A 115,343-nucleotide genomic window follows, 5' to 3' on the forward strand; every position below is an offset into this window, starting at 1 on the left:
CTGCATGCACCAGACCTGTGGGAGCTGGCTTTGCCAGCGATCGAGCGCACAGCGCTCGTAATCCAGACGCCACCTGATGTGCTGGCTGTACCGGCTTCATCGCCGGCAAAGCCGGCTCTCACAATGGATCTGCATGCACCAGACCTGTGGGAGCTGGCTTTGCCAGCGATCGAGCGCACAGCGCTCGTAATCCAGACGCCACCTGATGTGCTGGCTGTACCGGCCTCATCGCCGGCAAGGCCGGCTCCCACAGGGGGGGGAGCCGATGGAAGGGATCAGAACTCGGTTGGCTGGATGATCTCGACCCAGTAATCATCCGGGTCCTTGATGAACGCCAGGTGCTTCATGCGGCCGTCGCTCAGGCGTTTCTGGAAGGTGACGCCCAGTTGCTCGAAACGCTCGCAAGCGGCACGGATATCCGGCACCGAGATGCAGATATGACCGAAGCCACGCGGGTCGGTGTTGCCGTTGTGGTAGGTAAACTCGGCGTCGTTCTCGGTGCCGTGGTTGTGGGTCAGTTCGAGAATGCCGGGGATTGATTTCATCCACTCGGTGCGCTTGGCGGCATCGGCCGGGATCTGTGCCTTGTCGACGAGGGCGAGGAAGTACAGGCTGAACTCGGCCTCGGGGAAGTCGCGCTTCTCGACCAGGCTGAAGCCCAGCACGCGGGTGTAGAAGTCCAGGGACTTTGCAACGTCCTTGACCCGCAGCATGGTGTGGTTGAAAACGAAATTGTGGGTCGCGGCATCCGGTTGCGCGGTGACACCAGGGAGGGTGTCGAGATGGTTCAGGCTCATGGGCTCTCCGCATTTGAGGCTGGCAACAGCGCTGCCAGCAAAACAGTCAGGGCGTCATGATACGGAACTGAAGCGATTGCGCAAACGATTTGCGCCCCGCCTTGGTGGGGCGGGGCGCAAGAATTAGAAGCCCGCCGAAGCGGGCGTATGGGGCGCTAGTCCGTTAGCAGCCTTCATCCTGAGCCAGTCGATGTGAAAAAAGTGTGAAGGTGTTTTTCACGTGCGTAACCAGCCGTCGACTGTCTTGGCGCCGTACTGTTCTTTCCAGGCTTTGAGGCCCCGGTGGTTGCCGCCCTTGGTCTCGATCAGTTCGCCGGTGTGCGGGTTTTCATAAACCTTTACCACCCGCGCGCGGCGCTGTTTCGGCGCGCTGACCGGGGCTTTGTGGGAAGCCTTGGGATCAAGGATGGCGATAACATCGCGCAAGCCCTTGTCGTAGTGTTTCATCAGGTCGACAAGTTTTTTCTCGAACTCGATTTCACGCTTAAGGCCGGCGTCCTTTTTCAGCGCCTCCAATTGCGCCATTTGTTCCTGAAGGGCCTTTTCGGCAGCGCGGAACTCTGCAAGTCTGGACACTGTCATCACTCCTTTAAGTCTGCAGTGGCCCGGCATGCGTGTAGTCAGCAACATTCTGTATAACGCAGCCGCCACCGGGTTGGGCACAACATCGCACTAATAAAGAGTGTAGTAGTCGGCGCGCGGTGGGTAAACATTAAACTTTTATATTGTGTGATATGGAACTTTCTTAATTACCATCGACCGCTGACCAACGAACTAGTCGATACTCCACCGACGCCCTTAGACCATGGTCCAATGGCCCGGAATAGAGCGGTTGCGAGATAATTTCCGGTCACCGTCGACTGCCATCGGCGCTGGGAGCATTGTCGGCGCCGGGACTGGCGCCGGTTGTTTTTTGCCTTTCTTTCGGATTTCGCTTCTCATGTTTGCCCCATACCCTCTCGCGCCCGGGCGCAGCCTTGTCGGCCTGTTCGCGATGTTTGCTGCTGTTTCGACTCAGGCCGCTGGTTTTCTTGAAGACAGCAGCGCCAAAGTCGAAGCACGCAACGTCTACTTCAACCGTGACTTTCGTGATGGTCATACCAGCTCCGATCAGGGAGCGTCGAAGCGCGAAGAGTGGGCCCAGGGCTTTATTCTCAATGTGCAGTCTGGCTACACCGAAGGCACTGTAGGATTTGGCGTCGATGCCATCGGCATGCTCGGTTTCAAACTTGACTCCAGCCCGGCCGACAGCAACAGTGGACTACTGCCCTCCAGCGGTCATGACCCGCGTGGTTCGGTAGACCAGTACGCGAAGATGGGCGTGGCCGGCAAGATGCGTTATTCGCAGACCGTGCTCAAGGTCGGTTCGATGATGCCCGACATGCCGCTACTTAAGTACAACGACGGGCGTTTGTTGCCGACGATGTTCCAGGGCGCGATGCTGACGTCCGAAGAATTCAAGAACCTGAAGTTCACCGTTGCGCGCCTGGACAAGTACACCGCGCGAGACTCGACCGACCGCGAGGACATTCGCGTTCACTGCAAGAACAAACGGTACGCCTGTGGTACCACGGCGGACCATTTCGACATGGCCGGGGTCGACTACAAGTTCAACGACCGCCTGAGCGCGCAGTACCAGGTGGCCAAGCTCGAGAACATCTACCGTCAGCACTTTTTTGGCCTGGTGGCCAGCCAGCCGCTGAGCGTCGGTAGCCTGTCGGCCGACCTGCGTCTGATCAAGAGCGACGACATCGGCCGCGCCCGCGCCGGTGACATCGATCATCGCGCCTTCAGCGGCATGCTCGGCTACAGCCTCGGTGGCCATAAGGTCAGCGCCGGCTGGCAGCGCATGTATGGCGAGAATGCCATGCCGTACCTGGATGGCAGCAACCCGTACCTGGTCAACTACGCCCAGGTCAACGACTTCGCGGCGGCCCAGGAGCGTTCCTGGCAACTGCGCTATGACTACGACTTCAAGGCTGTGGGTGTTCCGGGCCTGAGCTTCTTCACCCGTTATATCAACGGTGACCATATCAAGGTTCCGGGTAGCCTGGCCGAGGGCAAGGAGTGGGAGCGCGACAGCGAACTCAAGTACCAGGTCCAGAGCGGCACGTTCAAGGATGTCAGCGTGCGCCTGCGCAACTCCACCTATCGCAGCAACTATGAGAAGTATGCGCGCGACATGGATGAAACCCGGGTGATCGTCAGCTACAACTTCTCGCTGTTGTAAACAGCCGTACGTTGCCATTGTGCTTCGGCCAGCCGACTATAACGGCTGGCCGAATCATGGAAGCGACTTGCGATGAAACAACTGCTGTTGATCGGTATCGGGCCGGGCAATCCGCGCCAGATCACCCTGCAAGCCATCGACGGGCTCAACCGCGCCCAGGTGTTCTTCGTGCTCGACAAGGGCGCGGTCAAGGATGAGTTGCTGCAACTGCGCAAGAACATACTTGAGTGTTACATCGATCAGCCCGGCTATCGCCTGGTGCAGGTCGAAGACCCGTTGCGCGATGGCGCTGCCAGCGATTACGTCGGCGCGGTGCAGGAATGGCACCAGCAACGCGCGGCGTTGTACGCCGAGCTCATCGAAAACGAACTGGCCGACGGCGAATGCGGGGCGTTCCTGCTCTGGGGCGAGCCGACCCTGTACGACAGCACCCTGCGTATTCTCGACCTGGTGCAGGAGCGCGGCGTGGCCCTGTCGCTTGAGGTGATCCCTGGCATCAGCAGCGTCCAGGCCCTGGCTGCCGCTCACCGTATCCCCTTGAACCGTATCGGCGAGCCACTGACCGTGCTGCCTGGCCGGCGCCTGGCTGAACAGCCGCGTATCGACAACCTGGTGGTGATGCTTGACGGCCAAAGCGCCTTCGCCGCGCTGGACGACCCGCAGCTGCACATCTACTGGGGGGCTTACCTGGGCACCACCGAGCAGATGCTGATTGCCGGGCCGCTACTGGAGGTCAAGGCGCAGATCCTCGCCGCCCGTGAACAGGCACGGGCGCGCAAGGGCTGGATCATGGACACTTATCTGCTGCGTCGGCCGCTGTAGCCAGGCGGTTCTTGGCCTCGATCCATTGCGACATGTACTGGGTGCTTTTGTGCTGGTGCTGACGGAGCATGGCGCCGGTGAAGTTGAACAGCCGGTGCTGGTCGAGATCGGCCAGGGCGTATTCGATGCGCTCGACCAGGGCACTGGCGTGCTGGCGCCGGTCGTAGCGCGCGCCAAGCAAGCGCAGCGCGTCCTGCTGGGCGCGGTTCCAGCGTGTTTCATCGCTGTACAGGGTGGCGGCGGCTTCGGCCAGGCCTTCGGCGGTCTCGGCGATTGCACCGGGCCAGGGCAGGGCGCCGTGCATGGCTTCGGCGCCGATCGGCGTGGTCACGCTGGGGGTGCCGCACTGCATGGCATCGGTGAGCTTGCCCTTGATCCCGGCGCCAAAGCGCAGCGGCGCCAGGCAGATGCGCGCGTTGCTCATCACCTCCAGGGCGTCTTCAGCCCAGTTCATGATGTGAAAACCCTCGGCCGGCTTGTGCAGCGCCGTGGCCTTGGGCGGGGTGTAGGCGCCGTAGATGTGCAACTGCGCCTGCGGCAGGCGTCGGCGGATCATCGGCCAGAGGCTGTTCTTCATCCACAGCACCGCGTCCCAGTTCGGCGCATGGCGGAAGTTGCCGATGCTGAGAAAGTGCGCGCGCTCGGCGAACGGCTTGAACGGTTCAGTGGGGGCATCGAGCATCAGCGGACACCAGTGCAGCAGGTGTTCGGGTACGCCAAAGCCGTTGATCAGCAGGTCGATCTCGACATCGGAGATCATCAGGCTCAGGTCGCTTCGATAGATCGCGGCGAGTTCGCGCAGGGTCAGGTCGGCGCTGGCCATCTGCCGATAAAGATCGGGGCCGGAGGTATTGAACAGCGCGCGAAAGTCATTCGGGTCCAGGCCCTCGATCAGGCGCCGGCGCAGCAGGTGCTGGCGGGCATCGCGCAGGCTCTGCAGGTCGGAGGTTTCCAGCACGCGCAGGGCGTTGGGGCAGTGTTTCTCAACGCGCCAACCAAATTGCTCTTCCATCATGAAACGGTCGAACAGCACCACGTCCGGCGCCAGTTCACTGACAAACCGGTCGAAACTGCTGTCGTTGAGGGCGATGGCCTGTTCGCCGATGCCCAGGCTCGCCAGGTCGGCCTTGTGCTCGCCGATGGCCGCGGGGCTGGCGAAGGTGATGCGCCAGCCGCGCTGCACGAAGCTTTCAAGGATCTGCATCATGTGCGAGCCGGCGGCCGAAGAGCGCGGCTCGGGCCAGACGTAGCCAATGACCAGGACGTTGAGGGCAGGGGCTGGCATGGGTATCGGGGACCTTGGCAAAAGCGCGTATTAAAGCAGATTCCGTGGGAGCGGGCTTGACCCGCGATGCGATGTGACTGACAGAATGCTATCGCGGGGCAAGTCGAGGCGTCGCACCGCCGCTTCACTTCTACTCATGCTTAAAAGGCCTGGAGAATGCCCTTTACCTTGTCACGCAACTGGTCGATGCTGAACGGCTTGGCGATCTGGTGCATGTCGGCGGGTACGTCGAGGTTGTCGCCATAGCCGCTGGCAAACAGCACCGGCAGCTCCGGGCGCAGTTCCCGGGCTTTGACGGCCAGGTCCTTGCCGTTCATGTCCGGCAAGCCGACGTCGGTCAGCATCAGGGCCAGGGAATTGTTCGAATCGCTCAATATCGCCAGGGCCTCTTGCGCGTTGGCAGCCTCCAGTACCCGGAAGCCCAGTTCTTCAAGCACCTCAACCGTCAGCATGCGCACGATGTCGTCATCTTCGACGACGAGCAGGGGCGGGGGTGTCTGCGGCATGGCGGTATTCCTGTACAAAAGTCTGTTCATTATCTGTAAGCCGGGTGCGGCCCGAAGTTCCCTCTGCGCTGAAAAAAGCCTCCCGAATGAACAGCATAGCGGTCATTGAAAAAGCATGGAACGTTTGTGCCAGGCACCTCTCAAATGCTGGCTAAATGCCCTGCCAGAATAGCCAAAGGCGTTTAGACTCGGAGTAGGGAAGACTGGCAGAATGGCCGTTCCCGCGGAAAATAGAACGATTACTCGAAAATTCCGCCACACTCTTTCGTTTGCTTCCTTTGCTCGGGCGTCTTGAGATGATTCAACCAGCCTCAATCGATCAGCGCAGCTTCCGCAAGCTGCTGACCCGCAACATCGGCCTGCCCCTGGGGGTTGGACTGCTCAGCGCGGTGGTGTTCGTCACGATCATCAGCTACCTGCTGTCGGCCATTCAATGGGTCGAGCACACCGACCGGGTGATCAATAACGCCAACGAGACGGTGAAACTGTCGATCGACATGGAAACCGGCATGCGCGGCTTCCTGATTACCGGCGAAGAACGCTTTCTTGACCCCTATGAGGTGGCCAAGCCGCAGGTGGTCGCCGGTATCAAGGGCCTGGAGCAGCTTGTGGCGGACAACCCGCAGCAGGTTGACCGCCTGGAGCGCCTGCTGGGCCTGCAGGAAGAGTGGAATGCCTTCGCCAGCAACATGATCACTATGCGGCGCGACAACGGCAACTTTCGCGAGGCCATTGGCTCGGGCAGGGGCAAGCGCCTGACCGATGAGATCCGCAAGGAGTTCGACGCCTTTATCGCCATGGAACATCAACTGCGGGTGGCGCGCAACGAAACAGTCAATACCACCACGATGGTGTCGATCACCGCCTACCTGGTATTCGTCATCCTGCTCAGCGGCCTGCTGGCCTACCTGGGCCGGCGCGACTTGCTGGCGCTGTCCAGCAGCTACGCCACCAGCCTCGAGTCGCAGCAGCGCTCCAACCAGCGCCTGGAACGCCAGGCCTGGTTGCGTACCGGGCAGACTGAACTGGCCGGCCAGGTATTGGGGCAACTGACCCTGCCAATGCTCGGCAACAACATCCTGCGCTTCTTTGCCGCCTACCTGGGCAGCGCCGTGGGCGCTCTGTACGCCCGAGACGAGCACGGCGGCCTGCGCCGGGTCGCCACTTACGGCATGTCGGCCGAGCAGGCTGCGCAAGACCAACGGGTCGGCAGCCACGAAGGTATCCTGGCCCAGGCGGTAATGCAGGAGCGCCTGCTGCGCCTGGACGATCTGCCGGCGGACTACTTCAAGATCAGCAGCGGTCTCGGTCAGGGCTTGCCACGCAGCGTGCTGGTAATACCGACCAGCAACGACGGGCAAGTCAACGGCGTGGTCGAACTGGGCTTTTTACGCAGCCTGGATGAGCGCGATATCGAGTTCCTCGAGTTGGTGGCCGCCAACCTGGGCACTTCGATCGAGAGCGCCCGCTACCGTCAGCGCCTGCAGGAAGTGCTGGCCGAAACCCAGCAGCTCAACGAAGAGTTGCAGGTGCAGCAGGAAGAGCTGAAAACCGCCAACGAAGAACTCGAAGAGCAATCACGGGTGCTCAAGGAGTCCCAGGTCCACCTGGAAACCCAGCAAGCCGAGCTTGAGCAGACCAACGAGCAATTGGCCGAGCGTACCGAGGCCCTGGCCGAACAGCGCGATGTGCTGGACCGTAAGAACGGCGAGCTGAACCAGGTCCAGATCGAGCTGCAGGAGCGCGCCGAAGAGCTGCAGCGCTCAAGCAAGTACAAGTCCGAGTTCCTCGCCAACATGTCCCACGAGCTGCGCACGCCGCTCAACAGTTCGCTGATCCTGGCCAAGCTGCTGGCCGAGAACGCCGAAGAGAACCTGACCACCGAGCAGGTCAAGTTTGCCGAGTCGATCTACTCGGCGGGCAACGACCTGCTCAACCTGATCAACGATATTCTCGATATCGCCAAGGTCGAGGCCGGCAAGCTTGAAGTGCGCCCGGAAACCACCCATGTGGCACGCCTGACCGAAGGCTTGCGCAACCTGTTCGAGCCGCTGGCCAACGAAAAGCAGCTGCGCTTCACCGTGTCGGTCGAGCCGCAGGTGCCAGCCACCCTGTACACCGATCGCCAGCGCCTTGAACAGATTCTCAAGAACCTGCTGTCCAACGCGGTGAAGTTCACCGAGCGCGGCGAAGTCAGCCTCAGCGTGGGCTGGCAACCCGGTGCCGGTATTGTCTTCTCGGTACGCGACAGTGGCATCGGCATCGCCGCCGACCAGCAGCAGAGTATCTTCGAAGCCTTCCACCAGGCTGATGGCACCACCAACCGTCGTTATGGCGGCACCGGCCTGGGCCTGTCGATCTCGCGCGACCTGGCGCAACTGCTTGGCGGCCAGATCAGCGTCGACAGCAGCCTGGGCCAGGGCAGTGTGTTCAGCCTGGTCTTGCCGGAGCGCTACGAGCCGATAGTCGACCAGAGCCCGGCACTGGTCGTACATCAACCGGCACGGCTGGTCGAAGCCCCGGTGGTGGCAGAAGTCGCGCCTGCGCCCGCGCCTCGTGCGGCGCCAAGCTTTGCAGATGATCGCGACAAGGCGCCGTTCAGCAACCGCCTGATCCTGGTGATCGAAGACGAGCCGAACTTCGCCCGCATCCTCTACGACCTGGCCCATGAGCTGGGCTACAGCTGCCTGGTGGCCCAGGCGGCCGACGAAGGCTTTGAGCTGGCGGCCAGCTTCATCCCCGACGCAGTGCTGCTGGACATGCGCCTGCCCGACCATTCCGGCCTGACCGTGCTGCAGCGCCTTAAAGAGCAGGCCAGCACCCGGCACATTCCGGTGCATGTGATCTCGGTCGAGGACCGGGTCGAGGCGGCGCTGCACATGGGCGCCATCGGCTATGCGGTAAAACCTGCGACCCGCGAAGAGCTCAAGCAGGTGTTCGCCCGCCTGGAAGCCAAGCTGACGCAGAAGCTCAAGCACATCCTGCTGGTCGAGGACGATGACCTGCAGCGTGAAAGCATCGCCCGCCTGATCGGCGACGAAGACATCGAGATCACCGCCGTGGGCATGGCCCAGCAAGCCCTGGACTTGCTGCGCGAGAATATCTACGACTGCATGATCATCGACCTCAAGCTGCCGGACATGCTCGGCAACGAGCTGCTCAAGCGCATGTCCGACGACGACATCCGCTCCTTCCCGCCGGTGATCGTCTACACCGGGCGCAACCTGACCCGCGAAGAAGAAGCCGACCTGCTCAAGTATTCGCGCTCGATCATCATCAAGGGTGCGCGCTCACCCGAGCGCCTGCTCGATGAAGTGACGCTTTTTCTGCACAAAGTCGAATCCAAGCTGTCCCATGAAAGACAGCGCATGCTCAAGACCGCGCGCAGCCGCGACAAGGTCTTCGAGGGGCGCAAGCTGCTGCTGGTGGATGACGACGTGCGCAACATCTTTGCCCTGACCAGTGCCCTGGAACACAAGGGCGCGATTGTAGAGATCGGGCGCAATGGCCGCGAGGCCATCGAGCGGCTGGAGCAGCACGAGGACATCGACCTGGTGCTGATGGACGTGATGATGCCGGAGATGGACGGCTACGAAGCCACCCGCCTGATCCGCAAGGACCCGCGCTGGCGCAAGCTGCCAATCATTGCCGTCACGGCCAAGGCGATGAAGGATGACCAGGAGCGTTGCCTGCAGGCCGGGGCCAACGATTACCTGGCCAAGCCCATCGACCTTGACCGGCTGTTCTCGCTGATCCGTGTCTGGCTGCCGCAACTGGAGCGAATTTGAGTATCGAACGCAACACCGACATTGAAATACGGCTGCTGATCGAGGCGATCTACCTCAAGTACAGCTATGACTTTCGCGATTACTCCGGCGCCTCGATCAAGCGCCGGATCCAGCATGCATTGCGCCAGTTCGACTGCAAGACCGTCTCGGCCCTGCAGGAGCGGGTGCTGCACGATCCGGGGATGTTCATGCAGTTGCTGCAGTTCCTGACCATCCCGGTCAGCGAGATGTTTCGCGACCCCGAGCATTTTCTTGCGCTGCGCGAGGAAGTGGTGCCGCTGCTGCGCACCTGGCCGTCGATCAAGATCTGGATCGCCGGTTGCAGTACAGGCGAGGAGGTCTATTCGATGGCCATCCTGCTGCGTGAAGAAGGCTTGCTGGAGCGCACCATCATCTACGCCACCGACATCAACCCCAGCTCCCTGGAGAAAGCCAAGCAGGGCATCTACAGCATGCACAACATGCGCCTGTATGCCGACAATTACCGTAAGGCCGGCGGGCGTGGCGAGCTCAGCGACTATTACACCTCGGCCTATGGCAATGCCATTGTCGACAGCAGCCTGCGCGACAACGTGACCTTTGCCGACCACAGCCTGGCCACTGACAGCGTGTTCTCCGAAACCCAGTTGATCTCCTGCCGCAATGTGTTGATCTATTTCAACAAGACATTGCAGGACCGCGCGTTTGGCCTGTTCCACGAGTCGCTGTGTCATCGCGGCTTTCTGGTACTGGGCAGCAAGGAAACCCTGGATTTTTCGGCTTATGCCGACAAGTTCGAAGCGCTGGTCAAGCCCGAACGGATCTACCGCAAATCATGAGCGGCGTTCAAGCCATTGCCCTTGGCGCCTCGGCAGGTGGTGTCAGCGCCTTGCTCGCAGTGTTCCAGGCCTTGCCGCCGGCGTTTCGCATCCCGCTGCTGTGCGTGCTGCACCTGCCGGACGATCGCCAGAGCCATCTGGCCGAGGTCTTTGCCCGCAGGCTCAAGCGTCCGGTTCGCGAGGCCCGCGACAAGGAAGACATCGCCCCCGGCATCATCTACGTGGCGGGGCCCGGTTATCACTTGTCGGTGGAGAACGACTACAGCCTGTCGTTGAGCCAGGAAGAGCGGGTGCATTTTTCCCGGCCTTCGATCGACTTTTTATTCGAGTCGGCGGCTGATGCCTATGGCCCGGGCCTGGTCGGCGTACTGCTGACCGGCGCCAATGAAGACGGCGCCCGTGGCCTTGCCTGTATCAAGCGCCAAGGCGGCCGGACCATCGTCCAGGACCCCCTTGAGGCGCAAGTGTCGACCATGCCGCGTGCGGCGCTGGCCCTGCACCGGCCCGACTACATACTCCCTTTGAACGGCATCGGGCAACTGCTCGCCAGCCTGGAAGCCCCTGAATGCTAAGGCACATACAAGCAAAACTGCTGATCGTCGACGACCTGCCGGAAAACCTTCTGGCGCTCGAGGCGTTGATCAAAGGCGAAGACCGCGAGGTGCACCAGGCCCAGTCCGCCGACCAGGCCCTGGCGCTGTTGCTCGAACACGAGTTCGCCCTGGCCATTCTCGACGTGCAGATGCCCGGCATGAACGGCTTCGAGCTGGCCGAACTGATGCGCGGCACCGAGAAGACCAAGAACATCCCCATCGTTTTCGTCAGCGCCGCCGGGCGCGAGATGAACTACGCCTTCAAGGGCTATGAAAGCGGCGCGGTAGACTTCCTGCACAAGCCGCTGGACAGCCTGGCAGTGAAAAGCAAGGTGGCGGTGTTCGTCGACCTGTTCCGCCAGCGCAAGGCCCTCGGCCAGCAACTGGAAGCCCTTGAGCGCAGCCGCGAAGAGCAGGAATTGCTGCTGGCCCAGTTGCAGGTGACCCGCCGCGAACTGGAACACGCAGTGCGCATGCGCGATGACTTCATGTCGATCGTCTCCCATGAGGTGCGCACGCCGCTCAACGGCCTGATCCTCGAAACCCAGTTGCGCAAGCTGCACCTGGCCAAGGACAACGCCGATGCCTTTACCCTGGACAAGATGCGCGCCATGGTCGAGCGCGACGAGCGGCAGATCAACAGCCTGATCCGCCTGATCGAGGACATGCTCGACGTGTCGCGGATCCGCACCGGAAAGCTGTCGATCCGCCCCAGCCAGTTCGATCTGGGGCAACTGGTCGGCGGCTTGATCGAGAATTTCGAAGCCCAGGCCGCGGCTGCCGGGTCGCATATCGAGTTCAATGCCGGCGTGCCGCTGGCCGGCGTGTGGGACGAGTTTCGCATCGAGCAGGTGGTCGCCAATCTGCTGACCAACGCCCTGCGCTACGGGGCGAAAAGCCCGGTGCAGGTGCGTACCTTCGAGGAAGGTGGCATGGCCTGCGTCGAAGTGCGCGATCATGGCATCGGCGTCAGCGAGCACAACCAGCAGCGGATCTTCCAGCAGTTCGAGCGGGTCGCTTCCAGCCAGAGCAGCGCAGGCCTTGGCCTTGGCCTGTATATCTCCGAGCAGATCGTCCTGGCCCACGGCGGCAGCATCAGCGTGTACAGCGTCGAAGGCGAGGGCGCGACGTTTACCGTGCGTCTGCCGTTGCCGCAGCCACTGCGAGAAAATGACCGCTAGCAGGCAACCTCTGTGCTGGGCAGGGGTCATACAGCGATGCAACCAAGCAATTTACAGAACAAGGCATTGGCATGAGTGAAGATGCGCAAGACGTAGTACTGGTGGTCGAAGACGAGCCGGTGATTCGCATGATTCTCAAGGACTACCTCGAAGGCGAGGGTTACCACGTGCTGGTGGCCGAGGACGGTGAGCAGGCGTTCGCCATTTTGGCGAGCAAGCCGCACCTGGACCTGATCGTCACCGATTTTCGTTTGCCGGGAGGGATCTCCGGGGTGCAGATCGCCGAGCCTGCAGTCAAGCTGCGCCCGGACCTCAAGGTGATTTTCATCAGCGGCTACCCGGCGGAAATCCGCGAATCAGGCAGCCCGATCGCCTTCAAGGCGCCAATCCTGGCCAAACCGTTCGACCTTAACAGCCTTCGCGACCAGATTCAGGAGCAGTTGCGTTAGTTCAGGCGGCAGCGCTCATGCAGTGGCCGCTCAGGGTGCGTTCGATGGCGCCCAGCAGCATGCTCTCCATCAATGCCAGGCGTTGTGCCTGGGCTAGGGGGGAGTCCTGAAGCCAGCCCGGCAGGCTGTTGAGCAGATTGGCAATCACGTGACCGGCTGCTTGCAAACTGGCGGCCGGCAAGACGTTCTTGCCGGTAATCAGCTGCAGCAGTTGGCGTTCGTATTGACCGCGCAGTGCAGCAATTTGCTCTTGCTGGTCTTCGTTCAGGCAGCACAGGTCGCGCTCAGCCAGGCGAAACTGCAAAGGCCGTTCGGCATGCAAGGCCCAGTGGGCACGAATGACCGCAGCCAGCGCAGTGGTTTCGCGCCGCGGCGGATGCAGGGTCGCCAGCAGCTCCTCGAACAGCTCTTCGATCAGGTCGAACAGCAAGTGTTGCTTGCTCGGGAAGTGATGGTACAGCGAGCCTGCAGTCAGCCCCAGGTGCGCGGCCAGTTCACGCATGCTGACCTGGCCGAACCCCTTCTCGGCGAACAGCTCCAGGGCCTTGTCACGCCGCTCTTCAAAGTTCGCACAACGCAAAGCGGCGTCCATGGCAGGCTCCCTAGTAGGTGAAGAAACCGCGACCGCTCTTGCGCCCCAGGTAACCGGCGGCGACCATTTCCTTGAGCAGTGGAGCAGGGCGGTATTTGCTGTCGTTGTAGCCTTCGTGGAAGGCTTCGATGATCGCCAGCAAGGTGTCCAGGCCGATCAGGTCGGCCAGGGCCAGCGGGCCGATCGGCTGGTTGCAGCCCAGGCGCATGCCGGTATCGATGTCTTCGGCGCTGGCCAGGCCTTCCTGGAGCACGAAGATCGCCTCGTTGATCATCGGCACCAGGATGCGGTTGACCACAAAGCCTGGGCGGTTGCCGGCGCTGATCGGGGTCTTGCCGACCTTTTCGGTCAGTGCCAGGGCTTTGGCGTAGGTGGCGTCACTGGTTTGCAGGCCGCGGATGATCTCGACCAGGGCCATCATCGGCACCGGGTTGAAAAAGTGTACGCCGATGAAGCGCTCCGGTTGGCTGACCGCCGCGCCCAACTGGGTAATCGACAGCGAGGAGGTGTTAGTGGCGATCACGCACTGGTCGCTGACGCTGGCGGCAATCTGCTTGAGGATGCGCAGCTTGAGGTCGAGGTTTTCGGTAGCCGCCTCGATCACCAGTTCGGCCTGTTGCAGTTGCGCGTAGTCGGTGCTGGTGCGGATGCGCGCCAGGGCTGCCTCGGCATCTTCAACGGCCAGGGTCTGCTTGCTGACCTGGCGCTCGAGGTTCTTGCGCAGTGTTGCCACGCCGCGCTCGAGGGCGGCGTCGCTGACATCGATCAGGGTCACCTGGTAACCGGCTACCGCACAGACCTGGGCAATGCCGTTGCCCATGGTGCCGGCGCCAATCACCGCAATATTTTCAATACTCACCTTCTGCTCCTTGCTCAAACGCGTTCGAAGACGATGGCGATACCCTGGCCACCGCCGATGCACATGGTCGCCAGGGCGTAGCGGCCCTGGATGCGCTGCAGTTCATGGATGGCCTTGGTGGCAATGATCGCCCCGGTGGCGCCCACCGGATGGCCGAGGGAAATGCCCGAGCCGTTGGGGTTGACCTTTTCCGGGTCGAAGCCCAGTTCGCCGGCAACGGCGCAGGCCTGGGCGGCGAAGGCTTCGTTGGATTCGATGACGTCGAGGTCGGCAACGCTCAGGCCAGCCTTGTCGAGTACCTTGCGGGTCGCTGGCACCGGGCCCAGGCCCATCAGCTCCGGTTCGACGCCCGCGTGTGCGTAGGCCACCAGGCGGGCCAGCGGTTGCAGGTTGTGGCGTTTGACGAAGTCACCGGTGGCCAGCACCAGGGCACCGGCACCGTCGTTCAGGCCGCTGGCGTTACCGGCGGTGACTGTACCGTCCTTCTTGAATGCGGCCTTCATGCCGGCCAGTTGCTCGGCGGTGACATCGCCGCGCACGTGCTCGTCGATCTCGAAACGCACCGGCCCTTTGCGGCTGGGGATCTCGATCGGCACGATCTGGCTGGCGAAGCGGCCTTCGGCGATGGCGCGGGCGGCGCGGCGCTGGCTGGTCAGGGCCAGTTCGTCCTGCATCTGGCGGGTGATGCCATTGCGTTCGGCAACGTTCTCGGCAGTGATACCCATGTGGAAACCGGCGAAGGGATCATGAAGGACGCCGAGCATGTAATCGATACCCTTCAGGTCGCCCATGCGCGCACCCCAACGGGCTTGCGGCAGCAGGTAAGGGCCGCGGCTCATGGATTCGGCACCGGCGGCGACCACTGCTTCAGCGTCGCCCAGCAGCAGGCTTTGCGCTGCCGACACAATGGCCTGCAGGCCCGAGCCGCACAGGCGGTTGACGTTGAACGCCGGGGTTTCCTTGGGAATGCCGGCGTTCATGGCCGCTACCCGCGCCAGGTAGGCGTCACGCGGTTCGGTCGGGATCACGGTGCCCATGACCACATGGCCGATCTGCTCAGGCGCAACGCCTGAACGTTCGATGGCGGCACGGGTCACGGTGCTGGCCAGGTCTGCCAGGGGCAGGTCCTTGAGGGCGCCGCCGAAGCTGCCGATGGCCGAGCGTACGGCGCTGACTACATAGATGTCCGGGGTATTCATGATCGACTCCAGTGTGCGAAAGCGTGGCGGGGCAGGGCTGGCGTCTGCCAGAATGCTGCCCTCGGCCATCTTCAGGTTGGCTTCGAGTCTAGGCAAAGCCTGCGCGCGGGCCTATGCCATAACTGTCCAGTGACGCTGGTATTTTTTGCCACACCCTTGCGGAAACCGCCATGCGGGAAAACGATACAGTCGCCGTCTATTTCGTTCGCACCATGCTCCACGCTTTGCGCGCTCAGCCTGAGCGAGCGGCTGCGCTGCTGGCCGAGGCCGGGATCGATCCGGCGTTGCTCGCTGCGCCCGGTGCGCGCGTGCCGGCGTCAGCCTTTGCGCGGTTGTGGCTGATCCTGATCGAGCGCCTGAACGACGAATTTTTCAACCTCGACAGCCATGGCATGCCACTGGGCAGCTTTGCCCTGATATGCCGGGGGCTGATCCAGGAACCGAACCTGGAAAAGGCCCTGCGCCAGTGCCTGAACAACTTTTCGCTGTTCCTGCGTGATATTCGCGGGCAGCTGACGATCAAGGGCGGGCGCGCGGTGATCAGCCTGCGCACCGCCATCGCTGACCCGCTGACCCGGGTTTACGCCGAGGAAACCTTCCTGGCCCTGGTGATCAGCCTGGCGTGCTGGCTGGTCGGGCGACGCATCGTCATCGATCGCACGGCGCTGGCCGATACGCGCCCGGCCCAGGACGATGACCCGTTGCTGTGGGGCGCCAACGTGCAACTGGGCAGTGGCCGCACCGAGATCGAGTTTGCCGCCGACTACCTGCGCTTGCCGGTGGTCCAGGACCTGGCGGCGCTGAAGACGTTTTTGCGCAGTGCTCCGCAGTGGTTGGTGATTCGCTACCGCAACCAGAATGGTCAGGTGGCCCAGGTGTATCGCTACCTGCGCGCCCGCCAGTACGGCCAGTGGCCGACCCTGTTGGCCATGGCCGAACGCCAGGGCCTGAGCCCCAGCAGTTTTCGCCGGCAACTGGAGCGCGAGGGCCGCTCGTACCAGCAGATCAAGGACGAGGTGCGCCGGGCCATGGCCTTCGAATGCCTGCGCCAGACGCACCTGAGTATCGCTGAAGTGGCCGAGCACACCGGCTTCCAGGAGCCCAGCGCGTTTCACCGGGCGTTCAAGAAGTGGACCGGCGAGAGCCCCGGCAGCTACCGCCAGCGCATGCTCAGTCCTGCAGTTGCGCCGCCAGTTGCCTGACCCTGACCATGTCGCCGCCGGCAACCTTGGCCACACCTTTACCGTAGTCAGGATCAGCCTTGTACAGGTAGGAGAGGATGAGATGCTTGCTTTCGTCGTCGCTACTGGCCAGCGACTGGCCGAAGCTGTTGATCAGGTCGCGGCGGTCGTTGGCATCGTAGGTGCGAAACAGCTCGCCGGCCTGCCTGAAGTTCTGCTGGCGCTCGATACCCTGTTGCTGGGTACTGCCACTCAAGGGCAACTGGCTGGAGCGTGCTGACTCGCTGGAGGGACGCGGCATCAGTCGGCTGGGCTCGTAGTTGACGCCGCTGACACTGCGCGCGCTGTTTAGCGCACCATCCTGGTTGGCGTTATTGATCCTGACCCTGGGCTGGTTGATCGGCAAGCCGCCGGCATTGGCGCCGACCCGGTACATCTGGGTATCGGCATAGGAGAACAGTCGGCCTTGCAGCAGGCGGTCTTCCGAGGGCTCAATGCCTGGCACCAGGTTGGACGGCGCCAGGGCCACCTGCTCGGTTTCCTGGAAGAAGTTGCTGACATTGCGGTTGAGCACCATCTGCCCGACTTTTTGTTCAGGCACATCTGGCCAGATCTTGGTCGGGTCCAGTGGGTCGAAGTCAAAACCAGCGAGCTGCTCGGGCTTGAGCGTCTGGATGTACAGGTCCCACTTCGGATGATCACCACGATTGATCGAATTGACCAGATCGTTGGTCATGTGGCTGAAGTCATGCCCCTGAATCTTGGCCACTTCGCCAGGGGTCAGGTTTTTCTGACCTTGCAGGGTTTTCCAGCGAAACTTCACGTAGGTGGTTTCACCGTCGCGGTTGACGAACTTGTAGGCATGCACGCTGTTGCCATCCATGTGCCGGTAGCTCAGCGGCGTGCCTTCGTTGGAGTAGAGCAGGGTCAGGGTGCGGGTGGCTTCGGGCATGTGTGAAAGCAGGTCGAAGCGTCGTGCGTCGTTGCCAAGGTTGGTTCGCGGGTCAGGCTTGAAGGCGTGGACCATGTCGGGGAACTTTATGGCGTCGCGAATGAAAAAGGTCGGGAAGTTATTGCCAACCAGGTCCCAGTTGCCATCGGTGGTGTAGAAACGGGTGGCAAAGCCGCGCGGGTCACGCAGGGTTTCCGGGGAATGCAGGCCGTGCACGACCGAGGAGAAACGCACGAATACCGGGGTGCGCTCACCGGGGGGTGAATACCTTGGCCCGGGTCAGTGCGGAAATATCGGCGCTGGCGGTGAACTCGCCATGGGCACCGGTACCGCGGGCATGCACCACACGCTCAGGCACCCGTTCGCGGTCAAAACGCTGCAGCTTCTGGATCAACTGCACATCCTGAAGCAGGGTGGGGCCGGTACTGCCAGCGGTCTGCGAGTGCTGGTTGTCGCCCACCGGGGCGCCATTGTCGCGAGTTAGCGGGGCGGCGAACGCCGTGCTGGCAATCAATACGGCCGAGGCGAGTACGCCCAGCGTAAAGCCTGAGAAACGTCGGGTGCTCATGGTGACTGTCCTGTCATGGGTTAGTGCAGCCGATGATAGAAACGGCAGGACAGCAGCCCCAGATGGGCTTTCTTCAAGCAGTGTCGGACTTCTCTCGAACTGCTGGGTGACTCTGGACCGGTCTCCGGCACTGTTGCAGTGCCGGGTTGTTACGGTCGTCCTACAGCATTTGTTTGAGCAGTTGTTGCAAGTGCGCCTGACCTTTGTTGTCGAGGGCAAACACCGGCCGCCGTGGCTCACCCACCGGCAAGCCGGTCATGCCCAGGCCGGCCTTGATGGTTGCCGGCAGGCCACCTTTGAGGATGAACTCCAGCAGCGGCAGTTGACGGTAGAACACCGCCTTGGCTGTGCTCAGGTCGTTGGCCTGCACGGCCTGGTACAGCTGCTGGTTGAGTGCCGGGATCAGATTCGCTGCGGCGGTGCACCAGCCGCTGGCGCCGGCCACGAATGCCTCCAGGGCCAGCGGGTTGCAGCCGTTGTAGAACGGCACCTTGCCTTCACTAAGCACCTGCAGCTTGTGCATGCGCTGGATATCGCCGGTGCTCTCCTTGACCATGGTGACGTTCTCGACCTCGCGCACGATGCGCAGGATCAGTTCTACCGACATGTCGGTGCCGCTGGTGGCCGGGTTGTTGTAGAGCATGATCGGCAGGTCGATGCTGGCGCCGATGGCCCGGTAGTGCTCGAGAATCTCCTCTTCGGTGAGCTTCCAGTAAGCCGCCGGCAGTACCATCACCGCATCGGCGCCGTGCTCCTGGGCAAAGCGCGCGCGGCGAATGGCGCCGGCGGTGGTCAGGTCGGAAACGCTGACGATGGTCGGGACCCGCCCGGCAATCTGGCGCAGGCTGAACGCGGCCACCTGTTGCCACTCCAGATCGCTCAGGTAGGCACCTTCGCCAGTGCTGCCCAGTGGCGCAATGGCGTGAACACCGCCGTCGATCAGGCGCTCGATCGAGCGGCCCAGGGCCTGGAGGTCAAGCTGCTCGCCGTCGGCACTGAACGGGGTGATGGTGTAGCCGATGATGCCGTGAAAAGTCTTGGACATGAAATCTACTCCGCAAGGTAAGTGACAGGCTCGGCTCAGTTCAGGCAGTCGCCATGCACCCTCAGGCACTGGCGCGCATAGTAGTTGAAGGCGGCGCTGTGGCGTTTGGGCCGGGAGATCCAGTCATGGGCTTCACGGCCCAGTTCAGGGGCGATCGGCTTGATGCTGCCAGCGGCCATGGCCAGCAGTTGCAGCTTGGCGGCGCGTTCGATCAACTGGGCAATCACGCAGGCTTCCTCGACGCTGGCACCGGTCGACAACTGGCCGTGGTGCGACAGCAGGATGGCGCGCTTGTCGCCAAGCGCGGCGCTGATGATCTCGCCTTCTTCGTTGCCCACCGGCACGCCGGGCCAGGCTTCGAGGAACGCGCAATCGTCGTACAGCGGGCAGAGGTCCATGTGCGACACCTGGAGCGGCACTTCCAGCATCGACAGGGCGGCCACGTGGGTCGGGTGGGTGTGAATGATGCAGTGCACATCCGGGCGGGCGCGGTAGACCCAGCTGTGGAAGCGGTTGGCCGGGTTGGGCATGCCCTGGCCTTCGAGCACTTCCAGGTCTTCGTTGACCAGCAGCAGGTTGCTGGCGGTGATTTCGTCGAAACCCAGGCCCAGTTGCTGGGTGTAGAAGGTGCCTGGTTGCGGGCCGCGGGCGCTGATCTGCCCGGCCAGGCCGGAGTCGTGGCCGTTGTCGAACAGAATCCGGCAGGTCAGTGCCAGCTTTTCGCGCACAGTCCACGTATTATCGGCAAGCGAGCCTTGCATCTGCTTAAGGGCCTGCTGGATCAGTTGGTCCTTGGGGAGTGCCATTGTCTTGGCCATGGGGCTATCCTCGGTGGCGTGATGGGTTGTCACGGCGCTTGCCCACCCCGGTTGCTTGGAAGGTGACGGGGTGGTTATCTGCATGACACAATAAAGGCTACATGACACAAAGTGTCATTAGCAAGCAAATACTTGCCCATGGCATTGGGAAAACCGCGTCACATGTCTATCCGATTGAAACTGTTGAGAAAAAAACTGGGTATCACCCTGGAAGCGCTGGCTGAAATGTCTGGCATGACCAAGAGTTACCTGTCCAAGGTCGAGCGCGGTCTGAACACGCCCTCCATCGCTGCAGCGTTGAAGCTGGCGCGCGCCTTGAACGTCAATGTCGAGGAGCTGTTTGCCGAAGACCAGCCCGGCCAGGCCCGTTACAGCCTGGTGCGCAGCAGTGAGCGCCAGGCGGTGTCGGGGCAGGGCTCGGGCTATTCGGTGCTGGCCAAGCAGATCGGCAGTCGCAGCCTGTTGCCATTTATCATCAGCCCGCCAGCGCAGTTCAGCGATGCCGCGTTCAAGGAGCACCTGGGCGAGGAGTTTCTGTTCGTCCATGAGGGCCAGGTCGAGGTCGACTTCATGAATGAGCGAGTGATCCTCGAGCGCGGCGATGCCCTGTATTTCAACGCCCAGACCCCGCACCGCCTGCGTTCACTGGGTGAGCTGCAAGCGCAGTTGCTGGTAGTGGTGCACGACGCCGAGGGCTGATCCAATGCGTGGAAACTCCCGATTCTGGCGTGACCCGGCATTGCCCTTCATTGAAGCGCGCAGTGTCGCCGATGGCCGCAAGGTCTGTTACGCGGCGCATTCGCACGAGAGTTTCTCGATTGGCGCCATTACCGCGGGGCGCAGTACCTACATCAGCGGTGACAGCCAGCAGCAGGTGGCTGCGGGCACCGTTGTGTTGATGAACCCCGGGGTGGTGCACACCTGCAATCCCATCGCCGGCGAGCCCTGGTCGTACCTGATGCTGTACGTCGACTGGTCCTGGTTGCAGGGCCTCGGGTTCTCGCCGCCAACGGCGATCAGCAGTACGTCGGTGGCGTTGTTCGGCGAGCTGCGCCAGTTGTTCGACGTGCTGCTGGAAGAACAACCTCCGGCCACCGCCAAAGAGGCAGCCTTGCGGGGGTTTTTCCGCGGATTGGGCCAGCACCTGGGGGCGAGTGAACAATCGGCGAGCGAAGGTGACCAGCGACTTTTGGCGGCTGCGGCGTTCATTCGCAGCCATTGCACCGAGCCCTTGCGCCTTGAGCACATCAGCCAGGCTGCGGGGCTGTCCACGTCTTATCTGATCCGGGCGTTCAAGCAGCAGTTTGGCCTGACACCTCATGGCTACCTGCTCGACCAGCGTGTGCAGTATGCTCGCGCCCAGTTGCGGCGCGGGCGGCAGATCGCCGAGGTGGCCGTAGAGGCCGGCTTTGCCGATCAGGCGCATTTGCAACGTGCCTTCAAGCGCCACCTGGCGGCGACGCCGGGGCATTACCGGTCAGCCCAGTAGCAGGTACAGGGCGCTGGCCAACAGCAGCAGTGCCAGGCTGCGGTTGAACAGGCGTATGCGCTGTGGGTTGTCCAGGTACTGGCTGATCACGCTGCCAGCCCAGGCCCAGGTGGCGATCGACAGATAGCAGATGACAAAATAGATCGTACTGAACTGCCATAGCTGCCGGATTTCGCCATCGCCGACATAGGCGCCAATCCCGGCAACACAGGCCAGCCAGGCTTTCGGGTTGAGCCACTGGAGGGTGGCGCCGGCGAGCATCGAAGGTGCTGCCTGCTGGCTGGCTGAACCGAGTTGGCCATTGTCGCAAGCCAGTTTCCAGGCCATGTACAGCAAAAACAGCACCCCAGCCCAGTGCAGTACCGTTGTCAGAGACGGCCAGTAGCGCAGCAGTTGGTGCAGGCCCAGGCCGATCAGCACCAGCAACAGGGTAAAACCCAGCGTGGCCCCGGTGACATGCCGCAGGCTGGCACGCAGGCCGTGGCGGGCGCCAGCGCCCAGGGCGATGATATTGACCGGGCCGGGAGAGATGGAAGCGGCCAGCGCGAAGGCAGCCATTGATAGCATCAGGCTCATGGGATCTTATCCAGAACAAGGGGAGACCGTTACAGCCTACGGGGCGCTAAACCGGCGGGTATTGAAGAAAATTACCCAATCGACAAGTGCGGGCTTGCCCCGCCGTATACAGAATTTGAAATAGTTTCATGCTGTGAGAAAAGCCTGCTGAAATTGTAGGATCACATCCCCAATTGATTTCAGGTTGATATGACTTCGTTCTCGGAGCCTCCCAGTACCCGGCCGTCCCGGCCATTCTCCCGTCCTTGCGACGTTCCCCGCCCGTTCTCGCACATGAGTAATCGCCCATGGAATGGCTAGCCGACCCCACGGCCTGGCTGGGCCTTGCCACGCTGATTGTGCTGGAACTGGTACTGGGTATCGACAACCTGGTATTCATCGCCATCCTCGCCGACAAACTGCCGCCCCATCAGCGCGACCGCGCGCGGGTGATCGGCCTGTCGCTGGCGCTGATCATGCGCCTGGGCCTGCTGGCCAGTATTTCCTGGATGGTGACCCTTACCGCGCCGCTGTTCGAGGTGTTTGGCAAGAGCTTCTCCGGCCGCGACCTGATCATGCTCTTCGGTGGTGTGTTCCTGCTGTTCAAGGCCACCATGGAACTGCACGAGCGTCTCGAAGGCCACGTTGCACAAAACACCGGCAGCGTGCGTCACGCCGCGTTCTGGCCGATCGTCGCGCAGATTGTGGTGCTTGATGCGGTGTTCTCCCTCGACGCGGTGATCACCGCCGTGGGCATGGTTGAGGAACTGTCGATCATGATGATCGCGGTGATCTTCTCCATCGGCATCATGATCGTTGCCAGCAAGCCGTTGACCCGCTTCGTCAACAATCACCCGACAGTGATCATGCTGTGCCTGGGTTTCTTGATGATGATCGGCTTCAGTCTGACTGCCGAAGGCCTGGGTTTCCATATTCCGAAAGGCTACCTGTACGCCGCCATCGGTTTCTCGATTCTGATCGAGCTGTTCAACCAGCTGGCCCGGGCCCGCCGCAAGCGCAGCCTGCAGCAACACCGGCCGCTGCGCGAACGCACCGCCCACGCGGTCCTGCGCCTGCTGGGCGGGCGCCGGGTCGAGGCCGATGATGTCGGCGAGGAGATTGCCGACCTGGTCGAAGGCGGTGAAGAACAGGTGTTGTTCGACCGTCGCGAGCGGGTGATGATCAGCGGCGTGCTGAACCTGGCCGAGCGTCCGATCAAGACGGTGATGACGGTACGCGCCGAGGTCGATGCCATCGACCTGGCCCAACCAGCCGAGGCAATTCGTACCGCGCTGATGCATTCGTCCTATTCGCGCCTGCCGCTGATTCGTGACGGGCGTATCGAAGAACCGCTGGGCTTCGTGCACAAGAAGGAACTGCTCAAGGAACTGCTGGCCGGCAATCAGCCGGACCTGGAAAGCCTGGCCCGGGCGCCGTTGAACCTGCTGGAGAGTTTCAGCATCCTCAACGCCCTGGAACAGATGCGCAGCCAGTCGACGCACATCGCTTTCGTGGTCAACGAGTTCGGTGATTTCACCGGGGTGCTGACCATGACCGACATTCTCGAATCCATTGCCGGTGAATTGCCCGACGCCAGTGAAGTGGAAGGGCCGGGCATCGTCGAGGATGACCAGGGCTTTGTCGTCAGCGGCGCCCTGAACCTGAGCCAGATCCAGGCGCGCACCGGTTTTGCCGCCAAGCCCACCGAGGACTACCAGACCCTCGCCGGCCTGGTCATGAGCCTGCTCGACCGTTTGCCGATGGTCGGTGACAGCCTGGTGTGGAACAACTGGAAGATGACGGTGGTTGCGGTGGAGGAACGCCGTGTACGCCAGGTGCGCCTTACACCGAACGCCGCCGCTGACGCAGCAGGTGCCTGACGCCTTCGGCGATCAGCACCAGCACTGCCAGCCAGATCGGCAGGTAGGTCAGCCACTGGTCGGGGCCGATGGTCTCGCCCAGTAGCAGGGCCACGGCCACCAGCAGCACCGGCTCGACATAACTGAGCAGGCCGAACAGGCTGAAGGCCAGCAGGCGGCTGGCGAGCACGTAGCAGATCAGCGCCAGGGCGCTGATCACCCCAAGCAGCGGGATCAGGCCGTACAGCCCTGGATGCTCGACCAGGTCCTGGGCCGACAGCGGCCCCCGGATGACGAAGTACAGTGCTGCCGGCAGCAACAGGCACATGTCGGCCCACAAACCGCCGAGGTGATCGGTCGCGCATTTGCGCCGCAGCACGAAGTACAGGGGATAGCCACCGGCTACCAGCAAGGTTTCCCAGGCAAAGCTGCCGTGCTGGTAGAGCTCGTGGCCGACGCCGGTGATCGCGCAGGCTACCGCCACTTTCTGCAGCCGCGACAGGCGTTCGCCATACACCAGGCGCCCGGTCAGAACCATGGTCAGCGGCAAGAGGAAATAGCCCAGCGACACTTCCAGGCTGCGCCCGTGCAGCGGCGCCCAGAGGAACAGCCACAGCTGCACGCCCATCAGCGATGAAGTGCCCAGCAGGCCGAGCAACAGCAACGGTGTGCGCCGTATCCGCGCAAGCAAGCCGGTAACCAGCGGCCAGTCGCGGGTAAACAGCATGAACAGGGTAACGCAGGGCAGGGTCAGAAGCATGCGCCAGCCGAACACCTCCTCGCCATCGAGCGGGGTGAGCAGCGAGGTGTAGTAATACATCACGGCAAACAGGAACGACGCCGTGACCGATGTAATGATGCCTTTTGACACAAATGCCTCGGTTGCAGAAGAAAAAGAGCGGGTAACCCGCCATGATCTCAGGGCGCAGGCCTAAACGGCAACCTGCGCGATCTGCGGCGCGGTGTCGGTCTGGGCCTCCAGGGCCGCGACAAACCCCTCGATCGGCATCGGCCGGGCAAACAGGTAACCCTGCTGGAAGTCGACATTGTGCCGCGCCAGGTAATCGCGCTGGGTTTCGTTCTCGACGCCTTCGGCGACGATGCCCAGCTCAAGCTTGGCCGACAGTTCGATGATGCTGTCGAGAATGTGCAGCGACAGCGCATCGACACCGATCAGGGCGACGAAGCTCTGGTCGATCTTCAGGTAATCGACCTTGAACTGGCGCAAGTAGCTGAGGCTGGACTGGCCGGTGCCGAAGTCGTCGATGGCGATCATCACCCCCAGCTCGTGGAGTTTGGCGAACAGCGTCTGGGTGACTTCGCTGGGGGCGATGAGCTTGCGTTCGGTCAATTCAAGAGTGAGCAGCACACGACCGGGAGGGAAGGCGGCGAGAAAGTCCCGGCAGTCGTCGTACAGGGCCAGGTCCTGGCAGTGATCGGCGGTGATGTTGATGCCGACATGAAAACCCTCGTCCATCAGCGCGGCATGTGGCGCCAGCAACTCGGCAGTACGGCGCATGAGCATGCGCGTCATCGGCACGATCTGGCCGCTGTGCTCGGCGTAGGGAATGAACAGGTCGGGGCGCACCAGGCCTTCGCGCGGGTGTTGCCAGCGCATCAGCACTTCGGCGCCGGCCCAGCGGTAGTCGCCCTTGCGCACCACCGGCTGGAAGTACGGCAAGAACTCGTTGGCTTCCATGGCCCGCTGCAGCTCGGCCCGTGGTGAGCTGGCACGGCGCAGCATCCAGCGGCATACGGTACCGGCAATCACCCCGAGAAACACCAGCAGGCCGAACAGGGCAGGGTATTCATCGCGCATTACCTGGCCGACCTTGCCTGGCGCATAACCGCTGTGGATCGAGAACGGGTAGTGGCTGGAGGTCAGGCGCACTGGCGCGACCTCAGCGGCGGGGGCGATCCCTTCATGCACCACGCCGTCCTTGCCCATCCAGTAACGGCCCACCTGTAGCAGCAACTGGGTGTGCGGGCCGATCAGGCGCAGGGCGGTCAGCAGGTGGTCGCCATCGACGGTAGTGATGGCGCCGCGCTCGCCTTCATAGACCCGATACACCAGCAATGGGTGGCCAGGAGTCACCGAGTTACCGTTCATCAGCCAGAGCTTGCCGTCGACATAGTCGCTGGCATTGACCGGTTCGCTGTAGGGGCCGAACAGCGAGCTGCAATACAGCTCGTTGCGGTACACCAGGTTGGTCGAGCGTACGAACGAGCGGCGGGTGACCTGGTCGCGCAAGGCCAGTTTCTCTTCCATGCACGGCATTCCGGCCAAGGGCAGCAACGACCTGGCCGCGCCAGAAATGTTGTCGAGGATCAGCTCTACCTGGGCCACCACCTGCTGCGCCGTGGCCTGGCTGCGGGCCTCCAGCTCGCGCTGGGCCTGCAGGTGCATGATCAGCAGGCCGCACAGCACCGGCACGGCGCCAACCGCCCAGGGCAGCAGGGCACGCAGGGTCCAGCGTCCGGGGCGTTTTACCGTGAGCGGCATGGCGGCTAACCTGTACAAGCGGGGAATGAAAACGGCTGTGTGCCTAGGATAGCCGTTCGTCGCCGGTCGGGCGTCAACTAAAGTGCGGACAAAACGTTTTACGCACTGTAGAATCCCGTTACGCATACAATAATAAGGTTCTCCACTTTCGGGGAATCAACCCGCCGAGAATGGGTCCATATGAAGTGTCATGGGTTCAAGCTGATTTATGGTGACTACCTCGCCAGAAGTGTGAGGGGCATCTCTTGCGCGCCACCACGCCTGCTCGACATCGATAGCAATTAACGACCGTTATTTACCCGCTTTGATGATGAGGAAACGAGCATGGCTGATATCTTTGAAAACCCGATGGGCCTGATGGGCTTTGAATTCATCGAGTTCGCATCGCCGACCCCGGGCGCCCTGGAACCAATCTTCCAGATCATGGGTTTCACCAAGGTGGCTACCCACCGTTCCAAGGACGTGCACCTGTACCGCCAGGGCGGTATCAATCTGATCCTGAACAACGAACCGAAAAGCGTCGCCTCGTACTTCGCCGCCGAGCATGGCCCGTCGGTGTGCGGCATGGCCTTCCGTGTGCGTAACGCCCACGAAGCCTATGCCCGCGCCCTGGAGCTGGGGGCTCAGCCGGTCGAGATCGAAACCGGGCCGATGGAGCTGCGTCTGCCGGCGATTAAGGGTATTGGCGGCGCGCCGCTGTACCTGATCGACCGTTTCGAGGAAGGCAGTTCGATCTATGACATCGACTTCAACTTCATTGAAGGCGTCGATCGTCACCCGGTCGGTGCGGGCCTGAAGATCATCGATCACCTGACCCATAACGTTTACCGCGGGCGCATGGCCTACTGGGCCGGCTTCTACGAGAAGCTGTTCAACTTCCGCGAGATCCGTTACTTCGACATCAAGGGCGAATACACCGGCCTGACCTCCAAGGCCATGACCGCGCCCGATGGCATGATCCGCATCCCGCTGAACGAAGAGTCGTCCAAAGGCGCCGGGCAGATCGAAGAGTTCCTCATGCAGTTCAACGGCGAGGGCATCCAGCACGTGGCCTTCCTCAGCGACAACCTGCTCGAGAGCTGGGATGCCCTGAAAAAGCTCGGCATGCGCTTCATGACCGCGCCGCCAGACACCTACTACGAGATGCTCGAAGGGCGTCTGCCGGGTCATGGCGAGCCGGTCGGTGAACTGCAGGCCCGTGGCATCCTGCTTGACGGCTCTTCCGAGGCCGGTGACAAGCGCCTGCTGCTGCAGATCTTCTCGGAAACCCTGATGGGCCCGGTGTTCTTCGAATTCATCCAGCGCAAGGGTGATGACGGCTTCGGTGAAGGCAACTTCAAGGCCCTGTTCGAGTCGATCGAACGTGACCAGGTCCGCCGCGGTGTGCTGACCACCGACTGATCCGGCGGGTGTCTGAAAAAGGCCATTGGGCGTTTGCTCAATGGCCTTTTTTTGGTTCTTCACTGGGATGTTGAGGCTGCGAGTTTATCCCTTCAGTGTGGGGCCGGCAGCCGCGCCACATCAAATGGATAAGCCCGCAGCCGTAACCGCAACAACCCAACCCAAAGATCATAGCCCCCGGGATTCCGTGAAGAACCTTTTTTTATCCTGGTGTTCAAGCTGCAGGAGGTGACTCTTTGCGCCGATTTCTGAACAGCCCCCAGTACGCCACCGCAGAAGTGAGGATGCCAACCAGCAGCAGTGAAGGTACGGTGGAGGACATGGCCTGGCTCAGTTTCTTGCGGGTGTGGCCAGTGGGGTAGCCAGCATGTACGGTGTAGCCGTATTTCTCCGAGACCATGCGCTGGCTGTCTTCTTCATGGTTGGGGACCTGGTCGGCGCTGCCACTGCCGGTTGCCCAGACAAAATCGCTGCCGAACTGCAGGGCCAGGAAGATGGCGTTCTTGAAGCCCTGCAGTTCTGTTTGCAGGGAGCGCGCATCGCTGATGGCGATGACGCCAATGGGATATTCCTGCAAGCGGTAGTGCAGCACCGGCATGTCCGGGGTGATCTCGTTGCGCGAGTCCAGGCGCAGGCGCTGGTTGAAGTAGCTGCCCGGGTCGATTGCCATGTCGATGCTGCCGAGCAGGGTGCTGCAGTAGGCACGGTTTTCCCGGGTCAGCACCAACGAGCGCACGCTTGGCTGCCTCAGCGTTTCCTGGCGCAGAGTCGGGAGGATTTTCTCGCAGGGTTGCCCGACCAACCCGAGCACAGCATTGCTGGAGCCGTGCATGGCATCGAAGACCCGGTCGATAGCATAGATAGCCTCGACCACAGACACCTCGGCGGTTTCTTCCTGTTTGCGCTCGACCTGCAGGGCTAGCACCAGCAGCCCGCAGGCCACTGGTGCCAGGCCAATCAGCAGGGTTAGCAGAAACTCGAGCAGGCTGCGGCCGGCAAGACGGGGTGGAGCCATGATTACACCTCTATGCTGAGCAGGAACCCGACCTTCCTGGTCTGGTGATGCTCGTCAGCATAAAGAGCGTAATCAGCGGCGGATGTAGGCTGCGTTCACCCTGGGTGCAGTAACAATCGCCAATGCGGGTAAGCGTTTCAGTGCTTTTTCAGTGCGGTCAAGACCAGGTCAGCCACCGCGCCCCCCGATGCCGGGTTCTGACCAGTGATCAGCCGTCCTTCCTTCTGGTCGGCGATGGCGAAGGCCTGCCAGGGCTCTTCTGCCTTGCGGTACAAGCCACCGCGGGCCTTGAGCTCGGTTTCGGTGAGATAGGGCACCACCTTGTCCAGCTCTGCGAGTTTTTCTTCGGTATCGGAGAAGCCGGTGACCTCGCGGTCCTTGACCAGCAAGGTGTTGTCGCTGAGCTTGATATTGAGCAGGCCGACTGCGCCATGACACACCGACGCCACCACGCCACCGGCCTCGAAGATGCGCCGGGCCAGGTCCTGCAGCTCACTGTTGTCGGGGAAATCCCAGATCACCCCATGGCCGCCGGCATAATAGATGGCGCTGTAGTCCTGGACCTTGACTTCACCGGGGCTCAAGGTCTTGCCCAGACGGTTCATGAACGCCTTGTCCTGGTACCACTGCCAGTCGATATCCGCCGCCATCTGCAGGCTGTGAGGGTCAATCGGCACGTAACCGCCGCCGGGGCTGAGGTAATCGACCTTGTAGCCGGCCTTTTCGACCTTGTCGACAAAGTGCACCGCCTCGCCCAGCCACAATCCGGTGGCGCGCTTAAGCGTCGGGTATTTGGCCGTATTGGTCAGCACCACCAGTATTTTCTTGCTCATCGCAACGCTCCCTATACTGGAACGGACCCGGACTGCCCAGGTCGCAGAGGAGAAACCTGTTCAGCATAGTAGCGACTGGCATGGATGCCATTACCTGCTGGCGGTATGCTAGCCTGCGAGGAAAACCAGTATCGCTACAGGGAGTCGAACCGCCGATGAGCACTTTGAACCAAGACGTGGATGCGTTCATGCAGGCTGCTATCGATGAGGCCCGCAAGGGCCGCGACGAAGGCGGCATACCGATCGGTTCGGTACTGGTGCACGACAACCAGATCATCGGCCGTGGCCACAACCGCCGGGTGCAAAAGGGCAGCGCGATCCTGCACGGTGAAATGGACGCCCTGGAAAACGCCGGCCGCCTGCCGGCCAGGGTCTATGCCGAGGCGACCCTGTACACCACCTTGTCGCCGTGCCCGATGTGCAGCGGGGCGATCCTGCTGTATGGCATCAAGCACGTGATTGTCGGCGAAAACCAGACCTTCATGGGCGAAGAGGCATTGCTCGAGGCTCGCGGTGTCAAGGTGCAGGTGCTGCACAATGATAACTGCATCAAGATGATGCGCGATTTTATCCAGGACAGCCCCGCGCTCTGGAACGAAGATATCGGCGTCTAGGTCCGAATGTTCAGACCCCCAACCGCCAGCCGAGCTTGCCCATGCCAGGATCAATGAGTGTAAAGGTGCGTAACCACGATTGGGCCAGTACGGCCCTGGGGCCTTTGCACCTGTGGCCGGCGTCCTTGCGTATCGCCGTGGACATGCTGCTGGCATCGAAATTTCCCGGCTGCCTGGTCTGGGGCCCGCAGTTGGTGACCATCTACAACGATGCCTTCAAGCCAATCCTCGGGGCCAAACCCGAGGCGCTCGGGCGCGGCTTTGACGAAGTCTGGAGCGAGGCCTGGGAGAATATCGGCGCGCTGGTGTTCCGCACCCTGTCGGGCGAGGCGATCTTCATCGAGAACTTCCCGTTGATGATCAACCGCAATGGCAGCCTGGAGCAGGCCTACTTCACCTTTTGCTACAGCCCCATTCGCGACGAGCGCGGGGCAGTGGCCGGGTTTCTCGACACGGTGATCGAAACCACCGCAAGCGTCGAATCGGCGCAGCAGTGGCGTCACCTGGCCGACACCTTCGAGCGTCAGGTACAGGCCCGTACCACCGACCGTAACCAGCTCTGGGCGTTGTCCAACGACATCATGCTGATGGTCCTGCCGGACTTGCGCATCAATGCGATCAATCCGGCCTGGAGCCAGGTGCTGGGCTGGGGTGAGGCGGAGGTGCTGGACACCTCGGTCATGGACCTGCTGCATGCCGACGACCATCAGGAGGTCGCCTCGGTGGTCGAGCGCCTGCGCGCCGGCCAGCGCACCGAAAACACCGTCAGCCGTTTGCGCCACAAGGATGGGCACTACCGCTGGTTCAACTGGGCGGCGGTGCCCTCCGAGCTTGGTTTTACTGCCGTGGGCAGCGACATCACCCAGGAGCGCGAGCGCGAAGAAGCGCTGCGCCATGCCGAAGAGCTGCTGCGCCAAAGCCAGAAGATGGAAGCGATCGGCCAGCTTTCCGGGGGCATGGCCCATGACTTCAACAACCTGTTGACCGGCATCAGTGGCAGCCTCGAATTGCTGGAGCGACGTATCGCCCAGGGCCACCTGGATAACCTGCATGTCTACCTCGATGCCGCCCGCGGCGCGGCCAAGCGCGCAGCGACCCTGACCCACCGTTTGCTGGCCTTTTCCCGGCGCCAGGCCCTCGACCCCAAGCCTGCCTGCGTCAATCAGCTAGTACAGGACATCGAGCATCTGATCCAGCAGACCATCGGTACCCACATCGATCTGCAGGTCCAGGTCGAACCCGCCCCCTGGTGGGTGTTGATCGATGCCAACCAGCTCGAAAACGCCCTGATCAACCTCTGCATCAATGCCCGCGATGCCATGGGCGCCGGTGGCTGCCTGCGCATTACCACCGGCAATGAACGCCACGAGCTGGCTTTCGAAGGCGAGGATGGCCTGGAGGCGGGCGATTATTTCTCACTCCAGGTACAGGACAATGGCCATGGCATGAACGCCGACCTCGTTGCCCGCGCCTTTGACCCGTTCTTTACCACCAAGCCGGTGGGCCAGGGCACCGGGCTGGGCCTGTCGATGGTTTACGGTTTCGTGCGCCAGTCGGGCGGGCGGGTATGGATCGACTCAAGCCCCGGGCAGGGCACCCGGGTCAAGATACTGCTGCCACGCTACCTGGGCGAAATACCACCGCCGCAGGCCAGTGATTCGGCGCGCAAGACCTACGCCCGCGCCAATGGCGAACGCATTCTGCTGGTCGACGACGAGAGCACTTTGCGCCTGTTGATCAAGGAAGCGCTGGAGGAAGAGGGCTTCGAGGTGTTCGAGGCAAGCGACGCCAACGGGGCGCTGCAACAGTATCGCCAGCAGGGCACGGTTGACCTGGTGATCAGCGATATCGGCCTGCCAGGTGGCTTCAGCGGCCGTCAGCTGGCCAATGCACTGCGTATGCTGCAACCGCAGCAGAAGGTGCTGTTCATCACCGGTTTCGCCGAGCAGGAAGTCACCGACCAGGAAGTCCTCGAACCGGGCCTCGCGTTGATGACCAAGCCTTTTGCCCTGGAAGACCTGGTGCATCAGGTGCACGGGATGCTCGAGCCGGTTCAACCGGCGGTTTGCGGCCCTTCCCCGGTACTGCGCTGACTGGCCAGGCGTTCCAGCACCAGGTAGGTCAGGGTGGCAATCAGCAGCGGCAAGAGAAAATAGATCGCCCGATAGCCAATCAGCGCCGCCAGCAGCGTACCCTTGCCGTAGGTGCCCTGCAGCAGAGTCAGGAATACTGTTTCCAATACCCCCAGCCCGGCCGGGATATGGGTGATGACCCCGGCAATGCTGCTGATCATCAACACCGCCAGCACCGTCGGATAGTCGGCGCCTTTGGGCAGCAGCGTGAACACCACCAGCGCCATCAGCGACCAGTTGAGGGCGCCCATCAGCACTTGCAGCGCGGCCAGGCGGATGCCCGGGAGGGTGATCTGCTGCTTGCGAAAGCGCCAGGTGCGGCGCGTGGCGAAGGCGCAGGCCAGCAGGTAGGCCAGGGCCACCAGCAGCAACCCGGCGCCGATCAGGCGCAGGCCGGTATTGCCGATCTCCATGCCGGCCGGCAACTTCGGCAGCCCGCAGACAAACAGGCCGCCAGCCACCGCGAAATAGCCTGCCCAGTTGGTCAGTAGCCCCAGGCTGAGTATCCGGGTAATGGTCGAAACCTTAAGGCCCAAGCGGGTATACAAGCGGTAGCGCAACGCGATGCCACCGACCCAGGCGCTCAGGTTGAGGTTGAAGGCGTAGCACACGAAGGCCAGCGGCAGCACCTGGCGCGTCGGCAGGTGATGGCCGGTGTAATGGCGCCCGAGCAGGTCGAAGCTGCTGAACAGGGCAAAGCTGCACAGGGTCACGCCAGCGGCCATCGCCAGGGTGCTCCAGCGATAGGAGGCCAGGGCTTGACGTACTTCCTGCCAGTCGAGGTTTTTCAGCACGCTGAACAGCAGCACCGGCACCAGGATAAAAAAAACCAGGGTCAGCGCCTGGCGGGCACGGCGCCAGTGCTTTTTATGTGTGTTCATGTCGGCTTGCCTGGAGGGTCATCGGCGTCGTACAGCGGTTTGAGCCGTGGAACATGGGCCGGCAGCCAGCCGAGCACGGCCGGAAAATGACGGATGAAGTGAAAGGTCAGGAAGATCAGCGGCGCCCGCCACCAGTAGCCGCGTAATACCCGCTGCAGGCTCACCGGCTTGCAGCGGTGGGCAGTAAGCTCCTGCAGGTGTTCATGCAGGCGGGCGTTGAAGATCTCGTCGCGGATGATCAGGTTGGCCTCAAGGTTCAACGCCAGGCTCAAGGGGTCGAGGTTGCTTGAACCGACCGTCGACCACTGCCGGTCGACCAGCGCCACTTTGCCGTGCAACGGCCGCTCGCAATACTCGAAAATACGCACGCCGTCGCGGATCAGGTAGTTGTACAGCAAGCGCGAGCACAAGCGCACCCAGGGCATGTCGGGCATGCCCTGCAGTACCAGGGTGACCTTCACGCCCCGGCGCGCGGCGTTGCGAATCGCGCGCAGCAGGCGGTACCCGGGAAAGAAGTAGGCGTTGGCGATGGTGATACGTTCGCGGGCGGCGTTCAGCGCCCGCAGATAGTGCTGCTCGATGTCATTGGGGTGATCCTGGTTGTCGCGGATGCACAGGGTCATGCGCGCCTGTTCGCTGTCCGGGGCGATCGGCACCCGGCGCTGCCACCAGCGCCGGCTGCCCGGCTTCAGGGCACTCTGCTGTTCGAGCAGTTTCAGGGTGGCGCGCTGCAGGTCGGCGACGATCGGCCCGCGTACCTGGACCGCATAGTCCTGCTTGGCCATCGGCCCGAAATCAGCCAGGTGATCGGCGCAGTAGTTGATGCCGCCGACAAAACCGACCTCGCCATCGACCACCAGGATCTTGCGGTGCAGGCGGCGAAACAGGTTGGTACGCATGCCCAGGCGTTTCGGGCTGGGGTCGAAGGCTTGCAGGTGCACGCCTGCATCACTGAGTTCACGCAGGTAGTCAAGGCTGAGGTCGGCGGTGCCATAGCCGTCGACCAGCATCTCGACCTTCACTCCGCGCTTGGCGGCGGCAATCAACAGTTGCTGCAGCTGCTTGCCGACCTTGTCCTCAAAGATGATGAAGGTTTCCAGGAGGATCTCTGCGCGCGCTTGCTCGATGGCGGCAAAGGCGCTGGCGAAATAGTCCTCGCCGTTGATCAGCAGTTGCACCTGGTTGTCGGGTCGCCATTGGCCGTTCACAGCAGCACCTCCACGGCCAATGGCAGATGATCGGAAAGGTGGGTCCAGGGCTTGCGGGCCATGACCTTGGGCGCCTGCGCGCGAGCATTGCGCAGGTAGATGCGGTCCAGGCACAGCAGTGGCCAGCGCGCCGGAAAACTGCGCGCCGGGCGGCCGTGGGCCTGGCTGAAGACTTCCTGCAGGCCACACTCGGCCAGCACGCCATCGGCACGCTGGCGCCAGTCGTTGAAGTCGCCGGCGACGATCACCGGCGCGTCAACCGGCAGGCTGTGCAGCAACTGGCAGAGCAGGCGCAGTTGCTGCTGGCGCTGGCGCTCGTCCAGGCCCAGGTGCACACAGACGGTATGCAGTTCACGGTCGGCGGGCAAGGCCAGTACCGAGTGCAGCAAGCCGCGCTGTTCGGTGCCATGGACGCTGACATCGAAGTTGTCGTGGCGCACGATCGGGTACTTGGACAGCAGCGCATTGCCGTGTTCACCTTCCGGGTAAACGGCGTTGCGGCCGTAGGCGAACACCGGCCAGAGGCTGTCGGCGAGAAACTCGTATTGCGGTACATCCGACCAGTTGCGATGGCGCCGGCCGTGCTGACGGTGGCTGCCCAGCACCTCCTGGAGGAACACCAGGTCTGCGTTCTCGCTGCGTACCGCTTCTCGCAGTTCCGGCAGTAGGTAATGGCGGTTCAGGGGGCTGAAACCCTTGTGCGCGTTGACCGTGAGCACCCGCAAGCGGTGCACCGCCGGCGCCGCCGCAAGGGACGCGGTGGATTGCATCTGGCTCATGTCCGGCTGCCCTTGCCCAGAATCTGCGCGACCTTGGCGGTCAGCTGGGCGAATTCGAACGGTTTGCTGATCATCTGCATGCCAGGGTCGAGAAAGCCGCCGCGGGCCACGGCGGTCTCGGCATAACCGGTAATGAACAGCACCTTGAGCTGTGGGCGCAGTTGCCGGCCGATTTCGGCCAGCTGGCGGCCGTTCATTCCCGGTAGCCCGACATCGCTGACCAGCAGATCAACCGGTTCCCCTGCCTGCAAAATGGCCAGGGCAACATTGGCATCTTCGGCGACCTGGCACAGGTAACCCTGTTCTTCCAGCGTCTGGTGCACCAGCAGGCGCACGGCGGGGTCATCCTCGACGATCAGCACGTTCTGGCCAACCTGGCAGGGCGAGGGCTGCGTCGCCTCGACTTCAGGCTGCGGGCAGGGGGCGGCGTAACGGGGCAGGTAGACATCAACCCGGGTACCGTGGCCGATGCGGCTTTGCAGCGCCACATGGCCCTGGGACTGTTTGCTGAAACCGTAGACCATCGACAGCCCCAGGCCCGTACCCTGGCCAATCGGCTTGGTGGTGAAGAATGGATCAAAGGCGCGATCCAGGGTGCTTTGCGGCATGCCACAGCCATTGTCATTGAAACTGATCAGCACATAGTCGCCAGCGGCCAGCGAGTGGCCGCCAAACAGGCTGCCGTCCAGGCGTTGGTTGCTGGCAGTGATGGTCAGGCGGCCGCCGTTGGGCATGGCATCGTGGGCGTTGCTGAGCAGGTTGCCGAGTGCTTCCTGCAGCTGTACCGGGTCCGCTTCCACAGCCCATAGCTGCGGCTCGATCTGCAGTTGCAGTTTTATCTGCGGGTCCAGCTGCGGCCTCAGGCGTTCGGCCGTCAACAGGGCGTCAAGCTGCACCGGGTGCGCATCGAGCGATTGGCGGCTGGAGAAGGCCAGCAGGCGGTGGGTCATGCTGGCGGCGCGCTTGACCGCCTCCTGGCTGAGGCTGAGCAGGGCCGGCAGGGTTTCGGTGCGGCCTTGCTGCAGGCGCTTGCCGATCATTTCCAGGCTGCCGCCGATCCCGGTCAGCAAGTTATTGAAATCGTGGGCCACGCCGCCAGCCAACTGGCCGATGGCTTCCATTTTCTGCGCCTGGCGCAGGTAGTGTTCTTCTTCGCGCAACTGGCGCAAATGGGCTTCGACCCGCTGGGTCTGGCGTTGCAGTTCCTGGCCTTGGTTGCGGGCTTCATACTGTCGGCGCCGGGCTCGCAGCGAAGCGTGGGTCAGGGCAACAAGATTGTCGGGCTCGAATGGATATTGCAGCAGAAACAGATTGCCGAGGTCGGCGTGTCGGCTTTGAGGCGGGCTCTGGCCCTTGATCGGCGGGCCTGTCAGCAGTACCACGGGGAGGTCTGACCATAACGGCTGTCCGCCAAGGTACAGATGCAAGGGCGTGCCAGAATCGCCGTCCAGGCAGGTGTCGGCAATGATTGCCAGGCCCACGCCCTGTTCCAGGGCCAGGCCAAGGTCTTCCATGGTGGCCGTTGCCAGGGCCTGGATGCCGGCTTGATCGAGCAGGCGCTGGGCCAGTTGACTGAGCTGGGCCGGCGCCAGTATCAGTGCTCGTTCGGCATTGGCTAACGCGTTGCCCACAGGTGGTCTCCTTTGATAACGCTCAGGCAAGCACCGCCGGTGCCTGCTGTCCTCGCACTATCTCTGGACCACAGTCTGCATTGAGGGGTTCAACCGGGTTGTCAGACGGTCGTTTTCAGGGCTACAGGCCTTGCTGCACCAGCGGATCGTCCGGGTTCTGTTGCTCCAGCTGGGCCAGCAACACCTGTACATTCTGCAACTGACCGGTCTCTTTCCAGTACTCGATCAGCAGCACCCTTGCCTTGCGGTTGGCCGGCTGCCGGGCAAGGATGGTTTCCAGCTGCTTTTGCGCGGCATCGACCTGCTCCAGCTGGTGCAGGCTGGTGGCCAGGGTGTAGCGGTAGTCGTTGTTGTCCGGCTCAAGCTCCAGCGCCCGGGCAAAGGCCAGCAGGGCATATTCGTCCTGGCCGTGGCGCAGCAGCCAACGACCCAGCTCGTGTTGCAGGAAGGCCGAGTCGGGGCGTTGTTGCAGGGCCCTGGCCAGGACCTGGCGCGAGGCGTCGGTCTGGTTCTGGCGCTCCAGCAACTGCACCTGCGCCGCCAGCGCCTCGAGGTTGTCCGGGGCCAGTTGCAGGGTGCGCTCAATGGCCTGTGCGGCTTCCTGATAGCTGTTTTCGTGCAGGTACAACTGGGCCAGGTGCAACTGCGCGCTGGCGTCGTCGTTGCGCTGGGCCAGTACCGCTTGGTACTGCTCCAGCACCGCCTGCAGCGGGCCGAAGTACAGGCCGATATCATCGGCGCTGAGCCCCAGCAAGGCATCGACCACGGCAAAGCGCACGCTTTGCTCTTGATCATCGAGCAGTGGCCCGAGCACCAGGCTGCGCTGGGCACCGGGCAGCATCGCCTGGATGCTGGCGATGGCGGCGCGGCGCACCAGCGGCTCGTCATGCTGCAAGTCGCGGCTGGCCAGTTTCAGGGCCAGGGGCGAGGGGTAGTTGGGCAGTTCGGCGTACAGGCTGGCGCGGCGGATGGGCGACAGGTCATTGCGCCCCAGTTGCTGGTAGAGCACCCGGGCGGCGCCGGGCTGGCCGTCATGGGCCATGGTCAGCGCCTTGGTGTAACTGTGCTTGAGGGCCGGGGCCGGAGCAGGGCTGTCGTCACGCCAGAAATAGCCACCCAGGCCGAGGATGATGAGCAGGGTCAGGCTGACAAGCGTGTACTGGCGCTGTTTCGACATGGTGAATCCGAAGCGTGTCGCGGCTGCAAAGGGTTGAGCTTGGGTCACGGGTGGGGTTGGCGTCAAGGCTGCAGTACCTGTGGGAGCTGGCGTTGCCAGCGATGGGCTGCAAGGCAGCCCCCGGCAATCTCCTGGCCACAAAAAAGCCCCGCAAGCCTAAGCAAGCGGGGCAAAGGGCCGGTCAGAAACCAACCAAAGGAGCCGTTGAATCAGTTTGCCGCAGCTACGCGCTCGGCCTGCCAGCCGCCACCCAGGGCCTTGTAGATGGCGACGATGCCGCGGTACAGGTCGACTTCGCCCTGGGCCTGGGCATCTTCGGCGCTCAGGCGTTCGCGTTCGGCGTCGAGCAGCACCAGGTAATCGACTGTGCCTTCGCGGTAGCGAATCGAGGCGAGGTCGGCCGCCTTGCGGCTGGCTTCGCTCTGGCGCAGCAGGGCCAGTAGCCGCTGCTGGAGTTTGCTGTAGTCGCTGAAAGCGTTTTCCGACTCTTCCAGGGCCAGCAAGACCTGCTGTTCATAGTTGGCCAGCGCGCCCTCGGCATCGGCGTTGGCGCCGCGCAGGCGGGCGCGCACACTGCCCAGATCGAAGGCCGCCCAGGTGATGCTCGGGCCCAGGGCCCAGGCCTTGGCCGCCGACGAGCCCAGTTGCGAGCCGCGCCCGGCGGTAAAGCCGAGAAAGCCGCTGAGGCTGACCCGCGGGAACAGGTCGGCGGTGGCCACGCCGATATTGGCGGTGGCGGCCGCCAACTGGCGCTCGGCGCTGCGGATATCCGGGCGGCGCTTGAGTAGTTCGCCCGGGTCACCGACCGGCAGCGCCTTGGCGATGGCCGGCAGTTGCGCCGGCGACAGGTCAACCGCCAGGGCGTCCGGGCGCTGGCCGAGCAGGGTGGCGATGCGGTTGCGCGCCCGTACCTGTTCGGCCTGCAGTTGCGGCACACTGGCCTCGACCGCCGCCAGGCGGGCGTCGGCGCGGACCACGTCGAGATCGTTGCCGACCCCGGCGTCTCGCAGGGTTTCGGTGATGCCACGCGAATCTTGCTGGGTCTTGAGGTTGGCCAGGGCAATCTTTTCGCGCAACTGCGCGCCGCGCAGCTGGCCATAAGCATCGACCAGCTCGGCGATCAGGCTCACCTGTAGTTGCTGCAGGTCGGCCTGGGCTGCGTCCTGTTCGGCTTCGCTGGCTTCCAGTTGACGCTGGATGCGGCCGAACAGATCCAGCTCCCAGGCCATGTCCAGGCCCAGGTCGTAGCGTTCGCTGTTGACCCGGTTTTCAGTCTGGCCAGGAATCTGGCCCTTGCCCAGATCGGCGCTGGCGCGGCTGGTCACGGTAGGCAGGGCATCGTTGCTGACATCGTCGCGAATCGCCCGCGCCGCTTTCAGGCGGGCGAAGGCCACGCGCAGTTCGCGGTTGCCGTCCAGCGACTGATTGACCAGTTTGTTCAGTACCGGGTCGTCGAACTGCTTCCACCAGATGCTTTCAAAGCGGCTGCGGTCGAAGGCGGTCTTGGCGGTCGGTTCGTTGGCGGCGCTCAATTGCGCTGCCGCGGTGTCCGGGGCCTTGTAGTCCGGGCCCACCGCACAGGCGGCGAGGGCCAGGACCAGCAGGCTGGGCATAAAGAGTTTCATACTGCGGTTCATGCATGAGTCTCCAGCTTCAGCGCACGCGCCGCTTTGCGGGCCTGGCTGCGTTCCACGTAACGGCGGATCAGGACAAAGAACACCGGCGTCAGCAGTAGACCGAAGAAGGTCACCCCGATCATCCCGGAGAACACCGCCACACCCATGGCATGACGCATTTCAGCACCGGCGCCGGAGGAGAACACCAGCGGCACCACACCCATGATGAAGGCGATCGAGGTCATCAGGATCGGCCGCAGGCGCAGGCGGCACGCTTCCAATACCGCGGCCAGCGGGTCGAGACCTTCGGCTTGTTTGTCCTTGGCGAACTCGACGATCAGGATGGCGTTCTTGCACGCCAGCCCCACCAGTACGATCAAGCCGATCTGGGTGAAGATGTTGTTGTCGCCACCGGACAGGATCACCCCGGTAATCGCCGACAGCAGGGTCATCGGTACGATCAGGATCACCGCCAGCGGCAGGCTCCAGCTTTCGTACTGGGCGGCCAGCACCAGGAACGCCAGCAGTACACAGAGCGGGAAGACGAACAGTGCGGTGTTACCGGCCAGGATCTGCTGGTAGGTCAGCTCGGTCCATTCGAAGGTCATGCCGTTGGGCAGTTCTTCCTTGAGCAGCTTCTCGATGGCCTTTTCCGCTTGCCCGGAGCTGTAGCCCGGCGCTGCGGCACCGTTGATCTCGGCGGTAATGAAACCGTTGTAGTGCATGACGCGGTCAGGGCCGGAGGTGTCGCTGACCTTGATGAAGGTCGCCAGCGGGATCATCTCGCCCTGGTTGTTGCGCACCTTGAGCTGGCCGATCTGCTCGGCTTCGAGGCGGAACTGCTGCTCGGCCTGGACGTTGACCTGGTAGGTGCGGCCAAAGCGGTTGAAGTCGTTGGCGTACAACGAACCCAGGTAGATCTGCAGGGTGTCGAAGATATCGCTGATCGCTACACCGTGGGTCTTGGCCTTCTCGCGGTCGATAGCAGCATCGACCTGCGGCACGTTGACCTGGTAGCTGGTGAACAGTCCGGCCAGCTCCGGCACGTTGTGGCTCTTGGCGATGATGTTCTGGGTTTCCTTGTACAGCGCTTCATAACCCAGGTTGCCGCGGTCTTCGATCTGCAGGCGGAAACCACCGATGGTGCCCAGCCCCTGAACCGGCGGCGGCGGGAAGATCGCGATGTAGGCATCTTCGATATCGGCGAATTGTGCGTTGAGCGCGGCGGCAATCGCGGCGGCCGACTGGCTTGGGTCCTTGCGCTCATCGAACGGCTTGAGCGGGGTGAACACGATGCCGCTGTTGGGGCTGTTGGTGAAGCCGTTGATCGACAGGCCCGGGAAGGCCACCGAGTCGGCCACGCCAGGTTGCTTGAGGGCGATCTCGCTCATCTTCTTGATTACCGCTTCCGTGCGGTCGAGGCTGGCGGCATCCGGCAGTTGCGCGAAGGCGACCAGGTACTGTTTGTCTTGCGCCGGTACAAAGCCGGTAGGCGTCGACGAGAAGCCCAGCCAGGTCATGATGATCAGGCCGCCATAGACGAACAGGGCGATGCCGCTGCTGCGGATGACCCGGCCGACAGCGCCGACGTAGCCATGGCTGGCACGGTCGAAGAAGCGGTTGAACGGGCCGAACAGCCAGCCACCGAGCAGGCGCTCGAGCACTTTCGAGAAGCGGTCCTTGGGCGCGTGGTGCTCCTTGAGCAGTACCGCGGCCAGGGCCGGCGACAGGGTCAGGGAGTTGAAGGCCGAGATCACCGTGGAAATGGCGATGGTCAGCGCGAACTGCTTGTAGAACTGCCCGGTAAGCCCGGAAATGAACGCTGCCGGCACGAACACCGCGCACAGCACCAGTGCCGTGGCGATGATCGGCCCGGTCACTTCGCCCATGGCCTTTTGCGTGGCTTCCAGGGGCTTGAGGCCCAGGCCGATATTACGCTCGACGTTCTCCACCACGACGATGGCGTCGTCCACCACGATACCGATGGCCAGTACCAGGCCGAACAGCGACAGGGCGTTGAGCGAGAAGCCGAACAGGTGCATCACCGCGAAGGTACCGATCAAGGAAACCGGAACCGCCACCAGCGGGATGATCGAGGCGCGCCAGGTCTGCAGGAACAGGATGACCACCAGCACCACCAGGATCAGTGCTTCGAACAGGGTGTGCACCACCGCTTCAATCGAACCGCGGACGAACACCGTCGGGTCATAGACGATGCTGTAGTCCATGCCTTCAGGGAAGTCCTTCTTCAGCTCGGCCATTTTCGCCCGGACCTCATCGGAGATCTCGATGGCGTTGGAGCCTGGGCGCTGGAAGATCGGGATGGCCACCGCCGGCTGGTTGTTCAGCAGTGAACGCAGGGCATATTGGCTGGAACCGAGCTCAACCCGGGCGATGTCCTTCAGGCGGGTGATTTCGCCATCGGCGCCGGAGCGGATGATGATGTTCTCGAACTCTTCTTCACTGACCAGACGGCCCTGGGTGTTGACCGACAGCTGGAAGCTGGTGGCCCCGGGTGCGGGTGGCGCGCCAAGTTGACCCGCGGCTACCTGGCGGTTTTGTTCGCGAATGGCGGCGACCACGTCGCTGGCGGTGAGATTGCGCGAAGCGGTCTTGTTCGGGTCGAGCCAGACCCGCAGCGAGTAGTCGCCCATGCCGAACAGCTGCACGTCACCAACACCGCCCAGGCGTGCCAGTTCATCCTTGATGTTGAGGATGGCGTAGTTGGACAGGTAGAGCATGTCGTAACGGTTATCCGGCGAGGTCAGGTGCACGACCATGGTCAGGTCGGGCGAAGCCTTGTCGACGGTGATACCGATGCGCGTGACTTCCTCGGGCAGCTTGGGCTGGGTGCGGGTCACGCGGTTCTGTACCTGGACCTGGGCGTTGTCCAGGTCGGTACCGAGGGCGAAGGTGACGGTGAGGGTGACCTTGCCGTCGGCGGTGGACTGCGAGGACATGTAGAGCATGTTCTCGACCCCGGTAATCGCCTGTTCAAGCGGTGCGGCGACGGTTTCGCCAATCACTTTCGGGTTGGCGCCGGGGAAGTTGGCGCGCACCACCACGGTCGGCGGTACCACTTCCGGGTACTCGCTGATCGGCAGCTGGAACAGTGAGATGCTGCCGGCGATCAGAATCAGCAGCGACAGCACCGCGGCGAAGATCGGCCGGGTGATAAAAAACTTGGAAAAATTCATTGGACTGATCCCTTAACCGCGCGGTGCCGAGGCACTGGCGAGTTTTACGCTGGGGGTGGCCACGGCTTTGCCTTGAATGCTGGCTTCGAGCGCCTGACGTTGTTGGGCGAGGGCGGCGATGGTCGCGTCACTGGCCATTGGCGTGTCCTGCGGGTCGACTGGCGAGCCCGGGCGTACCCGTTGCAGGCCCTTGACGACGATGCGGTCATCCTTGCTCAGGCCGTTGCGCACGATGCGCAGGCCTTCGAGTTTCGGCCCCAGCTCGACGGCGCGATAGGCGGCCTTGTTGTCCTTGTCCATGACCAGCACGAACTTCTTGCCAAGGTCGGTACCAACCGCTTCGTCGTTGATCAGCACCGCCGAGTAAGTGGCGCTGCCGACCAGTTTCAGGCGTGCATACAGGCCCGGGGTGAACTGCCCGTCGCGGTTGTCAAACACCGCACGGCCACGGATGGTGCCGGTCTTGGGGTTGACCTGGTTGTCGACGAAGTTCATCTGGCCCAGGTGCGGGTTGCCGTTTTCGTTGGACAGGCCCAGGTACACCGGGGTGCTCTGGCCGCGTTGACCGTCGCGCGCCAGCTGGGTGTACTTGAGGTACACGCGCTCGTCGGCGTCGAAGTAGGCATAGACCTTGTCGGTGGAGACCACGCTGGTCAGCGGTGTGACGTCGGCGCTGACGATGTTGCCGGCGGTGAACTGCGCGCGGCTGACCCGGCCGCTGATTGGCGCGGTGACGCGGGTGAAGCTTAAGTTAAGGCGCGCCAGGTCCAGCTGCGCCTGGATTGCGGCGACGCCGGCGCGGGCTTCGGCCGCGGCGCTGGTGCGCGACTCGGCAAGTTCGGCGGAAATCGCGTTGCTGCTGCGCAGGCGTTCGCCGCGCTGGGCTTCGTTTTCGCTGCGGATGGCGGTGGCGCGGGCTTGTTGCAGTTGGGCTTCGAGGCGGCGGACCTCAGCCTGGAACGGACGCGGGTCGATCTGGAACAGCAGATCGCCTTTTTTTACCTGGGCGCCTTCGGTGAAGGCCACCTGGTCGATCTGCCCGGAGACGCGCGGGCGCACCTCGACGGTCTCCGGCGCCTCCAGGCGGCCGGTGAACTCGTCCCATTCGTTGATCGGTTGTTCCAGTACCTTGGCCACGCTGACCTTGGCCGCCGCCGGCGCCTGCACGGCCTCCGGGGTGCGACCGCAGGCACTCATCACCAATACAGCCAATAGAGCAAGGGGGTAACGCAAAGGTTTGAGTGACTGTTCCATGGGGAGTCCGCCAATTTATTGATAGTGGGCGGATTCTGCGATTTGTAACTATTAACGACGAATCGAATGGGGCGAAGGTTATTATCATCGGGAATGATATGAGGGCAACGGCAGGTGCCCACAATGAACTTGGATGCACCGATCCTGTGGGAGCTGGCTTTGCCAGCGATGGGCTGCGCAGCAGCCCCCGGCTATCCTGAGATTACAGCGACTGCAAAAACGCCCGCAACGCCCGCCGATCACCAGCCACCAGTGCCTTGAAGCGCTCCCGCGCCACTTGCGCCTCCCCGCCATGCCACAACACCGCCTCCTCAAGCGTACGCGCCCGGCCATCATGCAGATACCCGGCGCCGTTGTTGATCCGTTCGAGCAAGCCCAGCCCCCACAGCGGCGCGGTACGCCACTCGCGGCCGCTGGCCAGGTAGTCGTCGCGCCCATCGGCCAGGCCCGGCCCCATGTCATGCAGCAACAGGTCGCTGTAAGGTTCGATCTGCCGCGCTGACAACAGCGGGTACAGCGGATGCTGGCCCGTGGTCAGGCGCGGGCGATGGCACTGGGCGCATCCCGCTTCATTGAACAGCCGCTCGCCACGCTGCACCTCGGGATTGTCCAGGCCTCGCCGCGGCGGTGGCGCCAGATGCGCCAGGTAGAAGTGCAGGTCACCCAGTTGCAGGGCATCGAGCTCCGGCGCACCGCCACTGACCGCCTGGCGACAGTCCTGTTGCATCGACGTGCAGTTCTGTTCAGGGTACAGCGGCGAAGTAATCCCCAGGTCGCCGTGCAGGGCGCTGGCAATCTGCTGACGCAGGTCCGGCTGGTTCGATTTGAGGCCGAAGCGCCCGGCCTCAAGGCGCTGGCGCTCGACGCTCCACACCTGGTTGACGCGGCCTGTCACGCCATCAGGTTTAGGTGCGTCGGCCAGCGCTTGCAGGGTGCTGGCCTCGATGGCTTCGAGCAGGCCCAGGCCGAACACCGGCGAGCCGACCCGCATTGAGGTGTGCACGTTATCCAATGGACCATAGTTCAGCTCGCTGAAGCTCAGCCGTGGCGAACGCAGGCCGATGCGCTCACCATCCGCCAGGGTCACAAACTGCTCTTGCCAGCGGACATGCGCCCGGCCTTCACCGGCCACGCCGGGAATGGCCGATTCGTTGAGCTGATCACCATAGGCCGGATGCGGCAGTGGCCCGCCATGGGCATCGCGTCCGGGCCGCGACAGCCGCACCAGTAGCGTGCGCAGGGGCTCGTGGTCGCTGGCCGGGGCCTGGCCACGGCCATTTTTCGGGTGGCAGGCAATGCAACTGATGCGGTTGTACAGCGGCCCCAGGCCATCGACCGCTTCGTCCCGCGAGGGCGCGACTACCCAGGCCTGGCGGAACAGGCTGCGGCCGTGAAAGAAGCGCTCAAGCTGCTGCGGCTCGTCCAGCCCCGGTAAGGGCTGGGCGAAAGCTTCACGGCTGACGGCGGCGCTGGCGGGCTGGCTCAGCAGCGCGCCGAGCAGCAAGCAGATACCGCGCTTCACAGGCCCATGGCCGATAGCAGGCGTTCGGCCTGCGCCTGTTGCCGGGCGCTATGGAACTGCCAGGCGATTTCTTCGCGGCCGAGGGCATCCTGTTCGTTCGCCGGCTGGCGCTGCATGCCATGCTCCTGGCGCTGCGCAAACAGTGCCAGCAACGGCGCGGAGGCCGCATGTTCCTCGTCGATGGGCGGCACGCTGAGGAACTCGCGCACGGCGGTCAGGTCCCGGCCCTGTGCTTCGCCGGCATGCACCCGCGCCCACAACGCGCCGAGGCGCTCATGGGGTTGCCCAAGCCATTGATCGAACAGCGAAGTGATCAGCGCCAGGCGCTCGCGCGAGCTGTCGTCGGTGTAGGCATAGACGCCCTGGCGGGCGGCGGCGAAGGGGTCGTGATAGTCCGCCGGCAAGTCGGCGTAAACGCTGGGGCGCACCGGCAATTTGCGGATGTCCGGGTCGGCCAGCAGGCGTTGACCTTCAGGCGACAATACAAAGCGCACGAAGGCTCGTGCGCCCTCGACCTGCGTGGCCTGGCGAGGGATGGCGATATGCGCCGGGTTGAGCCCGCCATGGGCCGGGTAGATGAATTCGACCGTTTCGCCATTGCTCGCCGCTGAGGCCACGAAGAAGTCGATCGACACCCCCACCACCGAGCGCCCGCTGGCCACCTCGTCACTGACCAGGGTGCCGCCGCGACTGACCAGCCGCGATTGCCCGGCGAGTTCGCTCCACAGTGCCCAGCCTTTATCCCAGCCGTAGGCCTGCAAAACGATATCCAGCAGCACCGGGGCAAAGCCGACCCGCGCAGGGTCGGGCAGGGCGACGCGTCCGCGCAGGCGGGCATCGAGCAGGTCAGGCCAGTCTTGCGGGGCGGGCATGTTCAGCTTGGCCAGTTCTTCCGGGTTGATGGCAAAGCCGTAACCGGCAAGCTCGGTGGCCTGGTAGCGCGCTGCGCGATCGCGCAGGGCGATGCCGCCAATGCGCGGCGGCAAACCGTCCAGCTCGACCCCTAGCGGTTGCCAGCCAGCGTCCTGGGCCAGGCGCTTGAAGTTGCCCGGCGATGGTGCCCAATAGACATCGACCCCGCCCTGATTGGCCTGACGCAGATAGGGCAGGGCATCGAAGCCCTGGCGCCAGAGGATCTGCAGGCGGTAATCGGGGTTGGCGCGCTCGAAGGCCTCTTCGAAGCGCGTCATCATCTCCTCGGGGTAGCTAGTCAACACCACCACCGGCTGCGGCGCGCCCGCCCGGGCACTGCCTGCACCCAGCAGCAGCGCCAGCAGCCAGGCCTTAGAGCGGCACATTGAACTGTACGAAGTAGCTGCGGCCAATTTCCGGGTATCCCTCGCTGTATTCATAAAGGCGATCGAACAGGTTGCGGATGCCCGCTTCGATGCGCACGTCGTTGCTGAAGCGGTAGCCGCTCTTGAGGTTGTATACCGCGTAGCCGCCGCTCATCTGGCTGCCATCGGACATGTTGTAGCGCCGCAACGCGGCTTCGACGCCGGCGGTGTGGCGCCAGGCATCGAGGTTCAAGCTGGCCGAGGCAAACAGGTTGTGGCGCGGTGTGTCGATCGGGTGCAGCTCGGGGTTGCTGCGGTTTTTCCGGTCCAGGTAGGTGTAGCTGGTGTTGAATTCCCAGTTGCCCAGATCGCCGCGCAGGCCCAGTTCGACGCCCTGGTTACGCGCCTTGGCAATGTTCTGGTACTGACCGCAGGGCGCTGCGCAACCGGCGACCGGGGCAACGGTGACCTGCTGGATGGAGTCTTCGATGTTGCTGACGAACAGCGCCGTGTCGAGGGTCCATTGGCGGCTGATCGCGCCGCTGTAGCCCAGCTCGTAGTGGGTGGCGCGTTCGGACTTCAGATCGGGGCTGGGGATCACCGTGCCAAAGCGGGTCGAGTAGCGGTCCTTGATGGTGGCAAAGCGGCTCTTGCGCGCCACGGTCAGGCGCACCTGGCCGTTGTGGTCGATGTCCAGCAGCGGGCCGGTGTTGATGAACAGGCCCAGCTGGCTATTGACTGCATCGTCGCTGCCGGTCGGCTCGTCATACAGGGTCTTGACCCGGGGCGAGGCGGCGCTGGTGCCGAAGTTCTCGGCCTCAAGGCTCTTGCGGTAGTTGTACGACACCCCGCCGACCACGCTGAAGATGTCGTTCAGGCGCAGGGTGTCTTCCAGGGCGATGGCCTGGGTCTGGTCGCGAAAGTGGGTTTGCGGGTCGCTGCCATCGCGCGAGCGGTGCACGTCTTCCTTGAAGTGATAAGCGATGCCCAGGCGGTTGCCTTGGCTCAGGGCCAGGTCGCCCTCGACCGAGAAGCCGGTGGACTCATCATCGTATTTGCTCGTGAACCCGGGCTGCATCGCGCCATGGACACCGTTGTTGTAGACAAAGCTTTCCAGCGAGTTCTTGAAGGTGTCGCGGTACACCCGGGTTTTCAGGCCGTGCTCGCCGAAGCGTGTATTGGTGGCCAGGAACAGGCTGGTCTTGTCCCACTGCGGCCACTCCCACCAGCGCTTGCGCTGGCCGGTGGCGGGCAGGTCGCCGGCGTAGGGCGGCTGGCCCTTGCGGCCTTCCTGCTGGACATAGCCGAGCACGTACTCGTCGGTGTCGTTGGGGGTAAAGCCGAGCTTGAAACTGAACTTGCCGTCGCGCTTGTTGCTGTTTTCCCGGCGGCCCTTGCCTTGCTGGTTGTTGGTTGGCTCGAAGTCGTCGGGCAGCATCGTGTAGTCATAGTCGACATAGGACACGCCGCCCTGCATCCACCAGTTGCCCTGGTTGGAGCCCAGGTTGGCGTAGCTGCGATAGGCGTTGACGTTGCCGTGGTCGGTCAGCTCCAGGCCACCACCGACTTCACCTTCAAAGGCCTCGGTGGGCCGCCGGGTGATCAGGTTGATCGCCCCACCCAGGGTGTTGGGGCCGTATAGCAACGAGGCGAAACCCTTGGCCACTTCGATGCGCGACAGGTCGTAGGTGGTGAAGCGTCCCAGGTCGATGTTGCCGTCATAGGGCACGTAGGTGGGGATGCCGTCGATATACACCGGCACCTGCAGGCGGTCAAAACCGCGCACGTACACCACCTGCTCGGCGCGCCCGCCCATGTAGGCGAGGTTGACCCCGGGCGCCAGGGCCAGGGCGCGGTCGACGGTCTCGCGATCCAGCAGGCGCATGTCTTCGAGCTCGACGACGCTGCTGCCGGTGGCGAGCGCTTCATCCTGGGGGGCCCAAATCTGGATTTCACCGAGGCTGAAGGTTTTCTTCTGCTCGGCCACGGCAGCCTCGGCGCTGAAGGCGGCCAGGGCGAGCAGCAGGGTACGGGGGGCGAACGGGGTCATGACGCTCCTTTGTCGGCATCGTTATATATTTTTTTATATAGCGCGTAGCGCAAAACGACCGACAGCTCCCTCCCCGGAGCCGTCTGATCGTATCGATCAAGCGGGTACGCGCCACGGCAGAACGCCGCAGATACTAGAGCCAGGCGAGCAAATTGACAACGCTATATAAGAATTTATATAGCGTATGGCTTACATGCGGATCAGCGTTTGCATTCGGCCAGCACCACCTTGCAGGTCTTGGGCTGGCCGCCGGAGCGCCCGGCGTAGCGGATACAGTTGTTCATGGATTTCTGCCGGGCGATCTGCAAAGTCGGGCCCCACGCCAGGCCGCCTTCGCCGGCTGTGGGCACGGCTTTGGCGTGGCAGTTGGAACCGGCGTTGGCGGCCAGGTATTTGGCCTTGGGTTTGCTCGAGCAACCGGCCGTGAGTGCCAGGCAGAGGGCGAGCAGGCAGGTGGTGAAGAGGGTAGTGTTCATGTCAAAGGCAGTCCGGATCGCCGAAGGGGGCTGTGCCCGGGTTGGCTACCGGTCAATTCAATTATAGGGGCTTAACGCAATTCTGGTGTAGCGAGGCTGGTATCAGCTTGGCTCCAGCAAACCTGACTTCGAAGATACGCCAGTGCAGGCGGCGCCCGTAACTTCGCGACTTCAGGAGGCCGAGCGTAGGTGCCTGTAGGGGCAGTGCGTAGCACCTTCGGCGTTAGCCGAAGACGCGAGACGTAGACTTTGCGAAGCAAGTCGTAGGCCGCGATGCCCCGGAAGGTGCCGAAGCGAGGGGACCTGAAGCGCAGCGTAGGGCCGTATGCTGGAGCAAGCGGTTTTGCCTACTTTTCCCAAGAGAAAAGTAGGCCGCCGTAAGGGCGGAAGGGGCCATCAGCGACGCCACAGCGAATGGATAAGCTCACAACTCACACCCCATTCAAGCCTGCAACGCCAACTGCATCCCCGCAAGCTTAATGCAGGTCTCCTCGTATTCGCTGGCCGGATCCGAGCAGGGCACGATGCCGCAGCCGGCGAACAGACGGGCCTGCTCGCCATTCAACAGCGCCGAGCGCAGGCCGACGATGAATTCGCCGTTGCCCCGCGCGTCCAGCCAACCCAGGGGCGCGGCGTACCAGCCGCGGTCAAAACCTTCGCAGTGGCGAATATGCGCCATGGCCTGCTGGCGCTCGTGGCCGCCGACGGCGGGTGTCGGATGCAAGGCTTCAACCACTTGCAGCAGGCTTGTTTGCGGGCGCAGGCGACCTTCGATCACCGTACTCAGGTGCTGGACCCGACTCAGGCGTTGCACCGAAGGTGTCGCCGGTACCTGCAACTGGCTTGCCCACGGCGCCAGGCTGCTTTCGATGATCTGCACCACCAGTGCATGTTCGTGGCGGTTTTTCTCGCAGGCCAGCAGCGCCTGTGCCAGTTGCGCGTCGTGTTGCGGGTCGGGATCGCGGCGGCTGGTGCCGGCCAGCGCCAGGGTCTGCAGGCGGCCGTCGTCAAGCTTGACCAGGCGTTCCGGCGAGGCGCCGATAAAGCAGCGTTGCTGGCGGCGAAAGCCGAACAGGTAGGCCGCCGGGTCGTTGCTGGCCAGGCGCGCCAGGGTGCGTCCCGGGCTGACGGCATGGGAAAACTCGCTGAGCACTTCGCGCGCCAGCACCACCTTTTTCATCGAGGTGTCGCGCAACGCGTCCAGGGCCTGGACGATTTTGCTCTCCCAGCAAGCCCGCGGCAGGCTCTGGTCACGGCGGTGCTGCGCGGGCGGCGTAATAACCGGCGCCGACAGGTAGCGATCCATCAGGCCGTGCCACTCATTGAGCACATGCTCGCAGCGACTGTCGGCATTGTCCGCAGGCCCGACCAACTGCTGGCACAGCAACCAGCAGGCATCGCCATCGCGCATCAACAGCAAGGTCATCAGACGCATCGAGGCGTCGCCGAAGCCTTGCCAGGCACTGCTGGCTTCAATCTGGTGATCGAAGCGAAAGCCACCACAGAGCAGCGGTGGCTGCGGGCCGTGGATCACCGCACTGCGCAGCCAGTGCTGCCACTGCTGGTCAACGCTGGCGAACCGCTGCTCGCCAGCACCGCTGATCTCTGCGGCCACGCCCCAGCCAAACAGGCTCCTGCCGCCATCAGCCGCGCGCCAGAAAATGGCCTCGGCGCACGGCTGGTCGACCCGGCAAAACAGTTCAAGCAGGTCCACCGCATCGATCGCCAGGGCGTAGCTGGCGAGCACCGGCTCAGCTTGCAAAACAGCGCGCTGGCGGGCCTGTTCGAAGACGTGTGCCAGCTCGCCGCGGTGCGCCTCCAGTCGGGTCAGGGTCTTCATGCCGGGACCCTCATGCTGCGCCAGTGCAAGACCTGCTGGGCGATGTACCAATGAATGATCTGGGCGAACAGGGTTTCGACAAAGTGTGCATCCAGCCCGGCTTCTTCGGCCCACAGGCGCCGTTGCGGGAGCATCTGGGCGACGCGCTCGGGCGCGGCGATGCTGCTTTCGGTCGGTTTGAAACGGGCGGCGGCTTTGACGTAAGCCATGCGGTGGCGCATGAGTTCGATGATCTGCTGGTCCAGTGAGTCGATGGCGATCCGGATGTCCGGCAGGCCTTCACAAGTGTCAGGGGATTTCATCAGAGGGCTTCCTCAAGGGCAGGTGATGTCAGCGGGCGACGGCCGAGCAGGCTGGCCGCCAGGGCATCGAGCAGCGCCTGGCGCTGCTCGATGAGGTAGAAGTGCTCGCCCTGCCAGCGCTGCAGGTGCAGTGGCTGGAGGCTCGCGGCTTGCCAGGCCAGGGCTTCGCCGAGGTCGATCTCCGGGTCCTGCTCGGGGTAGAACACGGTGATGCGGCTGTTGAGCGGCTGCGGCGCAGCGCAGCGGTAGGTTTCGACAATCTGGTAGTCATGGCGCAGGCTGGGCAGGAACATCTCGCGCAGGGCCGGGTCTTCGAGCAATGGGTTGGGCCGGCCCGACAGCCGCCGCACATCGTTCAGCAGGGCCTGGTCGGGGCCGCTGTGCAACTGCCCGCCACGCTGGCGCTGCGGCGCCGGGTGGGCGGAGACGAACAGCTGCTCGACGGCGATTGTCTGCTGCGCCAGGCGCACCGCCACTTCATAGGCGACCACCGCGCCGAGGCTGTGGCCGAACAGCGCCAGCGGCCGGTCGGCATAGCCACGCAGCGCAACGCTCGCGGCCTCGGCCAGGCTGGGCATATCGCTCAGGCAGGCTTCGCCGAAGCGGTCTTCACGGCCCGGGTACTGGATGGCCAACAGGTCGATATCGGCGGGCAGGGCGCTGGCCCAGTCGCGGAAAAAACTCGCACTGCCGCCGGCATGGGCAAAGCACACCAGGCGCCAGCGCGGCATCGGCGTCAATCGATACGGACGCACCCAGCGCTCGCCCTGGGACAGCAGCCCGGGCATCACGAGGCGGCGCTCGCGCAGTTGGCGTCGAGCCAGGCCTGACGCAGGATCGCGCGCAGGTCCTTGCGGCTGACTTTGCCGACCCCGGTCTGCGGGAATTGCGGCACGAACTCGATGCGGTCCGGCACTTTGAAGGCGGCCAGGCCCTGGCTGCGCAGGTGCTGCTTGAGGCCAAACGCCGAGGGCGCCGGATCGCGGGCGACGATAAAGGCGCAGGTGGATTCGCCCAGCACCGCGTCGGGCATCGCCACCAGGGCCGCGTCATGCACCTGGGGATGGTTGATCAGCAGGTTTTCCACTTCTTCGGCGGCGACCTTTTCGCCGCCGCGGTTGATCTGGTCCTTGTCCCGCCCCTCGACCACCAGGTAGCCCTCGGCGGTACGCCGCACGCGGTCACCGCTGCAATAGAACCCGTCGGCGGTGAAGGCCTTGGCGTTGTGTTCGGGCAGGCGGTAGTAGCCACGAATGGTGTAGGGGCCGCGCACTTGCAGCTCGCCGACCTCACCGTCGGGCACCGGCTGGCCCTGTTCGTCGACGATGCGCACTTCGTCATCGGCGCACAGCGGCCGGCCCTGGGTATGCAGGATCAACTCCTCGCGGTCATCCAGGCGGGTGTAGCAGAGCAGCCCCTCGGCCATGCCCAGCACTTGCTGCAAGGTGCAGCCGAGTACCGGCGTTACCCGCGCCGCCGCAGTGCTGAGCAGCTTTGCGCCACCGACCTGGAGCAGGCGCAGGCTCGACAGATCGGCCTGGCGCTGGGCCTGGGCGTCGAGCCAGAGCATGGCCAGCGGCGGCACCAGCGCGGTGACGGTGACGCGCTCGGCGCTGATCAGGGCGAAGCAGGTGTCCGGGTCGGGACGGCGGCTGCACACCACCCGGCCGCCGGCGAGCAAGGTGCCGATCACCCCGGGGCAGCAGAGGGTGAAGTTGTGCGCCATGGGCAGCGCGGCCAGGTACACGCTGTGGCTGTCGAGGCCACAGACCGCGCTGCTGGCGCGCACGTTGTAGAGGTATTCGGCGTGCCGGCGCGGAATCAGCTTGGGCGTGCCGGTGGTCCCCCCCGACAACTGGAAACAGGCCACCGCCTCGGGATCGCCGGCGTCCTGCTCCATTGCTTCGCCGCTGTACAGCGTGTTGAGGGCAGTGAACTCTTCGGCGTCACCGTCGATCAGCACATGCCGCAGGTGCGGGTTGCCAGTGCGCAACTGGCGCGCCATCTGCCGGCAGTCGAAACCTTCGAGCTTATCGCAGCCGATGTAGGCCACCGCCTGGGCGAAGCTACAGAAGCCGCCGATCTCGTGCTGGCGGTGGGCGGGCAGGGCAAGGATCGGCCGCGCGCCGAGACGAAACAGGGCAAAGCACACTTCGACAAAGGCGCTGCCATTGGGCAGGTGCACCACCACGTTGTCACCGGCTTTGAGGCCAAGGGCTCGCAAGCCACCGGCCAGGCGTCGGCAGCGCTCAGCCAGGCTGGCGTAGCTCAGGTGCAGGGCGCCGTCGCTGATGGCGATCGCTGCCGGATTGCGCGCAACGGCGGCGTCGAGGGCCTGGGCAAAGGTCTGCGCTTGCCAGTAGCCGGCCTGGCGGTAGCGCTCGGCAAAGGCGGGCGGCCAGTCGGGAGCATCGCCCAAGGCGTCTGGCATGGGGGTCGAGGTGTGCAATGACATGAAATCTCCTATTTGTAGAAATAATTGGCTACAAATGTCTTAATGAGATCTATTATCATTATCCTTCGCCGAGGGCTTCTCAACGCCAAGGCTTTCGGTGCCGCGACTTTTTCATTAGATGAAATACGCAGTGGCTTCAAACAGGGAGGTTAAGGGTTTACAAACCTCCCGTCATTTCAGGTCAGGCCCCCACGTAATGGCCTCAGGAAAAGGGAAAACCCAATGACTATTACGATCATCGCCCCCACTCACCCGGAGAAGCAGGCCGAACCCAAGGGCAACCAACCCGGCACGGTCTACCTGGAGCCGCACATGACCCTGGTCACCGGCACCTTATGGTCAGAGAGCGAGGCCTGGGTCGAAGACCCGCTGGAGCGCGGTCTCAAGCTGATCCTGGTGCAGAGTGGCGAGTTGTCCTGTCGAATCCCCGGGCACGCCGAGCAATCGATCCGTGGCCCGAGCCTGTGCACCATCGTCAATGACGGGGAGTTCACTTCCTCGCAGATCTACGGCACCTCGACGCCGCTGCGCTACACCATCGTCCAGCTCGACCTGGAGTCCCTTGACCGTCACCTGGGCATGGCCCCGCGCAAGTTGCTGGCCGCCAAGGGTGGCGATCCCTACATGATGGTGCGCCCGGCGCCGCGAGCGATGCAGGCCCTGGCCACGCAGATTGCCACCTGCCCGATGCAGGGCCCGAGCCGTTCGTTGTACCTGGGTGGCAAGGCCCTGGAACTGACCGCGCTCAGTGCCCAGTTTTTACTGGATGAACGCGCCCAGCCAGAGCAGAAACTGCGCATCACCGCCTCGGATGTCGAGCGCGTGCACGCCGCCCGCGATCTGCTGGTGCGCTCGCTGCTCGAGCCGCCGAGCCTCAATGCCCTGGCCGCCCATGTCGGCATGAGCCCGCGCAAGCTCACCGCAGGCTTTCGCAAGGTGTTTGGCACCAGTGTCTTCGGCTACCTGCACGAGCATCGCCTGAGCGAAGCGCACCGCATGCTCAGCGATGAAGAGAGCAACGTTTCAACCGTCGCCTATGGCGTGGGCTACAGCCCGGCGCACTTTTCCATTGCCTTTCGCAAACGCTACGGCGTATCGCCCAGCGAGATCCGCTGACGCGCGCTGACTCTGAATCGAATAAAAAGGCCTGTGCATCTAAAGCCTTGAGCGCTTCCTGAAAACCTGCTTGCGATAAAGTCTCATTTGATAATGGCTTGCATCTTTGTGAGCCACGCAGACTTTATTTTCATGGGCTACAGGAAGCTTTTCATGCGCGAGCTGACAACAGCAGACACCCTCTCGGCCAACCCGCTGCGACCCTGGCTGATCGAAAACCTCGCCCAGTTGCTGGGCGCCTCGGTGGCTGAAATCGACAGCCTGGGCGACGAGCAAAACCTGCTTGGCTGCGGGCTCGATTCGATCCGCCTGATGTACCTGCAAGAGCGCCTGCGCAGCCACGGCCTGCAGGTCGAGTTTGCCCAGTTGAGCGCCGAGCCGAGCCTGGCCGCCTGGCTGGCGCTGCTGCACGGGCAAACCTTGCAACTTGCGCAGGTAACTGCCGTCGCACCTGCACCGGCAGGCGAGGAGGGTTTCGAGCTCAGCGCCGTGCAACAGGCCTACTGGCTGGGCCGTGGCGCCGCCGAAGTGCTGGGCAATATCAGTTGTCACGCCTGGCTTGAGTTCGACTGCCAGGGCATCGACCCGCAGCGGCTCGAAGCAGCGGTGAACCTGGTGCAAGCCCGCCACCCGATGCTGCGGGCCAGTTTCAACGACGGCCGCCAACGGATCCTGGCGGCGCCGACTACGCCGGTATTCGACCACCAGGACTGGCGTCAACAGTCGTCCCTGGGCGCGCAACAGGCCTGGGCCGAGTTGCGCCGCTGGCGCTCGCACCAGTGCCTGGCGGTAGAGGTGGGGCAGGTGATGCTGGTTGGTCTGGTGCACATGCCCGACGGCCGCGACCGGGTCTGGCTGAGTGTCGACCTGCTGGCCGCCGACGTAGAAAGCCTGCGCCTGCTGATGGCCGATCTGGGCCAGGCTTACCAAACGCCGGCGTTGCTGCCGGCGCCGCCGACCCTGCACTTTGCCGACTACCTGAGCCGCCGCCAGCAACGGCGCGCCGAGGCTTACGGCCGCGACCGCGAGTACTGGTGCCAGCGCCTGGCGCAGTTGCCCGATGGCCCGGCGCTGCCGCTGGCCTGCGCCCCCGAGTCGATCCGCGAACCGCGTTTCAGTCGCCAGGCGTTTGTCTTAAGCGTCGCTGAAACCGAGCGTTTGCAGCGCCAGGCCAGCGGCCACGGGCTGACCTTGTCCTGCGTGTTCGCCACCGCCTTTAACGCAGTGCTGGCGCGCTGGAGCGGGCAGTCGACGTTCTTGCTCAACGTGCCGTTGTTCGACCGCCATGATGACCATCCGGACATCGACCGGGCGATCGCCGACTTCACTACCTTGCTGCTGGTCGAATGCCAGGACGCCCCGCAGCTGCCCTTCGCCGAGGCGGTGCGCAAGTTTCAGCGCAGCCTGCACGCAACCATCGACCGCTCGGCCTACCCGGCGCTGGAAGTGCTGCGCGAGGGCCGCCGCCAGGGCCATCCGCGCTCGGCGCCGGTGGTGTTTTCCAGCAACCTCAATGAGTCGGGGTTTGTTCCGGCAAGCTTTCGCCAGGTGTTCGGCGACCTCGACGACATGCTTTCGCAAACCCCGCAGGTATGGCTCGATCACCAGTTGTACCGGGTCGAAGACGGCTTGTTGCTGGCCTGGGACAGCATCAGTGAGCTGTTCGCCGACGGTGTGCTGGAGGCGATGTTCCAGGCCTACATTGAATTGCTGCAGCGCCTTGCCGACAGTGACTGGAGCCTGCCGCAACCGGTGCTCCTGCCGCTGGCGCAACAGGCCCGCCGCGAGCGCCAGAACAGCGTACCGGCACTGGCTCCGGGGCGCGGCCTGCTGGACGACTTTTTCCGCCACAGCAGCCAGCGCCCGGATGACCTGGCGCTGATCTGTGGCGCCCAGCGTTGCAGCTACGGCGAACTGGCCACGCGCGCGCTGCGGGTGGCTGCTGGCTTGCTGGAAGCCGGCATGCGCCAGGGCGAGGCGGTGGAAGTCTGCCTGCCGCGCGGGCTCGGGCAGATCGTCGCGGTGTTCGGCGTGCTCGCGGCAGGCGGCTGCTATGTACCGGTCGATACTGCGCAACCGCCGGCGCGCCGTGGCTTGATCGAGTCGGCGGCGGGCATCAGCCTGGTGATTGCCGAGCAAGCACCGACGCCCACGGCCGGCGGCCCGTCGTTGCGCTGGCTGGACCTGGCGCAGCTGGAGCGGTGCGCGCCATTGGCAGCGCCGCGTGCAGTAACACCCCAGGCCAGTGCCTATGTGATCTACACCTCAGGCTCCACTGGCGTGCCCAAGGGCGTCGAGGTCAGCCATGGCGCGGCGATCAATACCATCGACGCCTTGCAGGCCGAACTCGGCATCGACCGCGAGGACTGCCTGCTGGCAGTGTCTGCGCTGGATTTCGACTTGTCGGTATTCGACCTGTTCGGCGTACTCGGGCAGGGCGCCCGCCTGGTGCTGCTGCAACCGGAGGAAACCCGCGACGCGGCGCGCTGGGCGCAGTTGATTGCCGAGCACCGGGTGAGCCTATGGAACTCGGCGCCGGCGCTGTTGGAAATGGCCCTGGGTATTGCCGCCGGCGACTGTCATTACAAGAGCCTGCGGGCGGTGTTGCTCTCGGGCGACTGGATTGCCCTGGACCTTGCCGCGCGCCTGCGCCGCCACGCCACCGCGCAGTGCCGGGTGTATGGCCTGGGCGGCGCCACCGAGGCCGGGATCTGGTCGAACCTGCACAGCATCGACGAAGTGCCGGGCCAGTGGACTTCGATCCCCTATGGCAAGCCCCTGGCCGGGCAGGCCTATCGGGTGGTCGATGACAGCGGTCGGGATGTGCCCGACCAGGTGGTCGGGCAATTGCTGATCGGCGGTGCCAGCCTTGCCCGTGGCTATCGCAATGATCCGCAGCTAACCGCCCAGCGGTTTCGCAGCGACGAGCACGGGCGCTGGTACCACACCGGCGATCGCGGGCGCTTCTGGGGCGATGGCACCATCGAGTTTCTCGGCCGTATCGACCAGCAGGTCAAGGTGCGTGGGCAACGCATCGAACTGGGTGAGATCGAGGCGGCGCTGAGCGCCCATCCGTTGATCGACAGCGCCTGCGCCGCGGTGTTGCCAGGCCCTGTCGCAAGCCTCGGCGCGGTGCTGGTGATCAACCCGGCGCCGGTTACCGTGGCCACGGATGCCCTGCAAGACCGCTCAATGCTGGACGACACTTTGCAAGCTGAAGCACGGGTTACCGCCGAGCTGCTGCAACGCCTGCTCAATGGCCAAGCGTTGCCGGCGCCGGCGTTGCTGGATACCTGGCGCCAGTGGTTGGGCGAACAATCCACTCAAGCCATGAGCCTCGGTGACGCCCTGGCGCAACTGGGCTGGCGCGAGGCCGACCTGCAGGCCATGGTCGCTTCGCTGCAGTCGCTGTCAACGGCCGAGGATGGCGGTGCGCAGGTGCTGTTCGACCGGTTGCTGGCACCCCAGGCGATGGCGCTGAACCTGCCGGCCGGGCGCCAGTTGCTCGATGCCATGAGCCAGGCTGTACAGCAGCAGTGCAGCGCCCATGCCGGGCCGTTGAAGGTCGCGGTGCTGGATGTGCGCGGCGGCCAGTTGCTCGAACAATGGCTCGAACACCTGAGCCACTGCGACTTGCAATTGACCTTGTTCGAAACCAGCCCCGGCCTCCTGGCCGCCACTGCCGGCAAGCGCCCGGGCACTGCCAGCCAGCTGCTGGTGGACGGCCTGCTACTCGTCGAGCAGTGCGCGCAGTACGACCTGGTGATCAGCTTCGCCGCCTTGCACAGCTATGCGCAACCGGTCGACTGCCTGAACCTGGCCCAGGCGCTGCTCAAGCCGGGCGGGCGCCTGCTGCTGGCCGAGCTGTTGCGTGACTCGCCGCTGAGGCTGGTCAGCGCAGCGCTGCTCGACAGCCGCACGCCGGTCTTGGCGGATGCGGCGCAGATTGCGCGGCTGCTCGGCCGCAGCGGCTTTGCCCAGCTGCACAGCCTGTGGCAGAACCCGGCGATGCTGCTGGTCAGCGCCACGGCGGCGCTTGATGCCTTGAACGCCGACAGCCTGCAGCACTGGCTGCAACAGCGCCTGCCGCAGGCGATGCGCCCCGAACACCTCTGGTGCCTGCCGCGCCTGGTGCTCAATGCCAATGCCAAGATCGACCGCAAGCGCCTGCAAGTCTGCATGACGCAAGCGTTGCAGCGCCAACAGCCGGCCAGCAGCGTCGAAGGCGAGTTGAGCCCGACCCTGCAACCCTTGGCCGGGTGCTGGGAGGCGGTGCTGGGACGCCCGGTGCGCAGTGCCCAGGGCAGTTTTTTCAGCCTCGGCGGCGACAGCCTGCTGGCGACCCGGCTGCTGGCCAGCGTGCGCGAGCAACTGGGCATCAGCTTGCGCATGAGTGACTTCTACCTGCAGCCGACCCTGGCCGGCATGGCCGCGCTGCTGGCCCGCAGTGCCGCCGTAGAGGAGGGCGTGCTATGAGCCTGGATGACCTGTTGCACATCTGCCGTGAACGCGAGATCGAACTCTGGGCCACTGAAGGCCAGTTGCATTTTCGTGCGCCGCAAGGGGCGCTGGACCCGGCCCTGGCCGAACGCATCCGCGCCCAGCGCGAGGCGCTGATGGTGCATTTGTTGCCACGTTCGCAGTGGTGCTCGCAACCCGATCAGGCGCTGCTACCCTTTGCCCTGAGCGCGGTGCAGGGCGCCTACGTGCTGGGGCGCAACCCGGCGTTCGACTATGGCGGCAATGCCTGTCACCTGTATGTTGAATACCCCTGGCCGGCCACAGTCGACAGCGAGCAACTGAACCAGGCCTGGAACGCCCAGGTGCAGCGCCACCCGATGCTGCGGGCGCTGGTGCAGGACAACAGCCGCCAGTGCGTGCAGGCCCAGGTGCCTTGGCAACGCTTGCCGCTGCATGACCTGCGCCAGGCCTCGGCGCAGGTATTCGACGCGCACCTGCAGCAGGTGCGCGAGCGCCTCGATCACGCCTGTCATGCCCTCGACCAGTGGCCGATCCTGCTGCCGGAGCTGAGCCTGGGCGCCGAGCGGGCGATTCTGCATTGCTCGGTGGATTTCACCCTGATCGACTACGCCAGCCTGCAACTGCTGCTGGTGGAACTGAGCCAGCGCTACCTGGAGCCGAACCGGCACTGGCCGGTGCTGGAGGCGACCTTTCGCGACTACTTGCAGCATGAACAGCAGAGCCGTGAAAGCGCCGCCTGGCAGCGCGACAAGGCTTGGTGGCTGGCACGCCTGGACAGTTTGCCGGGGCGCCCGGACCTGCCCCTGAGCGATGACGCCGGGATCACCTCGCGGCGCTTTCAGCATCACCATGCCAGCTTGAGCGTGGCCCAGTGGAATGCCCTCTGTGCCCTGGCCAGCGCCCAGGGCTTGAGCGCGGCGGGGGTGACCCTGGCGGCGTTCGCCGAGGTCATCGGGCGCTGGAGCCAGAGCGCTGACTTTTGCCTCAACCTCACCGTCCTCAACCGCCCGGACCTGCACCCGCAACTGGGCCAGGTGCTGGGCGACTTCACCGCCTTGAGCCTGCTGCAGGTCAATGGCGCCGGTGGTGCCAACTTCGTCCAGCGGGCGCGGCGCATCGGCGCGCAGTTGTTCGACGACCTCGACCACAGCCGCTTTACCGGGGTCGAGGTATTGCGCGAACTGGCACGGGTCCGGGGCCGCGGCGCCGACCTGATGCCGGTGGTATTCACCAGCGGCATCGGCAGTGTCGAGCGCCTGCTGGGCGATTCTGCGCGTTTGTTGCAGCCGCCGAGCTACATGATCAGCCAGACCCCCCAGGTGTGGATCGATTGCCAGGTCAGCGACCAGTACGGCGGTTTGCAGATCGGCTGGGACGTGCGCGTCGGCGTCCTGCCGGACGACATGGCGGCGCAGATGTTCGAGGCCTATGTCGACCTATTGCAGCGTCTGGCCGACGATGCGCAACTGTGGCAGCTGCGCGGCGATATTGTCTTGGCGCAGCAGCGGGCCGCGCCTCTGTCGGCGGCGAAAGCCGAGGATCGCAACATCGCCAGCGGCTTTGCTGGTCAGGCGTTGCGCAGCCCGGATGCGCCGGTGATCAGCGATCGCGACGGCGTTTACAGCTATCGCCAGGTCGCCCAGCACGCCGATGCCGTGCGCGCGGCGCTGGAGGCCCTTGATGTTGCCCCCTGCGCGCGGGTGGCGGTGATGCTGCCCAAGAGCGCCTGGCAACTGATGGCCGTGCTCGGCATCAACCAAATGGGCGCGGCCTATGTGCCGATCGACATCCGCCAACCGGCCCTGCGCCGCGAAGCCATTTTGCGTGACGCCGGGATTGCTGCGCTCATCTGCCTGGAAACCGAAGTCTTGCCTGCAGGGCTTGTGCTGCCGCGCATCGCCATCGACAGCCTCGCCGCCGCCAGCCACTGGCCGCCCCGCGAACCACTGGCGGTGCAGGCTGGCGACCTGGCCTACATCATCTACACCTCCGGCTCCACCGGCACGCCCAAGGGCGTGATGCTCAGCCATGGTGCGGTGGTCAACACCCTCGACGACATCAACCAGCGCTACGGCGTCAATGCCCGGGACCGGGTGCTGGGGCTGGCGGAACTGAGTTTCGACCTGTCGGTGTACGACTTTTTCGGCGCAACGGCTGTGGGCGCGCAGGTGGTCTTGCCAGACCCCGAACGCGGCGCCGATCCTTCCCATTGGGTGCAGTTGATGGCCGAGTACGGCGTGACCTTGTGGAACTCGGTGCCGGCCCAGGGCCAGATGCTCATCGACTACCTGGAAAGCGAACCGGCAGCCATTCCCGGGCCACGTTGCGTGATGTGGTCTGGCGACTGGATTCCCACCACCTTGCCAACCCGCTGGTGGCAGCGCTGGCCCGACAGCCAGCTGTTCAGCCTCGGCGGCGCGACCGAGGCGGCGATCTGGTCGGTGGAGCACCCCATTCGCCCGGCCGACACCGCCTTGCCGAGCATCCCCTACGGCCTCGCCCTCAGCGGCCAGACCCTGGAAGTGCTCGACAGCCTCGGCAGGCAATGCCCGCCGGGGGTACGCGGCGAGATTCATATCGGCGGCCTGGGCCTGGCCCTGGGCTACGCCGAAGACCCGCAACGCACCGCCGAGCGTTTCATCACCCATGCCAGTGGCCGACGCCTGTACCGCACCGGCGACCTCGGCCGCTACCTGAACGAAGACGGCTTGATCGAGTTCCTCGGGCGCCAGGACGACCAGGTGAAAATCCGCGGCCATCGCATCGAGCTTGCGGAGATCGACGCCGCCTGGCTGGCCCATCCACAGATCGCCGCCAGCACCACCGTGCTGGTGGGCGAGCGTCATGAGCGTTCGCTGTGCAGCTTTGTCACTGCGCAAACTTCTGCCAGCGACGCACAGCGGGTGGGCGAGGAACTGGCCGAGGTTATGGCCAAGGCGCGCGATACCCTTGAACAGGCCGACTTCGGCCCGCGTGAAGAGATTCAAGCGGCCCTGGTGGCGCTGGACCGGGCGGCCGATGCCTCGTTGCTGCACTGGCTGGCCAGCAGTGGCTTGCTCGCAGAAGGCGAGGAGGTGGCCTTTGCCCCGCTGTGCCAGGCACTCAAGCTAGAAGCCGGCCAGCACCGGCTGCTGCAGCATTGGCTGACGCTGTTGACCGACAGCGGCTATTTGCAACGTGCGGGTGCAGGCTGGCGCTGCCTGGTAGACCCCGGCGCGTTCGACCAGGACCAGGCCTGGGCAGACTTCGCGCACTTGGCCCCAGCGCAGTTGTGGCCGGTGGAGCTGGTCGACTACCTGCGTGGCAGCGCCATGCGCCTGGCCGAGCAACTGGACGGCCGGCTGAGCCCGGCCAGCCTGATGTTTCCCGAGGGCTCGGCGCACATCGCCGAAGCCATGTACAACCGTGGCCTGCATGCCCAGGTGCTGCACCAGGCCATGGCCGAGGCGGTCAGGGCGATTGTTGCCCGTGAAGGCCAGCGTAGCTGGCGGATCCTTGAAGTCGGCGCCGGCACCGCGGCGGCCAGTGCCTCGATCATTGCTGCGCTGGCACCTTTGGCGGCGGCCGGGGTGCAGATCGACTACCTGTTCTCCGATGTCTCCAGCTACTTCCTCAACGCCGCCCGCGAACGTTTCGCCGACTACCCGTGGGTGCGCTTCCTGCATTTCGACATGAACAAGCCCGCCTGCGAGCAGGGCCTGCAGCCAGGCTCGGTCGACCTGCTGCTCAGCTCCGGGGCCTTGAACAATGCCCTCGACACTCCGCGCTTGCTGGCGGGCCTGCGCCCGTTGTTGCAGGCCGATGCCTGGCTGGTAATCCAGGAACTGACCCGCGAACACCGGGAAATCAGCATCAGCCAGAGCCTGATGATGGAGACGCCGCAAGACCTGCGGGCGAGCACCGGGCAATTGTTCGTGCACCGCCAGCAGTGGCTGGACTGGCTCAACGCCGAGGCGGGCGATCATGCCCAGGCCCTGGGATCAGCGGACAGCGTGTTGTCGTTGCTCGGCTACGACCTGCTGGTGGCACGGATGAAAACCGACCGGCCCGTGCTAGTCAGCCAGGACCTGTTGGCGTTTATTGCCGAGCGCGTGCCGCGCTACATGGTGCCGGCCCAGGTGCGGGTGCTGGATGCGCTGCCGGTGACTGCCAACGGCAAGATCGACCGTCGTGCCCTGACCCATCAGGCCCAGCAGCGCCAGCTGGAGCCGGTGCGCCAGGTGCGCAGCGAGGTTTGCGACGAGTTGGTCCAGCGCCTGATCGGGCACTGGCAGCGGGTGCTCGACTGCAACGAGCTGTCGGCCGATCAGGACTTCTTCGCCGCCGGTGGCGACTCGCTGCTGATCGCCCAGTTGATCGCCGGCTTGCGCGAGCAGGAACCCCTGGCCCGTGTACATCCCTTCGATCGCCTGCTGCGCTGGGCCCTGAGCCAGCCGACCCCGGCCGGCCTGGCCCAGCGTTTGCGCAGTGAATCAGGGGCTGAGGCGTCGGCCGCTGAACAGCCAGCAACGCCTGTTTTGGCAGCCACCCGGGCGCCGCTGGACGGGCGCGAGCGGGTCGACGCTTTGAGCGAGCTGGCCGCAGGCGAGGGCGTCGCCCGGGTGCTGGTGCATGAAGGCCTCGGCACGCTGTTGCCTTATCGTCGGCTGATCGCCGAGCTTGCCGGCAGCGGCCCGCTGCTGGGGCTGGCGGTGCACGACAGCGAGGCCTACCTGCGCCTGGCGCCGCAGCATGTCAACGCCACCCTCGGCAAGCGATATGCCCAGGCCCTGTGGGACAGCGGCCGGCGCAGCTTCGACCTGCTCGGCTACTGCTCCGGCGGGCTGGTGACCCTGGAGCTGGCCAAGGCTCTGCTGCAACTGGGCGCCGAGGTGCGCCGGGTGGACATTGTCTCCAGCTACCGCATCCCGTACCGGCTGGATGACGAGCTGCTGATCCTCTACAGCTTCGCCGCCACCCTCGGCCTGGACCCGCAGGCGCTTGGCTTGCCGTCGGCCGAGCAGTTGCAGGCGGCCCTGGCGAAGGTGTTGCAGGACTCGCCGCAACATCTACCTGCGGGCAGCGTGAGCGCAGCCTTGCCGGCGTTCGACGTTGCTCAACTCAAGGACCGAGTGCTGAGCGCCGCCAGCGGCATCGCCGACGAACAGCTGTACCGGGTCTTCGCCCATTCCGTACGGGCCAGCCACTACAGCGACAGTGCGCCTTACATCGGTGCCGTGCGCTTGTTTGTGCCCAGTGTCAGCAACCCTTTGATCGCCAATCACCAGGCCAGCCTGCAGGCCTGGTGGCAGGCCGCGTCGCTGGCGCCGCTCAGTGTGCAGACCCTGCACGGCAATCACTTCGATTGCCTGAACGCCGGGCTCAGTCGTTATCTGCTGGAGGAACACCGCTCATGAACACCCCCGTCAAAACCCTGGTCGTGGGCTCACGTTTCGGCCAGTTCTACGCCGCCGGTGTCGCCGCTGCCGAGCAGCTTGAACTGGTCGGTGTGCTCGGGCAGGGCAGCCGCCGTTCACAGGCCCTGGCCCGGCATCTTCGGGTACCGTGCTTCGATGCCCTCGAGCAGTTGCCCGATGATGCCCGCCTGGCCTGCGTGGCAGTAGGCGGCGCGGCGCGCGGCGAGCAGGGCCCGGCCTTGGCGCAAGCGTTGATGGCGCGGGGTATCGATGTATTGATCGAGCACCCGCTGTTGCCCCAGGAGTTGCACGAGCTGCTGCGTACTGCGGCACGCTTGCAGCGCCGTTGCCTGCTCAACAGCTTTTACCCGCAGTTGCCGTGGGTGGCGCGCTTCATCGAGCTGGGTCGGCAGTTGCATCGCCAGCAGGGCATCCGCCATATCGAGGCCAGTTGCGCGGTGCAGGTCAGCTTCGCCACCCTCGACATCCTGGCGGCGTTGTTGGAGTCGGTGGGGCCGTGGTCGCTGGACAACCTGGCACCGGCGCTGTCGCCGTGGCGCGATGTCAGCCTGGTGATGGCCGAGGTGCCGGTGTCGTTACGGGTGCTCAATGAACTGGCGGCGGCCGATGACGGGCGCATGCAGATGCTCCAGCGCATCAGCCTGGCCACCGACAGCGGCACCTTGCTGCTGGCCTCACCGCACGGGCCGCTGCTGTGGATGCCGGCGGTGCGTGCGCCGCACGAGGATGAGCACGGCTTGTTCGCACTGAACGCCAGCGCCTTGCCGTGTGTCGAGGTGGTCATGGATGCCGCCACGGACTGGGGGCAGGTCTACCGACAGGTCTGGCCGCAGGCGGCGGCCAATGCCCTGCAACCCTTGCTCGACGGTGTCGGCCTGGTGCGCCAGCAACAGCGCAGCCTGGAAGTGGTCGCGCTGTGGCAGCAGGTGACGGCCGCCATCGGCTTTCCGCAGACGCCCGCACAGGCCTTGCCAGCAGCCACCTTGGCGCAAGCCCTGGAGGGTTGCCAATGAACCTGCTGGGGCCTGAACTGCGGGCACTGTTGCAGCCATTTCGCGCGCGCTTGTGGCTGGCGGTGGCGGTGCAGGCCATCGCCGGGGTCAGCTCGCTGTTGCCGCTGATTGCCCTCGCGCACCTGGCCGACAGCCTGCAACAGGCGCCGCCGCTGGCACCGGGGGTGATGACCTGGATGTGGCTGGCGGTGCTCGGCTCGGCCCTGTGGCTGTGTGGCCAGACCCTGGCCCTGCACCTCACCCATGGCGTCGATGCCGACCTGTGCGAGCGTTTGCGCGTGCGCCTGGCCGAGCACCTTCAGCGCTTGCCGCTGGGCTGGTTCGCCCGGCTCGGGCCTGAGGGCGTGACCCGCTATGCCGAGCAGGACGTACGTGCATTGCACCAGTTGGTCGGCCATGCGCCGACCGATCTGGTCAACCTGCTGCTGATTCCCCTGGCCACCTTCGGCTACCTGCTGTGGAGCGACAGCGCCCTGGCGCTGTGGTGCCTGCTGCCATTGGCACTGGGGGTGCTGGGGTACTGGCGGCTGGGCTCGGCGCACTACCGCGAAGACGTCGAGCAGCGTAACGCAGCGATCCAGCAGTTGTTCAGCGACTACAGCCAGTTCGCCGCCAACTTGCGCCTGGTCCGCCAGTTCCCCGGGGCCGGCGTGCAGCGCAGCCTGCAAGAGGCGGTGCAGCATTTTGATCAGCGTTTCAGCCACTGGGTCAGCCGCGCCGGCCATCTCGCAGCGTTGGTCCAGGTGCTGCTCAGTGCGCCCTGGCTGCTGGCCTGGGTGGTGCTTGGCGCGCTGTTGCCGGGGCTGACCGAAGTCGGCGCGGCGCAGTTGTGTGCCTTTTTGTTGCTGGTTCGGGCCATGGCGGCGCCGGTGCTGGCCATGGGGCACGGCCTCGATGCCCTCAACAGCGCGCGGGTCAGTGCGCAGCGCTTGCAGGCAGTGTTGAGCACGCCGCCGCTGGCCGAGCCCGAGGCGCCGCAAGCGCCCAGGGACGCCAGCGTGGAAATGCGCGAGGTGTACTTCGCCCATGGCCAGGTGCCGGTGCTGGCGGCGATCAACCTGCGCCTGGAACCGGGCACCACCACGGCGTTGGTGGGGCCGTCGGGGGCGGGCAAAAGTACCCTGGCCGGGTTGATTGCGCGGTTCATAGACGTCGACAGCGGCCAGGTGCTGGTCGGCGGGGTGGATGTTCGGCAGATCGCCAGCGCGCAACTGCAACGTCAGCTGGCGCTGGTGTTCCAGCACGCCGGAGTGCTTCGCCTGTCGCTGGCGCAGAACATCGCTCTATACCAGCCCGACGCCAGCCTCGAGCAGATCCGCGAGGCTGCGCGGGCGGCCTGCCTGGACAGCCGGATCATGGCGCTGGCCAAGGGCTACGCGAGCATTGCCGGTGACGATGTGCAGCTATCGGGCGGCGAGCTGCAACGCCTGGCCATTGCCCGGGCGCTGCTTTCGAGTGCGCCGATCATGCTGCTCGACGAGCCGACCTCGGCCACCGATCCGCACACCGAGCGGGCCTTGCGCACGGCCCTGCACGAGGGCGCGGCCGGGCGCACCCGGCTGATCGTTGCCCACCGGCTGCAGAGCATCTGCCATGCCGAGCAGATCCTGGTGCTCAGTGAAGGCCGCATCGTCCAGCGCGGTTGTCACCAGCAGTTGCTGGCCATGGACGGCCTTTACCGTCAGTTGTGGCGTGAACAGATGTCCGATGCCGAGCAAATGGAGCCTGTGTCATGAGTGTTTTTTCGTCCCTGCGGCAATTGCCGCCGCGCACCTGGCAAGCCCTGCGCGCGGCGCTGATCTGGATGGTGCTGGCCGCCGCGCTCGATGGCCTGGCGGGGCTGGCACTGGTGCCGCTGGTGCTGGCCTGGTTCGATCGCGCAGGTGCCGATGTGCTGCAGCCGGTGGGGCTGCTGCTGGGCCTGACGCTGCTGCAGGCCCTGGTCAGCTACATCGCCCAGCGCCGTGGTTACCTCGCCGGGGCAGGGCTGGCAGCGGGGCTGGTGTCGCGCTTGCTGGAGCATTTGCCACGGCTGGCACGGGGCCGCCAGCGCCATCTTGAAGACCTGGTGCGTGGGCCGGTGTTCACCAGCATGAGCATCCCGGCGCACCTGTTGGCGCCGTTGATTACCGCGTTGGTGACGCCGACGGTGGTGGTCCTTGGTTTGTTTGCCATCGCACCACGCCTGGCGCTGCTGCTGGCCCTGGCCTACCTGCCGTTGTTCGGCTTGTTGCGCTGGGCCGGGCGCCGCTGCCTGGACCTGGAGCAACAGCGCCAGGCGGTGGACCGTCACGCCGGGCAACTGCTGCAAGCCTTCGCCGAGCAGCAGGCGCTGATGCGCAGTAGCGGCGATGCCAGCCAGGGCCAGGTGGCCCTGCGCGAGGCCCTGCAGCAACAACATCAGGCGCCCCGTTCGCTCAACCGCCAGGCATTGCCCGCGGGCCTGGGCTTTGCCAGCGCAGTGCAAGGGGTGTTTTCGGCGGTGCTCGTCGGCGGCGTGCTGGCCGTGGCGGCCGGATACTTGTCGGGGGCGTTGCTGGTGGCGGTGCTGGTATTGCTGGTGCGCTTTATCGAGCCGCTGTCGCAACTGGCGCAACTCGACCAGGCCCTGCGCATGGCCTGGCAGGCGTTGTCGCGAGTGCTGGGTGTACTCGCCGAACCGACCCTGCACAGCCCGCAGCCTGGCCTCCAGCCACAGGATGCCAGCCTGCAGGGCCAGGGCCTGAACAGTTACGGCGAACACGGCGAGCAGTTGCTCAAGGACCTCAACCTGCACTGTGCGCCCGGCACCTTCACGGCGATTGTCGGGCCGTCGGGCGCCGGTAAAAGCACGCTGCTGGCGTTGCTGGGGCGGGGCATGGATGCCGAGGCCGGCGAAGTGCGTCTGGGCCAGGTGGACATCCGCCAGTTGAGCGAGCAAACCCTTGCCGCGCACTTGACCCAGGTGTTCCAGGACAGCGGCCTGTTCGCCGGCAGCCTGCTGTGGAATGTCAGCATGGCGCGGCCACAGGCGACAGCTGCGCAATTGCAGCAGGCCGCTGAAGCGGCGGCGCTGGATGAGGTGATCGCCAGCCTGGCTGATGGCTGGCACAGCGAGATCGGCCCGGGCGGTGCCTTGCTCTCCGGTGGCCAGCGCCAGCGCGTGGGGCTGGCGCGGGCGCTGCTGTCGCCGGCGCCGATCCTGTTGCTCGACGAGCCCACTGCCAGCCTCGATGCGCGCAGCGAGGCGCGGGTCAATCGCAGCCTGCGGGCATTGCGCGGCCGGCGCACGCTGGTGTTGGTGTCGCACAACCCGGCGCTGGTGCGCGACGCCGATCAGATCCTGGTGCTGGAGGCCGGGCGCCTGAGCGGCAGCGGCAGTCATGAGCAACTGCTGGCCACCCACCCGTGGTATGCGCAGTTCGTCGCGCAGCACGGTGTCGTCGATTGAATGCACGGCGCCCGGCATCAATTGAAAAAGTCCCTAAATCGAAAAGTTCGCCCACTCGTTTGAAGGATACTAATGAGAATTATTATCGAAATTGGGGCGGGGCAATGTTACATCAGGGAGTCAAAAAGGCAGGACGGAGTGGGCAACGCAGCCGGGCGCACTTGGGGATGGTCCTGGTACTGGGCCTGAATCCGCTGGCGCTGGCGATTGCTGCAGAGAATGGCAACGGCACGCTGCAACTGGGCAACATCGAGATCACCGGCAAGGACAGCGCCAGCAGCGTGAGCGCACCCGGTGTCACCACCCTCGGCAAGATGCCGCTCAAGCTGCGCGAGACGCCGCAGTCGGTGAGCGTGATCGACCGCGAGCGCATCGAGCAGCAGAACCTGTTCAGCCTCGACGAAGTGATGCAGCAAGCCACCGGTGTCACCGTGCAGCCGTTCCAGCTGCTGACCACTGCTTATTACGTACGCGGCTTCAAGGTCAATTCGTTCGAGCTCGATGGCGTGCCGGCGTTGCTCGGCGACACCGCCAGCTCACCGCAGGACATGGCGGTGTACGAACGGGTCGAGATCCTGCGGGGCTCCAACGGCTTGCTACACGGCAGCGGCAACCCGGCAGCCACCGTCAACCTGGTGCGCAAGCGTCCGCAAAAGGAATTTGCCGCCAGCACCACCTTGAGCGGCGGCAGTTGGGACCGTTACCGCGGCGAGGTCGATGTCGGCGGGCCGTTGACCGAGTCTGGCAATGTGCGCGGGCGCATGGTCGCGGCCTACGAGGATCGTGATTACTTCTACGACATTGGCAAGCAAGACACCCAGCTGCTGTACGGCATCAGCGAATTCGACCTGAGCCCGGACACCCTGCTGACCCTGGGCGCGCAGTACCAGACCATCGACTCGGTGACCAACATGGCCGGGGTGCCGATGGCCAAGGACGGCTCGAGCCTGAACCTGCCGCGCTCAACTTACCTGGATGTCGACTGGGACCGCTTCAAGTGGACCACGCGGCGGGTGTTCGGCTCGCTCGAGCAGCAACTGGACTACGGCTGGAAAGCCAAGATCGCCGCCGAATACCAGGACGCCGACTCCAGCCTGCGTTATGCCGGCGCTTACGGTGCAATCGATCCAGCCACCGGTGACGGCGGCCATCTGATGGGCGCGGCCTACAAGTTCGAGAGCACCCAGAAGAGCGTCGATGCCTCGGTCAACGGGCCGTTCTCGCTGTTCGGGCGCAGCCATGAATTGCTGCTGGGCAGCAACTACAGCCAGGGTGAAACCGAGCAGCGCACGGCGAACTTCACCACGCCGTTGAACGTGCCGGTCAACGTCTATCGCTGGGACCCGCACAGCGTGCCCAAGCCGGGCATCGGTGCCTACACCTCGCCGGGCTCGACCACCACCACCTCCAAGGGCGTCTACGCGCTGACCCGCTTCAAGCTGTTCGATCCGCTGACCCTGGTGGTCGGTGCCCGGGCCAGCTGGTGGGACCAGGATGCACCGGGTGATCACTTCAAGCCCGGGCGCGAGATCACCCCGTACGGCGGGCTGATCTGGGACTTCGCTCAGGACTGGTCGTGGTACGCCAGTTATGCCGAGGTGTTCCAGCCGCAAACCGGGCAGACCTGGAGCGGTGAGCTGCTCAAACCGGTGGAAGGCAAGACCTACGAAACCGGGATCAAGGGCGAGTTGCTGGAGGGCCGCCTGAACGTGTCGCTGGCGGCGTTCCGTATCGACCTTGAGAACAATCCGCAGGTCGACCCCGAACACCCCGGCGCCGGCCCCAACACCTACTACATCAGCGGCGGCAAGGTGCGCAGCCAGGGCTTCGAGCTGGAAAGCACCGGCTACATTACCCCGGACTGGAGCCTGTTCGCCGGCTACACCTACACCACCACCGAGTACCTCAAGGACACCCGCAGCAACTCCGGCGAGCGCTATGCCGAGTTCACCCCGCGGCACATGCTGCGCCTGTGGAGCCAGTACGAGCTGCCATGGCAGGAGCGGCGCTGGAGCGTCGGTGCCGGGGTGCAGGCGCAGAGCGATTTTTCTGCGCAGTCGGGCAGCGTGTCAATGGAGCAGGGCGGTTATGCGTTGCTCAATGCGCGGGTTGCCTATCGCATCGACGAGCACTGGACCGCTTCGCTCAACGGCAACAACCTGGCCGACCGCAAGTACTACCAGAGCCTGTCCAACCCCAACTGGAACAACCGCTATGGGGAGCCGCGCAGCCTCAACATGACCTTGCGAGGCACGTTCTGATGGCAAGCCCGGGCCTTGGGCAGCCCCTGTTTTTTCTACACGTACGGCACGGGCTGCCGACGCTAACGCTATCTGATTGGAGACTCGCATGCTGGACCTGTTGAAACACTGGCGCATGGTGCTGACCTTCGCCCTGTTGTACCTGTCTCAGGGCATTTGCTTTGGCATCGCCATGGACGCCTTGCCAACCCTGTTGCGCCACGATGGCGCGGCCCTCGATGCCCTGGCCTTCCTGCCGCTGGTGGGCCTGCCATGGGTGGTGAAGTTCGTCTGGGCGCCGCAGGTCGACAACCACTGGAGCCCACCCCTCGGGCGGCGGCGCAGCTGGATCATGCCGATGCAGATCCTGGTGCTGCTGTGCCTGGTGACCCTGGCGAGGATCGGCCTGAGCGTCGACACCGCCGGCTGGGCCGTGGGCTTGTTGATTCTTGCCTCGTTCGCCAGCGCCACCCAGGACATCGCCACCGACGGCATGGCCGCCGAGTATTTCAGCGACAACATGCTGGCCCGGATCAACGCCATCCAGGTCGGCGGCACCATGTTCGGCTTCTTTGTCGGCGGTGCCGGGGCGCTGTTGCTCAGCGGCCACTTCGGGCAAACCACGGCCTTTGGCCTGTTGGCGCTGGTGCCGTTGGCCAGCCTGTGCTGCGTAGCCTGGCTGCACGTGGCTCCGGCCCAAGAAAAACAACCCGACGTCGCCCATGCCAGTCTGTTGCGCTTCATCAAGCGCCCCGGGGCGCTGTCGCTGGTGGTGCTGGCGTTGCTCTCGGCAATGACCGCGGTTTCTGGCTTTGGCCTGTCGAAACTGTTCCTCAACGATGCCGGCTGGTCGTTGCAGGCCATCGGCCAACTGGGCATGAGCGGCGGTGTGGTGACCATCGTCCTCGGGTGCGGCGGCGGTGCCTGGTTGATCCGCGTGCTGGGCTTGTGGCCGGCGTTCATGCTGGCGGTGGCCATGGCCGGGGTGGCGGCGCTGATCTGGCTGCTGCAGGCCAGCGGGGCAGTAGCGACCCAGGTCGAGCTGATCTGGCTGGCGGTAGGTCTGGGCTCGTTTGCCACCGGCGCGACCTCAGTGGCAATCATGACCGCCTCGATGGCCTTCGCCGGGCAAAGCGACCAGGCCGGCACCGACATGACCGCCGTGCAAAGCACCCGCGACCTCGGCGAGATGTTGTCGTCGTCGCTGTTGCTGGGGCTGACCGCGCAGGTCGGTTACAGCGGCGGGTTCCTCACCGGGGCGCTGATGGCGGTGGTGGCGTTGCTGGTGGCGCTGAATCTGGCGCGGTATCGGGTTATTGCGCAGTAGGGGCGCGCGTGCGCTCGAGCACGCTCTCTCGGTGAAGATGGGCTGTTCCGTTGATGGTACTGGCAGATTGCTGCTATGTTGAGGCGCCGGGATCCCCCCTCTCACGCGCTGTTGGGACAGCCAGTTTTTGTTAAGGCGAAAGGTCTATGTTAAGGGTCGGCGATTTTAATGAGTTCTGCTCATTGAAGAGAGTTTTTGTTGACGGGAAAATCGAAAAGCTCAAGCTGAATAATTTCTTGACCCGCGTTGATCTGAAGATCATGGCGGAGGATGACTGTCTGGTTTTTCTCGATGATAGTCTTTTAGGGTTGTGGGGCGAGGGGGTTCTTTTTACAAAAAATTATCTGGTGTATAACCTGCTGGGCGAGCGCGGGCGTATTCCGCTTTGCAGTATTTCAAATATCGAATTCGTGGGCTCGGACGTTGTGATAAACACATCGCTCGCGTTGACCTTTAGGAAGATTTCCCTTGGCCTGGTTTTTGATGTTTTCAGGGTGGTGTATGCCTCGTTGAAAAGGAATGATGCGTCCCTCATTGATGTGAGTAATCATGTCGGCGGAAGAGGGATCATCAGCAATATTTCGCTGAAAGATGAGGTGGTAGGTTTTTTTCTTTTTGTTAAGGCAAATGAAAACAAAGAGAAAATTGTAGCGCTTATAGGGGAGCATAATGTTAAGGATAAGGAGCACATTCGCGAGTTCATCGTCCATGATGAGAACTTGAAGGCGCTGTCATCGGCCCTGGTAGGGTGTTCGGGGCTGGAGGGCGATGAGCTCGCAAAAACCACCGATTTCTTTTACATGGCGTTCAAATACTATTCGTCATTTTTCTATGATGAGTTGAACTATTACAAAGAAGATGTGGCGCGGGCCGAAGCCCGGGAGCTGGAATTGCGGCGCAAGGAAGATCTTGCGAGAAGTAAAGCAAAGGCCGAAGCGGACGCAGCAGCAAGGGCTTCAAGGGTATGCTCATTTGTCAATGTGTTCGCCGTCAAGGGCGAACCTGCGTCGGAATTCATGGATGCCTTTTTGTCAGTGGTAAATGGCTATTCCAGAAAATACCAGATGAACGAGTCTGCGTATTGGTTTGTCTTCACTGCTCATCTTGATTTTTATCTTTATACCCTGGCGACCCGCAAGCTGTTGCAAGCGTCTGGACTGAACCAGGTTTTCCTTGCGCCCTTTGTCTTTTTGCTTGAGGGTAACAAGGACCGGATGCAGGAATTGTCGGGTTTGATGAATGACGAGGTGGTCAAGGACTCGCTGATGAGCATAATGATCCTGATGGCTAACCAGAAGGCCGGGGATAAAGAGGGTAACTTTAATTTTCTCTATGAGAAGATTTTGCTGTGTGAAGAAGACATATCGGAAGGCGAATTTATGCAGGGCCTTAACGTTGTCAAGAAGATAACTGAAAGGCTGGTGCTTGAGGTTTTGCGACCTGAGATGGAACGGTCCGCAGGAATAGATAACTTATTCTGATGAATTACCCCTTGCAAGCAGGGGGATGCTTGCCTGCTATTTACCCTGTTTGTTGCCAGATTGCGAAACCGGCACCGAGGATTGCCCCGCGATTCGCTTGACCAGTGCCGCATGACCGCTGGCTCCGTCGCTGCGGGAAATGACCTGGATGACCGCCATGCGCTCGCCGGAACCCGCGATAAAGGTGCTGTTCAGGGTTTTGCCGCCACCCAGGGTCGCCGTGCTGTCGATCTGTCGCACGCCCAGGCCGTTGCGGTTTAGGCGCGCTTCGCCGGTTTGTCTAAAGTCTGGCAGCGCGGCGCTCTGGCGGTCGACGAAACCGGTGACGGCGCCGTCGAGGAAGGCGTCGTCGTTGTCACCGGGGCGAGACGCTTCGGGAAGCGGTTTTTCGATCACCATGACCACGCGCTTTTGTTGCGCATTGGCATACAGGGTGCCCACGGCGCCGGCGCCTTCGCTGCTCTGTTCATCGGCGCTCAGGGGGCTGGCGACGAAGCCTGCCGGCAGGGTGAAACCGAACTTGCCGCCGAGCACCGCGACCTGTACTTCAGGTTTCGGCTGGGTGGTGGGTTTGCTCGCGGCATGCAGATTCGGCAGCGCCAACAGGCCGACGACGGCCAGGGTCAGCGTCAGGGTTGTTTTGTTGAACATCGACATACAGCCTCTCATGGGGCGTGGGCCGGGGCAGGGTGGATATGCTCACATAAACCTGCATGCTCGGTAAGCCCCGGGTTTGCCGTCGGCCAGACGGTCATGGCAGATCGCCTTGAGGGCGCTATCGTTGCTTGTCTAAACAGCAACTACCGACCGAGGGCGGTGCCATGAACACCAGTGATCTACTCGAACAGCTGCTTCGGGCCGGGCAGGGCTCGCAAGCGCAACAAAGAAGCAGCGGCAGGTCCGCGCAAGACGGCCTGGGCGGTCTGGGCGGCTTGCTGGGCGGTCTGCTTGGCGGCGGCAGGGCTCCGGCTGGCGGCGGTGGCCTGGGTGGTTTGCTGGGCGGGCTGTTGGGTGGCAGCGCTGGCGGCTCTGCCCAGGGGCGCTCCGCTGGTGGTACCAATTACGCGGCCCTGGCGTCGTTGGGCATGATGGCGTTCCAGGCCTATCAAAGCTGGCAGCGCAGCCAGGCGGCAGCCCCGCAACAGGCGCTGCGGACCGTCGATCAATTGTCCGGCGCCGAGGCCGAGGGCCACAGTCATGCCATCTTGCGCGCGCTGATTGCGGCAGCCAAGGCTGATGGTCGTATCGACCCGCAAGAACAAGCGTTGATTTACGCTGAAATCAAACGTCACACCAACGACCCGCAACTGCAGCAATGGCTGGATGAGGAAGTCAGCAAGCCACTGAATGCTGCTGAGGTGGCGCAGTCGGCCCAGGACCCGGCCATGGCCGCGGAAATGTACCTGGCCAGTGTGATGCTGGTGGATGACCAGCAGGATGCAGAGCGGGCTTACCTTGACGAACTGGCCGGCGCCCTGCAGATCGATCCGGCCTTGCAGGTGCACCTGGAACAGCAAGCCAAGGGAGACGCCTGACGGCGCTCAACTGATGAAAATGATCTTCGACACCAGCTCTGCGCTGTTCTTGGCCTGAAGCTTCTTCATCAGCCGGGCGCGATGGACTTCCACGGTGCGGTGGGAAATGTCCAGCTTGCGCGCGATTTCCTTGCAGGTCAGGCCGTTGACGATATGCAGCGAGATCTCGCGTTCGCGCGGGGTCAGCTGGATGGTCGGCGCCGGCTGGCGGTCCAGGCGTTCGAAATGCCAGACCATCAGCTTGAACGGGTCCTCGACCGTCAGCGAAAAACCATGGGCCCGTGCCCAGAACACCTCGCCATTACGATGCTGCATGAAGCGCTCGTCGGAGTAAAACGCGCCGGGGCCGTTGCGCAGCCAGTGCTCGCTGCGTTCACCAATGCTCTGATAGTCGGCGTGGGAGGGGTACAGCAACAGGGTCAGGTTGCCTTGCAAATGCTCGCGCTCGTAGCCGAACAGGCGCACGAAGGCCTGGTTGCAGTCGAGCATGCGCCGATGGCCGGTGATCATCTGCGGCGCAGGGGAAACCTGGAAGGCCAGGCGCTCGAGGTCCTGGAAGTGCTGGGTGTGTGCGGTCATCGGGCATCCTGCCTCGGATTAATCGGCGCGCCACCTCGGGTACTACTTACTGGCGTAAGTAGTTGCCCCAACTAGCGTGGGATTCGGGCGCTGAATCATTGTATGGAATACGCGCTTCAAGGACAGAAGAAAATCACCATGACTCATGATTCCGTATCTATTGTCGCGGCTGCCCACAGCCCTTTCGGTCGCCTGGACGGCCTCAACCTCGAAGACCTGATCGTCAAGGTTACCCGCGAAGCCCTGGCAGACGCCGAGATCGACGCCGGCGAGATCGACGCACTGTTTCTCGGGCACTTCAACTCAGGCCTGGTGGCCGACGGCTTTCCTGCCTCGCTGATGCTCCAGGCCGACCCGCAATTGCGCTTCAAGCCCGCCACCCGCTGCGAGAACGCCTGCGCCTCGGGCTCGGCGGCGATCCAGGCCGGCATCAACGCCATCCGCAGCGGCGCCGCCGACCTGGTGCTGGTGGTCGGCGCCGAGAAAATGACCGGCAACAGCACCGTCGAAGTCACCCGCGCCCTGGCCGGTGCCGGCTACCAGAACGCCCTGCAGGAGGCCGGCCTGAGCTTCGCCCAGCTGTTCGGCCAGGTGGCGCAACAGTACGCCGAGCGCTACCACAGCCCCTTGGCCTCGATGGCCGCGATCGCGGTGAAGAACCACGCCAATGCCATGGCCAACCCCTTGGCGCAGATGCACCGGCTGATGGACTTCGAGCACTGCAACAATGTTTCCTCGGGCAACCCGCTGATTGCACCGCCCCTGCGCCTGACCGACTGTTCGCTGATCAGTGACGGCGCGGCGGCAATCATCCTCGCCTCGCCGCAGCGTGCGCGCTCGATGCGCCGCCAGGTGGCGATTCGCGCCATGACCCAGGTCAACGACTTCCTGCCTTTGTCGCGCCGTGACGTGCTGGCCTTCGAGGGGCCGCACCGGGCGATCCAGGGCGCTCTGCGCGAGGCGGGCGTGACGCTCGGCGATTTGAATTTCGCCGAAGTCCATGACTGCTTCACCATCGCCGAACTGCTGATCTACGAAGCCATGGGCCTGGTCCCGCGCGGTGAAGGGCACCGCGCCCTCGATGACGGTATCGTGCGCCAGGGCGGGCGCCTGCCGGTCAACCTGTCCGGCGGGCTCAAGGCCAAGGGCCATCCAGTGGGGGCCACCGGCGTGTCGATGCATGCCCTGGGCTTTGCCCAACTGACCGGCGAACCCATTGGCCTGGGCGTGCCCGGTGCCGAGTTCGGCTTGCTGTTCAACATGGGCGGCATGGCGGTAGCCAACTACGCCAGCGTCCTGCAAGCGATCAAGGCCTGAGAATGAACATCGCCCATTGGCTGCGCGATGCGGCCCAGCGCTGGCCGCAGCGCCCGGCGCTGTTCGAGGGGCCGCGCCAGGTCGCCGACTACCAGGCGTTCGCCGCCCAGGCCCGGGCCCGCGCCGTGCAACTGCGCGAGCAGTACGGCATCGCCCCTGGCGAGCGGGTGGCGCTGCTGATGAAAAACAGTTGCGCGTATCTGGAGCTGTTGTATGCCATCTGGTGGAGCGGCGCGGTGGCGGTGCCGATCAACAGCAAGCTGCACGCCCTGGAAGCCGCCTGGATTGCCGCCAATGCCGGGGCGCGGCTGGTCTACACCGACGACGGCCGGGTGTTCGACAGCGCCACCTTGCCGGTCGGCTGCCGCGAACTGGCGGCGCACGCGCCGAGCCAGCAAGGCCCGTTGGCGGATGATCAACTGCCCGAACCGTATCCGCGCCAGGACAGCGACCTCGCCTGGCTGTTCTACACCTCCGGCACCACCGGGCGCTCCAAGGGTGTGATGCTGTCCCATGGCAATTTGATCGCCATGTCCCTGTGCTATCCACTGGACGTCGATGCGGTGGCCGCTGGTGACGCGGTGGTGTACGCCGCGCCGATGTCCCATGGCGCCGGCCTGTACAACTTCATTCATGTGCGCTGTGGCGCCCGCCACGTGGTGCCGGCGTCGCGCGGCTTCCAGGCGGCGGAGCTGTTTGAACTTGCGCAGCAACTGGGCCAGGTCAGCCTGTTTGCCGCGCCGACCATGGTCAAGCGCATGGTCGACCAAGCCCGGCTGCAAGGTTATGGCGGCGAAGGGATCAAGACCATCGTCTACGGCGGTGGGCCGATGTACCTGGCTGACCTCAGCCAGGCCCTGGACACCTTCGGCCCGCGCCTGGTGCAGATCTACGGCCAGGGCGAATGCCCGATGACCATCAGCGCGCTGTCGCGCCAGGCCATCGCCGACTGCCAGCAAGCCGACTGGCCGCTGATCGCCGCCTCGGTGGGACGTGCCCACGCCTGCGTCGAGGTGCGTGTGGTAGATGGTCAAGGCCAGCCCCTGGCCCCTGGCGAACCTGGGCAAATCGTTGTGCGCGGGCCGGTGGTGATGCAGGGTTACTGGGATAATCCCGACGCCACCGCCGAGGCGCTCAAGGACGGTTGGCTACTCACTGGCGACATCGGTTTTCTCGATCAGCAGGGCTACCTGACCCTCACCGATCGTTGCAAGGATGTGATCATCTCCGGCGGCAGCAACATCTACCCACGCGAAGTCGAGGAAGTGCTGATGCAGCACCCCGAAGTGTTCGAGGTGTGCGTAGTCGGCGAGGCCGATGCCGAGTGGGGCGAATCGGTGGTAGCCTTTGTGGTCTTGCGTTCGCCCCCGAGCCTCGATGCGCAGGCCCTCAACCAGTGGTTTCTGGCGCGCATGGCCTCGTTCAAAAAACCGAAAAAATTTGTGTTTTGCCCCGAGCTGCCGAAGAACAGCTATGGCAAGATTCTCAAGACCCGTTTGCGCCAGTGGTTGCAGGATCCCACGGGGCCTTTGCTCGACCTCTGAACCGCAGCATTAATGGATAGCACTATGACAGGAGTCCCCACTATGGGTGTGCCAGCTTCCAACCCCCAGCGCCAGCGGCGCCGGGCCTTTATCGGCGCCACGTCCGGCCATTTGATCGAGTGGTACGACTATGGCGTCTACGGCTTTCTGGCCGTGTACATCGGCAAGGCCTTTTTCGTTTCTGACGATCCCACCAGCAGCCTGCTGGCAAGCTTTGCAGCCTTTGCCCTGAGCTTCTTCATCCGGCCCCTGGGCGGGCTGTTCTTTGGCCCTCTGGCCGACAAGATCGGCCGGCGCAAAACCCTGATCACCGTGCTGGTGATGATGGCCGGCTCGACCTTCCTGCTCGGCCTGTTGCCGACCTACGCCAGCATCGGCATTGCCGCACCGATAATTCTCGTGCTGATCCGCTGCGTGCAGGGCTTCTCGGCCGGTGGCGAGATCGGCACCATCACCAGCTTCATTTCCGAATACGCCGGCCCCGGCCGCCGCGGCTTTGCTACCTGCTGGCTGATGGTTACCGCGGTGCTCGGCCTGCTGCTGGGCGGCGCCGTGGCCAACGGCATGACCTGGGCGTTGGGCGCCGAGCTGATGCAGGAGTGGGGCTGGCGCATCCCGTTTTTGATCGCAGGGCCCCTGGGCTTTATCTCGATGTACATCCGCCTGAAGCTTGAAGACAGCCCGGAGTTTCTTGCCCTGGTCGAGGCCGGGCAGACCTCCAAGGCGCCGCTGCGCGAGGTCTGGCAGTGGAAGCGGGCGATTGCCCTGGTGTTTTTCATCATCACCCTGCACAGCTCGATCTTCTACCTGGTGCTGACCTTCGCCTCGACCTACATGTCCAACACCCTCAAGTTCGACAGCGGCACCACCTTGCTCTACGTCTTCGTCGCCAGCCTCTCGGCGGCGCTGGTCATGCCCCTGGGCGGCGCCTTCACCGATCGTTACGGGCGCAAGCCGTTCCTGATGGTGATCGGCACCCTGGCGACCCTGGCCATGTACTGGTTCTTCAAGAGCGCGCCTGGCGCAACGCCGGCCACCTTGTTCTGGCCGCTAATGGCCGTGGCCATCCTGTTCGGGCTGTACGCGTCCTCGACCTACGCCTTGATGAGCGAACTGCTGCCAACCCGCATCCGCTCCACCGGCATCGCCGTGGCCTATAACATTCCGGTGGCGGTGTTCGGCGGCAGTGCGCCGCTGATTTCCACCTGGCTGATCAAGGTGACCGGCGACATCACTGCGCCCTGGTATTTCTATGTGGGCACCGGGTTGGCGTCGTTGCTGGCGTTGGTGGTGTTGCGCAAGGAGGATTTTGTCGCGGGCGGGCATGCGGTTGGCAAGGAGGGGGTAGCTCAGGAGTTTTCTGCTTCGGGCGCACGCAACGCCTTGCTGTAGTAGCCGGACGAATCGAAACAGCACACCTGCTTCTTGCCGGATGCAAGCATATCGCAGGCATCGCTTATGCGTTTTGCCCGGGTCTTGAGTTGCTTGGCTGAAGTGATCCAGTGGATCCAGTCGACGCGTGCGAGGGTGGTCGTACTGTTCCAGACTTCACGCGCCTCGGCAGCGCTGGCGAGGGCCTGCTGAAAGTCGGCCGGGATGTCGGGCTCGGGCTCCTTCTTCACAGGAGTGAGCTCCAGTGTAACGACATCCCCCACGGCCGCGCCTGCGGCTTCGAGCAAGGCGCTGTTCACCTGCAGCCAGTGGCTCAGTTGGCCATCGGGCTCAAGCGTTGCCTGGAACGGGTGGCCGTTGATTGTGCCTTCAACGGTCGTCCGGCCGCGCCTGGGAAGCTGTTCGCTTGCCTCCCTTGGCAGGACGACGAATGCCCACGAGGTATCGTCGCCAGGCTTTGCCGGGCGAAGAAGCTTTGCTTTGAAGCGGGATTTCACAGCGATTGTTGTCATTGCCACGCCTTGCTGTCCACTCACTGTCGCGTGCAAACGCGACAGTGAGAATAGATTCAGTACAGACGGTCTAGCTATTGGCCACGGGTCTGTCCAGTGGCTAGGCGGGTTGGGCTGCCAGGCGATTGCTGACGTTCCGCCCCAGCACCAGCACCGTGACGAAACCGCAGCCCACCAGGGCCGTGGCCAGGCTCAACAGCACCGAGCTGCCCAGCTGGTCGACGATCTGCCCGCCGAAGAACGAGCCCAACGCGATGATCACCTGGAACATGGCGACAAACAGCGGCATGCCGCGCTCGACATCCTTGGGTGCGACGACAAACATCCAGATGCTGGCGCAGGCCGGGAAGGCGCCGAAGGCGAAGCCCCAGAGCGCGATCAGCATCGCTGCACCGGTCATGCCGGTGGCGAAGTAGGGGAACAGCGCGGTGCTGATGGCGATCATCAGGGCGACCAGCATCAGGGTGTGACGCACGCTGCGGTTGGCGGCGAAACCGGCAAAGATATTGCCCGCCACCCCGGCCACGCCATACAGCAGCAACAGTGAGCCAATGGTCGGCCCATCGAAGCCGGCACTCTGTTTGAAGAACGGTGCGACATAGGTGTACGCGGCAAAGTGCGCCAGGCCAATCAGCAGTACCGCAATCAAGCCAACCCGGGCTTGTGGGTTGATAAACAGGGCCGGCAGGTCACTGATGCGAATCGCCTTGTCGGGGTTGAGCCGCGGCAGCAGGAAGACCTGCGCCAGCAGCACTGGTACACCCACCAGCGCGGTGACCAGGAAGGTCATGCGCCAGCCCATCAAGCCACTCAGCCAGGTGCCGACGGGCACGCCCAGTACGGTGGCCAGGGTTACCCCGACCATGATGATCGAAGTGGCCTGGGCCACGCCCACGCCCTTGGGCGCCAGGCGGCCGCTAAGGGCAATCGCCGTCGCCCAGAAACCGCCGATACTCACGCCCAGCAGAACGCGGCCGAACAGCAGCAGACTGAAGTCGCTGGCGTAGGCCACCACAGCGTTGGCGATGATCATGATCAGCGTCAGGCCGATCAGCAGATAACGGCGGTCCAGCGCGCCAATACCCACCGACAGCAAAGGCGCGGCGAGGGCAGCCATTATGCCGGGCAGGGTAACCATCAGGCCGGCCTGGCCGGCACTGATGCCCAGGTCGCTGGCGACATCGTTGAGCACGCCCACCGGCAGAAACTCACTGGTTACGAGGGCGAAGGCGCCTACGGCGACCGAGAGAATCGCCAGCCACTGCTGTTTGACGCTCTGTTGATTATGTTCGGGAAGGCCGTGACGGCCTTGGCTTGCGCTTGGCATGGTGCGGGGTTCCAAGGGGGGATATCGCCTGGGGCAGGCGGGGGGAGCGGGGAAAATCTGTGGGCGATTATAGGGGGGGGTTGTGGCAAGCAGACAGGTGGGGCACTCGATAGTAATCATTAGTGTGATTGATGAGGGCGTTGTTCAGGGTGGGCTTGGCCTTGGACTCACTCGGGTTGTGAGTGCGTTGAATAGCTAGCGCAGGTTCTGAAGTGCTTTCAAAGACTGTCCGGATCGCCAAAAAACATCTGAATCCGCGACCGCAACCAGCGCTCCCCGGGATCGTTATCCTGCGAGCCGCGCCAGGCCATGTGCAGTTCGAAGGTCTGCACCTCCAGCGGCGGGTCTTCGGCGCGCAGGCCGCCGGCGGCGGTCAGCACTTCGGCGGTGTAGTCGGGCACGGTGGCGATGATGTCGGTGCCGGTCAGCAGGCTGCCCAGGCCGTTGAATTGCGGTACGGCAAGGACCACGTGGCGCTTGCGCCCGACCTTTTCCAAGGTTTCGTCCATGAACCCGCCGAGGTCGCCGGCAAACGACACCAGGGCGTGGGGGCGGGCGCAGAAGTCGTCGAGGCTGAGGCTGCCGGGCATGCTGTCGGCGCGCAGCACCTTGGGCTTGCTGCGCCGCAGCACTTTGCGCTTGGCGTTGGCCGGCAGGTCGTTGGTCCAGCTCACGCCGACCGAGATTTCTCCCGAGGCCAGTAGCGCCGGCATCAGCAGGTAGTTGACCCGGCGCACCACCAGGACGATGCCCGGGGCTTCGGCGCGAACGCGCTTGAGCAGTTGCGGCAGCAGGGCAAATTCGGCGTCGTCCGACAGGCCGATGCGAAACACCGCGGTGCTGGTCGCCGGGTCAAAATCCGCTGCGCGGCTGACCGCGGTGGAGATCGAGTCCAGCGCCGGCGACAGCAGGGCGAAGATCTCCACCGCCCGCGCCGAAGGCTCCATGCTGCGCCCGGTGCGCACGAACAACGGGTCGTCGAACAGGTTGCGCAGACGTGACAGGGCGGCGCTGATGGCCGGCTGGCCGAGGAAGAGTTTTTCCGCCGCGCGGGTCACGCTACGCTCGTGCATCAGGGTCTCGAAGACGATCAGCAGGTTCAGGTCGACGCGGCGCAAGTCGTTACGGTTCATCGGCTCGGCTTCACAAGGCGGATGGGGCAGGGGTGAATCTTACGGGTAAAGGCTGCTACCCTGCACCGCATAATTTGATGGACGCTGCATTACCATCAATCAATGACAAGCATGTTGACTATTAATGGCCACTGATGGTCTAACCGTCAAAGCCCGGATAGAGTTCAGGGCATTAGAGGTTCAATTGGCGAGGTTTGCGATGTCCCGCATGATCCGTTTCCACAAGTTCGGCCCGGCCGAGGTGCTCAAGATCGAAGAGCAGGCCCCGGCGCAACCGGCGGCTGGCGAGGTGCAGATTCGCGTTGAAGCGATCGGCATCAGTTGGTACGACGTGCTCTGGCGGCAGAACCTGGCACCGTCCCAGGCACGCCTGCCTGCCGGTATCGGACACGAGATGGCGGGTGTGGTTACGGCCGTGGGCGAAGGTGTCGATGACCTGGCCGCTGGCGACAAGGTTGCCAGCTTTCCGGCCAGCAGCGCCAACGAGCACCCGGTGTACGGCGAAATCATCGTCATGCCGCGCAACGCCCTGACCCGTTACCCCGAGATTCTCTCGCCGGTCGAGGCCAGCGTGCACTACACGCCGCTGCTGATCGCCTACTTTGCCTTCGTCGACCTGGCGCGGGCCAAGGCCGGGCAAACCGCACTGATCACCGACGCCAGCCACTGCGCCGGCCCTGCTTTCGTGCAACTGGGTAAAGCCCTGGGCCTTAAGGTGTTTGCTGCGACCAAAGAGGCTGATCAACGCGATTACCTGATCAAGCTCGGTGCCGACAAGGTGATTGTCACCGAAGAGCAGGACCTGCTCATGCAGATCAACAAGTACACCGACAACCGCGGTGTCGACATGGTCCTGGACGGCCTTGGCGGCCCGCAGATGGCCCTGCTCGGCGATGCCCTGGCGCCGCGCGGCAGCCTGGTGCTGTATGGCCTGCAAGGCGGCAACCAGACGCCGTTCCCGGCCTGTGCGGCGTTTCAGAAGAACATCCAGTTCTTTGTCCATTGCATCGGCAACTTCACCGGCAAGCCGGAGCTGGGCATCAGCCAGGACCAGGTGGCGCTGCAGCGCGCCCTGCGCGATATCAACCAGTTCACCGCCGACAAGCTGCTGACGCCGCTGATCATCAAGACCTACCCGTTCGAGAAGGTGGTCGAGGCGCACCGCTACATGGACGAATGCCCCTGCGGCGGCCGTCTGGTGCTGGACTTGTCGCAAGCGGAGTAAAACCTGCGCGCTACCTGGCCTGTACAAGCCCGAGCATTGACTCGGGCTTTTTTGTGGGTATTTCCCAGGCCTGTTTAGGATATTTCCGGGGTAACTTTGCCCGCTGCTGCTTGTCTGCGTGGGCTATGTTTGTGCAATAGGAAAAAGAACTCTCGGTCTGTCTGATTGTCGTCATTGTCGATGATGAATCTGAATGGTTTTTTTACCTTGATCTGTATCTTTTATTCGCGGGGCAACGCCCGATAATAGTTCTTCAATAGTCGTCTCACGGAGCGAGGCATGATGGGTCGTAAGCCAGGGGTTAAAGGCGCTGTACTGCCAGGCTGGGGGAGGGAAGAACGATGATGAGCAAGAGCTTCTGAATTTATTTTCCGTAGGAAGTTGTAGGAAGTTTCTGAGGATAAGTTTATTTGTCCTTCTTTGCTGATTGAAAGTTCTTCGATGGAATCTATTTCTTTCAGGTGGCCGTTTATTGAGATCGGGTAGGCGTTATGAGCAGCATTCACGACCAAGCCATGCAGTATATCTACCAGCAAGTACTGGCGCGCTTGCTGGAACACTTGTCCCAGGCCCAGCGGGCCTCTTTGCAGTTATTGATTCAACGCTTGATTGTCGCGGCGGGCGGCGCCGAGCGGATCGAAGGTTTCCGCTTGATGTTCGCCCATGATGGCAGCCAGAACGCCAGCTATGCCCTGGCCTGCCTGCGCGCGGCGCAACTGAGCATTGCCGCACGCTCATCGGGCACCTTCGAGCTGCGTATCGCCGTGGTGCGTCAGGCGGGCATGAGCGCTACGGCCTTGAGCAACATCGAACAGGGGTTCTCGGCGCTGTTTCTGCACGACGATCCGCGGGTCGAGCTGCTGATGCTCGACGACCGGCAACTGCTGCCGTTTGACAGTCGTCACGGTATTTCCCGCAGCCAGCAGCTGGCCGAGCGTCACGAGTTGCTGCTGTTCGGGCACTTGCTTGCCGGCGGGCCACGGGCGGGGTTTGGCAGCCATGGCTCGCTGCGCCTTGCCGAACTGTGCCGCCAGGCCCTTGGCTGGCGCGGCGGCGTCGATGCGATCATCACCGCCCAGCCTCTGCCCGAGCGCAGGCGGCTGCTGGCGTGGAGCCGCCGGGCGCTGCGCGAAGAAGACCTGCTGTGTATCCGGCCCATTCACAGTTGTGCCGCGTCGCTGTGCGAAGGCATGAGCGAGTTGCGCCAGCGCTATCTGGAGCAGCTCTATGGCCAGACCCGGCCCATGTCGGCAGGGCCCAGCGGCGACTACTGCGCACCGGCGATGCGCTTCATCATCATCGATGACCTGGTGCATGACCCCGATTTGCCCCATGACGAGCGCCTCAACCGCTTTCTGGGCTGCCGCTTTGACGAGCAGTACTTTGCCTGCGCGCAAGCCGGTACCGCCAACCCGCTGTTGCTGGCACACCTGAGCGGGCTGCACGGGCAGTTCATCGAAGACAGCGACTACCGCGAAGGCGTCGATGCCTACCTGCGCCAGGCGCGCCAGCGGATGCAGCGCAAGGGCCTGCCGCGGGCATTGCAGACCCGCCTGCTGGGCCGCTGGCAGCACGCCGAACAGTTGCAGCAACGCCGTAGCCAGGCCAGCGACTTCGCCTTGCAGGCCTATGGCCTGAGTGAAGCGCAGCTGGTCTGCCAGCTGTTTGCACCGTTTGTTTCCCGTGGCCTGCGCCTGGAGGTGTTTTTGCGCCGCTGTCACCCCGGCATGCTGGTGGCCTTGCCTTACCTGCACAAGGCCTTGCAGCAACTGCCGGCGCCGGAGCCGGTGGTGCAGTGGATGGTCGATATCAGCGGCCTGGAACTGCCGCTTTTGCAGATGCTCTATCAGCGCGACCCAGAAAGCTGGGCCCGGCCGCGCTCGTTGCTGGCGCGTATCCAGGGCCGTGGCGCCGACCTGCGCCACTTGCGGGTGCAGCCGCCGTCGTGGGCCTGGCTCAAGGCAGAGCAGCCAGGCAGGCACTGATGAAAGCACCGCAGAGTAGCGAATTCGCCTACCGGATGGTGTATCGCTACCTGGTTGAGTTGATCGGCCAGATGGCGCCGGGCAGCTACAGCAGGATGCCGTCGCTGCGCGACCTGGCCCAGCGCCTTAATGTGTCGATTTCAACGGTCCAGTACGCCTATTAGATGCTTGAGCACGAAGGGCGGGTGCAGCCGGTGCCCAAGTCGGGCTACTACGCCAGGGTGCCGGCTCTGGAGCGCGCACCGCCCAGCGCCGGCGATCTGCTGCAGGATTTGCAACAACACGCCAACTCCTCGCGCATGCTGGTGCTCAGCGGTGGCCAGGGCCAGGCGTTGCAGTCACTGGAGGCAACCTTGCTGGGCATCGAACGCCAGCTGCTGCGCCAGTACCCACGCCTGGGCAGCGCACCTCAGCCCTGCGGCGAACTGGAACTGCGCACCGCCCTGGCGGCCCGCTATACCCGTTCGGCGCAGCAGTATTGGAGCGCCGAGGATGTGTACCTGGCGCTGGACCTGCGCTCGTTGCTGGAAACCACCCTGGCGGCCCTGGAACTGCACAACAGTGCCGTGGTGGTGACCACGCCCTGTTCCTGGCGCTTGCTGCGGGTGTTTCAGGCAGCACGCATTCGGGTGATCGAGCTGCCGTTGCAGGCGGACGGCGGCCTTGATCTCGAACGTTTTGCCCGGTTGTTGCGCGAGGAGCCAGTGCGCCTGGCGATGCTGGCCTCGCGCCTGAGCCTGCCCCATGGCAGTGTCATGCCCGAAGACAAGCGCCGGGCAGTGGCGCGGCTGCTGGATCAGCACGGTGTGTGGCTGCTGGAAAACGACCTGGATGGCGAACTGTGCGCAGGGGCCGGCCCTGAGGGGTGTTTGCGCGATCTGATCGATCCGCAGCGCCTGCTGGTGTTCTCGTCACTGGAGCACAGCGTCGGCGCCGAGGCGCCATACGCCTACCTGCTGTCGCGCCAGTGGCACGGGCCCTTGCACCGCCAGTTCCTGTTGCGCGGCTTTCGCCTGCCGCCGTTGCGCCAGCAAGCGGTGGCCAGGCTGTTCAGCAAGGGCCGCGTTGATGTGCACCTGGAGCAGTTGCGCGCACGCCTGCACGAACGCCGGGGCCTCCTGTACCGGCAGATGCAGTTGTACCTGGGCGCGCAACTGGAGTTCCAGATGCCCGCCGGTGGCGCCTGCATCTGGGCCAGGGTATGCGCCCCGGTCGAGACCCGGCCCTTGTTCCATCGCCTGTTGCAGCAAGGCCTGGTGATCGCCCCGGGTGAGCTGTTCAGCCTGCAGGGCGACTTTCGCCAGCACCTGCGCCTGGGCTGGCCGGCGGGGCCGCAGGGTGACTTGCAGTATGGTTTGAGTGTGCTCAGTGATGAGCTGCGGCGGGCCCTGCAGGTCTGCTGATTCTGACGCACTGAGGGGTGCGTTGGTCGCCCGCAGGTTGCAAGCGGGTGGTGTCTGTATGTATAACCAGTACTCCAGCCGCCAGCCCGTACCGCGCCGTGATCGCCCATTCCGTCGACGACCCGTTCTATTACCTGCACAACTTCCAGCAAGTGCTCGACTGGATCGAGCTGCGCTATGCCGACCTGCTCGACGACCAGGAGCAAGCCTTCATCAGCCAGTTTCGCCAGCAGCCGCAGGCAGCCCGGGCCTTGCTGGTGCGCATGGTAATGCGCAAGGGCCTGCTGTTTCGTCCAAGCAAGCTCGAGTACGCCGAAATCGGCTCGACCCAGGCCGCCCTGGCGCCATTGCTGGATCTGGGCTGGGTGGTCGACAACAGCCCGCTGAGCCTTGAGCAACTGTTCCACCTGCTGCGCAAGGACGAACTGGCCAGCGGTTTTGCCGACCGTCTCGCACGGCCAAGGGCGGCCAAGGGCGATCTGCTGTCTCAATTGCAGGTGCTCGAGCTGCAACCGCGGCCGCTGCAGCAATGGCTGCCGGGTTTTGCCGAACCAATCATCGAACTGCGCCTGCAGGCCCTGTGCGACCGCCTGCGCCTGCTGTTTTTTGGCAACCTCTATCAGGACTGGTCGGAGTTCGTGCTGGCCGACCTTGGCCTGTTGCGCTACGAGCAGGTGGCGTTCAGCGATGACTCGCGGGCCTTGCGCCAACGCAGCGACATCGATGTGGCGCTGGCCTTGCACCAGTGCGCCGAGCTGCTGGAGCGGGGCGTGGCGCTTGAGCAGGTGGTCGGGCACATCGAGGGCCTGGACAGCGACAACCCCTGGCTGCTGCGCCGTCGCTCGCGTTTGCTGTATCAGCTCGGCCAGCACAGCGAGCGTCTTGGCGACTGGCCGCTGGCCCTGCGCATCTACCCGCGCAGCCAGCATCCGCAGGCGCGCATCCGCCATGTGCGGGTGCTGGAGCGTAGCGAGCAGTGGTCGCAAGCCTTCGAGATGGCCTCACAGATTGCCCGGCAACCGGCCAACAGCCTTGAAATACAGGCCCTGGCGCGGATGCTGCCGCGTTTGCAGCGCAAATTGGGCGGGCCGCCGCAGCCGCGGCGGGCCAAGCCCCAGGTCAACCTGGTCGAGCTGCAGTTGCCGGCCGAGCTGGCGACCCTGGGCGTGGAGCAGGCCGTGCAGCTGCACCTGGGGCAGGGCGGCGGCCAGGTGCACTACGTCGAGAACAGCCTGTTCAACAGCCTGTTCGGTTTGTTGTGCTGGGAGGCGATCTTCGCGCCGTTGCCGGGGGCGTTTTTTCACCCGTTCCAGAGCGCCCCGCAGGACCTGCATGACGCCGAGTTTCATGGCCGGCGTAGCGAGCTGTTCGCCCGCTGCCTGGGGCAACTGGACGATGGCAGCTACCGGCAGACCATCCGCCGTCATTTCGTCAACAAACAAGGGCTGCAATCGCCTTTTGTCTATTGGCAGGCGCTCAGTGAAGAACTGCTTGAGCAAGCCCTGGCCTGCCTGCCCCCGGCGCACCTGAAAAGTTGTTTCGAGCGCCTGCTCGAAGACATCCAGGCCAACCGCTCGGGCATGCCTGATCTGATCCAGTTCTGGCCCGAGCAGCAGCGTTACCACATGATCGAGGTCAAGGGCCCCGGTGATCGCCTGCAGGACAGCCAGCTACGCTGGATCGAGTTTTGCGCCGGGCACGGCTTGCCGGTGGAAGTCTGCCACGTGCAATGGGCGCCATGAGCTACAGCGTTGCGGTACGAGCGCTGTGCGAGTTTACGGCCAAGGTCGGCGACCTCGACCTGCGCTTCACCCCGTCGCCCACGGCCCAGGAGGGCATCAGCGGCCACCGGCGGGTGGTGGCCGGGCGCGGCGAGGGCTACGAGGCCGAGGTCAGTCTCGAAGGCCAGTATGCAGCCTTGCAGGTGCGCGGCCGCGCCGACGGCTACGACCCGCGGCTCAACCGACTCGAAGAAATCAAGACCTACCGCGGCGACCTGGCGTGCCAGCCCGACAACCACCGCCAGCTGCACTGGGCTCAGGCCCGGGTCTATGGCTGGTTGTTGTGCCAGCAGCGCCAGTTGCCGGCATTGCGCCTGGCGCTGGTGTACCTGAATGTCGACAACGATGAACAGACCCTGGTCGAAGAGCAGCGCAGTGCCCAGGAGCTTGAGCAGTTCTTCAACGCCCAGTGCGCGGTCTTCCTGCACTGGGCCGAGCAGCAGCTGCAGCGCCAGGTCTTGCGTAATCAGGGCTTGCAGGCCCTGGCATTCCCCCATGGGCAGTTTCGCCATGGCCAGCGCGAACTGGCCGAAACCGTGTACAAGGCGGTCAGTACCGGCCGCTGCCTGATGGCCCAGGCCACCACCGGCATCGGCAAGACCTTGGGCACCTTGTTTCCGCTGCTCAAGGCCATGGTCCCGCAGCAACTGGACAAAATCCTGTTCCTCAGCGCCAAGACCCCCGGCCGTGCCCTGGGGCTTGAGGCATTGCGCCAGGTGATGGCCAGCGGCACCCAGCCGGCGCTGCGCAGCCTGGAACTGGTGGCCCGCGACAAGTCCTGCGAGTACCCCGGCACGGCTTGCCATGGCGACGCCTGCCCGCTGGCCAAGGGTTTCTACGACCGCCTGCCTGCAGCGCGCCAGGCCGCCCAGGCGGTGGCGGTACTGGACAAGGCGGCCCTGCGCGAAGTGGCCCTGGCTCATCAGGTCTGCCCCTATTACCTGGGTCAGGAGATGGCCCGCTGGGTCGATGTGCTGGTGGCCGACTACAACTATTACTTTGACCAGAGCGCCTTGCTGTTTGGCCTGGCCCAGGTCAACCAATGGCGCCTGGCGCTGCTGGTTGACGAGGCGCATAACCTGGTCGAACGAGCCCGGCAGATGTACAGCGCCAGCCTCGACCAGGGCCAGTTGCTGGCCCTGCGCAAGCTTAAACCTGCGGGGCTGGGCAGCGCCCTGGACCGCCTCAATCGCCAGTGGAATGCCTTGCACAAGGAGCTGCTGGCGCCTTACCGGGTGGTCGACGGCCTGCCCGAAGCCTTGCTCAAGGCCCTGCAGCAGTGCGTCGGGCTGATCCAGGAGCAACTCAACCAGTCGCCGACCGGCATCGACCCTGCGGTGTTGCAGTTCTTCTTTCAGGCGCTGCAGTTCACCCGTGTCAGTGAACTGTTCGACGAACACTTCCTGTTTGATATCAGCAAGCGTGCGGGCCCGGGCAAGCGCGCCTTGTCGACCTTGTGCCTGCGCAATGTGGTGCCGGCGGCGCTGATCGGCCCGCGACTGGCGGCAGCGCGTAGTGCCACGCTGTTTTCCGCGACCTTGAGCCCGCGCCATTACTACGCCGACCTGCTCGGCATGCCGGCCGATTGTGCCTGGATCGAGGTCGCCTCGCCCTTTGCCGCCGAGCAATTGCAGGTGCAAGTGATCAGCAGCGTTTCGACCCGTTACCAGCACCGTGAGGCGTCCCTGGCGCCGATCGTCGAGCTGATCGCCGAGCAGTATGCCCAGGCGCCGGGCAACTACCTGGCGTTCTTCAGCAGTTTCGAGTACCTGCAGCAGGTCTCGAGCCTTTTGGCGGCGCGCTATCCGGCCATCGGCCAATGGAGCCAGGCGCCGGGCATGGATGAGCAGCAGCGCCAGGGCTTTCTCGAGCGTTTTATTCCCGGGGGCCAGGGCGTCGGTTTTGCCGTGCTCGGCGGGGCCTTTGCCGAAGGCGTCGACCTGCCAGGTACGCGTTTGATCGGCGCCTTTGTCGCCACCCTCGGGCTGCCCCAGGTCAACCCGGTCAATGAACAGATCAGGCAGCGCATGGCCCGGCTGTTCAGCGCAGGCTTCGATTACACCTACCTGTATCCCGGAGTGCAGAAGGTCATTCAGGCAGCAGGCCGGGTGATCCGCGGCACTGACGACCGTGGCACGCTGTTGCTGATCGATGACCGCTTCGCCGAAGCCCGGGTACAGCGCATGTTTCCGGCCTGGTGGGCGCCGCAGCAGAAATAATCGCCGGCGTGGGGATAGTCACGGTCGCTTGCTGGTCAAAGTGCCAGTAAACTGCGTCTTTTTATCACCCCGAACATCCTTTCTTGAGGTTTTGCATGAAGCTCAGTCCTTTGGCGGGCAAACCGGCCCCGGCCTCCGTGCTGGTGGATATCCCGCAACTGTTGACCGCCTACTACACCGGCCAGCCCGATGCCAGCATCGCTACCCAGCGCGTGGCCTTCGGCACTTCCGGGCACCGTGGCAGCTCCCTGGACCTGAGCTTCAACGAAAACCACGTGCTGGCCATCAGTCAGGCCATTTGCCTGTACCGCCAGGCCAAGGGCATCGACGGCCCGCTGTTTGTCGGCGCCGACACCCACGCGCTGTCGACCCCCGCAGCGGCCAGCGCGTTGCAGGTGCTGGCGGCCAACGGCGTCGAGGTGATGTTGTCCAAGGACGACGAATACACCCCGACCCCGGCGGTGTCCCACGCCATCATCTGCTACAACCGCGGGCGCAGCAGCGGCCTTGCCGACGGCATTGTCATCACCCCGTCGCACAACCCGCCGCAAAGCGGTGGCTTCAAGTACAACCCGCCCAATGGCGGCCCGGCCGACAGCGATGTCACCAAGTGGATCGAGGCCAAGGCCAACGACCTGCTGGCCGCAGGCCTCGACGGCGTCAAGCGCATGGCCCACGAGCAGGCGCTGGCAGCCAGCACCACCCATCGTCATGACTACATCGCCAGCTATGTCGCCGATCTGGAAAACGTCATCGACTTCGACGTGATCCGCAGCGCCAACCTGCGCCTGGGCGTCGACCCGCTGGGCGGGGCAGGGGTGCGCTACTGGTCGGCGATTGCCGAGCACTACAAGCTGAACCTGGAAGTGGTCAACACCGAGGTCGACCCGACTTTCCGCTTCATGTCGGTCGACTGGGACGGACAGATCCGCATGGACCCGTCCTCGCCGTACGCCATGCAGGGCCTGATCGGCCTGCGCGAGCGCTTCGACGTGGCCTTTGCCTGCGACCCGGACCACGACCGCCATGGCATCGTCACCAAAAATGGCCTGCTGGCGCCGAACAACTACCTGGCAGTGGCTATCGACTACCTGTTCCAGCACCGTCCGCAATGGCGCAGCGACGCCGCCGTGGGCAAGACTGTGGTCAGCAGCGGCCTGATTGACCGTGTCACTGCGCGCCTGGGCCGTCGCCTGTTCGAGGTGCCGGTCGGCTTCAAGTTCTTCGCTGACGGCCTGTTCGATGGCTCCCTGGGCTTTGGTGGCGAGGAGAGCGCTGGCGCCTCGTTCCTGCGCAAGGACGGCAGCGTCTGGACCACCGACAAGGATGGTCTGATCCCGGCATTGCTGGCGGCAGAAATCACCGCGCGCACCGGCCGCGACCCGAGCCAGGCCTATGCCGAGCTCACCGCAGCGCTGGGCGAGCCGTTCGCCACCCGCGTCGAGGCCAAGGCCAACCCGCAGCAGAAGGCCCTGCTAAGCAAGCTGGCGCCTGAGCAGGTCAAGTCGACCATGCTCGCTGGCGAGCCGATCGAGCAGATCCTCAGCCATGCGCCGGGCAACAACCAGGCCATTGGCGGCCTCAAGGTAATGACCGCCAATGGCTGGTTCGCCGCGCGGCCGTCGGGTACCGAGGACATCTACAAGATCTACGCCGAAAGCTTCATCGATCAAGCGCACCTGCAGCGCCTGGTGGCCGAAGCCCAGGAACTGGTGGATGCGGCGATTGCCTGACCGCTGACATCAAGCCCGCTCCTACAGGTACAGCATGCACACCGGACCTGTGGGAGCCGGCCTTGCCGGCGATGGGCCGCATAGCGGCCCTAGGCGACATCAACCAGCACAACCTCGCTGTCCTGCACCGCCATCACCCTGAGCACCGGCTCATCCTCGATCGCCATCCCGTCACGGGCCTCGGCGCGCACGCCATTGACTTCGACCAGGCCCTTGGCCGGCACCAGGTAGCCCCGACGCCCGGCTTCGAAACGGTATTCGGCGCTTTCCCCGGCGCGCAAGGTCGCCGCAACCAGGCGTGCATCGGCACGGATCTGCAAGGCCTGCTCATCGCCTTCACGGCCGCTGGCCAGGGTCACGAAGCCTTCGCCGCGCTCGCCTTTGGGGAACGGCCGGGTGCCCCAGGACGGCGCCTGGCCGACGCGCTGCGGGATGATCCAGATCTGGAAGATGCGCGTATCGACCTTCTCCAGGTTGTACTCGCTGTGCGTGATGCCGGTGCCGGCACTCATCACCTGCACGTCACCGGCCTCGGTGCGGCCCTTGTTGCCCAGGTTGTCCTGGTGACTGATGGCGCCTTCACGCACATAGGTGATGATTTCCATGTCGCGGTGCGGGTGCGGCGGGAAGCCGCTGCCGGCGGCGATCAGGTCGTCGTTCCAGACCCGCAGGGTGCCCCAGTGCATGCGCGCCGGGTCGTGGTATTCGGCGAACGAGAAGTGATGATGGGCGTCGAGCCAACCATGGTCGGCATGGCCAAGGCTCTTGAACGGGCGCAGTTGCAGCATAATGGTTGTCCTCGAAAGTGAGTGGATGGGACAAATGATCCATCAAACAATGATCGAAAATAAGCGTAAATTTCGGCTGATAATAATCACATTAGTCGATAGATAGAGCTGCGGTAATTTGTACGTTTCATCGCCTAATTCACTGATCTGCAAGCAATCGGCTGGTGATTTTTGCCCGATGGAGCGAACATGGCCGCTGGTTTTCATTCTGTTGGAGTCGGTGTGTCTGAAGAGCGTCCCAAGCTACCCCTGGAGTTGATTGCGCCTGCGCAGTTGCCGTGGCTGCGTCGCCTCGCTGCACGCCTGCTCGGGCGCGGCCTGAGCCGCATGCAGGCGCAGCATCGTGACTCCTGGTTCCAGGGCCATGCCAATGGCCAGCGTACCGGTCACGCCGATGGCCTGCGCGAGGGTTACGAAGAAGGGCGGATCGACGGCTACGAGGCCGGGCGCCAGGTTCTGGTGATACGCGACACCCGCCCCGACGGCCATGGCGTGCCTGGGCTCGACGACGCGCTGTTCGACGACTGGCGCCTGGCGCTGACTGCCGAGCTCAAGAAGCGCTTCAAGGCCGACGTCGCCCAGCGCCTGCCGGCCCATGCCCAGCCCAGCGCAGCGCAGTGGAAGATGATCTTCAGCGACACGCCGTCCACCTGTGTGATCGCCGGTGCTGGCGCCGGCAAGTCCACTTCTCTGGTGCTGCGCATCCTGTTGCTGCGCCATTACCTGGGTTACGAGCTGGACGCCATGACCGTGGTGACCTTTACCCGCGAGTCGCGCAAGGACTTCATCAACCGCTTGCTGCAGGTGTTTGCCCTCTGGCAACTGGAGCTCAACCAGGGGCAGGCGCGCGAGCTGGTGCGCACCTTCCATTCGCGCATCCTGCCGCTGGTGCGCAGCCTGCCGGGCTTCAGCCAGGTGCGTGCGTTCGAGACCCTGGGCAGCGAAATGCCCGGCGGCAGCGAAGCCAACGCCGACAGCAACCCGTTCGACCTGCGCATCAACGATGCCCAGCGCCAGCAGCTCAACCTCTGCTACCGCGACCTGCTGGGCAGCAGCCCGCGCTTTGCCGAGTTGATCGCCGGCCTGCGCCGCGAGGCCCTGCAGCTCAAGGCGCTGGACCGCGATCACCCTGACGTGCAAAAGCGCGTAGCGGTGACCCAGCTGTCTGCCAGCCGCGACGAAGAGCTGTGCGACACCCTAGAAGACCTGTGGTTTGGCGCAGGTGCCTGGCCGATCAAGGGTATCGAACCGAGCCGCGAAACGGTCGAGATCAACGGCAGCCGTTTCCACTTCCATGGCCATATCGCTGAGCTTGACGCCTACGTGGTGCTCGGTTTCGACCCCAAGGAAAACCAGCAGTACAAGCGCCCCGGGGCCAAACTGCCGGTGTGGGCGGAATGGGTCATCAAGCGCACCCTGTTTCAAGCCTTCTGCGATAAGCCTGTAATTTGGCTGGAAAACTACGCCGCAGCCAAACGCCTGACTTCGTCCCTGGCCGGTGATGCCGTTGCCGGGCCGGGCTTTGATTACAAGGTCAAGGGCGAACTGGCCGCTGCGCCATTGCTCGATGCCTTTGTCGGCGCGGCCGGCTTTATCGAGAACCTCGGGCTTGAGGTCAACAAGGCGGTCGGCGCCATGAGCTTCCCGGCCGGTGACACCGACGCCCTGTTCTTTGAAGCCCTGGGCCTGTACTGGAAGGCCCTGGAAGCGCACCTGCTGGGCCAGTCGCCGCCGATCATGAGCTACAACCGCATGTTCGCCCTGTTTGGCGAGAACAATCCGGAAAACCTGCAGCTGTTGCCCGACCCGCTGCTGCGCCCGCTGGCGCACCTGATGATCGACGAGTTCCAGGACGTCTCGCCGCAGATCGTCTCCTGGCTGCGCGCCTGCCTGCGCGAGATTCGCCGCCGTGGCCCGGCCATGCAGGTCGGGCGGGTGGCGCAGCATTCGTCGCTCTTGTGCGTGGGCGATGACTGGCAGTCGATCTACGGCTGGCGTGGCAGTTCGCCCAAGTACTTCATGGAGTTTGCCAAGGAGTTCCCGGCGCCGAGCAGCACGCGGGTGATGCTTGCCGACAACTACCGCAGCCACCAGCACATCATCGATGCGGCCGAGCACATCGTCAAATCAGCGCCGGCCATCAGCGGCAAGAAGGCCAGGGCCTGCGGCCCGGCGGCCGAGACACCGCTGCCGGTCAAGGTGCTCGAACGCGACGAAGCGAGCCTGGCCGAGACCCTGCTGGAGCACTACCGCAACGGCGAATCGGTGATGTTGCTGTACCGCAAGAGCAGCGACAAGGCGGCGATTGCCGAGCACCTGCAGGCACTGGTCAACCATGAGGCCAGCTTGCCAGCGGCGCAACGGCGCCTGCGCCAGCTGACCTATCACAGCGCCAAGGGGCTACAGGCCGATGCGGTTTTCATGCTCGGCGATTGCCAGCACCTGACGCATTCGCCGTACAAGAACCAGGTCTATCGCCAGGCGGGCCTGGGCCGCGGCGGCGATGCCCAGGCGTTCGACAATGCGCAAAAGGATGAAGTCCTGCGCCTGGCCTACGTCGCCATTACCCGCGCGGCGAAACACTGCTACTGGTATGTCGAGAAGCCCACGGCAGAGGCGGCCAACCTGCCTCGCGCCTCCAGCCAGGTGGATGGGCGCAAGGCCTTTTTTGCCGACGAGCGCGTGCCCGGCTAGGCCCGCATCGCGCGGGCCGCTCGCGGGTTAAGGCCGCTTGACCCGGCACCAGGCGGCATACAGCGCCGGCAGGAATAACAGGGTGAGGGCGGTGGCGACGATCAGGCCACCCATGATGGCCACCGCCATGGGCCCGAAGAAGATGCTGCGCGACAACGGAATCATCGCCAGCACCGCTGCCAGGGCGGTCAGCACGATGGGCCGAAAGCGCCGCACGGTGGCCTCGATGATCGCGTGCCAGCGGTCCATGCCGGCGCTGATGTCCTGTTCGATCTGATCGACCAGGATCACCGAGTTGCGCATGATCATGCCCGACAGGGCGATGGTGCCCAGCAACGCGACAAAGCCGAACGGCTGCTGGAAGATCAGCAGGAACAGGGTCACGCCGATCAGCCCCAGCGGGGCGGTGAGGAACACCATGATCGAGCGCGAAAAACTGCGCAACTGGACCATCAACAGGGTCAGTACCACCACCACGAACAGTGGCAGGCCGGCTTTCACCGACTGCTGGCCGCGTGCCGAATTCTCTACCGTGCCGCCAACTTCCAGCAGGTAGCCGTCGGGCAGGGCGGCGCGGATAGGTTCCAGGGTCGGCTGGATCTGCTTGACCAGGCTCACCGGTTGCTGGTTGCCCTGGATATCGGCGCGAATGGTCACTGTCGGCAGGCGGTTGCGGTGCCAGATCACCCCCTCTTCAAAGCCGTATTCCAGGATGGCAATCTGCGCCAGGCTGACACTGTGGCCCTGGGCGGTCGGCATCGACAGGCTGGAGAGCTGCGACAGCTGCTGGCGCTCCTGCTCGCTGCCACGCACCAGGATCTCGATCAGTTCGTTGTCTTCGCGGTACTGGCTGACCGCCGCGCCAGTCAGCGAGCCCTGGAGGAACCGCGACAGGTCGGCGGTACTGGCCCCCAGCGCCCGGGCCCGGTCCTGGTCGATGTTAAGGCGCACCACCTTGCTCGGTTCTTCCCAGTCGAGGTGAACGTTGACCACATGGGGGTTCTCGCGAATTTTGTCGGCCACCTGGCGCGCCAGGGCGCGGACTTCCTGAATGTGCTCACCCGATACCCGAAACTGCACCGGGTAGCCCACCGGCGGGCCGTTCTCAAGGCGCGAGACCCGCGTGCGCAGCGCCGGGAACTGTGCGTTGAGGGTTTCGACCAGCCACTGGCGCAGTGCTTCGCGGTCCTCGATGCTTTTCGCCAGCACCACGAACTGGGCAAAACTTGCCGCCGCCAGCTGTTGGTCCAGGGGCAGGTAGAAACGCGGCGAACCGGTGCCGACATAAGCCACGTAGTTGTCGATACCCTCATGCTCGGCCAGCAGGCGCTCCAGGCGATGGACCTGTTGCTCGGTCGCGGTCAGCGAGGCGCCTTCGGCCAGCTTGATGTCGACCATCAGCTCCAGGCGCCCCGAAGCCGGGAAGAACTGCTGCGGGACGAAGCGAAACAGCAGGATCGAGGCGACGAACAACCCCAGGGTCAGGGCGATCACGGTTTTGCGATGGTCCACGCACCAAGCTACTAGTGCCCGCACGCGGCGATAAAAAGGCGTGTCATAGGTGGCATGCGGCCCGTTGGCGTGAGCCTGTGCCTGGCTCGCGGTGTGGCTGCGGTCCGGCAGCAGGCGCGCGCCCAGGTAGGGGACGAACACCACCGCGGCGATCCACGACATCAACAGCGCCAGGGTCACCACCTGGAAGATCGAGCGGGTGTATTCGCCGGTGTCCGACTGCGCGGTGGCAATCGGCAGAAAACCTGCGGCGGTGATCAGGGTGCCGGTGAGCATCGGAAAGGCCGTGCTGGTCCAGGCGTAACTGGCCGCCGCCAAGCGGTCGAGGCCTTGCTCCATCTTGATCGCCATCATTTCCACAGCAATGATCGCGTCATCGACCATCAACCCCAGCGCCAGCACCAACGCGCCCAGAGAAATCTTGTGCAGGCCGATGCCCAGGTAGTACATGGCGGTGAAGGTCATGGCCAGCACCAACGGGATCGACAGGGCCACGACCAGCCCGGTGCGCAGCCCGAGCGAGAGAAAACTCACCACCAGCACGATCACCAGCGCTTCACTCAGCACCCGGACGAATTCGCCGACACCGGTCTTTACCGCCGCCGGCTGGTCAGAGACTTTGTGCAGTTGCATGCCCGCCGGCAGGTGTTGCTGCAGGCGGGCAAACTCGCCTTGCAGCGCCTGGCCCAGGACCAGGATGTCGCCGCCGGCCTTCATCGACACCGCAAGACCGATCGCCGGTTCGCCCATGAAGCGCATGCGCGGTGCCGGCGGGTCGTTGAAACCGCGCTTGACCTCGGCGACGTCACCGAGGCGAAAGGTGTTGCCGGCCACCTGCAGGGGGAAGTTGCGGATCTGCTCGACGGTCTCGAAGCGCCCGCTGACGCGCAGTTGCACACGGTCGGTCGGGGTCTCGACGAAGCCGCTGGCGGCCACCGCGTTCTGCTCCTCAAGGGCCTGGCGCACGGCGCCGAGGCTAAGGCCGAGGTTGACCAGCTTGGTGTTCAACAGCTCGATCCAGATCTTTTCGTCCTGCAGGCCCAGCAGCTCGACCTTGCCGACGTCCTTGACCCGTTGCAGCTGCAGCTGGATGCGGTCGGCGTAATCCTTGAGCACGGCATAGTCGTAGCCCTGGCCGGTCAAGGCATAGATGTTGCCGAAGGTGGTGCCGAATTCATCGTTGAAAAACGGCCCAAGCGTGCCCTGGGGCAGGGTGTGACGGATGTCGCTGACCTTCTTGCGGACCTGGTACCACAGCTCGGGCAGTTTCGCCGAGTTCAGGGTCTGGCTGGCGGTAAAGATCACCTGCGATTCGCCCGGGCGCGAGAACGAGGTGATGCGTTCATATTCACCGGTTTCCATCAGCTTCTTTTCTATCCGCTCGGTCACCTGGCGCGCCACTTCTTCGGCGCTCGCCCCGGGCCACAGGGTACGGATGACCATGGCCTTGAAGGTAAAGGGCGGGTCTTCGCTCTGGCCCAGCTTGGTGTAGGCCAGGGCGCCGGCCACGGCCATCAGCAACATCACATAGAGAACGATCTGGCGATTGCGCAGCGCCCAGGCAGACAGGTTGAAATTCATCCGGGCTACTCCTTGCCGGCCAGGGCAACCTGACGGTTCTGGTTATCGACCGGCTGGACTTTCTGCCCCTCGCGCAGCACCTGTACCCCGGCACTGACGACCCAGTCGTCAGGTTGCAAACCCTGCAGAACCGATACCTGCTGTTCGCCGTAGCTGCCGATGCTGACGAAAGTGCGGCGCAGGGTTGATTGCTGCGGGTCGACCACCCACACAAACGGCCGGTTGTCTTCGGCACTGAGCGCCGATAGCGGCACCGCCATCGGAGCGCTGGTGTCATGGGCAATGAACACCCGCGCGCTTTGCCCGAGCTCCACCGGCACATCGTTGTCGGTGAAAGTCACCCGGGCAGCAAAGGTGCGTGATCGCGGATCGGCCGACGGCGACATTTCGCGGATCTGGCCGTTGAAGCGCCGTTGTGGCTGCGACCACAATTCGATCGATACCGGCTGGCCGATGCGAAAGCGCTCGAAGGCCTGTTCTGGCAGGTTGATCAGCACTTCACGTTCGCCGTCGGCAGCCAGGCTGAACACCGTGCGCCCGGCACTGACCACTTGCCCGACCTCCAGCATGCGCCGGGCGATCACGCCGCTCTGGGTCGCGCGCAGCACGGCATAGTCGGCCTGGTTGCGGGCAGTGTTGAATTGCGCTGTGGCCTGCCTGAGTTGCGCTTCGCCGGCGCGGTAGGCGTTGTCGAAATTCTCGAATTGCGAATGGCTGACCATATTGCGCTCCAGTAGCCGCTGGTAGCGGTCACGTTCGGCCTGCACCAGGCGCAGGTTGGCCTGGGCGGCAGCAACCTGGGCGCGCCGGGCGTCGAGCTGAAAGTGCAGGTCTTGCGGGTCGAGCTCTGCCAGCGGCTGACCTTCGCGGACCTTCTGGCCAACCTCGACCAGGCGCTTGCTGACCTTGCCATCGATGCGAAAGGCCAGCTCCGGCTCGAAGCGCGCACGCACTTCTCCGGGGTAGGCATCGGCGAGGTTTGTCGCCGCTTGCGGGTGAACAATCAGCACGGCAAGGGGAGGGGACGGCGGCGGTGGCGGGGTGTCGCAGGCCGCAAGCAGGGCAATGAGGCTGACAGGCAATACCATAGACAACACGGGGCTGTGCATGCGGATAAACCTTCCCTGGGCTTTGTAATTGTTATGGGCAGCGCAAACAGCCTAGGTCTGCGGCACCCGAGCGTCCAGTAATGAAATGTAAATCCAATGATCGGAGAAACTGCGAAATTACCGGGAAAATAGCGTGACCGTTTGGTCACTGTAAGACCGATAGTTATTTATTAAAAAGATGAACTCATTTGAATAGGCCTTATCGCCAACGCATCTTTAACGTGTAATGCCCGGTTTAGACTTGTTGCTCGAGCACCTTGTGGCAATCGCTGTTCAGGTAAACAGCGCATGTGTATGTCGGATGTATTCAAAAGCGATGAGCGGCCATTTTTTTTGCTTGACGCTCCCAAAAAACCGTGCAACTTTTGGAAACAGTTAAGCGAGGAGCGCGAATATGTCGAACGGAGTCGGCCACGTCATTCGGATTGCATTTAAATCCGCCGCCACACGGCTTTTGTCGTCTCGGTCCTGCCCAGATTGCTGGCGTAACCGGTCCTGCGTGCTGCAGTAGATACGGTCACGGGCAATCGCTGTCAATGCTGCCGAAGTAGCCTGAATAGTCACATCTGTTTGGGATGTTTCTTACGCTGTATTACGCCACCGTAAAGTAGTCGGTCTGTTATCGTCGATTTGGCCTTGAGCACAAGGCCAACGGTCCAGCCTGCATGCCCGTTTATTGGCAGGGGCGTGGCTGGGCTTCAGAAAGTTGTAGAAAACCAACAATAAAAAGGTGTGTGCAATGAATCAAGGTCTGATGTTTTATCCGGCGCTGGCAATGATCCTGCTGACCGTCGTGGTGCTGTATCTGATGTTTCGCGGGCGGCAAAGTGCCGTGAAGTCCGGAGCGCTGAGTACCGCTTACTTCAAGACCTACGACACCGGCGAGAAGTTGCCGCGGGCGGTGCGCCAGACCGAGCGCTGCTTTCACAACCTGCTGGAATCGACGCCACCGTTCTACTTCCTGTGTGTCGCCCTGATCAGCCTGGCCAAGGTCGACTGGGTGTTCATCGGCCTGGCCTGGGCCTACGTGGCCTGCCGGGTGCTGCAGAGCCTGGTGCACGTCACCAACAACAAGGTCGGGCCACGTTCCAAGCTGTTCATGCTGAGCTGGCTGGTGCTCCTGGCGATGTGCGTGCGCCTGGGCTTTCTGATCCTCTGACAGTACGTTTGTTAGTTTCTAATGATAGACCGCGGCTACTACTGGCAATCACCGGAGACCGTTCGAGATGAGCACAACAATAACAACATCAGCGCGTGGCAGTAAAAACAGGCGAATGTTTATAACCGGGGTGTTGTCGGCCATTCTCTATGGCGGCTGGGCCTATTATGTAAACGCCGGGCTGGAAACCGCCATGGCCTCGGCTATGGTACAGGCGCTGGGCAGCTTTATTGGCGGCTACCTGGTTGCCGGCCTGGTAGAGTTTGCCTTTAGCGTCACGCCCAAACCCTGGCGCTTTCCAATTGCGGCATTTGTTCCCTATGGCTTGACCCTGCTGACCTACGCCGCAGCGCACCGATGGGTTGGCACCCCGGAAATTCTTAAAACCATCATGCTCAATATTATCGTGGGGACCCCCTATTTTGTTCTTTATTGCGTGAAGCTTGAGCGTAATGAAGCGCAGCGATTGATATTAAGCAGTTGAGTCTTGCGGTTTAATTAACCGTTAAAAACACACTATCCCTACCACGTCGGTCGCGCGGTTGCCTGCGCGAGCCAGGGCTGTGCGCTGTATAAAAATAATAACGAACCAGAGCCGTTAATCATGAATATGAACCTTGAGCGGAGCACCTCGCAGGTGAGACCGTCGGCCGCTGCATCGGTATTTGCAACGCTGGTGGACCTCGCCCGTCATCATGCCCGGGTACAACCCGATAAACAGTATCTGCTGTGGCTCGACAAAGGGCGCGAAGAGGGCACAAGTTACACCTTTGCCGAGCTGGATCACGCCGCCCGGGCACTGGCCGTGGAACTTCAACGGCAATTGGCCCAGCACGGCGGCGCCGGCCGGCAACAACCGGCAGCGATTATCGCTACGCAACCGGGGCCGCAGTTTGTATTGGCGTTTTTCGCCTGCCTGTATGCCGGCATTGCCGCAGTGCCGGTCTACCCGCAGAAAAAAAATGAAAGCAGCGAGCGCTTGTGCCGGGTCATCAACGATGCCGGGGCGCAGTTGCTGATCACTGACCGGCTGTCACTGGCGGCGCTGCTCGCCCATGAGGCCATCACCGGCCTGGTGCAGGTGATCGACGTCGACCAGGCCGACCCCGCGCTTGCCGGGCAATGGCAGGCGCCGGCCATCGATGCAGGCTCAGTGGCCTTCATCCAGTACACCTCCGGCTCCACCGGCATTCCCAAGGGGGTAGTGGTCACCCATGGCAACCTGATGAGCAACGAGCAGATGATTGCCGAGTCGCTCAATCATGATCACAACACCGTGTATGTCAGCTGGCTGCCGGTGTTCCATGACCTGGGCCTGATCGGTCTGTTGCAGGCGTTCTACCTGGGCGTGCGCTGCATTCTCATGTCGCCGCTGGCCTTCGTCGCCAACCCGCTGCGCTGGCTGGAGGCGATTTCCCGTTACCGCGCAACCACCAGCGGCGCGCCTAACTTCGCCTACGACCTGTGCCTTCAGCGCACCACCCCAGAACAGCGCCGGCAGTTGGACCTGAGTAGCTGGATCGTCGCCTACAGCGGTGCTGAACCGGTCAGAAAGGGCACCCTCGAACGCTTCGCCCAAGCCTTCGCCGACAGTGGCTTCCGGGCGCAGGCGTATTGCCCCTGCTATGGCATGGCCGAGAGCACGCTGTTCGTCACCGGCGTGCCGCAAGGCATCACGCCGTTGACCCTGACCCTGGACAAGGGGCAACTCAACCGCGATCGCGCCGTCCTGGCCGATCCGCAGCAGGTGGACGCCCAGACCATTCACTTCGTCAGCTCCGGGGTGCCGGCGCAGAGCTGCCAGGTGCGAATCGTCGACCCGCAGCGCTGCGTGGCGCTGGCGGACGATCAGGTTGGCGAGATCTGGGTCAGCAGCCCGAGCGTCAGCGGCGGCTACCGCAATCGCCCGCAATTGTCGCAAGAGGTACTGCACGCAACCCTCGAAGGCGAGCCGCAGCGGCGCTTCCTGCGCACCGGCGACCTGGGCTTCATGCACCGGGGCGAGCTGTTCGTCACCGGCCGGCGCAAGGATCTGATCATCATCGATGGCAAGAATCACTACCCCCACGACCTTGAACAGACCATCGAAAGCACCCTGGCCGAGCTGAGCATCAGCATCGCCAATGCCTTTTCCATCGCGGCGTTTTCCGTCGATCGCGACGAGCGCGAGCAACTGGTCGTGGTGATCTCGCTGCACAAGAGCCAGGCGCAGATCTTCTCGGTCGAACAGACCAGCCGGGCGATCAGCGCCGCGGTAGCTCGCGCCCACGGGGTGGCGGTGGATGACCTGCTGTTTGTCAGCAGCCGCCTGCCGTTGACCTCCAGTGGCAAGCTGCAGCGCGCGCAGTGCCGCAGCCTGTACCTGGACGGGCAAATGCACACGGTCGCTTCGTTGTTCGAACTCAACCGCCTGGCCGGAGCCCGGGAGGTGAGCTCATGAGCCAGCAACAGATTGCCGACTGGCTGCGCGAACACCTGGCGCGCCTGCTCAAGCTGGACCTCGAGCAGGTCGACAGCGCCCTGGCGTTCGATGAATACGGCGTCGCCTCGCGCGATGCCGTAGGCATGATCGGCGAGCTCGGTGAATGGCTTGAGCGCGAGCTCGATCCAGCCCTGGTCTACGACTATCCGTCGATAGACGAGCTCAGCAACCACCTCTCAACGGCCACGAGGGCTGAACAATGAATCCAGTACAGCGCAACGGCGCGCTCGTCGATTCCGAGGACGAGTTTCGCCGCTTGATGACCCGTCCGCGTTTCGCCTGGCCGACCATCATTCTGTTCGCGGTGATCACCCTGGCGTTCATCCTGTCCACGGCGCTGGCGGTCGACGGCAGCCTGGCCATGGGCTGGGCATTCGTGATCAACACCTTGTGTTCATACCTGGCGTATACCGTGCTGCACGAAGCGTCCCATGGCCTGATCTGCGCCAACCGCTTTCTAAACGACGTGATTGGCCGTCTGGGGTTCTTGCTGGTAACCCCGACACCGTTTCTGCGCACCTACCGCTTCCTGCACATGGCGCACCACCATCACACCAATGATCCGCGCCTGGACCCGGACTATTCCTGCGGTGGCGGCCGCGCCTGGACCCTGCCGCTGCGCTGGATGATGATGGACAGCGCCTACATCACCACCTACTTTCGCAACGGCTCCTACAGCTCCCGGCCGACCGCGGAGAAGGTCGAGTTCTGGCTCGCCTGGCTGTTCGCCGTGGCGCTGGTGGTGACGGTCTGTCTGATGGGCTGGCTGGTGCCGTTTCTGCTGTTGTACCTGCTGCCCACCCGGGTGGCGCAGTTCTTCCTGGCGATCACCTTCGACTACCTGCCGCACTTTCCCCACGCCACCAAGGCGCACGACAACAAGTACCAGGCGACCAATAACCGGGTCGGCATGGACTGGCTGTTCTTCCCGTTGTTCGTCGGCCAGAACTATCACCTGTCCCACCACCTGTACCCCGGCGCGCCGTTCTATCGCTACAAGAAAGTCTGGCTGTCGAGAAAGACCCGCCATGAAGCCCAGGCGCCGGCACTGGTACCCGGGCACCGGCTGGCACCGATCAAGCAACCCCTTTCTCTGGCTGAGTAACTGAAGGCAGGTGATGGACATGAATCATTCGATTTCCAGTGTTGCCGACCCGGCCCAGGTGCGGCCTGTGGCCTTGAGCGAACAGCCGCAGGCACAAGCCTCGGCGCTGCAGGTGATGTTCGAGGAGCAGACGGCGGCGTTTCTCGAACAGCCGATGCCGAGCCTTGAGGAGCGCCTGCGCGCGCTGAGCGACCTCGAACACCTGGTGCGCAGCCACATACCGCAGATCCAGGCGGCGCTGGACAAGGACTTTGGTCATCGCTGCGAAGAAGAAACGCTGATGGCCGAGATCGTCGGCAGCCTCAAGGCCTGTACCTATGCCAAGCGCCATGTGAAGCGCTGGATGAAGCGCCGGCACTGTGCGGTGGATATCAATTTCAAGCCCGCCCGCGCCTGGGTGATGCCGCAACCGCTGGGGGTGGTGGGGATCATGTCGCCGTGGAACTACCCGTTTGGCCTGGTGATCAAGCCGCTGATCGCTGCGCTTGCCGCCGGCAACCGGGTAATGATCAAGCCCAGCGAAATGGCGCCCGCGGTTGGCCGCCTGCTGCAGGTGATGCTGGCCAAAGCATTCAAGCCTTCGCACGTCTGCGTGGTCGAAGGCGACCCGCAACTGGCCCGGCAGTTTACCGAGCTGCCGTTCAACCACCTGCTGTTTACCGGCAGCACCTCGGTGGGCAAGCAAGTGATGGCGGCCGCGGCGGCCAACCTCACGCCGCTGACCCTGGAGCTGGGCGGCAAGTCGCCGGTGATCATCGACGAGCACTTCGACATGCAGCGCGCGGTCAAGTCGATCGTGACCGGCAAGTTGCTCAACGCCGGGCAAACCTGTACCGCACCGGACTATGTGATGGTGCCCAGGGCCCGCCAGGGCGAATTCGTCGAGGCATTTACCGCGCAGGTCCGGCGCATGTACCCCGACCCGCTGCACAGCCCGGATTACACCAGCATCATCAACAGCCGCCACTTCGAGCGCCTGCAGGGCTATTGCGATGATGCCGTCGGGCGCGGGGCCCAGCAGCATCAGGTCTACCCGCAGCAGCAGTCCTGCGCGCAGAGCCGCAAGTTGCTGCCAACGCTGTTGCTCGACCCGCCCGAGGATGCGCGGATCATGCAGGACGAGATCTTCGGCCCGTTGCTGATTGTCGTGCCGTACGAGCAACTGACCGCCGCCGTCAGCTACATCAACCAGCGCCCGCGGCCGCTGGCCCTGTATGTGTTCACCGACGACCGTGGCGTCGAGGACTATGTGCTGCGGAGCACGGTTGCCGGTGGCGTGACCATCAACGACACGCTGCTGCACTACACCCAGGAATCGCTGCCGTTCGGCGGCGTCGGCAACAGCGGTTTCGGCGCCTACCACGGCGAGCGCGGGTTCCAGGCCTTCAGCCATTTCAAGCCGGTGTTCCGCCAGTCGCGCATCAACTTCCTCGATGCGGTGCGTGCGCCCTATACCGCCAGTTCGCGCTGGTTCCTGAAGAAAATGATCGGGATGGCCTGACCATGAACGCACCGTTGAAGGACTGCCAAGGAGCTTGCCATGCACACCCCTAACCCGGCGCGCGTGCCTGACTGGTACGTCGAGCACATGCGCCCGGCTTGCGAGTTCGTCGCCAGCCTCGACCCGTTCCCGTTCTGCCAGCCGAGCGACCTGAGCGGCTACATCGCCTTGCACCAGAACGACTACCTGCGCCTGGGCAATCACCCGGCCGTGAGTGCCGCCCGGGCCGGGGCCAACGCGCAGTTGCGCGATGAGTCGTTCATGTCGAGCATCTTTGGCGGCAGCGCCGATGAGTGCGAGGCGTTCCGCGCGCAGATGGCCCGCTGCATGCGCGCCGACGACGCCATTCTGACCACTTCCGGCTGGGCCGCCAATGTCGGCCTGCTCGAGGCGATCACGCCGCTGTTCAAGCCGGTGTACATCGACAGGCATGCCCATGCATCGCTGTATGACGGCATCAAGTTGTCGCTGGGCAAGAAGATCGTCATCGAACACAACGACACTGACGACCTGTTGCGCCGGCTGGAGAAGAACGGCCCGGGCATCGTCGTCATCGATGCGGTGTACAGCACCGACGGCTCGATCGGCGACATTCGCCGCTACCTGGAAATCTGCGAAGCCCACGAGTGCCTGCTGGTGCTCGACGAGGCGCATTCCTTCGGCATGTTCGGCAACGGCGGCGGGCTGGCGGTGGAGCTGGGCCTGGCCGAACGCGTGCATTTTCGCACGGTGAGCCTGAACAAAGCGCTGGGCGGGCATGGCGGGCTGATTGCCGGCAATGCCGAGGCCATGAAGCTGGTACGTGCCGGGTGCCGTTCGGTGATCTTCAGCTCGGCCACCTCCAGTGTCTCGGCCGCAGGGCACCTGGCTGCGCTGAACATCATCATGCATCAGCCCGAGCGCGCCCGGCGCTGCCTGGACAACGCCAGCGAATTTCGCCGCCAGTTGCAGGAGGCCGGGGTGGCCGTGGGCGACAGCCAGTGCCAGATCGTCTCGCTGTTTTTCGATGACGAACAGCAAGCCTGCGTGTTCTACGGCAAGTTGCAACAGCGTGGGGTGTTGACCTCGGTGTTCCTGCAGCCGGCGATCCCGGCGGGCATGGGCGTGGTGCGCTACTCGATTCACTCCCAGCTCAGCGCCGCGGAGCTGGACCGGGCGGTGGCGGCCACCCTGCAAACCCTGATGGAAATGGACCTGCTCGCTGCACCGCAGGCCGGCGCGCAACAACGCGAAGGCTGAGCGCCAGCGCATAACTATAAAAACAAGGGAGTCATCATGAGCGATAACAAACAAGGCAAGCTGTCGGTGCATCCGTACATCGGCGGCAGCGCCAGCAACCTGATCCGCAATGTCATCAAGCATGGCGGCGTCAGCCGCGACAAGCTGGCGACCTTCGCCCTGACCTTGTGCGGCACGGCGCTGACCTTTCCGCTGCGCCTGGTGGAAACCCTGCGCTACAAAAACGCCATCGAGCGCAGCCGCCTGCAGGAAGATCCGATCTTCATCCTCGGCCATTGGCGCAGCGGCACCACCCACTTGCACAACGTCATCAGCCAGGACAAGCGCCTGGGCTACCTGACCACCCTGCAGGCGATCTTCCCCACCTGCGCGGTCATCCTCAGCCGCCACAAGCTGCTCAAGCGCATGGTTGCCAGCCTGCTGCCGGCGCAGCGGATGATGGACAACATGAAGATCGGCGTCGACCTGCCCCAGGAGGAAGAATTCAGCCTGTCGTGCCTGATGACCACCTCGCACCACTGCAACCATTTTCCGCGCACCATCCGCGAAAGTTTCGACAAGTACGTGCTGTTCCAGACCAGCCCCGACGAGGTGGCGAACTGGGAAAAGGTTTACCAGCAGGTGATCAAGAAGGCTTCGTTTCTGGCCAACGGCAAGCGTCTGGTGCTGAAGAACCCCTACAATACCGCGCGGATTCCGACGCTGCTCAAGCTCTATCCCAACGCCAAGTTCATTCATATCTCGCGCAACCCCTACAACATCTATGTCTCGGCGCTGCATGACTTCGTCAAGGAAGCCGAGGAAATGGCCTTGCAGGAGTTCACCAACGAGGATTTTTCCGAGCTCTGCTACAGCCTGTACGGGAAGATCATGAATGCCTACTGGGATGCGCGCGACCTGGTGCCGCCGGGCAACCTGGTCGAGGTGAGTTACGAGGACTTCGACGAAGACCCGCTCAACGAAGTCAAGCGCATCTACCAGACCCTCGACCTGCCGCTGGAGCCTGCGGTGCTCAAGGACATCGAGGCCTACCTGGCATCGATCGCCGGCTACAAGAAGAACAAATACACCTACAGCGAGCAGCAGGCCCGGGCCATCGAGGCGAACTGGGGCTTTGCCCTGGAGAAAATGAAATACCGCCTGCCGCCCGACATCGTCGTCGACAACAGCCGCGACTGGTCTTGCGACATGAACTACTGAGTGCCCGTGGTTTAACCCGTCAATGTCGGCGTGGGCCACGGGCTCACCCCTCTATAGCGCAGGAAGTGTATTCATGAGCATGGCTGAAGATATTCACAAGTCGGTTGCCCAGGGTCAACAGGACTGGGCATTCAGTGTCGGTGTGCAACTGGTGATCTGGGGGCTGCCGATCGTCGAGTGCTGGAAGTACCGCCTGGGCAAGGTGGTCGGCCACGACGCCCAAGCGCAGGGGCAGGCGGTCAATGGATTCCAGCATATGCGCAATCTTTCGACCCGGGCGTCGAGCAAGTTCGTCAACTCGGCCACCGATTTTCTCTACTCCACCGCGGTGCTGGATTTGCACCAGGGTCCGCTGGTACTCACAGCGCCAGATTTCCAGGAGCGCTGGTACGGCCTGCAGGTGCTCGATCCGTACATGGAGACCCTGGCCAACCTCGGCACCCGCACCTATGGCCGGCAACTGCCCAGCGTGGTGATTGCCAACCGTCGCGATCAACAGCGGGTACCGGCGCAGGCCACGGTGATCTACAGCGACAGCGACTTTCTGTATGTGGTCGGGCGCATCGCCGCGGGCGATCATGAGGACCTGAGCGCGGTCAACGCCCTGCAGGATGGCTTACGCCTGCAGCCGCTGCACGGCGCCGACCACCTGGGCTTTGATCTGGCGCAGGTCACCCCGGGCTCCTGTGCGCCGCTGCGCGCGGCCGATTCCACCTGCCCGGCGGAGCTGGCGTTCTTCGAGGAGCTGGGCGCGGTGCTCAAGTTCGTCCCGCCCACCGCCGCCGAAGGCATGTTGCTCGGCTTGCTGGCTGACGTCGGCATCAGCGTCGAAAACGGCTTCGCCCACCAGAGCCTGCCACCTGCAGTGCGCGAGGGCCTGGCGCGCGCGGTGGTGCAAGCCACCGCGATCCTGCAAGGCAAGGTGTTCGAGCGCGGCGAGCTGAACAACGGCTGGAAGTTGCCGGGGGCGATCGGCAACTACGGCCATGACTACATCCTGCGTGCGCTGGTGTCGTTGCACGGCATCTGGGCCAACGTGCCGGAAGAAAGCCTGTACTTCATGGCCTGGACCGATTGCGAAGGCAACCTGCTGCATGGCGACAACCAGTATGAAATCCGCTTTGAAGCCGGGCAGTTGCCACCGGTCGAGGCCTTCTGGTCGATCAGCTACTACGACGACCAGGGCCGCCTGACCGACAACCCGCAGGACAAGTACACGGTCAATTCGCTGTATCACCACCTGCAGGCCAATGCCGATGGCTCGACCTCAGTGTTCATTGGCAAGGCCCCGGTTGCGCCGCAGTTCTCGGGTAACTGGCTGCCGTCACACAGCGGCTATTTCAATCTCAACTTCCGCTGCTACAACCCGGGGCCGGCCTTGCGCTCGGGCCAGTACCGGGTGGCGCCGATCGTCCGCATACAGGGGCAGTGAAGCCGATGAACAAGATCGCATTGATTACCGGCGGCTCGTCCGGCCTGGGCCTGGAGCTTGCCGGGCAACTGGCCAGAAAAGGCTATGACGTGCTGCTGCTGGCCCGCGACGAGAGCCGGCTGCAGGCGGCCAAGGCCAGCCTCGAGGCGCAACACAGCGGCATCAGCGTGCACACCTTCGTCTGTGATGTTGCCGACGAGCAGGCCATGTGCAGCACCTTTGCCACGATCAGCCGGCGATTTGAGGCCATCGACTTTCTGATCGTCAACGCGGCGATTGCCACCATCGACCTGCTGGGCGATTACAAAAGCCTGCAGGAGGTCAATCGCAACCTGAAGATCAACCTGCTCGGCGCGGTGTCGTCCACTTACCTGGGCATCCCGCTGTTGCGTCGCGGTGCCCATGTGCTGTTCATTTCCTCGGGCTTCGGCCTGGTGGGCGCTGCCGGCTATTCGTTGTATGCCGCGTCCAAGGGCGGCCTGAACAACTTTGCCGATGCCATTCGCCGCGAGCTGTTGCCGCGCCAGGTGTATGTGCACCTGGCCTGCCTGGGCGATCTGGACACGCCAATGTACGCCGGTGAGCTTGAGCATATGCCGGCCTGGATCAAGGCCAAGATGGGCCGTGCCAAGCCGATGCCCGCAGGCCAGGCGGCCGCGGCGATTCTCAAGGGCTGTTTCAGGCGCCAGTTCCGCATCAACCTGTCCAGTGACGTGAAGTTGCTGATCCTGGTGCAGAAGTTGTTACCGCAGAAACTTTCTACCTATGTCATCGACCGGGTGCTGCCGTTTCCGCCGGTTTGAACCGCCGGGCAGCCGATGACACAGCGCGAAGTGGAACTTCAACCGTTATTGCATGAGGTCGATGGACATGGGAAAAGTCGGAACCAATATCGTCTGGCATCCACAAGCGGTCGAGAAACAGGCGCGGGCCAGGCTCAAGCGGCAAAAGCCGTGCATCATCTGGCTCACCGGGTTGAGCGGGGCAGGCAAGTCGACCATCGCCAATGCGCTGGATCAGTTTCTGATCGACCAGGGCTTTCATACCTATCTGCTCGATGGCGACAACGTCCGCCACGGGCTGAACAAGGACCTGGGTTTCAGCGAAACCGACCGCATCGAAAACATCCGCCGCGTGGGTGAAGTCTCGCGCTTGTTCGTCGATGCCGGGGTGATAGTGCTGTGCTCGTTCATCTCGCCGTTTCGGGCCGACCGCCAGTTGGTGCGCGAGCTGGTCAAGGGCGACGAGTTTGTCGAGGTCTACGTCAAGGCCAGCGTGGCTACTTGCGAGCAGCGCGATGTGAAGGGCTTGTACAAGAAGGCGCGGGCCGGGCAGATCAAGAACTTCACCGGGATCGACTCACCCTACGAGGCGCCGCAGCAGCCGGAGCTGCTGCTGGACACCGAAAGCCAGGATGTCGACGCCTGCGTCGCGCAGCTGGTGGCAGTGCTGCGCGGGCAGGGCTACCTGGGCGCCTTCTGAACCCGGCGCGGCTCAGGCCTTCAGGGCTGCATCCGGCGCCACTGCCGGCACCGGCTTGCCGGTGGCGGCCTCGACCCGGCGGGCCACCGCCGGGTCATCGGCGAAGGGTATCAGGCTGGCCTGATCGTCCACTTCGCCGCTGTGACGCTGCAGGCAGGCGCTGGTGACCAGGTAGAAGAACAGTACGCCGCTCAGGCAATACAGTGCATACAGCCAGTCATCCATGGTCGTGCCTCCTAGGCCAGGCTGGCGTTGTTCAGCGCCAGTTTTTCATCGGCCACACGCACCGTGCGCCAGGTGTTGTAGGCCATCAGCAGCATGCCGCTCAAGAAGCACACACCACCGACAAAGCGCACGATAAAGCCCGGGTGGCTGGCCACCAGCGCTTCGACGAAGGAGTAGGTGAGGGTGCCGTCGTCGTTGGTGGCGCGCCACATCAGGCCCTGGGCAATGCCGTTGACCCACATCGAGGCGATGTACAGCACAGTGCCGATGGTCGCCAGCCAGAAGTGCAGGTTGATCAGGCCGACGCTGTACATCTGCTCGCGGCCGAACACTTTCGGGATCATGTGGTACAGCGAACCGAAGGTGATCATCGCCACCCAGCCCAGGGCGCCGGCGTGTACGTGGCCGATGGTCCAGTCGGTGTAGTGCGAGAGGGCGTTGACGGTCTTGATCGCCATCATCGGGCCTTCGAAGGTCGACATGCCGTAGAACGCCAGCGACAGCACCAGAAAGCGCAGGATCGGGTCGCTGCGCAGCTTATGCCAGGCGCCCGAGAGGGTCATCATGCCGTTGATCATGCCGCCCCAGCTGGGGGCGAGGAGGATCAGCGACATGGCCATGCCCAGCGACTGCGCCCAGTCGGGCAGGGCGGTGTAGTGCAAGTGATGGGGGCCGGCCCAGATGTACAGGGTGATCAGCGCCCAGAAGTGCACGATCGACAGGCGATAGCTGTACACCGGGCGGCCGACCTGCTTGGGCACGAAGTAATACATCATGCCGAGAAAGCCGGTGGTCAGGAAGAAGCCTACGGCGTTGTGGCCGTACCACCACTGGACCATGGCGTCGGTGGCCCCGGAATACAGCGGGTACGACTTGAACCAGCTCACCGGGATCGACAGGTGGTTGACCACGTGGAGCATGGCAATGACCACGATGAAGGCGCCGAAGAACCAGTTGCCGACGTAAATGTGTTTGGCCTTGCGGCGCATCAGGGTGGCAAAGAAGACGATGCCGTAGGCAACCCAGACGATGGCCATCCACACCGCGCCGGTGAATTCGATCTCGGCGTATTCCTTGGTGGTGGTCAGGCCCAGGGGCAGGCTTACCAGCATGATCACGATGGTCGCCTGCCAGCCCCAGAAGGTAAAGGCGGCGAGTTTGTCGCTGAACAGCCGCACCTGGCAGGTGCGCTGCACCGCGTAGTAACTGGCGGCAAATTGCGCGCTACCGGCAAAGCCGAAGATCACCAGGCTGGTGTGCAAGGGGCGCAGGCGGCCGAACGAGGTCCAGGGCAAGTCGAGGTTAAGCTCGGGCCAGACCAGTTGCGAGGCGATCCAGACGCCCATGGCCATGCCGATGATCCCCCAGACCACCGTCATGATGACGAATTGCCGGACCACCTTGTAGTTATAGGCCTGCGCCTGTTGATGTGTGCTCATGGCTAGTTTCCACAGTTCCTGTATGGCTCGCCCTGCCGTGGGGCAGGGGCACAGGCGCAGACAATAGGAAGCTGCCGGCATACAAAACAGACTCAGAAACCGGCGTTAACACCGGATCAGATCAAACCCCCGTATTCATTGGCTGATACGCCACCTGTTATGGGCAACGTGCAGGTAATTAACGCTGTTCTGCATTGATCGTGCCGGTAAAAGCGTGTCGCTGTGTCGCAGACAAAACCCCGTGGAATTATCTTGACATCACCGTAAACACAGCCGCAGAATTTCACAAACTTTGCGCGCAAAGTTTTATGCCGGGCGACAGCACACGCTCGGCAGTGGTGCGCAACCAACCTTGACGCCATCCCGCTATTCGCCCCTCTGACGGTGCTTTCGAGCCGGGACGGGGTACGCGCGCAGCGGCGGCACACTATAAGAACGAAGGGAGCAACAGATGA

Annotated in this window: 85 protein-coding genes and 2 pseudogenes (1 of these 87 running past the window's edge); 46 read left to right on the plus strand and 41 right to left on the minus strand. The window is 63.7% G+C overall.

Going from position 1 to position 115,343, the window contains the following annotated elements; genetic code table 11:
- Positions 1-275 precede the first annotated feature (275 nt).
- Entirely contained in the window at positions 276-797 is a 522-nt protein-coding gene (gene gloA, locus ABIE20_RS20375) for a lactoylglutathione lyase (RefSeq protein ID WP_429506901.1), read from the minus strand.
- 216 nt (positions 798-1,013) lie between these two features.
- Positions 1,014-1,373, minus strand: coding sequence for a histone-like nucleoid-structuring protein, MvaT/MvaU family (locus ABIE20_RS20380; RefSeq protein WP_429506902.1), 360 nt, complete (start codon positions 1,371-1,373; stop codon positions 1,014-1,016).
- 364 nt (positions 1,374-1,737) lie between these two features.
- On the opposite strand from ABIE20_RS20380, the gene ABIE20_RS20385 reads away from it, so the two are divergent.
- Both ABIE20_RS20385 and cobF read left to right on the plus strand, forming a co-directional pair.
- The gene (locus ABIE20_RS20385) at positions 1,738-3,027 is read left to right on the plus strand and encodes an OprD family porin (protein WP_429506904.1); all 1,290 of its coding nucleotides are present in this window, start codon (positions 1,738-1,740) and stop codon (positions 3,025-3,027) included.
- 72 nt (positions 3,028-3,099) lie between these two features.
- Positions 3,100-3,849 (plus strand): precorrin-6A synthase (deacetylating), encoded by a 750-nt coding sequence (cobF, locus tag ABIE20_RS20390; protein ID WP_429506905.1) that lies wholly within the window; start codon positions 3,100-3,102, stop codon positions 3,847-3,849.
- Here the strand turns inward: cobF and ABIE20_RS20395 are convergent.
- Positions 3,815-5,134, minus strand: coding sequence for a glycosyltransferase (locus tag ABIE20_RS20395; RefSeq protein WP_429506907.1), 1,320 nt, complete (start codon positions 5,132-5,134; stop codon positions 3,815-3,817). The two genes, cobF and ABIE20_RS20395, sit on opposite strands and share 35 nt — an antisense overlap.
- 140 nt (positions 5,135-5,274) lie before the next feature.
- Positions 5,275-5,640, minus strand: coding sequence for a response regulator (locus tag ABIE20_RS20400; RefSeq protein WP_429506909.1), 366 nt, complete (start codon positions 5,638-5,640; stop codon positions 5,275-5,277).
- Between the two features lie 296 nt (positions 5,641-5,936).
- On the opposite strand from ABIE20_RS20400, the gene ABIE20_RS20405 reads away from it, so the two are divergent.
- The 5 genes from ABIE20_RS20405 to ABIE20_RS20425 all read left to right on the plus strand — a co-directional run bounded on the left by ABIE20_RS20405 (position 5,937) and on the right by ABIE20_RS20425 (position 12,469).
- Positions 5,937-9,428 carry a response regulator gene (locus ABIE20_RS20405; RefSeq protein WP_429506910.1) on the plus strand — a complete coding sequence of 1,164 codons (3,492 nt, stop codon included), beginning with the start codon at positions 5,937-5,939 and terminating at the stop codon, positions 9,426-9,428.
- Positions 9,425-10,246 (plus strand): CheR family methyltransferase, encoded by an 822-nt coding sequence (locus ABIE20_RS20410; RefSeq protein ID WP_429506911.1) that lies wholly within the window; start codon positions 9,425-9,427, stop codon positions 10,244-10,246. Before ABIE20_RS20405 ends, ABIE20_RS20410 begins: the two co-directional genes overlap by 4 nt.
- Positions 10,243-10,818: a chemotaxis protein CheB gene (locus tag ABIE20_RS20415; protein ID WP_429506913.1), complete on the plus strand. Its 576-nt coding sequence runs from the start codon at positions 10,243-10,245 to the stop codon at positions 10,816-10,818. Before ABIE20_RS20410 ends, ABIE20_RS20415 begins: the two co-directional genes overlap by 4 nt.
- A complete protein-coding gene (locus ABIE20_RS20420; protein WP_429506915.1) occupies positions 10,812-12,020 on the plus strand; it encodes a hybrid sensor histidine kinase/response regulator in 1,209 nt (402 codons plus the stop codon). The genes ABIE20_RS20415 and ABIE20_RS20420 overlap by 7 nt, the downstream gene beginning before the upstream one ends.
- A 71-nt stretch (positions 12,021-12,091) precedes the next feature.
- Positions 12,092-12,469 carry a response regulator gene (locus ABIE20_RS20425; protein ID WP_429506916.1) on the plus strand — a complete coding sequence of 126 codons (378 nt, stop codon included), beginning with the start codon at positions 12,092-12,094 and terminating at the stop codon, positions 12,467-12,469.
- A gap of 1 nt (position 12,470) precedes the next feature.
- Here ABIE20_RS20425 and ABIE20_RS20430 read toward each other — a convergent pair whose 3' ends face one another.
- The 3 genes from ABIE20_RS20430 to ABIE20_RS20440 are packed head-to-tail and all read right to left on the minus strand — an operon-like array spanning position 12,471 to position 15,119.
- Positions 12,471-13,061 (minus strand): TetR/AcrR family transcriptional regulator, encoded by a 591-nt coding sequence (locus ABIE20_RS20430; RefSeq protein WP_429506918.1) that lies wholly within the window; start codon positions 13,059-13,061, stop codon positions 12,471-12,473.
- A gap of 10 nt (positions 13,062-13,071) precedes the next feature.
- Complete coding sequence (locus tag ABIE20_RS20435) at positions 13,072-13,920, minus strand: 3-hydroxybutyryl-CoA dehydrogenase (RefSeq protein ID WP_429506920.1); 849 nt, start codon at positions 13,918-13,920, stop codon at positions 13,072-13,074.
- Between the two features lie 14 nt (positions 13,921-13,934).
- On the minus strand, positions 13,935-15,119 hold the full coding sequence (locus tag ABIE20_RS20440; protein ID WP_429507028.1) for an acetyl-CoA C-acyltransferase family protein: 1,185 nt from the start codon (positions 15,117-15,119) through the stop codon (positions 13,935-13,937).
- Positions 15,120-15,289: 170 nt separating this feature from the next.
- On the opposite strand from ABIE20_RS20440, the gene ABIE20_RS20445 reads away from it, so the two are divergent.
- Positions 15,290-16,321: an AraC family transcriptional regulator ligand-binding domain-containing protein gene (locus ABIE20_RS20445; RefSeq protein ID WP_429506922.1), complete on the plus strand. Its 1,032-nt coding sequence runs from the start codon at positions 15,290-15,292 to the stop codon at positions 16,319-16,321.
- Here the strand turns inward: ABIE20_RS20445 and ABIE20_RS20450 are convergent.
- The 3 genes and pseudogenes from ABIE20_RS20450 to ABIE20_RS20460 form a co-directional block, all read right to left on the minus strand.
- Positions 16,290-17,820 (minus strand): annotated as a pseudogene (locus ABIE20_RS20450) (catalase). The gene ABIE20_RS20445 and the pseudogene ABIE20_RS20450 sit on opposite strands and share 32 nt — an antisense overlap.
- A 160-nt stretch (positions 17,821-17,980) precedes the next feature.
- Complete coding sequence (locus ABIE20_RS20455; protein WP_429506923.1) at positions 17,981-18,865, minus strand: dihydrodipicolinate synthase family protein; 885 nt, start codon at positions 18,863-18,865, stop codon at positions 17,981-17,983.
- Positions 18,866-18,900: 35 nt separating this feature from the next.
- A complete protein-coding gene (locus tag ABIE20_RS20460) occupies positions 18,901-19,683 on the minus strand; it encodes an aldolase (RefSeq protein WP_429506924.1) in 783 nt (260 codons plus the stop codon).
- Positions 19,684-19,845: 162 nt separating this feature from the next.
- Between ABIE20_RS20460 and ABIE20_RS20465 the strand changes: the two genes are divergently transcribed.
- Entirely contained in the window at positions 19,846-20,382 is a 537-nt protein-coding gene (locus tag ABIE20_RS20465; RefSeq protein WP_429506926.1) for a helix-turn-helix domain-containing protein, read from the plus strand.
- 4 nt (positions 20,383-20,386) lie between these two features.
- Positions 20,387-21,172 (plus strand): helix-turn-helix domain-containing protein, encoded by a 786-nt coding sequence (locus ABIE20_RS20470; protein ID WP_429506927.1) that lies wholly within the window; start codon positions 20,387-20,389, stop codon positions 21,170-21,172.
- Here the strand turns inward: ABIE20_RS20470 and ABIE20_RS20475 are convergent.
- A complete protein-coding gene (locus ABIE20_RS20475; protein ID WP_429506929.1) occupies positions 21,161-21,748 on the minus strand; it encodes a LysE family translocator in 588 nt (195 codons plus the stop codon). The two genes, ABIE20_RS20470 and ABIE20_RS20475, sit on opposite strands and share 12 nt — an antisense overlap.
- 287 nt (positions 21,749-22,035) lie before the next feature.
- On the opposite strand from ABIE20_RS20475, the gene ABIE20_RS20480 reads away from it, so the two are divergent.
- Positions 22,036-23,607 (plus strand): TerC family protein, encoded by a 1,572-nt coding sequence (locus ABIE20_RS20480; protein ID WP_429506930.1) that lies wholly within the window; start codon positions 22,036-22,038, stop codon positions 23,605-23,607.
- Here the strand turns inward: ABIE20_RS20480 and rarD are convergent.
- Positions 23,570-24,457, minus strand: coding sequence for an EamA family transporter RarD (gene rarD / locus ABIE20_RS20485; protein ID WP_429506931.1), 888 nt, complete (start codon positions 24,455-24,457; stop codon positions 23,570-23,572). The genes ABIE20_RS20480 and rarD overlap by 38 nt on opposite strands.
- A 60-nt stretch (positions 24,458-24,517) precedes the next feature.
- Positions 24,518-26,089, minus strand: a complete 1,572-nt coding sequence (locus ABIE20_RS20490; RefSeq protein ID WP_429506932.1) for an EAL domain-containing protein — start codon at positions 26,087-26,089, stop codon at positions 24,518-24,520.
- Between the two features lie 324 nt (positions 26,090-26,413).
- Between ABIE20_RS20490 and hppD the strand changes: the two genes are divergently transcribed.
- Positions 26,414-27,490 carry a 4-hydroxyphenylpyruvate dioxygenase gene (gene hppD, locus ABIE20_RS20495; RefSeq protein ID WP_429506933.1) on the plus strand — a complete coding sequence of 359 codons (1,077 nt, stop codon included), beginning with the start codon at positions 26,414-26,416 and terminating at the stop codon, positions 27,488-27,490.
- Between the two features lie 214 nt (positions 27,491-27,704).
- On the opposite strand, the gene ABIE20_RS20500 is transcribed toward hppD, so the two are convergent.
- The gene (locus ABIE20_RS20500; protein WP_429506934.1) at positions 27,705-28,505 is read right to left on the minus strand and encodes a CSS-motif domain-containing protein; all 801 of its coding nucleotides are present in this window, start codon (positions 28,503-28,505) and stop codon (positions 27,705-27,707) included.
- 137 nt (positions 28,506-28,642) lie between these two features.
- Positions 28,643-29,338, minus strand: coding sequence for a type 1 glutamine amidotransferase domain-containing protein (locus ABIE20_RS20505; protein ID WP_429506935.1), 696 nt, complete (start codon positions 29,336-29,338; stop codon positions 28,643-28,645).
- Between the two features lie 176 nt (positions 29,339-29,514).
- Between ABIE20_RS20505 and ABIE20_RS20510 the strand changes: the two genes are divergently transcribed.
- On the plus strand, positions 29,515-29,952 hold the full coding sequence (locus ABIE20_RS20510; RefSeq protein ID WP_429507030.1) for a nucleoside deaminase: 438 nt from the start codon (positions 29,515-29,517) through the stop codon (positions 29,950-29,952).
- A 65-nt stretch (positions 29,953-30,017) separates the two neighbouring features.
- A complete protein-coding gene (locus ABIE20_RS20515) occupies positions 30,018-32,045 on the plus strand; it encodes an ATP-binding protein (protein WP_429506936.1) in 2,028 nt (675 codons plus the stop codon).
- Here the strand turns inward: ABIE20_RS20515 and ABIE20_RS20520 are convergent.
- From ABIE20_RS20520 to ABIE20_RS20595, 16 genes are all read right to left on the minus strand, one after another.
- On the minus strand, positions 32,006-32,965 hold the full coding sequence (locus ABIE20_RS20520) for a lysylphosphatidylglycerol synthase domain-containing protein (protein ID WP_429506938.1): 960 nt from the start codon (positions 32,963-32,965) through the stop codon (positions 32,006-32,008). The genes ABIE20_RS20515 and ABIE20_RS20520 overlap by 40 nt on opposite strands.
- Complete coding sequence (gene clsB / locus ABIE20_RS20525) at positions 32,962-34,173, minus strand: cardiolipin synthase ClsB (protein WP_429506939.1); 1,212 nt, start codon at positions 34,171-34,173, stop codon at positions 32,962-32,964. Before clsB ends, ABIE20_RS20520 begins: the two co-directional genes overlap by 4 nt.
- Entirely contained in the window at positions 34,170-34,943 is a 774-nt protein-coding gene (locus tag ABIE20_RS20530) for an endonuclease/exonuclease/phosphatase family protein (protein ID WP_429507032.1), read from the minus strand. The genes clsB and ABIE20_RS20530 overlap by 4 nt, the downstream gene beginning before the upstream one ends.
- Before the next feature lie 5 nt (positions 34,944-34,948).
- Entirely contained in the window at positions 34,949-36,583 is a 1,635-nt protein-coding gene (locus ABIE20_RS20535) for a response regulator (RefSeq protein ID WP_429506940.1), read from the minus strand.
- A 121-nt stretch (positions 36,584-36,704) separates the two neighbouring features.
- Entirely contained in the window at positions 36,705-37,760 is a 1,056-nt protein-coding gene (locus ABIE20_RS20540) for a tetratricopeptide repeat protein (RefSeq protein ID WP_429506942.1), read from the minus strand.
- Between the two features lie 209 nt (positions 37,761-37,969).
- Complete coding sequence (locus tag ABIE20_RS20545; protein WP_429506944.1) at positions 37,970-39,397, minus strand: efflux transporter outer membrane subunit; 1,428 nt, start codon at positions 39,395-39,397, stop codon at positions 37,970-37,972.
- A complete protein-coding gene (locus ABIE20_RS20550) occupies positions 39,394-42,573 on the minus strand; it encodes an efflux RND transporter permease subunit (protein WP_045198110.1) in 3,180 nt (1,059 codons plus the stop codon). Before ABIE20_RS20550 ends, ABIE20_RS20545 begins: the two co-directional genes overlap by 4 nt.
- Positions 42,574-42,585: 12 nt before the next feature.
- Positions 42,586-43,827, minus strand: coding sequence for a multidrug efflux RND transporter periplasmic adaptor subunit MexE (mexE, locus tag ABIE20_RS20555; RefSeq protein WP_429506947.1), 1,242 nt, complete (start codon positions 43,825-43,827; stop codon positions 42,586-42,588).
- Between the two features lie 202 nt (positions 43,828-44,029).
- Positions 44,030-45,349, minus strand: a complete 1,320-nt coding sequence (locus tag ABIE20_RS20560) for a di-heme oxidoredictase family protein (protein ID WP_429506948.1) — start codon at positions 45,347-45,349, stop codon at positions 44,030-44,032.
- A complete protein-coding gene (locus tag ABIE20_RS20565) occupies positions 45,346-46,647 on the minus strand; it encodes an ABC transporter substrate-binding protein (RefSeq protein WP_429506950.1) in 1,302 nt (433 codons plus the stop codon). The genes ABIE20_RS20560 and ABIE20_RS20565 overlap by 4 nt, the downstream gene beginning before the upstream one ends.
- On the minus strand, positions 46,634-48,676 hold the full coding sequence (locus ABIE20_RS20570) for a TonB-dependent receptor plug domain-containing protein (RefSeq protein WP_429506952.1): 2,043 nt from the start codon (positions 48,674-48,676) through the stop codon (positions 46,634-46,636). The genes ABIE20_RS20565 and ABIE20_RS20570 overlap by 14 nt, the downstream gene beginning before the upstream one ends.
- Before the next feature lie 200 nt (positions 48,677-48,876).
- Positions 48,877-49,152: a hypothetical protein gene (locus ABIE20_RS20575; protein ID WP_429506954.1), complete on the minus strand. Its 276-nt coding sequence runs from the start codon at positions 49,150-49,152 to the stop codon at positions 48,877-48,879.
- A gap of 442 nt (positions 49,153-49,594) precedes the next feature.
- Entirely contained in the window at positions 49,595-50,992 is a 1,398-nt protein-coding gene (locus ABIE20_RS20580; RefSeq protein ID WP_429506956.1) for an isochorismate synthase, read from the minus strand.
- A complete protein-coding gene (locus ABIE20_RS20585; RefSeq protein ID WP_429506958.1) occupies positions 50,989-51,294 on the minus strand; it encodes an isochorismate lyase in 306 nt (101 codons plus the stop codon). Before ABIE20_RS20585 ends, ABIE20_RS20580 begins: the two co-directional genes overlap by 4 nt.
- On the minus strand, positions 51,294-52,082 hold the full coding sequence (locus tag ABIE20_RS20590) for a thioesterase II family protein (protein ID WP_429507033.1): 789 nt from the start codon (positions 52,080-52,082) through the stop codon (positions 51,294-51,296). The genes ABIE20_RS20585 and ABIE20_RS20590 overlap by 1 nt, the downstream gene beginning before the upstream one ends.
- Positions 52,082-53,749, minus strand: coding sequence for a (2,3-dihydroxybenzoyl)adenylate synthase (locus ABIE20_RS20595; RefSeq protein ID WP_429506960.1), 1,668 nt, complete (start codon positions 53,747-53,749; stop codon positions 52,082-52,084). Before ABIE20_RS20595 ends, ABIE20_RS20590 begins: the two co-directional genes overlap by 1 nt.
- A gap of 222 nt (positions 53,750-53,971) precedes the next feature.
- On the opposite strand from ABIE20_RS20595, the gene ABIE20_RS20600 reads away from it, so the two are divergent.
- The 9 genes from ABIE20_RS20600 to ABIE20_RS20640 all read left to right on the plus strand — a co-directional run bounded on the left by ABIE20_RS20600 (position 53,972) and on the right by ABIE20_RS20640 (position 74,255).
- Positions 53,972-54,865, plus strand: a complete 894-nt coding sequence (locus tag ABIE20_RS20600) for a helix-turn-helix transcriptional regulator (RefSeq protein ID WP_429506961.1) — start codon at positions 53,972-53,974, stop codon at positions 54,863-54,865.
- A gap of 153 nt (positions 54,866-55,018) precedes the next feature.
- Positions 55,019-59,341: an amino acid adenylation domain-containing protein gene (locus tag ABIE20_RS20605; protein ID WP_429506963.1), complete on the plus strand. Its 4,323-nt coding sequence runs from the start codon at positions 55,019-55,021 to the stop codon at positions 59,339-59,341.
- Positions 59,338-64,743 (plus strand): amino acid adenylation domain-containing protein, encoded by a 5,406-nt coding sequence (locus ABIE20_RS20610; RefSeq protein ID WP_429506964.1) that lies wholly within the window; start codon positions 59,338-59,340, stop codon positions 64,741-64,743. Before ABIE20_RS20605 ends, ABIE20_RS20610 begins: the two co-directional genes overlap by 4 nt.
- On the plus strand, positions 64,740-65,777 hold the full coding sequence (locus tag ABIE20_RS20615; RefSeq protein ID WP_429506966.1) for a Gfo/Idh/MocA family oxidoreductase: 1,038 nt from the start codon (positions 64,740-64,742) through the stop codon (positions 65,775-65,777). Before ABIE20_RS20610 ends, ABIE20_RS20615 begins: the two co-directional genes overlap by 4 nt.
- Positions 65,774-67,513: an ABC transporter ATP-binding protein gene (locus tag ABIE20_RS20620; protein WP_429506967.1), complete on the plus strand. Its 1,740-nt coding sequence runs from the start codon at positions 65,774-65,776 to the stop codon at positions 67,511-67,513. The genes ABIE20_RS20615 and ABIE20_RS20620 overlap by 4 nt, the downstream gene beginning before the upstream one ends.
- The gene (locus ABIE20_RS20625; RefSeq protein WP_429506969.1) at positions 67,510-69,207 is read left to right on the plus strand and encodes an ATP-binding cassette domain-containing protein; all 1,698 of its coding nucleotides are present in this window, start codon (positions 67,510-67,512) and stop codon (positions 69,205-69,207) included. The genes ABIE20_RS20620 and ABIE20_RS20625 overlap by 4 nt, the downstream gene beginning before the upstream one ends.
- 167 nt (positions 69,208-69,374) lie before the next feature.
- Positions 69,375-71,468 carry a TonB-dependent siderophore receptor gene (locus ABIE20_RS20630; RefSeq protein ID WP_429506970.1) on the plus strand — a complete coding sequence of 698 codons (2,094 nt, stop codon included), beginning with the start codon at positions 69,375-69,377 and terminating at the stop codon, positions 71,466-71,468.
- Positions 71,469-71,556: 88 nt separating this feature from the next.
- Positions 71,557-72,774 (plus strand): RhtX/FptX family siderophore transporter, encoded by a 1,218-nt coding sequence (locus tag ABIE20_RS20635; protein ID WP_429506972.1) that lies wholly within the window; start codon positions 71,557-71,559, stop codon positions 72,772-72,774.
- A gap of 146 nt (positions 72,775-72,920) precedes the next feature.
- A complete protein-coding gene (locus ABIE20_RS20640) occupies positions 72,921-74,255 on the plus strand; it encodes a hypothetical protein (RefSeq protein WP_429506973.1) in 1,335 nt (444 codons plus the stop codon).
- A 36-nt stretch (positions 74,256-74,291) separates the two neighbouring features.
- Here the strand turns inward: ABIE20_RS20640 and ABIE20_RS20645 are convergent, their stop codons facing one another.
- Positions 74,292-74,912, minus strand: coding sequence for a hypothetical protein (locus ABIE20_RS20645; protein ID WP_429506975.1), 621 nt, complete (start codon positions 74,910-74,912; stop codon positions 74,292-74,294).
- Positions 74,913-75,076: 164 nt separating this feature from the next.
- Here ABIE20_RS20645 and ABIE20_RS20650 point away from each other — a divergent pair, with 164 nt between their 5' ends.
- Positions 75,077-75,790 carry a tellurite resistance TerB family protein gene (locus tag ABIE20_RS20650; RefSeq protein WP_429506976.1) on the plus strand — a complete coding sequence of 238 codons (714 nt, stop codon included), beginning with the start codon at positions 75,077-75,079 and terminating at the stop codon, positions 75,788-75,790.
- A gap of 6 nt (positions 75,791-75,796) precedes the next feature.
- Here ABIE20_RS20650 and ABIE20_RS20655 read toward each other — a convergent pair whose 3' ends face one another.
- Positions 75,797-76,369 (minus strand): LuxR C-terminal-related transcriptional regulator, encoded by a 573-nt coding sequence (locus ABIE20_RS20655; RefSeq protein ID WP_429506978.1) that lies wholly within the window; start codon positions 76,367-76,369, stop codon positions 75,797-75,799.
- Positions 76,370-76,507: 138 nt separating this feature from the next.
- Between ABIE20_RS20655 and ABIE20_RS20660 the strand changes: the two genes are divergently transcribed.
- From ABIE20_RS20660 to ABIE20_RS20670, 3 genes are read left to right on the plus strand one after another with little or no spacing between them, the layout of a single operon-like run.
- Positions 76,508-77,686, plus strand: coding sequence for an acetyl-CoA acetyltransferase (locus ABIE20_RS20660; RefSeq protein ID WP_429506979.1), 1,179 nt, complete (start codon positions 76,508-76,510; stop codon positions 77,684-77,686).
- A 2-nt stretch (positions 77,687-77,688) separates the two neighbouring features.
- Positions 77,689-79,230 (plus strand): class I adenylate-forming enzyme family protein, encoded by a 1,542-nt coding sequence (locus tag ABIE20_RS20665; RefSeq protein WP_429506981.1) that lies wholly within the window; start codon positions 77,689-77,691, stop codon positions 79,228-79,230.
- 42 nt (positions 79,231-79,272) lie between these two features.
- Positions 79,273-80,622: an MFS transporter gene (locus ABIE20_RS20670; protein WP_429506982.1), complete on the plus strand. Its 1,350-nt coding sequence runs from the start codon at positions 79,273-79,275 to the stop codon at positions 80,620-80,622.
- On the opposite strand, the gene ABIE20_RS20675 is transcribed toward ABIE20_RS20670, so the two are convergent.
- From ABIE20_RS20675 to ABIE20_RS20685, 3 genes are all read right to left on the minus strand, one after another.
- Complete coding sequence (locus ABIE20_RS20675; RefSeq protein ID WP_429506983.1) at positions 80,580-81,134, minus strand: YdeI/OmpD-associated family protein; 555 nt, start codon at positions 81,132-81,134, stop codon at positions 80,580-80,582. The two genes, ABIE20_RS20670 and ABIE20_RS20675, sit on opposite strands and share 43 nt — an antisense overlap.
- A gap of 100 nt (positions 81,135-81,234) precedes the next feature.
- On the minus strand, positions 81,235-82,461 hold the full coding sequence (locus ABIE20_RS20680; RefSeq protein WP_123566187.1) for an MFS transporter: 1,227 nt from the start codon (positions 82,459-82,461) through the stop codon (positions 81,235-81,237).
- 218 nt (positions 82,462-82,679) lie between these two features.
- Positions 82,680-83,594: a LysR family transcriptional regulator gene (locus ABIE20_RS20685; protein ID WP_093382064.1), complete on the minus strand. Its 915-nt coding sequence runs from the start codon at positions 83,592-83,594 to the stop codon at positions 82,680-82,682.
- Between the two features lie 199 nt (positions 83,595-83,793).
- Between ABIE20_RS20685 and ABIE20_RS20690 the strand changes: the two genes are divergently transcribed.
- The 6 genes and pseudogenes from ABIE20_RS20690 (at position 83,794) to pgm (ending at position 93,940) form a co-directional block, all read left to right on the plus strand.
- The gene (locus ABIE20_RS20690) at positions 83,794-84,819 is read left to right on the plus strand and encodes a zinc-dependent alcohol dehydrogenase family protein (protein WP_429506986.1); all 1,026 of its coding nucleotides are present in this window, start codon (positions 83,794-83,796) and stop codon (positions 84,817-84,819) included.
- Between the two features lie 491 nt (positions 84,820-85,310).
- A complete protein-coding gene (locus tag ABIE20_RS20695; RefSeq protein WP_429506987.1) occupies positions 85,311-86,804 on the plus strand; it encodes a hypothetical protein in 1,494 nt (497 codons plus the stop codon).
- Positions 86,804-88,207: pseudogene (locus ABIE20_RS20700) on the plus strand (PLP-dependent aminotransferase family protein). Before ABIE20_RS20695 ends, ABIE20_RS20700 begins: the two are co-directional and overlap by 1 nt.
- Before the next feature lie 98 nt (positions 88,208-88,305).
- Positions 88,306-89,949 (plus strand): VRR-NUC domain-containing protein, encoded by a 1,644-nt coding sequence (locus ABIE20_RS20705; protein WP_429507035.1) that lies wholly within the window; start codon positions 88,306-88,308, stop codon positions 89,947-89,949.
- On the plus strand, positions 89,946-92,207 hold the full coding sequence (locus tag ABIE20_RS20710) for an ATP-dependent DNA helicase (protein ID WP_429506988.1): 2,262 nt from the start codon (positions 89,946-89,948) through the stop codon (positions 92,205-92,207). Before ABIE20_RS20705 ends, ABIE20_RS20710 begins: the two co-directional genes overlap by 4 nt.
- A 95-nt stretch (positions 92,208-92,302) precedes the next feature.
- Positions 92,303-93,940, plus strand: a complete 1,638-nt coding sequence (pgm, locus tag ABIE20_RS20715; protein ID WP_429506990.1) for a phosphoglucomutase (alpha-D-glucose-1,6-bisphosphate-dependent) — start codon at positions 92,303-92,305, stop codon at positions 93,938-93,940.
- Positions 93,941-94,029: 89 nt separating this feature from the next.
- Here pgm and ABIE20_RS20720 read toward each other — a convergent pair whose 3' ends face one another.
- Positions 94,030-94,728 (minus strand): pirin family protein, encoded by a 699-nt coding sequence (locus tag ABIE20_RS20720; protein ID WP_429506991.1) that lies wholly within the window; start codon positions 94,726-94,728, stop codon positions 94,030-94,032.
- A gap of 189 nt (positions 94,729-94,917) precedes the next feature.
- Between ABIE20_RS20720 and ABIE20_RS20725 the strand changes: the two genes are divergently transcribed.
- A complete protein-coding gene (locus tag ABIE20_RS20725; protein ID WP_429506993.1) occupies positions 94,918-97,422 on the plus strand; it encodes a UvrD-helicase domain-containing protein in 2,505 nt (834 codons plus the stop codon).
- Between the two features lie 27 nt (positions 97,423-97,449).
- Here the strand turns inward: ABIE20_RS20725 and ABIE20_RS20730 are convergent, their stop codons facing one another.
- Together ABIE20_RS20730 and ABIE20_RS20735 are read right to left on the minus strand one after the other, a co-directional pair.
- Complete coding sequence (locus ABIE20_RS20730) at positions 97,450-100,515, minus strand: efflux RND transporter permease subunit (RefSeq protein ID WP_429506994.1); 3,066 nt, start codon at positions 100,513-100,515, stop codon at positions 97,450-97,452.
- Between the two features lie 5 nt (positions 100,516-100,520).
- Positions 100,521-101,624, minus strand: a complete 1,104-nt coding sequence (locus tag ABIE20_RS20735; protein WP_429506996.1) for an efflux RND transporter periplasmic adaptor subunit — start codon at positions 101,622-101,624, stop codon at positions 100,521-100,523.
- 739 nt (positions 101,625-102,363) lie between these two features.
- Between ABIE20_RS20735 and ABIE20_RS20740 the strand changes: the two genes are divergently transcribed.
- From ABIE20_RS20740 to cysC, 11 genes are all read left to right on the plus strand, one after another.
- Positions 102,364-102,783, plus strand: a complete 420-nt coding sequence (locus ABIE20_RS20740) for an MAPEG family protein (RefSeq protein WP_429506997.1) — start codon at positions 102,364-102,366, stop codon at positions 102,781-102,783.
- A 67-nt stretch (positions 102,784-102,850) separates the two neighbouring features.
- Positions 102,851-103,267 (plus strand): hypothetical protein, encoded by a 417-nt coding sequence (locus ABIE20_RS20745; protein WP_429506998.1) that lies wholly within the window; start codon positions 102,851-102,853, stop codon positions 103,265-103,267.
- Positions 103,268-103,387: 120 nt separating this feature from the next.
- Positions 103,388-105,223, plus strand: coding sequence for a fatty acyl-AMP ligase (locus tag ABIE20_RS20750; RefSeq protein ID WP_429506999.1), 1,836 nt, complete (start codon positions 103,388-103,390; stop codon positions 105,221-105,223).
- Positions 105,220-105,468 (plus strand): acyl carrier protein, encoded by a 249-nt coding sequence (locus ABIE20_RS20755; RefSeq protein ID WP_429507001.1) that lies wholly within the window; start codon positions 105,220-105,222, stop codon positions 105,466-105,468. Before ABIE20_RS20750 ends, ABIE20_RS20755 begins: the two co-directional genes overlap by 4 nt.
- Positions 105,465-106,370 carry a fatty acid desaturase gene (locus ABIE20_RS20760; protein ID WP_429507003.1) on the plus strand — a complete coding sequence of 302 codons (906 nt, stop codon included), beginning with the start codon at positions 105,465-105,467 and terminating at the stop codon, positions 106,368-106,370. The genes ABIE20_RS20755 and ABIE20_RS20760 overlap by 4 nt, the downstream gene beginning before the upstream one ends.
- A 19-nt stretch (positions 106,371-106,389) precedes the next feature.
- Positions 106,390-107,871, plus strand: coding sequence for a coniferyl aldehyde dehydrogenase (locus ABIE20_RS20765; RefSeq protein ID WP_429507004.1), 1,482 nt, complete (start codon positions 106,390-106,392; stop codon positions 107,869-107,871).
- Positions 107,872-107,910: 39 nt separating this feature from the next.
- A complete protein-coding gene (locus ABIE20_RS20770; protein ID WP_429507005.1) occupies positions 107,911-109,110 on the plus strand; it encodes an aminotransferase class I/II-fold pyridoxal phosphate-dependent enzyme in 1,200 nt (399 codons plus the stop codon).
- Between the two features lie 36 nt (positions 109,111-109,146).
- Positions 109,147-110,310 (plus strand): sulfotransferase family protein, encoded by a 1,164-nt coding sequence (locus tag ABIE20_RS20775; protein WP_429507007.1) that lies wholly within the window; start codon positions 109,147-109,149, stop codon positions 110,308-110,310.
- A 73-nt stretch (positions 110,311-110,383) separates the two neighbouring features.
- Positions 110,384-111,742, plus strand: coding sequence for a DUF1254 domain-containing protein (locus ABIE20_RS20780; protein ID WP_429507008.1), 1,359 nt, complete (start codon positions 110,384-110,386; stop codon positions 111,740-111,742).
- Positions 111,743-111,747: 5 nt separating this feature from the next.
- Entirely contained in the window at positions 111,748-112,545 is a 798-nt protein-coding gene (locus ABIE20_RS20785; RefSeq protein ID WP_429507010.1) for an SDR family NAD(P)-dependent oxidoreductase, read from the plus strand.
- Positions 112,546-112,612: 67 nt separating this feature from the next.
- On the plus strand, positions 112,613-113,224 hold the full coding sequence (gene cysC, locus ABIE20_RS20790) for an adenylyl-sulfate kinase (RefSeq protein WP_429507012.1): 612 nt from the start codon (positions 112,613-112,615) through the stop codon (positions 113,222-113,224).
- A gap of 12 nt (positions 113,225-113,236) precedes the next feature.
- On the opposite strand, the gene ABIE20_RS20795 is transcribed toward cysC, so the two are convergent.
- Together ABIE20_RS20795 and ccoN are read right to left on the minus strand one after the other, a co-directional pair.
- Positions 113,237-113,449, minus strand: coding sequence for a hypothetical protein (locus ABIE20_RS20795; protein ID WP_038994976.1), 213 nt, complete (start codon positions 113,447-113,449; stop codon positions 113,237-113,239).
- Between the two features lie 11 nt (positions 113,450-113,460).
- Positions 113,461-114,888, minus strand: coding sequence for a cytochrome-c oxidase, cbb3-type subunit I (ccoN, locus tag ABIE20_RS20800; protein ID WP_429507014.1), 1,428 nt, complete (start codon positions 114,886-114,888; stop codon positions 113,461-113,463).
- A gap of 451 nt (positions 114,889-115,339) precedes the next feature.
- Here ccoN and ABIE20_RS20805 point away from each other — a divergent pair, with 451 nt between their 5' ends.
- Positions 115,340-115,343, plus strand: the beginning of a protein-coding gene (locus tag ABIE20_RS20805) for a phosphopantetheine-binding protein (protein ID WP_429507015.1). 1,595 nt of this gene lie beyond the right edge of the window; 4 of the gene's 1,599 nt are visible here — the first part of the coding sequence; it begins with the start codon at positions 115,340-115,342; its stop codon lies off the right edge, out of view.

The organism is Pseudomonas sp. 2835, from assembly GCF_050435905.1.
GTDB lineage: Bacteria > Pseudomonadota > Gammaproteobacteria > Pseudomonadales > Pseudomonadaceae > Aquipseudomonas.

Excerpts from the sequence above, each read along its gene's own strand:
- gloA (WP_429506901.1), bottom strand. The coding sequence starts at position 797 with ATGAGCCTGAACCATCTCGACACCCTCCCTGGTGTCACCGCGCAACCG.
- ABIE20_RS20385 (WP_429506904.1), top strand. The coding sequence starts at position 1,738 with ATGTTTGCCCCATACCCTCTCGCGCCCGGGCGCAGCCTTGTCGGCCTG.
- cobF (WP_429506905.1), top strand. The coding sequence starts at position 3,100 with ATGAAACAACTGCTGTTGATCGGTATCGGGCCGGGCAATCCGCGCCAG.
- ABIE20_RS20395 (WP_429506907.1), bottom strand. The coding sequence starts at position 5,134 with ATGCCAGCCCCTGCCCTCAACGTCCTGGTCATTGGCTACGTCTGGCCC.
- ABIE20_RS20400 (WP_429506909.1), bottom strand. The coding sequence starts at position 5,640 with ATGCCGCAGACACCCCCGCCCCTGCTCGTCGTCGAAGATGACGACATC.
- ABIE20_RS20405 (WP_429506910.1), top strand. The coding sequence starts at position 5,937 with ATGATTCAACCAGCCTCAATCGATCAGCGCAGCTTCCGCAAGCTGCTG.
- ABIE20_RS20415 (WP_429506913.1), top strand. The coding sequence starts at position 10,243 with ATGAGCGGCGTTCAAGCCATTGCCCTTGGCGCCTCGGCAGGTGGTGTC.
- ABIE20_RS20420 (WP_429506915.1), top strand. The coding sequence starts at position 10,812 with ATGCTAAGGCACATACAAGCAAAACTGCTGATCGTCGACGACCTGCCG.
- ABIE20_RS20425 (WP_429506916.1), top strand. The coding sequence starts at position 12,092 with ATGAGTGAAGATGCGCAAGACGTAGTACTGGTGGTCGAAGACGAGCCG.
- ABIE20_RS20430 (WP_429506918.1), bottom strand. The coding sequence starts at position 13,061 with ATGGACGCCGCTTTGCGTTGTGCGAACTTTGAAGAGCGGCGTGACAAG.
- ABIE20_RS20440 (WP_429507028.1), bottom strand. The coding sequence starts at position 15,119 with ATGAATACCCCGGACATCTATGTAGTCAGCGCCGTACGCTCGGCCATC.
- ABIE20_RS20445 (WP_429506922.1), top strand. The coding sequence starts at position 15,290 with ATGCGGGAAAACGATACAGTCGCCGTCTATTTCGTTCGCACCATGCTC.
- ABIE20_RS20455 (WP_429506923.1), bottom strand. The coding sequence starts at position 18,865 with ATGTCCAAGACTTTTCACGGCATCATCGGCTACACCATCACCCCGTTC.
- ABIE20_RS20460 (WP_429506924.1), bottom strand. The coding sequence starts at position 19,683 with ATGGCCAAGACAATGGCACTCCCCAAGGACCAACTGATCCAGCAGGCC.
- ABIE20_RS20465 (WP_429506926.1), top strand. The coding sequence starts at position 19,846 with ATGTCTATCCGATTGAAACTGTTGAGAAAAAAACTGGGTATCACCCTG.
- ABIE20_RS20470 (WP_429506927.1), top strand. The coding sequence starts at position 20,387 with ATGCGTGGAAACTCCCGATTCTGGCGTGACCCGGCATTGCCCTTCATT.
- ABIE20_RS20475 (WP_429506929.1), bottom strand. The coding sequence starts at position 21,748 with ATGAGCCTGATGCTATCAATGGCTGCCTTCGCGCTGGCCGCTTCCATC.
- ABIE20_RS20480 (WP_429506930.1), top strand. The coding sequence starts at position 22,036 with ATGGAATGGCTAGCCGACCCCACGGCCTGGCTGGGCCTTGCCACGCTG.
- ABIE20_RS20490 (WP_429506932.1), bottom strand. The coding sequence starts at position 26,089 with ATGCCGCTCACGGTAAAACGCCCCGGACGCTGGACCCTGCGTGCCCTG.
- hppD (WP_429506933.1), top strand. The coding sequence starts at position 26,414 with ATGGCTGATATCTTTGAAAACCCGATGGGCCTGATGGGCTTTGAATTC.
- ABIE20_RS20500 (WP_429506934.1), bottom strand. The coding sequence starts at position 28,505 with ATGGCTCCACCCCGTCTTGCCGGCCGCAGCCTGCTCGAGTTTCTGCTA.
- ABIE20_RS20505 (WP_429506935.1), bottom strand. The coding sequence starts at position 29,338 with ATGAGCAAGAAAATACTGGTGGTGCTGACCAATACGGCCAAATACCCG.
- ABIE20_RS20520 (WP_429506938.1), bottom strand. The coding sequence starts at position 32,965 with ATGAACACACATAAAAAGCACTGGCGCCGTGCCCGCCAGGCGCTGACC.
- ABIE20_RS20530 (WP_429507032.1), bottom strand. The coding sequence starts at position 34,943 with ATGCAATCCACCGCGTCCCTTGCGGCGGCGCCGGCGGTGCACCGCTTG.
- ABIE20_RS20540 (WP_429506942.1), bottom strand. The coding sequence starts at position 37,760 with ATGTCGAAACAGCGCCAGTACACGCTTGTCAGCCTGACCCTGCTCATC.
- ABIE20_RS20545 (WP_429506944.1), bottom strand. The coding sequence starts at position 39,397 with ATGAACCGCAGTATGAAACTCTTTATGCCCAGCCTGCTGGTCCTGGCC.
- ABIE20_RS20550 (WP_045198110.1), bottom strand. The coding sequence starts at position 42,573 with ATGAATTTTTCCAAGTTTTTTATCACCCGGCCGATCTTCGCCGCGGTG.
- mexE (WP_429506947.1), bottom strand. The coding sequence starts at position 43,827 with ATGGAACAGTCACTCAAACCTTTGCGTTACCCCCTTGCTCTATTGGCT.
- ABIE20_RS20565 (WP_429506950.1), bottom strand. The coding sequence starts at position 46,647 with ATGTGCCGCTCTAAGGCCTGGCTGCTGGCGCTGCTGCTGGGTGCAGGC.
- ABIE20_RS20570 (WP_429506952.1), bottom strand. The coding sequence starts at position 48,676 with ATGACCCCGTTCGCCCCCCGTACCCTGCTGCTCGCCCTGGCCGCCTTC.
- ABIE20_RS20575 (WP_429506954.1), bottom strand. The coding sequence starts at position 49,152 with ATGAACACTACCCTCTTCACCACCTGCCTGCTCGCCCTCTGCCTGGCA.
- ABIE20_RS20580 (WP_429506956.1), bottom strand. The coding sequence starts at position 50,992 with ATGAAGACCCTGACCCGACTGGAGGCGCACCGCGGCGAGCTGGCACAC.
- ABIE20_RS20585 (WP_429506958.1), bottom strand. The coding sequence starts at position 51,294 with ATGAAATCCCCTGACACTTGTGAAGGCCTGCCGGACATCCGGATCGCC.
- ABIE20_RS20590 (WP_429507033.1), bottom strand. The coding sequence starts at position 52,082 with ATGCCCGGGCTGCTGTCCCAGGGCGAGCGCTGGGTGCGTCCGTATCGA.
- ABIE20_RS20595 (WP_429506960.1), bottom strand. The coding sequence starts at position 53,749 with ATGTCATTGCACACCTCGACCCCCATGCCAGACGCCTTGGGCGATGCT.
- ABIE20_RS20600 (WP_429506961.1), top strand. The coding sequence starts at position 53,972 with ATGACTATTACGATCATCGCCCCCACTCACCCGGAGAAGCAGGCCGAA.
- ABIE20_RS20605 (WP_429506963.1), top strand. The coding sequence starts at position 55,019 with ATGCGCGAGCTGACAACAGCAGACACCCTCTCGGCCAACCCGCTGCGA.
- ABIE20_RS20610 (WP_429506964.1), top strand. The coding sequence starts at position 59,338 with ATGAGCCTGGATGACCTGTTGCACATCTGCCGTGAACGCGAGATCGAA.
- ABIE20_RS20615 (WP_429506966.1), top strand. The coding sequence starts at position 64,740 with ATGAACACCCCCGTCAAAACCCTGGTCGTGGGCTCACGTTTCGGCCAG.
- ABIE20_RS20620 (WP_429506967.1), top strand. The coding sequence starts at position 65,774 with ATGAACCTGCTGGGGCCTGAACTGCGGGCACTGTTGCAGCCATTTCGC.
- ABIE20_RS20625 (WP_429506969.1), top strand. The coding sequence starts at position 67,510 with ATGAGTGTTTTTTCGTCCCTGCGGCAATTGCCGCCGCGCACCTGGCAA.
- ABIE20_RS20630 (WP_429506970.1), top strand. The coding sequence starts at position 69,375 with ATGGTCCTGGTACTGGGCCTGAATCCGCTGGCGCTGGCGATTGCTGCA.
- ABIE20_RS20635 (WP_429506972.1), top strand. The coding sequence starts at position 71,557 with ATGCTGGACCTGTTGAAACACTGGCGCATGGTGCTGACCTTCGCCCTG.
- ABIE20_RS20640 (WP_429506973.1), top strand. The coding sequence starts at position 72,921 with ATGTTAAGGGTCGGCGATTTTAATGAGTTCTGCTCATTGAAGAGAGTT.
- ABIE20_RS20645 (WP_429506975.1), bottom strand. The coding sequence starts at position 74,912 with ATGTCGATGTTCAACAAAACAACCCTGACGCTGACCCTGGCCGTCGTC.
- ABIE20_RS20650 (WP_429506976.1), top strand. The coding sequence starts at position 75,077 with ATGAACACCAGTGATCTACTCGAACAGCTGCTTCGGGCCGGGCAGGGC.
- ABIE20_RS20655 (WP_429506978.1), bottom strand. The coding sequence starts at position 76,369 with ATGACCGCACACACCCAGCACTTCCAGGACCTCGAGCGCCTGGCCTTC.
- ABIE20_RS20660 (WP_429506979.1), top strand. The coding sequence starts at position 76,508 with ATGACTCATGATTCCGTATCTATTGTCGCGGCTGCCCACAGCCCTTTC.
- ABIE20_RS20665 (WP_429506981.1), top strand. The coding sequence starts at position 77,689 with ATGAACATCGCCCATTGGCTGCGCGATGCGGCCCAGCGCTGGCCGCAG.
- ABIE20_RS20670 (WP_429506982.1), top strand. The coding sequence starts at position 79,273 with ATGGGTGTGCCAGCTTCCAACCCCCAGCGCCAGCGGCGCCGGGCCTTT.
- ABIE20_RS20675 (WP_429506983.1), bottom strand. The coding sequence starts at position 81,134 with ATGACAACAATCGCTGTGAAATCCCGCTTCAAAGCAAAGCTTCTTCGC.
- ABIE20_RS20680 (WP_123566187.1), bottom strand. The coding sequence starts at position 82,461 with ATGCCAAGCGCAAGCCAAGGCCGTCACGGCCTTCCCGAACATAATCAA.
- ABIE20_RS20685 (WP_093382064.1), bottom strand. The coding sequence starts at position 83,594 with ATGAACCGTAACGACTTGCGCCGCGTCGACCTGAACCTGCTGATCGTC.
- ABIE20_RS20690 (WP_429506986.1), top strand. The coding sequence starts at position 83,794 with ATGTCCCGCATGATCCGTTTCCACAAGTTCGGCCCGGCCGAGGTGCTC.
- ABIE20_RS20695 (WP_429506987.1), top strand. The coding sequence starts at position 85,311 with ATGAGCAGCATTCACGACCAAGCCATGCAGTATATCTACCAGCAAGTA.
- ABIE20_RS20710 (WP_429506988.1), top strand. The coding sequence starts at position 89,946 with ATGAGCTACAGCGTTGCGGTACGAGCGCTGTGCGAGTTTACGGCCAAG.
- pgm (WP_429506990.1), top strand. The coding sequence starts at position 92,303 with ATGAAGCTCAGTCCTTTGGCGGGCAAACCGGCCCCGGCCTCCGTGCTG.
- ABIE20_RS20720 (WP_429506991.1), bottom strand. The coding sequence starts at position 94,728 with ATGCTGCAACTGCGCCCGTTCAAGAGCCTTGGCCATGCCGACCATGGT.
- ABIE20_RS20725 (WP_429506993.1), top strand. The coding sequence starts at position 94,918 with ATGGCCGCTGGTTTTCATTCTGTTGGAGTCGGTGTGTCTGAAGAGCGT.
- ABIE20_RS20730 (WP_429506994.1), bottom strand. The coding sequence starts at position 100,515 with ATGAATTTCAACCTGTCTGCCTGGGCGCTGCGCAATCGCCAGATCGTT.
- ABIE20_RS20735 (WP_429506996.1), bottom strand. The coding sequence starts at position 101,624 with ATGCACAGCCCCGTGTTGTCTATGGTATTGCCTGTCAGCCTCATTGCC.
- ABIE20_RS20740 (WP_429506997.1), top strand. The coding sequence starts at position 102,364 with ATGAATCAAGGTCTGATGTTTTATCCGGCGCTGGCAATGATCCTGCTG.
- ABIE20_RS20745 (WP_429506998.1), top strand. The coding sequence starts at position 102,851 with ATGAGCACAACAATAACAACATCAGCGCGTGGCAGTAAAAACAGGCGA.
- ABIE20_RS20750 (WP_429506999.1), top strand. The coding sequence starts at position 103,388 with ATGAATATGAACCTTGAGCGGAGCACCTCGCAGGTGAGACCGTCGGCC.
- ABIE20_RS20755 (WP_429507001.1), top strand. The coding sequence starts at position 105,220 with ATGAGCCAGCAACAGATTGCCGACTGGCTGCGCGAACACCTGGCGCGC.
- ABIE20_RS20760 (WP_429507003.1), top strand. The coding sequence starts at position 105,465 with ATGAATCCAGTACAGCGCAACGGCGCGCTCGTCGATTCCGAGGACGAG.
- ABIE20_RS20765 (WP_429507004.1), top strand. The coding sequence starts at position 106,390 with ATGAATCATTCGATTTCCAGTGTTGCCGACCCGGCCCAGGTGCGGCCT.
- ABIE20_RS20770 (WP_429507005.1), top strand. The coding sequence starts at position 107,911 with ATGCACACCCCTAACCCGGCGCGCGTGCCTGACTGGTACGTCGAGCAC.
- ABIE20_RS20775 (WP_429507007.1), top strand. The coding sequence starts at position 109,147 with ATGAGCGATAACAAACAAGGCAAGCTGTCGGTGCATCCGTACATCGGC.
- ABIE20_RS20780 (WP_429507008.1), top strand. The coding sequence starts at position 110,384 with ATGAGCATGGCTGAAGATATTCACAAGTCGGTTGCCCAGGGTCAACAG.
- ABIE20_RS20785 (WP_429507010.1), top strand. The coding sequence starts at position 111,748 with ATGAACAAGATCGCATTGATTACCGGCGGCTCGTCCGGCCTGGGCCTG.
- cysC (WP_429507012.1), top strand. The coding sequence starts at position 112,613 with ATGGGAAAAGTCGGAACCAATATCGTCTGGCATCCACAAGCGGTCGAG.
- ABIE20_RS20795 (WP_038994976.1), bottom strand. The coding sequence starts at position 113,449 with ATGGATGACTGGCTGTATGCACTGTATTGCCTGAGCGGCGTACTGTTC.
- ccoN (WP_429507014.1), bottom strand. The coding sequence starts at position 114,888 with ATGAGCACACATCAACAGGCGCAGGCCTATAACTACAAGGTGGTCCGG.